Consider the following 115,343-nt stretch of genomic DNA (forward strand, 5'->3'; position numbering starts at 1 on the left):
CTTTCTGTACCATCTAAATATCGTTTCACCGCTTGGATTTTTTCTTTTGAAGAAAATTTAGCCATAAAAAATGCACCTCCAATTGTTAGACTGTGTCTAACAATTGGGGTGCACTTCAGTGCTGAGATGCACTTTGAACGGCTTTTTTTATGAGAATTGTTTAAGTGCTCTTTCGGCTAGTAAAGCAAAGTATTCTGCACTTATAGGCAGTGCCTCTTCATTAATTGTAAAAGCAGGATGATGCCATTCATGTGTACCGCTCGTTCCCATAAAGACGAATGAACCTGGTATTTCCTGTTGGTAAAATGAAAAATCTTCTCCAGCCATTGACGGACTAGGTGAGATGATATTAAGATTCATCTTTGTGGCAACTTGAGTAGATAAGTCTGTAAGAGCTTTATCGTTGTGAACAGCAGGAGGACCTGAAAAAAAACGGAATTCCGTTTTTACACCTAATGCATCAGATACACCTTTAATAATACGCTCCATGAGTGCTGGAATCTTTTCACGTGTTTCAGCTTGGAACGTGCGAATAGTACCTTCTAATGTAGCTTTTTCAGGAATCACGTTCCACGTATTTCCTGCATGAATATTTGTGACACTAACAACCGCATTATGAGATGAACTTATATTTCGGCTTACAATTGTTTGCAGTGCCATCACAATTTGAGAGGATGCGACAATAGGATCTACGCCAGCATCTGGTACAGCCGCGTGTGTACCAACTCCGTGAATTTCAATTTCAAATCGATCAACTCCGGCCATCAGTGGACCATCTTTAATGCCAATAGTACCTACTGGTAAATCAGGTTTATTATGCATGCCGAAAATCGCTTGCACATTACGTAAATGTCCAGCATCAATAACTTTGCAAGCGCCATTACTACTTTCTTCAGCTGGTTGGAATATGAAGCGAACCGTTCCATTTAGGGAAGATTCTCTTTCTTTTAATAAGAAAGCAGTACCTAAAATAGCAGCTGTATGAAAATCGTGTCCACAAGCATGCATTTTCCCTCGTACTTTAGATGCATAGGACAAATGTGTTTCTTCTTGAATAGGAAGAGCATCAATATCAGCACGAACTGCTACAATTGGTCCGTTTTTATTACCAGACACTTCAGCGATAATTCCTGTTTCTAAATTGGAATCAATGATAGTAATATTTTTTTCTTCTAACCAATTTTTTATTGCTTTTGTTGTTTCGAACTCTTCATATGATAGTTCTGGATACTCATGTAAATGTCGACGCATGGAAATAAGTTTTTCTTTTAGTTGATTTGAAATAGATACCATGTAGTATGCCTTCTTTCTTCAGCAAAATATTTATCATAAGTATACAACAATAAAAGAGAGGATTCTCAAATGAAAATCCTCTCTCGTTTATCCCGTATTAATGGGCAGCCCGATTGGTTCAACTAATTAAAGTTTTACTTTATGCTGCGACTTTTTTATGCGTATGATGTTTACGATAACGTCCACGCATTGCGTATGCAATTTGCGGGATTGCAATCCCAATTAATATAAGTGATACACCGAACCATTGTGAAGATAGTACAGCTTCTTTTAAAACGAATACTGACATAATTGTTGTAACTGGTAGTTCCGCTGCACCAAGAATAGTTGCTAAGCCAGAACCGATTTTTGGAATACCGATTGTAAAGGCAATAGATGGAATTACGATACTAAATGTTCCTAATCCTAAACCATATTTCCATAGACCTTGAGAAATGGCACCATTAAAAATAAATGTTGGTGGGAATACAATCATGACTAAAGTTAAAGCACCAGTCATTAAGAGAACACCGCGCGGTAATGAAGGTACTTCAACAGCAACTTTTCCGCTCACGAAAATGTATGTTGCGAATGTAACAGCAGATAATAAACCTAAAATGATCCCAGTCGTATCGAAAGCACCTACTGATTGTTCAAATAAACCACTTGATAAAAATGTCCCTACAAGTAAGAAAATAACAGAAATAACTTTTTCTCTTGAAGGTAATGTTTTTGTTGCGACTGCTTCAATGATAATTCCGACCCAAACGAATTGGAATAAAAGAATAATTGCAATAGAAGCTGGTACAGTTTTTAATGAAGCATAATAAAAAATTCCGGTAAAACTTGCAGATGTTCCTGCAACGAATAAAAGTAATGCTTGCTTTAAAGGAACGCGATGTCTAGAAAATAGAAGTGTAATAGCAAGCAAAATAATCCAACCGAACAAATATTGGCTGCCAATTACCTCTCCAAGTGAAAATCCTTCTGCATATGCAAGCTTAACAAAAATAGCTAAAATTCCATAACTACACGCTCCTAATAAAACTAAAAGAGAATAACGAAGCATGAAAAATTCCTCCCATCTATATGAAGTTGTTCCGTATCGAAAATATATAACTAGAGGGAAGTATACAAAATTAGAAATAAAGGGTCAAATGAAAGAAAAGTATGACATTTTATAGAATAATAATAAAAGTATGATATTTATGCATAATCTTGAAATTATTAATAGTAGAAGTATTATAAAATCAACTTTGTATTGTATAGAGACAGCATTTGAAAAAAATATTTTTTTAAACCAATATGTATATAGACGTACTAGTAACGTGCTAATTATTTGAGAAACTATGTTACCTTTGTTATGGTAATAACAATTAAAGGAGTTGTAAAATCCATTTGAGTTTTTCTATATAATAGAAGGAAATGAAAACGTTTTATTAGAAACTGTGAGGAAGTATGGTTTTTCTTATTACCACGTTGTAAAAGTGATTTCACGAATTGTTCATAGTATTTTTATGTGTTTTTGTTACAATATTTAGGGAGAGGAGTGGAATGATGCAAGATATTAGTATTTTTTTAGCGTTTGGCGCCGGGTTCTTATCATTTATTTCCCCATGTTGCTTACCGCTTTATCCGGCATTTTTATCGTACATAACAGGTATGTCGGTTTCTGAATTGAAAGAAGAAAATGCAATGCTTCGCAAAAGAAGTATGATACATACAGCGTTTTTCTTACTTGGATTTTCAATTATATTTATTGCAATTGGATTTGGTACAAGTTTTATTGGAGGAATCTTTACTGACTATAAAGATTTAATCAGACAGTTAGGTGGTATATTTATCATCGTGTTCGGCTTAATTATTGTCGGGGTGTTTAAGCCGAAATTTTTAATGCAAGACCGTAAATTTACATTTAAAAATCGTCCAAGTGGCTATTTTGGATCAGTACTAATTGGATTAGCTTTTGCAGCAGGGTGGACGCCATGTACCGGACCAATTCTAGTGTCCGTAATTGGATTAGCAGCAACAAATCCAGAATCAGCAATGATATACATGATTGCTTACATACTTGGATTTGCAATCCCGTTTTTCGTATTGTCATTCTTTATTACGAAAATGTCTTGGATTAAAAGAAATAGTATGGCCTTCATGAAAGTCGGAGGATATATTATGATTGTTATGGGTGTCTTCCTATACTTTAACTGGATGACGAAAATTATCGTATATTTCTCAAGTTTATTTGGTGGTTTTACTGGTTTTTAGTATTATTCTGCGAAAATGTTGGAAATACTAACGGAAAAGCATATAATGAAAGTATATTTTGCATATAGCCACAAAAAAGGATGAGAAAATATGAACATAGTTCTTTTATCAAGTATCGTTGCTGTTTGTATGGCTGTCGGTGCGATGTTTATTCGTTTAAAAGCAGCTAAGAAACCTGCAACATTGAAAAAAATTATACTTCCGCCATTTTTTATGAGTACGGGCGCATTGATGTATGTTTTTCCTGAATTTCGATTAACTCCAGCAGAAATGTTAGAAGCAATTGGTGTCGGTTTGATTTTCTCTATTTTTCTTATTAAAACATCTAAATTTGAAATTAGAGGACAAGAGATTTATTTGAAGCGTTCAAAAGCCTTTGTTTTTATATTAATTGGATTACTTGTAGTGCGGATTGTATTTAAAACATACTTAAGTCAATCTCTTGATTTAGGACAACTTAGTGGCATGTTCTTCTTACTTGCGTTTGCGATGATTGTGTCATGGAGAATTGCAATGTATCGTTCCTTTACGAAATTACAGAAGGAAATGGAAAAAGAAGATGGTTTTTATAATGAAAAAGATATGAAGCTAACTTAAAAACTGTATATGTATTAAATAAAAAAGACAGCGTCAAAGGCGCTGTCTTTTTTATCGAAAATAATATGAAGTTACTTTGCAAGTAAAGATTGATAGTTAGAATAATCAATCTTTTTTTCTTGTAGTTTTTTAATTAAAAATTTATGATCACGCTTTGGTGTGGCAATGATGTATCCTTTAATAATTAAGTCTTGTGTAATTTGAGAGGCATTTTCTTGTAATGCAAGTTCTCCAATTTTTCCAGCAATCTTTGATTTTGCAACATCGCGAAATAGTTCTGGAACAGGACTTACAAGCTCTTCTAACAATTGTTTTTGTTCGTCAGTCCATAAATGTCTCGTTTTATTTATGTAGTGTTCTTCCCAATCTAAAATGGACATGCCGTCTTCTTTCGGTAAACGTTTTAAAAATTTTCTGAACATAAAGTATCCACCGATAGACATAAGCCCTAATAAAATAACCGTCCATAATACAATGAACCAACTGAACCATCCCTCGAGCAAGCATATCCCCCCTTAATGATAGCGGTTTTCTTTTATTCATATTATATACAGTGAGATTCATAGAAAGCAAGAACGCTTGGTCATTTTGACCAAGCGTTATAGTTTAAACGAAGTATAGTTGTTCAACACATAAATTATTATTATCGTCTTCAACATACTCAATAATAAGTGTGCCAACTTTACGATCTTTATCTTCAGTTGTGAAAATAGAGTAAGAAGTAAAACGTGTTTTTGATAGGCCGCTTATATGTGTAGGTAAAGAAATGTAGTTGTTATCGCGGAAGAATTCCATCAGTTCAATATCCTCAAATTCTTTTCGGTCAACTTGTTTGTTTGTATAGCGGCGTTGAAGTTGTTTTAAAGATTCATTCCAAGAAATTGCTTTTGTGTCGTATACCATTGTTCTATCTCCTTACTGTATGTAATTATTAAGAACATACGTTCTAATCTAGTATACTCTTTTTATTAGAAAAGGGAAAGCAAAAAATAATGTAAGCTTGGATTTCCAAGCTTACATTATTGATGCGTCCGTCATAATCTCTATTTTTCATTATAAGTTAGATAAGAATAAGAAACAAGATGATATATATAATGTTGAGAGTTTTCAAGGTTCTGTATATTATAGGTGTACTAAAGTGTAAGGGAATGAGAAGCGTGGCATATGTAATTTCACTGCAAGGGCCGATGGCTAGCGGAAAAACAACATTAGCAAAAAGGTTAGAAAAGAGAGGGTTTCGAGTTATATATGAAAATCCATATCCAATTGTAGAGAAGCGAAAAAAATTGAATTTAGATATGAATTCAAAAGTAGGGTTTATTATGAATCAAAAAATGTTTATGGAAGCAAAAATTAAGGAGTTTCAAAATGTGAAAAATTCAGTCGTAATTTTTGATCGCGGACCAGAAGACATTGAGTTTTTTACACTCTTTTATCCAACGATTATAGGAGAAGAGTGGGATATAGAAACTGAATTGAAAGATGAATTATATAAATTAAGAGAATGCCGTTCGGATGCGATTTTTTACTTAGATGTTACGAAAAAGAATGTATATGCTAGAAAAAATAATGATAGAACAAGAAACAGAAGTACGTTTGAGGAGCAATTTAAATTAGTAGAAACTGAAAAAGATTGGTATAAACAATTTCCTGTAACTTATGTGGACACAAATAGATTAACAGTGAACAATTTAGAGGTATATTTTATGGACTGGCTAAAGGAGAGAGGGCTATGAAAAAAATACTTTTATTTGTATACCCAACATTTGCAGAGTTTGAAATAACAGTAGCAACGGCATTGCTGAAAAATAAATATGAAATCATCACAGCGGGCTTAACTAAAGAATTGGTTATAAGTGAAACCGGGTTGCAAGTGCAGCCGCATATAGAAGTAAGTGAAGTACGTGTAGATGAGTATGAGGGGATACTTATTCCAGGTGGAGAAGAAGTACAGTTGAAAGATGCAAAACCTCTTTTTTCAATCATTCGTCAATTTCATGAACAAGAAAAATTAGTGGCGGCAATTTGTGCTGGACCGTATGCGCTAGCAAAAGCAGGCTTATTCAAAGAAATCTCGTATACAGTGACCCTAGATTATCAAAAGCTTGATTGTTTTCCAGTAGAAAATTTTGTGTATAAAGAAGTTGTGCAACACTCAAATATCATTACAGCACAAGGGCATGCATTTGTACCATTCGGAATAGCGATTGCCTCTTATTTTGGAGTAGCAAACGAACATAATATAAATTTTTACGGTGGTAAAGGGAATGTGATGATGGAGAAGCTTTTGCCTGAGAATGTATAAAAGCTAGCTAATGCTAGCTTTTTTCTTTTTGACATCGATAAATGGCTAACGTTTTCGGATCGCGCCATATACCATTATGAAGTAACAATTCATTTTCTACTTCTTCTTTTAGTCATTCCTTCATTTCGGTGTGAAGAAGTGTGTTATCCGGTATATTTAACGACGGAAACATGCTAGAAATATAGTTTACAATCGGAGTAGCATGATGAAAAACGAGAGCATTATGAATAACTGTTTCTTCAACAGTTGGAAAAACGGATTGTAATATCTCTTTACCGTTTTCTAAACAAAATGGAGTGACTGATGATGTTGTTTTCGGCAAATCAAATGCGTCTAACATGCGGTTACACATTTCAACTATACGAGGTAGTGTAACGCTAGAATTTGTTGTAGCTAAAAGTGAGCCACCAGGACGAATTACTTTATCGAATCCTTGAATTGTTTTTTCGACATCTTTCATGTGATATAGCATATGTCTTGCGACAATCCAGTCGTAGCAATTAGCTTCAAAAGGAAGTTTTCCAGCGTCACCTAGTCTCCATTCAATTAAATTATTCGTTTTAGTGGCTTCAGAAAGCATGGCTTCTGATTGATCAAAACCGGTTAATTGACCTTTATGGCCATTCGCTTGCAAAAGGGAAAGGAATTTTCCGTTAGCGCACCCAACCTCTAATATTCTTTCTCTCCCTTGAAGTTGTAAATGTTCAATAACGATTTCATCTAAATTCACTTGTTTTTCTTCGTAATGTTTATGTGTATCGATACGTGTTTGTAAATTGTTACTAACGCTATATTGCCGTTTTACATCATTCATTTTTTCATATTCCACTTTCATACAAAATTGTTGAATCGCATGTGTTAATACATCGGTTTTCTTTAAACCTTCGTAATGGAGTGCGGATTCAAACCTTTCAAGTAATTTTTCTTCAATTCGAAAATGAATATCTTTTCGCTTTTTCATTGAAATCTCTCCCCTTTGCATCTGTTAGTGAGACTATAGCATGCCTGAAAAATTTGTGTAAATCATTTGTGTACACAAATGGAGGAGATGAAAAAATTGTTTGAATGTGAGTTTAAACTATTGACGATTTAACCGTTTTCATATATTCTTAAATTAAGAAATATTCAAATAATTAAAAGAAATGAGAGAGTCACATGCTTCTTCAAGGAACACATCGAATTGGTCGTATGGCCATGCTGTTGGCACTTGCGGATGAGAATGAAAGCCCTGTATTATCCATTCCGAAAGGTTGGAAATATTGTACGGGGAAAGTGGGTTCGATGAATTCGCAAAAGGTTGTCGCAGCAATGGAAACAGCGGCTAAAAGCAACCAAGTTATTGAAACAGACGTTTACAGAGAAACACATGCACTTTATCATGCAATTATGGAAGCTTTGTACGGAGTGACGAGAGGTCAAATTCAGTTAGCAGACGTTCTTCGTACAGTAGGACTTCGTTTTGCGATTGTGCGCGGTACACCATATGACAGAAAAAAAGAAGGCGAATGGGTTGCTGTTGCATTATATGGAACGATTGGTGCACCTGTAAAAGGATCTGAGCATGAGGCGATTGGTTTAGGAATTAATCACATATGATTTGCCCATAGTCTATTAGTTAGAAGGGGGCCTTACTTTTTTAGGACAGAAGTCTGTCTTAAAAAAGATAAGGTCCCCTTTTGCCTTTTTAAGGAGGAAAAATGATGATTACGTTAACAGGACATACATTGACAGTTGAAGAAATGAAGAGGTTATTACTGGAAGGAGAAGGTGTAACAGCTTGTCCAAATAGTATGCAAAAGGTGGCGGAGTGCCGCGAAGTAGTTGAGAAAATTGTAGAGGACGGAAAAGTCGTTTACGGTATTACAACTGGATTTGGAAAGTTTAGTGATGTGCTTATTCAAAAAGATGATGTAAAGGCACTTCAACATAATTTAATTCAGTCACATGCATGTGGGATAGGTGATCCGTTCCCGGAAGAAGTATCACGCGGTATGTTAATTTTACGAGCGAACACGATGCTTAAAGGGGTATCTGGCGTTAGACCGCTCGTTGTAAATATGCTTCTTGAGTTTGTAAATCGTAAAATTCATCCAGTCGTTCCGCAACAAGGTTCACTTGGTGCAAGTGGAGATTTAGCACCTTTATCTCATCTTGCGCTCGTATTATTAGGCGAAGGTGAAGTGTTCTATAAAGGGAAACGCGTTCATGCAATGGTTGCTCTTACAGAAGAAGGGCTTGAGCCGATTGAACTTGAAGCGAAAGAAGGTCTTGCGTTAATTAATGGTACGCAGGCGATGACAGCACAAGGAGTTCTTTCTTATATAGAAGCAGAAGCAACGGCGTATCAAGCTGAACTAATTGCTTCGATGACAATTGAAGGGTTACAAGGCATTATTGATGCATTTGATGAAAATGTTCATAAAGCACGCGGTTATAAAGAGCAAGTGGAAGTAGCAAGCAGAATTCGTGACATTCTTCATGACAGTAAATTAACAACAAAACAAGGAGAACTACGTGTACAGGATGCATATTCACTTCGCTGTATCCCGCAAGTACACGGTGCTTCTTGGCAAGTTTTAAATTATGTGAAAGAAAAATTAGAAATTGAAATGAATGCCGCAACAGATAATCCGCTTATCTTTGATGGTGGGGAAAAAGTAATTTCGGGCGGGAATTTCCACGGTCAACCGATTGCGTTTGCGATGGACTTCTTAAAAGTAGGAATGGCAGAACTTGCAAATATTTCAGAGCGCCGTATTGAACGTTTAGTGAATCCGCAATTAAATGATTTACCACCATTTTTAAGTCCAGAACCAGGACTTCAGTCTGGTGCGATGATTATGCAATATGCTGCAGCATCACTAGTTTCTGAAAATAAAACGTTAGCACATCCGGCGAGTGTTGATTCAATCCCGTCATCAGCTAACCAAGAAGATCACGTAAGTATGGGAACAATCGCTTCACGCCATGCACATCAAATTATTCAAAACGTAAGACGTGTTCTTTCAATTGAAATGATTTGTGCGATGCAAGCTGCAGAATATCGCGGTATTGAAAACATGAGTACAGTGACGAAGAGCTTCTACCATCAAGGTCGTCAGCAAGTACCTTCTATTACAAATGACCGCATATTCTCAACGGATATTGAAAATATTGCGTATTGGTTAAAAACGAATTATTCGATCAAAGAAAGATTAGATGTAAACGCAGCACTATAAAATGAGAAAAAGGAGAGATTGAAATGGAAAAAGTACAACAAACAATTCGCGCGCCAAGAGGTACTGAGTTACAAACGAAAGGGTGGGTTCAAGAAGCTGCACTTCGTATGTTAATGAACAATTTAGATCCGGAAGTTGCTGAAAAACCAGAAGAATTGGTTGTATATGGCGGAATTGGCCGTGCAGCCCGTAACTGGGAAAGCTATCAGGCGATTGTAGATTCATTAAAAACGTTAGAAAGCGATGAAACGTTACTTGTTCAATCAGGAAAACCAGTTGCAATCTTTAAATCACATGAAGATGCACCGCGCGTTCTGTTAGCGAACTCAAACTTAGTACCAAAATGGGCAAACTGGGATCACTTCCGTGAACTAGAGAAAAAAGGTCTTATGATGTACGGACAAATGACAGCAGGTAGCTGGATTTATATTGGAACACAAGGTATTTTACAAGGAACATATGAAACATTTGGAGAAGCGGCACGTCAACATTTCGATGGTTCATTAAAAGGCACACTAACACTTACTGCTGGTTTAGGTGGTATGGGTGGTGCACAACCTCTTGCTGTAACGATGAATGGCGGTGTTGTTATCGCTATTGATGTTGATAAGCGCAGCATCGATCGCCGTATTGAAAAGAGATACTGTGATATGTATACAGAATCGTTAGAAGAAGCATTAACGGTTGCGAACGAGTATAAAGAGAAGAAAGAACCAATTTCAATTGGATTATTAGGCAATGCGGCAGAAATTTTACCAGAGCTAGTGAAGCGTAATATTACGCCAGATTTAGTTACGGATCAAACATCTGCACATGATCCATTAAACGGTTATATTCCAGTAGGTTACACATTAGAAGAAGCAGCGAAACTTCGTGAAGAAGATCCAGAGCGCTATGTACAATTATCAAAAGAGAGCATGACAAAACATGTGGAAGCAATGCTTGCTATGCAAGCAAAAGGTGCAATTACATTTGATTACGGAAATAACATTCGCCAAGTTGCTTTTGATGAAGGGTTGAAAAATGCATTCGATTTCCCAGGATTCGTTCCAGCATTTATCCGTCCATTATTCTGCGAAGGAAAAGGACCATTCCGCTGGGTAGCACTTTCTGGTGATCCAGAAGATATTTATAAAACAGACGAAGTAATTTTACGTGAGTTCGCTGATAATGAACATTTATGTAACTGGATTCGTATGGCACGTCAACAAGTTGAATTCCAAGGTCTTCCGTCACGTATTTGTTGGCTTGGTTACGGTGAGCGCGCGAAATTTGGTCGTATCATTAATGAAATGGTGGCAAATGGCGAATTATCAGCACCGATCGTTATCGGCCGTGACCATTTAGATTGCGGATCGGTAGCATCTCCAAACCGTGAAACAGAAGCGATGAAAGACGGTAGTGATGCAGTAGCTGACTGGCCAATTTTAAATGCATTAATTAACAGTGTAAACGGTGCAAGTTGGGTATCTGTTCACCACGGTGGCGGCGTTGGTATGGGATATTCACTTCACGCTGGAATGGTTATCGTTGCAGATGGAACAGAAGCAGCAGCAAAACGTATTGAGCGCGTATTAACTTCTGACCCTGGTATGGGTGTTGTTCGTCACGTGGATGCAGGATATGACTTGGCAGTGGAAACTGCGAAAGAAAAAGGCGTTAACATTCCAATGATGAAATAAGGAGGAGAAAACATGCTGGACACTTTACTAATAAATATCGGTCAATTACTAACAATGGATCAAGAAGATGGCTTGTTAAGACGGGAAGCGATGAACACGCTTCCTGTTATCGAAAACGGTGCGGTTGGAATTGAAAATGGTGTAATCACTTTCGTTGGAACAGTGGAAGAAGCGAAAGGACTTCAGGCGAAAGAAGTTATTGATTGCGGTGGGAAAATGGTTTCTCCTGGTCTTGTTGATCCGCATACTCATCTTGTATTTGGTGGATCTCGTGAAAATGAAATCGCACTAAAATTACAAGGAGTTCCGTACTTAGAAATTTTAGAAAAAGGGGGCGGTATTCTTTCAACTGTAAATGCAACGAAACAGGCGTCGAAAGAAGAACTTGTTCAAAAAGCGAAATTCCATTTAGACCGTATGCTATCTTTCGGAGTTACAACTGTAGAAGCGAAGAGTGGTTACGGATTAGATGATGAGACGGAATGGAAACAATTAGAGGCAACAGCACAATTACAAAAAGAGCATCCGATCGATTTAGTTTCAACATTTTTAGGTGCTCATGCAGTTCCGAAAGAGTATAAAGGTAGATCGAAAGAATTTTTACAATGGATGTTAGACCTACTACCAGAAATGAAAGAGAAGCAATTAGCGGAGTTTGTTGATATTTTCTGTGAAACAGGTGTGTTCTCTGTAGAAGAATCAAAAGAATTTTTATTAAAAGCGAAAGAGCTTGGCTTTGACGTGAAAATTCATGCAGATGAAATCGACCCTCTTGGTGGTGCGGAAGCAGCGGCAGAAATCGGTGCAGCATCAGCGGACCATTTAGTTGGAGCTTCTGATAAAGGAATTGAAATGCTTGCAAACTCGAATACAGTAGCAACATTATTACCAGGAACAACTTTCTATTTAAATAAAGAAAGCTTTGCTCGTGGTCGTAAAATGATTGATGAAGGTGTTGCAGTTGCGTTAGCTACAGACTTTAACCCAGGTAGCTGTCCAACTGAAAATATTCAGCTTATTATGAGCATTGCGATGCTAAAACTGAAAATGACACCAGAAGAAGTTTGGAATGCCGTAACGGTTAACTCATCATATGCCATTAACCGTGGTGATGTAGCTGGAAAAATTAGAGTTGGTCGTAAGGCAGATTTAGTTTTATGGGATGCTTACAATTATGCTTACGTACCGTATCATTACGGCGTAAGTCATGTGAATACAGTATGGAAGAATGGTAATATTGCATATACAAGAGGTGAACAATCGTGGAGCACGGCCACTATTTAAAGAAAAATGCAAAGTTTATTGATCGTGAAGTGACAAAATGGAGTGAGATGATTAAAGATTGGGAGGAAGGCGTAGAAATATTCGGTGCTGCCTTAATTGGAGCACCCCTTTCTAAACCATCTATTAGTCATTCAGGAGCAAGTTTTGCTCCAAAGACAATTCGTGCGATGTTAGATGCATATAGCACATATGCAATTACAGAAGAACACGATATGAAAGAAAGTGTCTTATATGATTGCGGCGATATTACGATGCATGTGACGGATATAAAAGAAAGTCATAAACGAATTGCAAAAACAGTTGGTCATGTAACGAAAGTAAATCCGAACATGATACCAATCGTTCTTGGCGGTGACCACTCGATTAGTTTTCCGAGTATAACAGGTTTTGCAAACAGTAAAGGAAAGGTCGGAATTATTCAATTTGATGCTCATCATGATTTACGTAATTTAGATGATGGAGGCCCGTCAAATGGTACACCATTCCGTAGTTTACTAGAAAATGATGTCATTACAGGGAAACAACTTGTTCAAATTGGAATTCGTAATTTTTCTAATGCACGTGCGTACCATGAATATTCAATAGAACATGGCGTGACAGTGTATACAATGAAAGATGTACGAGAGCGAGAAATAAAAGATATTATCACGGAAAGTATTGAAGTATTAAGAAATCAAGGTGTGACTTCTATTTATATTTCTCTTGATATGGATGTGCTAGACCAAGCGTTTGCACCAGGTTGTCCAGCAATTGGGCCTGGTGGAATGGATAGTACGACTTTACTAGATGCGATTGAATTCCTTGGTAAAGAACCGCTCGTTCAAGGGATGGATATAGTAGAGATTGATCCAACTCTTGATTTTAGGGATATGACGAGTAGAGTAGCAGCGCAAGTGATTATGAGTTTTCTTTTAGCGAGGGAAACGGTTAGTAAGCAGGTTAGTATATAGACGGAAAAGTAGATCTTTATTTATGTCTTATCAAAAACACATCACTACTTAAATGTAGTGATGTGTTTTTGTGTTAAAAGAGAATGAATGTGTGTGGAACTGTTAATGGAATTGCGGTTTTTATAGTGTATTGTGTAAATTTAATTTCTTGCTTCTGAAGTGTTGACGTGTAAAATAATTTTGTGATAAAATAAAAATTTTGCTAAAAAACTAAAATTGTGTTAACCTTGAGAAGGTTACCATATATGGAGGTGGATTATTTGTTTCAAATTGGCGATAACATTGTTTATCCAATGCAGGGAGCAGGTATAATTAAAGCCATAGAAGAGAAGGAAATCTCAGGAGAAAAACAACAGTATTATGTTATAAAAATGTCGGCTAGTAATATGGAACTAATGATTCCAGCAGGGAAAATATTGAATTCGAATATACGACCAGTTACGGATATAACCGCATTAGCACACATAATGGATATTTTTCAACATGGGGAATCAGATAGATTACTTACGTGGAAACAAAGGTATAAATTGAACACTGATAAAATAAAGACGGGTAAAATGCAAGAAGGTGCTGAAGTTGTGCGTGATTTAATGCGTATACAGAAAGAAAAAGCACTTAATGCAAGCGAAAAGAAGATGTTAGATAACGCATATGAATTTTTGATTAGTGAACTGGGATTAATTGAAGGTATCACAGAAAATCAGATAAAAAGCTTTTGTTAAGGTTCATTACAAATAATGTATTATATCCCAAAAAAGATCTTGAATTTTTTGGGAACATAATTATAGAAAATTTATCATTTCAAAGACATTCAACTCTTTCAAACCACTTTTAGAGCATTACCTCTATTGTTATTACTACAATCAAATCCATTTTTATTTTTTAATTTCATTTATGAATGTTCGAAGTTTAATTGAATACTTCGATAAAATAGTTACTTGATTTTTGCAATCCTGATTCACACTGGCACGGACGAGGAGCCGTAAGGATGAAAGAGAGGTAGGGCTTTCATTGTTTTAGGTATATAAGTTATTATTTTTAGAAGAATACTGAACCATTTTCACTTCTATTGATAAGGTGTTTTTTATTAAAGAGATAAACGAATTGACAGCCATATATGGTTAACAAAAAAGGTTTCCTCCTAAGGAAACCTTTTTAATATTATTTATAGCATTTTATTTTTGGGATATTCGAATTTTTTATTGTAAAGTCGTAAAAATTGACGTTACTATCTAAAAGTAAGTATGATGCGATTATAGTAAGATTTTTTAGGGGGAAGAAAAATGACAAGTTCAAGTAATAAAGCAGCGAGTATTTATGAAGGAACAAATGTAAATGCTGGGGGATTTTTTGAAAACGTTGAAGAAACAAAGTTGTTTGATCCAATTCAAGTTGGAGCTTGGTCTCTTCGTAATCGTATAGCGATGGCACCGATGACAAGATGCTTTGCAGATAATGAGACTGGAGTAGTTGGTGCTGATGTAGTGGAGTACTACAGAAAACGTGCTGCGGATGGAATTGGACTAATTATTACAGAAGGAATTGTCATTAGTCAGAGAGCAAAAGGAAACCCAGGAGTGCCAGGTATTTATACACAAGAACAAATCGATTCTTGGAAACCTGTTACAGAGGCGGTACATAAAGAAGGCGGGACGATTATTGCTCAAATATGGCATGTTGGGCGTATGAGTCATCATGAAATAATTGGTGGTCAAATGCCACAAGCACCGTCGGCTATCGCTGCAGAGGGAAATGTTCCACGTTTTCGTAAACCATTTGATACGCCAGAAGCAATGACGTTAGAAGAAATACAAGAAGTGATCGGTCAATACGCACAAGCTGGGAAAAATGCGATCGAAGCTGGATTTGATGGAGTAGAAATTCACGGTGCACACGGATATTTAATCGATCAATTTACGTATGAGTTTGCGAATAAGCGAACAGATAAATATGGCGGTAATTTAAAACAAAGGTTAACGTTTATGAAAGAAGTAACGGCGGCTGTAATAGAAGCTGTTGGAGCTAATAAAACACTTCTTCGCTTCTCTGCTTTCAAAGGTGATAATCCTACTTATATGTGGGAAAACCCTGAGTTTGCAATTGAAACGTTCATAAATATATTTAAAGAGGTAGGGTTAACGATGATCCATCCTTCAACGATGAATTATACGCAAGAGATTGCTGACGGAAAGAATTTTCATCAACTAGTAAGAAAATATTGGGATGGTACGATTGTTGGGGTTGGTAATTTGAATCCGAAAGAGGCCGAAGAAGCGTTGGAAGAAGGAACGATTGATGTAGCGGCATTCGGAAGACCGTTAATTGCTAATCCAGACTTTGTTCATCGAATTAAACACGCTGAAAGTTTAGTTGAATATGACGCGAAAGAGCATCTTGCTACGTTAGTATGAATAAAGATAAAAGGAGAGCACATCGAGTGTTCTCCTTTTATTATGGAATTTCATAGGGGGAAGCGGGATGAGTGAAACGCTACTCGTTATTATTAGTATATTACTATTTTTAATGTTGCTTTTAATCGTCTTTTTTATCATTACATTTTTTATAAAAAAACGAACATATCATTCTATTTTAAAATTACATCCGTACTTAGGAAGAATGCGCTACTTACTGGAAAAGATAGGGCCTGAATTTCGACAATATTGGTTTGATCATGATACGGATGGAAAGCCTTTCTCACGTTATGATTTTCAAAGTGTTATGTTTTTAGCGAAATATCGCTCTGAAATACTTGGTTTTGGATCAAAACGAGATTTTGAAGCTTCTGGCTATTATATTGCTAATACATTATTTCCGATATTAACTGAGGAATTAAGTGTGAATCTCACGCAAGAGCGGGAAGGTAAAAAGTACGTGATTCATAAAGAAGGGTTATTTTCAAGAAGAGAAAAATTGACAGCGGATACAACGAATCTTTGGCTGTATGAAGAAGATGATGCAATTATAGTTGGTGAGAACCGTAAATATCCGTGGAAGCTACATGGCATGTTTGGTGCATCTGCAACTTCTTACGGTGCGATTGGAGAAAATTATATTTTAGCGAGTGGTTTTGGAGCGAAAATGGCAGGCGGATCGTGGATTAATACGGGTGAAGGCGGCGTTATTCCAGAACATTTACATACAGGAGCAAATATCGTTGCACAAATTGGTCCAGGGTTATTTGGATATCGTGATGAGGACGGTAATTTTTCAATGGAAAAATTCATGGAGAAAGCGAAAGAAAGTAATATTAGAGCATTCGAATTGAAATTTGGGCAAGGTGCTAAAATACGTGGTGGTCATTTAGAGGGGCAAAAAGTAAATGAGAAAATTGCTTTTGTTCGCAACGTCCGAAAGGGAGAGACGATTAATTCACCGAATAGATTTTCATTTTTAAAGAATGCAGCGGATACACTTTGTTTTATTCAACAGTTGCAAGAAAGCGGCGGTAAACCAGTTGGAATGAAAATTGTAATTGGTCAGCAGAAGCCTTTGGAAGATTTAATAAAAACAATGAAAGAACTAAACATTTACCCAGATTTTATTACAATAGACGGTTCAGAAGGTGGGTCAGGGGCAACGTATAAATCGATGGCAGATTGTATGGGACTGCCGCTTATCCCAGCATTACTTACATTTATCGATACAGCAAATCATTATGGTGTCCGTAACAAGTTTAAAGTATTTGCATCGGGTAAATTAATAACACCAGATAAAGTAGCGATTGTTTTAGCGATTGGAGCGGATGCTGTAAGTTCAGCCCGCGGATTTATGATGGCAAGCGGCTGTATTATGGCCCTTCAATGTAATTCTGGCCAATGTCCATCTGGTGTAGCCACGACGAATCCACATTATCAAAAAGCATTAGATCCGTATGAGAAGAAGTGGCGAGTCATGAATTATATTATTAGTATGAGATATAGTTTATTTTCATTAGCGGCAGCGGCGGGAGTGAAGAGCCCGCGCTATTTAACTAGAGAGCATATTGTGTTTAAAGACGAGGTGGGGAGAGTAATTCCTCTTTCGGAGTTGTTTCCTATAGTAAATCAAACCTAAAAGTATATTTGATATGTAAGATTTTTTAGAGGAATACTCATATTTTGGGGAAAATTAGGAGTATAATAGGGAAGTGTTTTTTAAAATGACTATTTTTAGGGAGAGATTCACTTGCAGCAAGGTTCTTACAGTATTACAATTTTTTTACTCGTCATAGGGCTCGTTATATTTAGACGCATGCGGTCTATGAATCGACCAATTAATAATAAAGGAAGACGACTACTATTGCCATTATTTTTCTTATTACCAGGTTTTTCTTTATATGCAGCACCGATACAACTTGCTGATTGGAAAATTGGTATAGCTGCTGGGATCGGATTGTTATTGTCAATTCCACTTATTATTTTAAGTGGGTATGAAGTCAGAGAAGATGGTCAAATTTATGCAAAAAAAGTATCGCTTTTATTGCGACATTTTTAGTTATCGTTCTTTTACGTGCTTATTTTAGAAGACATTTACAAGGGTTAGATCCAAAGTCAATCGGTATTCTTTTCTACACTCTTGCGGTTTGTTATATAGTACCTTGGCGTATTGGATGCTATATGAAATTTCGTAAAGTATATGTAGAGAAAGAGAAAATTGAGACGTCAATAAGCTAAAAGTCATACATTTGTGTGGCTTTTTCTTTTAAAATTTATCGGGTAAACAGATGAAAATAAGGTGTGAAAAAACACTGTTTAATTTTCTGAATATTTTTACTTTAACTTCTTGAAAAATCATTGTAATCCACTGGGATAAAGGCGTTTATAAAGGTTTTCACATGTAATGAAAAGTGCTCGTTCACTTGAAAGAACAAAAAATGTTTGTTAAGGTAGGGAACCATAAGCGAAAACAAGAAAATAGAAAAAGTCATTTTTCGAAATTTTGAATGGCTTATGGACTAAGGGAGAGATTTGGTGAAGATTGAAATTATGGTTTCGCTTGCTATTTATATGGCAGGTATGTTGTATATCGGATATTGGTCTTATAAGAAGACATCCAATTTATCAGATTATATGTTAGGCGGAAGGGGACTCGGTCCAGCAGTTACAGCTTTATCAGCTGGTGCTTCTGACATGAGTGGTTGGATGCTAATGGGATTACCTGGTGCGATGTATGCAACAGGATTATCAAGTGTATGGATTGCGATAGGTTTATTAATAGGTGCTTATGCAAACTATTTAATCATTGCCCCGCGTTTACGAACGTATACAGAAGTGGCAAATGATTCAATTACGATTCCAGACTTTTTAGAAAATCGGTTTAAAGATCGTACGAAAATACTTCGTTTTGTCTCCGCTATCGTCATTTTAGTATTTTTCACATTTTATGCGTCGGCTGGTTTAGTTTCAGGTGGACGTTTGTTTGAAAATTCTTTTAACCTTGATTATAAAATTGGTTTATTTGTAACAGTGGGTGTCGTTGTTGCGTATACACTATTTGGTGGTTTTCTAGCTGTAAGTTGGACGGACTTTGTGCAAGGTTGTATTATGTTTATTGCACTTGTACTAGTGCCAATTGTTGCTTTTACGGATGTCGGTGGTGTAACAAAAACATTCAATACGATTAAGCAAGTTGATGCATCACATTTAGATATGTTTAAAGGGACTACAATGCTTGGTATTATTTCATTTTTAGCATGGGGTCTTGGGTATTTTGGTCAACCACATATTATTGTCCGCTTTATGGCAATTACCTCTATTAAAGATTTAAAAACTTCTCGTAGAATTGGTATCGGTTGGATGACGATTTCAATTATAGGTGCAATGCTTACTGGTCTAATTGGTATCGCTTATTATGCTAAAAATAATGCGACATTACAAGACCCAGAAATGGTCTTTGTAACATTCTCAAATATTTTATTCCATCCGTACATTACAGGATTTTTATTATCAGCTATTTTGGCTTCGATTATGAGTAGTATTTCCTCACAATTACTTGTTATTTCAAGTGCCGTAACGGAAGATTTCTATAAAACATTTTTCCGTCGTAATGCAAGTGATAAAGAACTTGTATTTATCGGTAGGCTGTCAGTATTAGTTGTAGCGATGATTGCAGTTGTTTTAGCGTATCATCCGAGTGATACAATTTTAACGCTTGTTGGATATGCTTGGGCAGGATTTGGATCAGCATTTGGACCAGCAATTTTATTAAGTTTATATTGGAAGAGAACGAACAAATGGGGCGTTCTTGCTGGGATGATTGTCGGGGCATTAGTTGTTATTACTTGGGTACAAATTCCAAGTTTAAAAGCGACTATGTATGAAATGGTACCTGGATTCTTCTGTAGCTTATTAGCTGTTATTATTGTAAGTTTATTAACGAAAGAACCAGTTAAAGCGATACATCGTGAATTTAATGAGATGGAAGCAGTATTGGAAGAAGAAAAGAAATGATTTGCAAAAAGAGTAAACGGTGAATAGCGTTTACTCTTTTTACATGTAAAATGAAAGTAAGGACTTATTGACAATAAAAAATAAGTAACTTATAATAAATCTTGAGTTCGAGATAATAAATGTTCATAATGAAAATTTATTATGGTTATAAATCGAACAAATATTTTTTGTGAATTATCTTGAATTCGAGATAATTCAATAGGTTAGACACCGATACGTAATCTTGTAATTAATATCTCGAATTCGAGATAAAATTATAATGACAGATTTTACTTTGTAGCATGGACAAAATGAATAATGAATTTAAATGTAAAAGAATTTTTATAATGAAATAAAAAAGGGGTGGAAGAAATGGAAAAGAAAACAATGGGAATCCATCATATTACAGCGATTGTAGGGCATCCACAAGAAAATGTAGACTTTTATGCTGGTGTATTGGGGTTACGTTTAGTGAAACAAACAGTGAATTTTGATGATCCAGGTACGTACCATCTTTATTTTGGAAATGAAGGAGGAAAGCCTGGAACAATTATTACGTTTTTCCCATGGACAGGTGCTCGTCAAGGTATTATTGGAGATGGTCAAGTAGGAATTACGTCTTACGTTGTACCAAAAGGTGCAATGGAGTTTTGGGAAAATAGATTAGAAAAATTCGATGTTTCGTATACAAAAATGAATCGTTTTGGAGAGCGGTATTTAGAATTCGATGATCCGCATGGTTTGCATATAGAATTAGTTGAAAGAGAAGAAGGCGAATTAAATAATTGGAGTTTTGGAGAAGTTACACCAGAAGTAGCAATTAAAGGGTTTGGAGGTGCTGTTCTTTTATCTACACAGCCTCAAAAAACAGCTGAATTATTAGAACATATTATGGGTCTTGAGAAAATTGGAGAAGAGGGTGAATTTGTTCGATTCCGTTCTTCTGCTGACATTGGAAATATTATTGATTTGAAATTATCAACAATCGGTCGTGGCCAAATGGGCGTTGGCACAGTTCATCATATTGCCTGGAGAGCGAGTGACGATGCTGATCAGCTAGACTGGAAAGAGCATGTGTCGCGTTTTGGATATCACGTAACTCCTGTACAAGATCGAAATTATTTTAACGCGATTTATTTTAGAGAACATGGTGAAATCTTATTTGAAATTGCAACAGATCCTCCTGGTTTCGCTCATGATGAATCGTTAGAGACGATGGGTGAGGAATTAAAGTTACCGGAACAATATGAACAACATAGAAAACAGATTGAACAAACGCTTTTACCATTTGAAGTGAGAAATTTAGATTAAAGTGATTGAAGGGGGAAAAGGATTATGATGAAACATGTTTTTCAAAAAGGAAAAGATACGTCAAAACCAGTGTTGTTATTACTTCATGGCACAGGTGGTAATGAATTAGATTTACTACCACTTGCAGAAATAGTTGATCCGGAAGCGTCGGTATTAAGCGTTAGGGGAAATGTGTTAGAGAATGGGATGCCGCGTTTCTTCCGCCGATTAGCAGAAGGCATTTTTGATGAAGAGGATTTAATTTTCCGTACGAAGGAATTAAATGAATTTTTAGATGAAGCGGCTAAAGAATATAAATTCGATAGAAATAACATTGTAGCTATCGGTTATTCGAATGGGGCAAATATCGCAGCAAGCTTATTATTCCATTACGAAAATGCATTGAAAGGTGCTGTGCTTCATCACCCAATGGTACCAAGAAGAGGAATGCAATTAGCAAATTTAGCAGGGAAATCTGTATTTATTGCTGCTGGGACAAATGACCCAATTTGCTCATCAGCAGAGTCAGAGGAATTGAAGGTACTATTAGAAAATGCAAACGCGAATGTAACAATACATTGGGAAAATCGAGGGCATCAATTAACGATGGGTGAAGTAGAAAAAGCAAAAGAGTGGTATGACAAAGCATTTTAAAAAAGAAGCATCTGCTAATGATTAGCAGATGCTTCTTTTTTATTTAAGACTGGATTGCAAGATGAGATGAAGAAAGTGGTAGCTTAATATCAACAATTGTACCTTTATTTAATTCGCTTGAAATGTGTAATTTACCATGATGTTCTTCAATTATTTTGTAACACATCATTAATCCTAGTCCTGTGCCTTTTTCTTTTAAACTATAAAAAGGTTCGCCTAGACGGGAGATACGATCTTCTGGAATGCCACAACCTTCATCGATAATTCGTATTAAGATGAAATTATCCTCTAATGGTTTTGTTTGGATGAAAATATTTCCGCCATTGGGCATCGCTTCTATCGCATTTTTTAATATGTTTATAAAAACTTGTTTTAATTGGTTACCGTCACATTGAATATCATATACGTAATCAAAATGATCCATGATGATATGAACGCTATGCATAATTGCAGTCGGTAAAATAAATGTAACTACCTCTTCAATTAAAGTTTGTATGTTACAAGTTTGGATAGATAATACTTGTGGCTTAGACATCGCCATAAATTGACTCGTGATGGATTCCATTTGTGAAATCTCACTTAACATAACATCGATATACCATTTTTGCTCCTCATTTATTTCAGGGAGGAGCAACGTTAGAAAACCTTTTAGAGAAGTGAGTGGATTTCGAATTTCATGGGCAATTCCAGCTGTCAGTTGTCCGACTACTGCGAGCTTCTCAGATTTTCGTAATAACTTTTCAGTTTCTTTTAGCTCAGTAACATCTCTCCCCATCACGATAAGACCTTTGCGAGAACCGTCAGGATGATAAAGCGGGACTTTTGATATACTTAAGATTAGATCGAAATCATCTCTATGTATAATAAATTCCTCGCCATGAAGAATTTGTCTTTGTTGCCATGCTAGTTCATCAATTTCTTCACAATGTAAAAAAGCTTCTCGGTATGCTTCATTATATTGAATGAGTTCGCTATCTTTTTTCCCATGGTAAGGTACATGATGGAAATTGAAGCAAGAAAGTGCGTAGTCATTTGCCTCAAGCCAGCGCCCTTCATGATCTTTAAATATAACAAAGGCAGGCATGGAGTTTACTAATGTACGTAATCTCTTCTCACTTTCTTTTAGCATATTCTCAATTCTTTCTGATTTTTCAAGCGGCTTCATAATAGCATATACGCCAGTAAGACGATTTTGAACAAAAATAGGAACTAGTTTTGTCACAACATCTAATAAGAATCCATTTTTATGATAAATAGATAAGATATACTCTTGTTGATTATCCGCTTCAGTATTCTTTATATTTTGTAATACTTGCTCAGAAATATGGGCTTCTAAAATAGAGGTAATATTTTTCTGTTCTAATTCTAAAGAAGTGTAACCTAATATTCTTTCGGCAGAAGGATTTATATGTAGAATAACTCCTTCTAAATTTAATGAAATAATACTATCAGGATTGTGTTCGAACAGAGATGCGTACATTTCTGTTAATGAACGATCTTGTATATGGTTTCGCAAACGTCTAGAAATGTTCGGATGACGTTTTTTTTGAGTTGGTGAATATTTTTTACGACTCATAATAGTTCCTCCGTACAAATAGCATCTAAAAAGATTTGTCTATTCATAACTATAATATAGATGTAATGTGTATTTCTATAAAAAATGGAAGTTATAGAATAAATTTTGTTTTTTTTATTTTTTGTAAGGTGAATGCAGGGTGGTAATAAGGGGAGCTTATATTGTTTTATAAACCTTTTGTAAGTTACAGACGGCTGTTTTCCATATAACATTAGGGTAGAGGAGGGGAGAGGAAATGAAAAATTATATTCAAGGGATTAATCACGTGCAAGTAGCTGCACCTGTAGGGTGTGAAGAAGAGGCGCGTGATTTTTATGGGAATATGATTGGTATGGAAGAAATTCCAAAGCCAGAAGAGTTGAAAAAACGAGGCGGATGTTGGTTTAAATGCGGAAATCAAGAAATTCATATTGGTGTCGAGCGGAACTTTACACCAGCTAAAAAGGCTCATCCAGCTTTTTATGTGAATGAAATTAATGAATTTAAGCAAACACTTATAGAGCAAGGTGTTAAAGTGATTGATGATTATGCACGGCCAGATGTAATTCGATTTTACGTGTCAGATCCATTTGGAAACCGAATTGAATTTATGCAAAATAAAGACTAGGTGGATTCCCACCTAGTCTTTAACTTCTTCTGAAAAGTCCTAACACTTCTACAGTTTCTGTAATATTAACGAATGCATTCGGGTCGATTTCAGAAATTGTTAGTTTCATACTTGCTAATTCTTCACGAGAAACGACGGTCATAAGTACACGCTTTTTCTCGCTTGAATAAGCACCTTCGCCATCAAGTAACGTTATTCCACGTACAACAGTTGAAAGAAGTTGTTTTTTCATTTTTTCTGCTTCATTTGTTACAATCATAAGTGTAACTTTACGATGTTTTGTATGAACAGCATCAATTACTTTACCGGTTACATAAATTGAAAGTAAGCTTGTAAGTGCAACATCCCAGGTGAAGAAGAATCCTGCGATTATTACAACGACTGCATTTAAAATAATAAGGAATCCGCCAAGTTTAATGTCTCGCTTGCGGGATAAAAGCATACCGATAATATCAAATCCACCAGTGGATCCATTACAGTTAAAAACAAGACCAATACCAGCTCCGGCGATGACACCTCCGAAGATAGAAGATAACAATGGATCTGTTGCTACGACTTTTACTGGAACGTAGTATAATGCAACAGATAATACAACTACAGAGACAACTGTGTTAAAAATTACTTTTTTTCCAAGACCTATGTACCCTAAAATAAGGATAGGTAAGTTTAATACAAAGTTAATAATGCCTGTGTTTACAGGGGTTACAATCCCTAAAATAATAGCAATTCCGCCAATTCCACTACTTAAAATTTTGTGGGGGATAAGGAAAAGATTAAAGGCAACCGCAATAATAATAGAACCGATAATAACACCAAGGAATCTGACCATTTCTTTCCCGTCCTTCACTGAAAAATTCATATTATTTCAAGATTATATATGATATTGAAAGTTTTGGGTAAAAACAGTTTATTTCGGTAAATTAGATTAATCAAAAGAATTTGAGTATTTTATTATTTGAAAGGGGATACAGTTGTGAAGATAAAAACATATCAACAGAAAAGCCCGTTGAAGCAAGAATGTGAGGATTCTTATTTTTGTAATAAAGAAAAAAAGATTTATGGTGTATGTGACGGTGCAACACCACTTGTCCCGTTTCGTGATGAAAAGGGACATAATGGAGCATACATCGCTTCGCATTTATTTGCAAGTTATTTTACTGCATTACGAGAGAATCATAGTTTACAATTTGCAGTTGCCAAAGCAAATGAAGCATTGCAAAGCAAAATGTTAGAATATGAAGTAGACATGGGAAAAAAAGAGCATTTGTGGTGCACATGTATCGCGGCAGTTCAAATAGTTGGTGAGAAAATTGAATATGCGCAGCTTGGGGACTGTATGATTGTCGCAACTTTTCAAAATGGAACGATGCAAGTATTAACGAAAGACACAGTTGAAGGAATTAGTAAACGAGCAAAAAAGAAGAGGGAAGAAGATCGTAAAAAAGGGTTATCTGTACCAGAAGAACATGTTTTTCAAGATGTGCGACAACAGTTAAAATACAATCGTTATCTTGCAAATATGCCAAATGGTTATTCAGTTGCAAATGGAATGAAAGAAGCGATACATTATTTACAACATGGTGAATTACATATAGATGAAGTGAGTGGAATTTTTATTTGTTCAGACGGGTTATTCCACCCAGATTGGTCATTAGAACAAACTGTTGCATATATAAGAAAGAATAGTATAAACGAATATGTAGCAATCATTGAAGAGCTAGAAGCGGAAAAGAGAATAAGGCCAGATGATAAAACGATTATTATGATTGATTTTTAAGAGGAGGCAGTTCAAATGGAAATTAAATGTGTCAATCTAACATTTCAAGATGAATTAGTTCCTTTAGAAAAAGTAAATCAACTGATTATTCACCATACAGCTGAAGATGGATGGGACGTGTATAAAACGCATGAATTTCATCAAAAAGTACGGGGGTGGAGCGGGATTGGTTACAATTATTTTATTGAAGAAGATGGAACTGTAGTGGAAGGACGAGGTTTACATATTGGAGCGCATGCGAAAGACCATAACCGTTATACAATTGGAATATGTATGACGGGAAATTTCGATAAATACAATCCAACTCCTGCACAAGTGAATGCATTATATTCTTTATGCAAAATGTTTATGAAGCAATTTGCTATAAAGGAAAAAAATATACTAGGTCATAGGGAGTTAGAAGGAGTTACAAAAAGCTGTCCTGGTAATCGTTTTTCTATGGTAGAGTTAAGGAAGATATTATCTTAAATATAGAGGAGTAACAACGATGATGAATATAAAAATACCAAATGATAAAAAAGAAGAGCTTGTAGCGCAAATTCAGCAATTTTTCATGGAAGAAGATCTAGATGAAATTGGACGTTTCCAAGCAGAGCGTTTAATAGAAGAAATGATTAAATTAGTTGGACCATTTGCATACAATCAAGCAATTGGAGATGCAAGAAAGCTTGTAAGTGAGAAATTAACGAATATCGAAGAAGATTTATACGTGTTAGAGAAGAATGAAGGAAAATAAAAAAAGAGCCGATGGGCTCTTTTTTATTTTTCTTTCTTATGTTCCTTATATTCATGTACTTTTTCTTTCACATTACCAACTGTATCTTTAGCAGTGCCTTTCACCTTATCCCATTTTCCTTCAGCTTGTAATTTCTTATTGTCAGTTACTTTCCCGACAACTTCTTTTACTTCACCTTTTACCTTATCAATGGCACCTTCTACTTTTTCTTTTAAACCATGATCATGTTTAGTCATACATTTCTCCTCCTTGTAGTTTGATTAGAATGCTCTTTTCATATTGCAAGTTGAATGATGTATCTAGTAATAGCGTATCAAATCTAGTTCGAATATTCAAATGATTAATAGGATAGAAAAGGAATTGTCATGAAATGTATAAAATTGTAATGAGAAGAGAAAGAGTGTTAATTATATTTCTTTTGCAGTCCATATAGATTTCGTATAAGCAATTTTCATATGGGCACGTTCCATATTATTTTGACTGCCGCTACCGAACCTTGCTTGTCCAACTATTAACTTACAATTGGCTTCAATAGCTATTTCAATTCGTTTTTGAATTAATGCGGTATGACAGCCTTTACGTTGAAATTCTGGCAAAGTAGCAGAAGAAGCTAATGAAGCAACACCGTTATTTATATAGAGAACTCCTATACTCGCAGGAGTGTTTTGAACTTCGGCTATGAAAAAATACCAGCCAGGTTTATTGTAGAGAATTTCGTTATTTTGGCGGACGCCATCTTTTGTAAAGGATGGCATATTAAATCCACGTACATAAATGTCTGCAAAAATATCAAACTCATTTTCTTTTAGTTTTCGTATTGTAATATTAGAAGGAAGAAGTGATGAACCCTCTCTCGGTATACTATACAAAGCAGTATGGAAGCTAGATTGATAAAATCCTTTTTGAGATAAGTATTGAAATAATTCAGTTGTACCTTGTGCTGGGGTAATTTCAAAACGACAAGGGATTTGTAGTGATTCATAATAAGAAATGATTGCATCAATCGCATCTGCATTTGTAATACCTTTTACCGTATTAAAAGCAGGACCAGCAATTATTTTTGATGAAAAGGCAGTGGCACTACCGAATTTTTTCATTTGCACTTGCATTGGGTTTCCGCTCATTGTTTGTAGTCTCTCTAATTTAGAAGAGAGCATATCAATTTCTGCATTTTCAATTTCTGTTGCCATATCGAGTGTCATAACAGTAGTCATAAAATTCCTCCGTTAATAAATATATTTCATAGTACATATACGATTTTTGTTTTGAGATTCCTGTTGAAATGTGAGAGAATAAGAGGTTTTTTGGAAGGGAAATGGAAGTGAACTGTCGAAGGGAGTAGAAACAGATTAAAGGTGGTGCTCTCATGAAACAAAAAGCCGTGCAGACATGCTCTAATTGTGGTTCTCAAAATATAGGAGAAGGTGAGTTTGTCGGATATGCACAAATACGGAAAAAGGAAACGATGTTCACATCTTCGCCGGTGGATGCTTATATTTGTACAGATTGTGGGAATATCCTTTTATTAAAGGTAAGGAATTATGAAAGGTTTAAACAGAAACCGTTATGATTATTGAGAAGTGGTCATATCCAACTTTGTATACGAAACGACTTATGTTAAGGAAAATGAATATGAGTGATAGTTTACATATATATGAGTATGCTACAGATAAAGAGATGACAACTTTTACTGTATGGGATGCTCATCGATCGTTATGTGACACATATAACTATATAGAAGAAATTGTGGGTCAGTACAATGGAGGGCAAGTAGCACCTCTTGGAATTGTATTAAAAGAGGAAAAAAACTTATAGGCACGTGTGGATTTATAAAATATGATTTGGTCACACATACAGCAGAAATTGCATACGCCTTATCTCGAAAATATTGGGGAAGAGGATTAGCTACGGAGGCTGTGTTAGCTTTTTTCTACTATGGTTTTCATGAATTGCATCTTAATAGCATTGAAGCGGGATGTGATTCAGAAAATGAAGCATCTGAAAAATTAATGAAACGTTTGAATATGGAGTACAAATATACAATTCAGAAGGATATGTTTATTAAAGGTAAGAATCGTGATACAAAAAGGTATTTTATATCTAGAGAAAGATATATGAATCAATGAAATATCTTACATTGAAAACTCCTTTAAATGAATTAAGGAGTTTTTTTATTTTGATAACAACAAATGGACTATTAGGAAGCGCTATTTTTATTAACGTTCTAAGTATAGAAAAAAAACGCTATATAACACAATCGCAACCGCAAGTTGACAAAGTGCAACCGCAGGAAGATAGAGATAAGGGCTATGTTTACATACAATTTAGTTAAGAAAACAAAGGGGGACACACATATGGGATTTGGTGAGAAGCTTTTTAAATTAAGAAAAGAAAAGGCGCTTTCTCAAGAAGCATTAGCTGAGAAATTAAACACAACAAGGCAAGCGGTTAGTAAATGGGAAAACGGTCAAGGTTTTCCTGAAACTGAAAAGTTAATAATGATTGGAAATGTATTTGAAGTATCACTCGATTATTTATTAAAAGAAACTGCTGAGCAAAGTAATGAAAATGTAGATGGATATTACGTAAGTCAGGAAATGGCAGAAGGGTATGTAGTGTATGGACAAAAAATTTCTAAATATATAGCGCTAGGATTTAGTTTACTCATTTTATCTACAATACCGTATTTATTATTTAAAGAAAATGCAACAATGTCGACATTCCTTGTCATTATTGTTGCTGTCCTTGGAATTGGAGCGATGATGGTACCTGTAACGATAGAAGAGAGTCGATACAATGTATTGAAAAAGGAAGAACTACTATTTGATCAAAACTTTCTAAAAGAATTGACAAAGAGATATGCGACTATTAAGAAGAGGTATGCAGCAGTGATGATCGTTGGATTTTGTTTTATAGCCGCAGGCGCAATACCGTTTTTGTTTGAGAAAAAACATATCACTTCAGGAGAATTAGTGCAGTATTACCCTTACTGTGTTGTACTTATTGCTATTGGAGTTTATCTTTTTGTTCGTGTGTTAGGAGTATTAGAGGTGTATCGAATTTTAGTAGAAAATAAAGAATATAGTAATCGTTTTATTTTTAAACTGAAAAAGAAAGTGAGAGAAAAAGTAGATAATTTTTAATAGGAGAAAAAATATTTTTATGAAAAGTTAAGATAGGGGTGTAATGATGTCAAATCTTCTAGAAATTGAAAATTTAAGCAAATCATTTGGAAACAAAGTTGTTTTAAGAGATGTTTCCTTCAATGTGCCGTCTGGATCAATTGTTGGATTCATTGGTGACAATGGAGCAGGGAAATCAACAACCTTTAAAACGGTACTAGAACTAATTTCTAAAGATAGTGGTACAGTAAAAATATTTGGTAAAGAAAATATAAATAAAGATGCCAAGCTTAAGGAAAAGATAGGAGTCGTATTTGATGCTATGAATCTACCGGCTCATCTTACAATAAAGCAACTAAACAAAGTTTTTGAAAAGATGTTTGAATCTTGGGATCAAGATAATTTTTATCGATTAGTTAATACTTTTTCTTTACCTACTAATGAGAAAGTAGGTAAATTCTCGCGTGTAATGTCAATGAAACTAACTATAGCTGTTGCGTTGTCACATAATGCAAAATTATTAATCCTAGATGAAGCGACGGGAGGTCTGGATCCTTCATCTAGGGAGGAGGTGTTAGAGGAATTAAAAAGTTTTGTAGGTAAAAGTAATGGTGGTATATTACTTTCTTCTCATATTATGAGTGATGTAGAAAAAATAGCTAGCCATCTTGTCATTATAAAAGATGGAGAAATTTTATTGAACGAAGAAAAAGATAAGGTTTTAGACAGTTACGCCATTGTAGATGTTGATGAGGAACAACTAACTTTAATTAACAAAGATATAGTTGTGGCTAGAAGGGGACATGGTTCATATTTCAATGTACTCGTATCAGATGTACATAAATTACCAAGTGGTATTGCTCATAGAACCATCTCGATAGAAGAAATGAGTATCTTATTAACAAGGAGTGAAAAATAAATGAAAGGTTTATTATTGACAAACTATTATCTAGTGTATCGAACTTTCTTTCTGTTCATGGGAATAGCGATATTAGGATCGGGATTTGTTTTTTATTTTGGTAATGCTTCAATGTACCGTTTAATTGCTACATTCACTATCTTATTTGCTGCGATTCCTGCACTTGAAGTTATTAAGTATGAGAGTAAGTCGGGTTATGAAAAATATGTACTTACTTTACCGGTTACTAGAAATAACATTGTACAAAGTCATTACTTTTTCTATTTTTTAGTTGTAATTATTGGTACTTTATTATCGTGTGGCATATTTTATGTACATAGTTTCGTTTCAGATACACCAATTGATAATGATATATTTAAGAGTGTTTCTTTAGGAACGTTCATCATTCTTAATGCTGGAGCGATAGCCTATCCACTCCTCTATGTTTTGGGAGCAGAAAAATCTGATGCTATTACAATTGGGGGCGCATGTGGGGGACTTGTTACTTATTTTGGATTACAAAGTGTAATTGGCTATCTAATAGAACAATTTCCAATATCAAATTTAAATTTATCTGTATACGTTTCAATTCTATATACAATATTTGGCGTTATCATATATATCTTTTCTTTTGTTATTTCGGTATTTATATATCGTAAGAAGGAATTTTAGTATATTTCTTCTTAGTATATTCTGAATTATTTCCAAAGAAATAATTCAGAATATACAGAAAAAAATTCGTAATCATTTGTAGATGTCTGTTATAATGAATAAAAATGAAAACGCTTTAAAGGGGGATATAACCAATATGATGATGAATGTACCGCTAACAATTAGTTCTATGATGGAAAGAGCAGAGAAACTATTTTCGAAGAAAGAAATTGTTTCACGGACACATGATACAGTTACAACGTTAACGTATAAGCAGTTAGGGGAAAGGACGAGAAGACTTTCCAGTGCGTTGAAAAAGCTTGGAATTAAAGAAGGTGAACGTGTAGGAACATTAGCGTGGAACCATCATCGACATGTGGAAGCGTATTTTGCTATTCCAGGTATTGCTTCTGTTTTGCACACAATTAATATTCGTTTATCTCCTCAACATATTTCATACATTATTCAGCACGCAGAAGACCGAGTTCTACTTATAGATGAAGATCTCGTACCACTCGTTGAAAATATTCAATCACAATTATCAACTGTACAAGCTTACATTATTATGACTGATAAAGATGAACTCCCAAATACTACGCTGGAACCTGTATATCATTATGAAAAGCTATTAGAAGAAGGCAATCCAAATTTCCAATTTGTAAAAGATATTGATGAAAATACACCTGCTGGTATGTGTTATACGTCAGCGACTACAGGAAATCCAAAAGGTGTTGTATATACGCATCGTAGTACTGTTTTGCATTGTATGGCACTCGGTTTAGCTGATACAGCTGCTTTATCGGAAAGTGATGCAGCAATGGCAATCGTCCCTATGTTTCATGTGAACGCTTGGGGACTTCCTTTCGCTGCTACTTGGTTTGGATCAAAACAAGTTCTTCCTGGACCGATGTTTACTCCGAAAATTTTATTAGAGATGATTCAATCAGAAAAAGTGACGTTAGCTGCGGGTGTGCCGACAATTTGGCTCGGCGTATTACAAGAGTTAGAAAATAATAGTTACGATTTATCTAGTATGACGAGAATACTATGCGGAGGTGCAGCGGCGCCGAAAAGTGTTATTAAAGCATTTGAACAGAAACATAATGTTCCGTTCATACATGCATATGGTATGACTGAAACGAGTCCACTCGTAACACTTGCACGTTTGAAAAGTTATGAAACGGAATTATCGTATGAAGAGCAACTAGAAATTCGCTCTAAACAAGGATATCTTGTACCTGGTGTCGAGATGAAAGTAGTCGGGACAAATGGTGAAGTGAAGTGGGATGGTACTGAGATGGGAGAATTATGTTTACGAGCACCGTGGATCGCTGAAAGCTATTATAACGATGATCGTACTGTCGAAGGGTTTCGCGATGGATGGTTATATACTGGTGATGTTGTCACAGTGGATGAGGAAGGTTGCGTGAAAATTGTTGACCGTACGAAGGATGTTATTAAAAGCGGGGGAGAATGGATTTCTTCTGTCGATCTTGAAAATGCTTTAATGGCACATGATGCTATATTTGAAGCGGCTGTCGTTGCAATTCCTCACCCTCAGTGGCAAGAGCGACCTGTTGCCTGCGTCGTTCAAAAGAAAAATAGTACAGTAACGAAAGAAGAAATATATGAGTTTTTAAAACCACAGTTTGCGAAGTGGTGGTTACCAGACGATATTGTATTTATGGAAGAAATACCGAAAACATCTGTTGGGAAGTTTTTAAAGCAGGCGCTTCGGAAAGAACTTGAGCATTTGCATAAAGAGAAATAATTGAATTTATATTTGTAAACTAATATGTTTAACTGGTTGACAAAAACTAAATAGAAAGATAATATAACTCCTGTAATATGTTATCTGAGAAACATTTTAAGTTTACAAATAGGAGAAGCAAATATGAATACAAAAAATTTAGTTTTCGTCGCTTTATTTAGTTCTATTATGGGAGTGTTAGGGTTAATACCTCCGATTGCTCTTTCTATTACACCAGTTCCGATTACATTGCAATCACTCGGTGTTATGCTTGCGGGTGGGTTGTTAGGATCACGTCTAGGTGCGTTAAGTCAGCTTATTTTCTTACTTATTGTAGGAGTTGGAGCACCATTACTTGCTGGTGGACGTGGTGGCCTTGGTGTATTTGTTGGGCCAAGTGCAGGATATTTACTTGGTTACATTATTGGAGCGTTTGTTATTGGTTATTTAATTGAGCGTTTACGTGAAGTTTCTATTATAAAAGTATTATGTATTAATATAATTGGTGGTATTTTCGTAGTTTATGTATTTGGTATTACTGTACAAGCGTTTTTAATGAATGTTTCTGTATGGGAGACAATGAAAGTGAGTGCTGTGTTTTTACCAGGGGATTGTATAAAAGCAATTATTGCGGCAGTTCTCGTAACAAAATTACATCGTTCATTGAAACATATTATTACACCCGCTTTAAAGAATGGAAAATATACAAATGCGGGATGATAAAGGGAAGAAACACGTTTATTGCGTGTTTCTTTTTATTATTTTTGTAAAGAAAGGACATCTCACATGGGGATTACAAAAGAATATAAAAAGCATGCCTCTTTACAACCAAATAAAATAGCGATAAAGGAAAATGATAGAGTTTTAACATATAAAGAGTGGTTTGAATCAGTTTGTAAAGTAGCAAGCTGGTTAAATGAAAAAAAATTGAAGAATAAAACGATAGCAATCCTATTAGAAAATCGTATAGAGTTTTTACAACTATTTTCTGGTGCCGCTATGGCCGAGTGGGTTTGTGTTCCGTTAGATATAAAGTGGAAACAAGATGAGCTCAGAGAAAGAATTGAAATTAGTAATCCGGATATGATTGTGACAGAACGATATAAGGTGAATGATCTATTGGATGAAGAAGGAAGAGTAATTGAAATTGATGAGTGGAAAAGAATGATAGAGAAATATCTTCCTACATATTCCACTGTAGAAAGTGTACAACATGCTCCTTTTTATATGGGATTTACATCAGGATCAACAGGAACAGCAAAAGCATTTTTACGTGCACAACAATCGTGGGTTCATAGTTTTGATTGTAATGTACATGACTTTTATATGAAAAGGGAGGATTCGATTTTAATAGCTGGGACGCTCGTTCATTCTCTTTTCTTATACGGGGCAATAAGTGCATTATATGTAGGACAAACGGTGTACATTATGAGAAAGTTCATTCCAAATCAAGTACTAGATCAGTTAGAAACTGAAAATATATCAGTTATGTATACAGTTCCGACAATGCTTGAATCTTTATATAAAGAAAATAGAGTAATAGAAAATAAAGTGAAAATTATTTCGTCAGGAGCGAAATGGGAAACTGAAGCGAAAGAAAAAATAAAGAATATATTTCCTTATGCGAAAAGATATGAATTTTATGGTGCATCAGAGTTAAGTTTTGTAACAGCACTAGTCGATGCAGAAAGCGAAAGAAGACCAAATTCAGTAGGAAAACCTTGTCATAATGTGCAAGTTCGAATATGTAATGAAGCAGGCGAAGAAGTACAAAAAGGTGAAATAGGAACTGTTTATGTGAAAAGTGATCAGTTTTTTATGGGATACATAATAGATGGGGTTTTAACACGGGAGTTGAATGCAGAAGGCTGGATGACAGTGCGAGATGTAGGCTATGAAGATGAAGAAGGCTTTATATATATTGTTGGTAGAGAGAAGAATATGATTTTATTTGGAGGAATCAATATTTATCCAGAAGAAATAGAAAGTGTATTACATGAACACCCAGCTGTCGATGAAATAGTTGTAATTGGTGTGAAAGATAGTTACTGGGGTGAAAAGCCCGTCGCGATCGTAAAAGGAAGTGCTACGAAACAACAATTAAAGAGTTTTTGCTTACAGAGATTATCCTCGTTTAAAATACCGAAAGAATGGCATTTTGTAGATGGAATACCTTATACAAATAGTGGGAAAATCGCTCGTATGGAAGCAAAAAGTATGATTGAAAACCGGGAGAAAATATATGAATAGAGCAGTTATTGTAGAGGCGAAAAGAACACCTATTGGTAAGAAGAATGGGATGTTAAAAGAGTATGAAGTTCAGCAATTAGCAACGCCGCTTCTTACGTTTTTAAGTAAAGGGATTGAGAGGGAAATAGATGATGTCATATTAGGTAATGTTGTTGGGCCAGGAGGGAATATTGCGAGACTATCTGCTTTAGAGGCGGGACTTGGCTATCATATTCCTGGTGTAACGATTGATCGGCAATGTGGTGCTGGTTTAGAAGCAATTCGAACTGCGTGTCATTTCATTCAAGGCAGAGCAGGTAATTGCTATATTGCAGGAGGAGTAGAGAGTACAAGTACGTCACCTTTTCAAAAAAGAGCAAGATTTTCACCTGAAACAATTGGTGATCCTGACATGGGAGTAGCGGCTGAATATGTTGCGCAGCGTTATAACATAACGAGAGAAATGCAAGACGAGTACGCTTGTCTTAGTTATAAGCGGACATTGCAAGCGTTAGAAAAAGGCTATATACATGATGAAATATTTTCTTTTAATGGATTATTAGATGAATCTATAAAGCTAGAAATGAATTATGAACGAATCATTAAAAGAACAAAGCCCGCATTTTTACAAAATGGAACAGTGACGGCAGGTAATTCATGTGGTGTAAATGATGGGGCATGTGCTGTTCTTGTAATGGAAGAGGGACAAGCCTTAAAGTTAGGTTATAAACCTGTACTTCGTTTCGTTCGTAGTGCTGTAGTTGGAGTAGATCCCAATCTTCCAGGAACTGGTCCAATATTTGCGGTGAACAAATTATTAAACGAAATGAATATGAAAGTAGAGGACATCGATTATTTTGAAATAAATGAAGCATTTGCCTCAAAAGTTGTAGCTTGTGCAAAGGAGTTACAAATTCCGTATGAAAAATTAAATGTAAATGGTGGGGCAATTGCGCTCGGTCATCCGTACGGTGCATCTGGGGCTATGCTTGTAACACGTTTATTTTATCAGGCGCAAAGAGAGCATATGAAATATGGAATTGCTACATTAGGAATTGGAGGCGGGATAGGGGTTGCGCTATTATTTGAGAAAGTAGAAGACTAGAAAGGAACTAGTTTTCTACTTTTTGAGGAACATAAACATTGCTACCAGGTTTTGCTTTTATTTCATTCCAAGCAGCAATCGCATCAGCTTTTGCTTTTCCTTTATTATTTGGATCTTCGAAAAAGTCACGAGTAAAGCGATTGTATTCAAATTGTGCACCGATAGTTGTTTTGTATGTAGGGTCTTTTTTTCGTTCGTTTTCTTCATGCCAAAAAGCTACCGCGTCTTCATATGTTTTTCCAACATTCTCTTTAAAAAATTTTTGAAGAGCTACTGTAAAGCGGAAGTTTGTTCCGATTTTTTCTTTGAAAAAAGCACGAACATCTTCGCTACAGCGGTGATTTTTAGTAATAATCGTTTGAAGAGAAAGGTCTTTATAAGAGAGGGGAGCTTTGCTCACTTTTTGCACAGAGCTGTTTTTTAAGACTTTCCCCGTAGTTAAATAATGTGAGATACGCTCGGTTATTTCGGTCTTAGAGCCACTAGCTGGCAAACCATGCTCGCGACAAAATGTTTGCAGTTCTGCTTTTAACCAATAATAGTTTTGAAAATCTTTAAGTGATATAGATTTTGTTAAAGGTGGACGCATGAATATAACAACTTCTTTCTTCCATAATTTTCATTAATTATAAAACGTATGTTCTTTTTGTGGAAGGATTAATTTGTAAATATAACAGGAGGAGGAGATTACATATGGAAAATGTAATGCAAGTTCGTATTACGGGAATTTTAATTGAAGATGAAAAAAAGTATTGCTAGTAAAGCAAAAAGTGGCTAATCGCGATTGGTCTTTACCTGGAGGAAGGGTAGAGAATGGTGAAACGTTAGAAGAAGCGATGATTCGAGAAATGAGAGAAGAAACGGGATTAGAAGTTAAAATTAAGAAGCTACTCTATGTTTGTGATAAACCAGATGCTAGTCCATCTTTGTTACATATTACGTTTCTGCTTGAAAGGATTGAAGGTGAAATTACACTACCTTCTAACGAGTTCGATCATAATCCGATTCATGATGTGCAAATGGTACCGATTAACGAATTAAGTTATTATGGTTTTTCGGAAACTTTTATCAATCTTATAAGTGGCGGTTTTGCAAATGCAGGAAGTTATCAAGGGTTAAAACGAAATATAGGCCTGTAAATATAGTTGAAGGATAGCCGTTAGCTATCCTTCATAAACATGTTTTACACTGCTGACTGTAAAGAAGAAACAAGCTGATTTAAAAACTCGTCCCCGTTCATCACCGCTTTTCCGCCGCCGCGTGCACTCTTTTTATTTCCGCCACCTTTTCCTTCAATTGCAGGAAGAGCATCTTTTAAAAGAGCATTCATATCGAGCGTTACTGTTTTTCCGCAAGCGAGAATACATTGTAGTTTGTCATCATTTTCAATAACGAAATACGTAATTGCATGCTCTTGTTGTTCTGTAATGATAGCTGATAGTTTTGCAATTTCTTGCATAGAACGATCTGTAAATGCTTTAGAAATAAGTAACCCAGCATGTATTTCTATAGACTGTTGCAGTAATTCATTTGCCTCTGCAAATAATAATTTTTCATTCATTGTTTGTATTGTTTTTTCGTTTTCCTTTTGAGCGGTAAGAAGCTGTGCTACTTTTGCTGGGATATCAGTTTCGCTACTGTTTAATTGTTTGGAAACATCTTTTATAATTTGTTGCTGTTGCCCCATTAATTTAAGTGTACGCCAACCAGCGATAAAGGTTAAGCGTATACCACCTTTATTGCGCTCCCATCCTAGTACTTGAATAGGACCAACTTCACCAGTGCGTTTCGGATGGGTTCCACCACAGCCGTTGTAGTCGTAATTTTCGATAATAACAACACGTATATTCTCTGTCATAGTCGGTTCTTTACGAAGGGGCAATGTTTTCGCTTCTTCTAAGTTCATCCACTCTATACAGATTGGGTGGTTTTCAAAAACTATATTGTTTGCAATTTGTACTGCTTTTTCAACCGTTTCTGCATGTAAATTTTCTGTTTCTAAATCAATTGTTACCGTTTCTTTACCAAGATGGAATCCAATCGTAGGTATGTTAAAATAATCCCAAAAAGCAGCAGATAAAATGTGCTGAGCCGCATGTTGTTGCATATGATCAAAACGGCGCTCCCAATTAATTTTACCTTCTACGTCTTCTGTATGTAATTGTTCTGCGATGTAGTGACAAATTTCTCCGTTTATCTCTTCTACATTGATTACATTTATATCATTTAATGTACCAGTATCATATGGTTGTCCGCCACCTGTCGGATAAAATGCTGTTTCATTCAAAACAACGTATAAGTTACCATCTTTATCATAATCTTGCTTTATAATTTTAGTAGTAAAGTCTTGCTTATAAGCGTCAGTGTAATATAATTTGTGTTCCAATTTTCTTTCTCCTCTCGCATTAACTAGTTTCATTGTAAAGCAATTGAAATTAGTTTCCTAATATTTCAGAAGAAAGAAACTATTTTTAGAATTTTCTTGCTATAATAAGGGAAAGAAAATGCGGGGGTGGAATAAATATGTTATATGAAAACGGCGTAGATAAACTGCTTAGTTTAAGCAGAAATATTTCCGAATTATATCGAGAATTAAACGAAATGACCCGGATTTTAACGGATTGTAATCGAGAAAGTGTGAAGTTTGATCGATTATATGTAAAAGAGTTACTTTGGAAGAAAGAAGATGTAATAGAGAAATATGACCAGCTACTTGTACAACTTTGTATTAACGAATGCTTTGATCTAAAAAGTGTCATTACAGGGGAATATAAGTATACATATGAAGAAGTAGAAAACATAGTTTTACAATTTAATGAAAAGTATAATGTCGTAATCTTAATTAAAGATGTGTGTAAAGAATTACAATTCACATATGGAATTGATATGGACATAACGAGAACAACTCGGGTATCAACAGCTCAAGTATAGAAAAAGGAAAAGAAAGCAGATCCTTTGCTTTCTTTTTTTGTGAAAATAGAGAGAGTAGGTTTAACGATGAAGGGGAAGTTACAGCATATTCATCCGCTTGGAATGAGTATTATTTTAGGGACATTGTTTGCTAGGTTTGCAACTTCAATGAGTATCCCTTTTTTAGCGATTTATTTAACGACTGTTAAAGGTGTATCAGCTGGAATGACTGGTGCTATTATCGGAACGAGTGCACTTGTTGGCGTTTTTGCTAGTTTTATCGGAGGGAATTTATCAGATCGATTTGGCCGGAAAACGATTATGCTCTGGTCCATGATTGTTTGGATTTTTGTGTTTATAGGTTTTTCACTTGCGGATCATGTTTTAAGTTTCTTTTTATTAAACGCTTTAAATGGATTATGTAGGTCGTTTTTTGAGCCAACATCAAGAGCATTATTATCAGATTTAACAAAGCCTGAGTATCGGTTACTCGTCTATAACTTACGATACGGTGCAATAAATGTTGGAGTTGCAATTGGACCAATTGTTGGATTACAGATTGGAAGTGCAAAATCAACAATTCCTTTTTTAGTAGCAGCTGGGGTATATATTCTATATACAGCTATATTAGCGTTCCAATTTAAGAAGTATCCAATGGAAAAAAAGAAAGTGAGGACAGAAAAACCTGTTACAATGCTAAATGCAATGCGTATATTGCGAAAAGATATAGTATTTTTAGTTGCTTTAGTCGGTATTATTTTGAGTAATTGCGGTTTTTCACATTTAACGACGACAGTATCTCAATATTTTGCAAATGCATATATATTTGAGGATGGAGTGAAGCTATTCTCATATATGCTCGCTTTAAATGCAATTGTTGTAGTGATTATCCAATACCCTGTTATTCAAATGTGCAAAAAGTATACACCGTTAACATCAATTATGGTGGGGACTTTATTTGTGAGCGGAGGATTGTTTGGCTTTGGAATAGTAGAATCTATGCTAGGTGCTGCCGTTTGTACAATTATTTTTACAATTGGAGAAGTATTAATGTTTTCAATGACGGATGTATTTATTGATGATATTGCTGTTGCGCATCTAAAAGGAACATACTTCGGTGCGATGGGCTTTTCGGGAATTGGAGCAGTAATAGGTCCGTGGTTTGGAGGAGTACTTCTCGATTACTACGGGTACCAAAATGGGTTTGCAGTATTTTCAGCACTAGCTATATTTTCAACTGTGGCATTTCCTGTGCTTTTAGTTACAAAAGGTTTATTGAAAAAAAGATATGATAGAAATTCTAATATAGAAATGCATGCGAAATAACATAAGCCCCAGTAACCAACTGGGGCTTAGTTTGTATTATATTAACTCTTAATTTGAAAAAAGAACTTTCTTTTCATGCTTATCAGCAACTTCATTTTTGGAAATATGAATGGCTAAAAATCCGTTTTCTAAGCAGGCTAGCATCTTTTTGTAAATGATAGTAGTAGGTAAAGGGATTGTTCGTTGTAAGGAAATGTTTTTATGAAGTATGCAAATAGCTAGGCCTGTCTCTAACTTTTTAATGAGTACATTTTGTTCTGAAACATTTTGTACATCTGTTTCCAAAATATATTCTTCTTCAGTTTCACAAAGGTCGATGTGAATTTGATTTGGAAAGCTAAAGTTACTATAAGAATCGGAACAAAATTGATCCATCCATTCTTCGAAACCATCAACATGAAAAAGACAATTCTTCTTTTTCTTGCCCATGTAAGACACCCTCCGTAAAATATCAATTCATATCATGTTATGCATGAATGAAACAGAGGTGAAGAATAAATGATGAAATACAAACATTTTATGTTGAATGTGCACTGTATGTGAATGTTTTTTATTACATATCATGATGTGCATGTTTTTTTTGGCGTGAATGGTTACGGTTTTTTACTTTATGAGATCCGCTTAATGGCTCAGGTTGTCCTTGTTTTTCTTTTGATTCACGGTTGTTTTTACCCATTGTATATGACACCTCCTCTTTCTTTTTAGAATGAGAGAAGTTGACGATTTTATACGAGAATGTTTTTAGAAAAAAAGGTAAAGATAAAGGGGACTAACTATTACAGAAAGGGGATTATATAATGCCATATCATAAAGATAAGCAACAAGCTTTTCAAGCGGCACAGCAAGGAGTTACACAAGCAGAAAATGCATTTAATAATATTGTGAAAAATGACCCTAACTACGGTCATGATTTAAAAGAGTTACGTCAAGAGGTTCAGGAAGCATATGAACAAATTCAAAATGCACTAGAGGTAGCTTCAGAAACACAACGTCCACAACTTGAGCAATATGAAAATAATCTCCAAAATATAATGCGAAATGTAGATCAATTAGAAAAGTAAATGAGGTTGTTGTCTATTCGACAACCTTGCTGCTTTAGTAAACGTTATGCTAAAACAGAAAATTTTTCTATTCGTTTTTTCTTTATTATGCGCAGTACATATATTTCAAGTGGAAAAAGTGGAAGCGAAAATATTGCTCAGAAAAGAGTTAGAACCAACTGGTTATGTAACATGGGAAGTACCTAATAATGAAAAAATTATTGCAATTACATTTGATGATGGGCCAGATCCAACGTATACACCACAAGTTTTAGATCTATTACGTCAATATAAAGCTGAAGCGACATTTTTTATGATTGGATTTCGAGTTCAGCGCAATCCATACTTAGTGAAGCAAGTGTTAAAAGAGGGTCATGAAATTGGAAATCATACGATGAATCATTTGTATGCGAGTAATTCATCAGATAAAAAATTAGAAAATGATATTTTAGATGGAAAGAAATTTTTTGAAAAATGGGTGAAAGAACCTTTGCTATTCCGTCCTCCTGGTGGATATATTAACGATGCTGTATTTAAAACAGCGAAAGAAGCTGGTTATCAAACTGTTCTATGGTCGTGGCATCAAGATCCACGTGATTGGGCAAATCCAGGGGTTGAATCCATTGTAAATCATGTAGTGAAAAATGCTAAAAGTGGCGATATTGTATTGTTACATGATGGAGGAAATGATCGTAGTCAAACGGTAGCAGCGCTAGCAAAAATTTTACCTGAGCTGAAAAAGCAGGGTTATCGATTTGTAACGGTTTCGGAATTACTACGTTATAAACATTAGAAAAAATCCCAAAAGGAAAATAGACCTTTTGGGATTTTTCTTTACTGGTTCTTTTTACGTTTCTTATTATTTTGTCGCTCTGCTGGAGTTAAAGGTTCGTTTGCAAATTCTTCATTGTAACCAGTTCCTTGTCCTTGTGCAGATGCAGCATTCATTCCTGAAATAGTATGATTTGCTTTTCTTTTACCCATTTTATTTCACCCCTATAACATTTTTTGTATGTTGAATGATGAGCAGTTCATAGTATGTATGAACTGTAAGTAAACCGCTGATAGAGCATTTTACTTTATGATAATAGTATTCATAAGGAGCATGAAAGCTATTCAAATTTAGAAACATAAAGAAAACTTATGATAATCTATAAGTTTCTTATTATTTACTTATTTAGAAAGTTGTAATAAGATATTATCGTAAGGTATTGAAAAGTTTGTCTACATTTTATATTCAGACAACTTAGTCACGTTTAACAGGGGGGAAACATAATGGTCAAACATAATCCATTTCAATCACGTGCAACTTTTGAAGTAGATGGAAAAACGTATCATTATTATGATTTGAAAGCGCTTGAAAATGCAGGGGTTGGCAACGTATCTCAATTACCATATTCCGTGAAAGTTTTACTTGAATCAGTACTTCGTCAAGTAGACGGACGTGTAATCACAGAAGAGCATGTTACAAATTTAGCGAAATGGGGAACGAAAGATGTTCAAGATATCGATGTTCCATTTAAACCATCTCGTGTAATTTTACAAGATTTCACTGGTGTTCCAGCTGTTGTTGATTTGGCTTCGCTTCGTAAAGCAATGGCAGACATGGGCGGAGATCCTGACAAAATTAATCCTGAAATTACTGTAGACCTTGTAATTGACCACTCTGTACAGGTTGATAGAGCGGGTACGGCAGACGCGCTTGCATTCAACATGGACTTAGAGTTTAAACGTAATGAAGAACGTTATAAATTTTTAAGCTGGGCACAAAAATCATTTGATAACTACCGTGCGGTTCCACCAGCTACAGGTATTGTACACCAAGTAAACCTTGAATATTTAGCACCAGTTGTTCATGCTGTGAAAAATGCTGAAGGTGATTTAGTTGCATATCCAGATTCGTTAGTTGGAACAGACTCACATACAACAATGATTAACGGTATCGGCGTTCTTGGATGGGGCGTTGGTGGTATTGAAGCAGAAGCAGGAATGCTTGGACAGCCTTCATACTTCCCGGTACCTGAAGTAATCGGTGTGAAATTAACTGGTACACTTCCAAGTGGTACTACAGCGACAGACGTTGCATTAAAAGTAACACAAGTATTACGTCAAAAAGGTGTAGTTGGTAAATTCGTTGAGTTCTTCGGAAATGGACTAAAGAGCATGCCTTTAGCTGACCGTGCAACAATTTCAAATATGGCACCAGAATACGGCGCAACTTGTGGATTCTTCCCAATCGATGATATTTCATTAGAATACTTACGTTTAACAGGTAGAGATGAAGAACAAATTCGCGTTGTTGAAGAATACTGTAAAGCGAACGGTTTATTCTATACAGCAGATAGTAAAGATCCAATCTATACTGATCTTGTTGAAATTGATTTAAATACAATCGAATCTAACCTTTCTGGACCGAAACGCCCACAAGATTTAATTCCACTTTCAGATATGAAAGATGCGTTCCACAAAGCTGTTGTAGCACCAGTTGGAACACAAGGACTTGGATTTAATGAGCAAGAGTTCGATAAAGAAGTGAAGGTTACATTAGAAGATAAAGAAGTAACGATGAAAACAGGTGCAATTGCAATCGCTGCAATTACAAGCTGTACAAATACATCAAACCCATACGTATTAATCGGGGCAGGTTTAGTTGCGAAGAAAGCAATTGAAAAAGGACTTAAAGTACCTGAGTATGTAAAAACATCATTAGCACCAGGATCAAAAGTTGTTACTGAATACTTAGATAAATCAGGTTTAACAACATATTTAGATCAATTAGGTTTCCAAACAGTTGGTTACGGCTGTACGACTTGTATCGGTAACTCTGGTCCATTAGCGCCAGAATTAGAAGAAGCAATCGCAGCAAACGACTTACTAGTAACATCTGTTTTATCTGGTAACCGTAACTTTGAAGGTCGTATTCATCCACTTGTAAAAGCAAACTACTTAGCATCACCACCACTAGTTGTGGCATATGCACTTGCAGGTACTGTTGATATTGACCTGAAAAATGATGAAATCGGTAAAGATGCAAATGGCAATGCTGTTTACTTCAACGATATTTGGCCATCAGCTAAAGAAATTGAAGATGTAGTTCAAAACGTTGTTACATCTGAACTGTTCAAGAAAGAATATGCACAAGTATTTAACAGCAATGAGCGCTGGAATGAAATCCAAACTTCAAACGAAGCTTTATATACTTGGGATAATGATTCAACATACATTCAAAACCCGCCATTCTTTGAAGGTTTATCTAAAGAGCCAGGTGAAGTCGAAACATTATCAGGCCTACGCGTAGTTGGTAAATTTGGTGACTCTGTAACGACAGACCACATTTCACCAGCAGGTTCAATCGGTAAGCATACACCAGCTGGACGCTACTTATTAGAAAACGGCGTACAACCAGTTGACTTTAACTCTTACGGTTCTCGTCGTGGTAACCATGAAGTTATGATGCGTGGTACATTCGCAAACATCCGTATTAAAAACCAAATCGCACCAGGAACAGAAGGCGGATATACAACATATTGGCCAACTGGTGAAGTAACATCTATCTATGATGCTGCTATGAAATATAAAGAAGATGGAACAGGTCTTCTAGTTGTTGCTGGTAAAGATTACGGTATGGGAAGTTCTCGTGACTGGGCTGCGAAAGGTACTAACTTATTAGGTATTAAAGCAGTAATCGCAGAAAGCTTCGAACGTATTCACCGCAGTAACTTAGTGTTAATGGGTGTACTACCGCTTCAATTTAAAGATGGCGAAAGTGCTGAAACGTTAGGTCTTGTTGGTAACGAGTCATTTGAAATTCAAATCGACAAAACAGTTAGACCACGCGATCTTGTAAAAGTAGTTGCAACTGATGCAGATGGCAACGAAAAACAATTTGAAGTAGTAGCTCGTTTCGATAGTGAAGTTGAAATTGACTACTACCGTCACGGTGGTATTCTGCAAATGGTTCTTCGTGAGAAAATTGAAGAATCTAAAGTATCGAACTAAATTATTGAAATGAACAATAAGGAAGCTAACAATAGTTAGCTTCCTTATTTTATGGAAAGGGATGAAACCATTTGGTTTCATCCCTTTCTTTTTACTATAAAAATGGAGGAAACGTCATGACAGAGTATAAAAGAATATTGTTGCCGTTACGACAAGAGAAAATATTAGTAATAGCAGCTGTATGTAGTGGGATAATTGCTGCCATTTTAAATTTATCACGCCCAATTTTCATGGGGTTAATTGTAGACAATCTTATTCAAAGGGAGCTAAAAGGTGCGTATTTATATATAGCCTTGTTTGCGGGTAGTCGCTTTTTAATGTGGGCGAACAATCTTTTATTTGATTATATAAGTTCAAAAGCGAGTCAACGTATATTACAAACGAAACGTATAGAATTATTACGTAACTATTTCTCATTACCGTTTGAAGAGAGTGAGAAGATTAAGCAAGGAGAGTTAGAAACTTTGGTCGTGTCTGATATTCCGAACTGGGTCAGATTATATGGCTCTATATTAATAGAATATATACACGCTATTGCCCAATTTATTGGGGCTTTCATAGCACTACAACATATAGATATACAGTTTATATTGTGGGTAACTCCGTTTTTATTTTTAAGTACAATTGTTCCAATACTGATGGGAGAAAAGGTAAGAGATATTGCAAGCGTTGCTCAAAAAAATCACTCAAGTGTTGTAGAGATGGTGTCACAGTTTGTAAAGGGGATACAAGATTTGCGGAGTTTACAAAAAGAAAAATGGGCAATTCGCTTATTTAAAAGAGTAACGGCACAATCGTATAAATCGGAAGTAAAGAAGACGATGATGCAACATTGTATTGGAGTAGTTGGAACGGTGATTGAAACAGGAGCATATATCCTTGTTCTCATTATAGGTGCACAAAAAATAATGAGGGGAGAAATAGAAGTTGGTTCACTCATTGCAGTGTTAGCGACAATTGAGATGCTCTTTTTCCCTGTCCGTTATGTGGGCGATTTATTAATAATGACACAAGTTGCAGTCGCTTCGGCAAATAGAGCTTTTTGCTTTTTAAATAAACGAGCAGCAGATAGCAATGTAGAAAGAGCGATGGGGATCAGGATAACAAATGTTTCATTTCAGGAGAATGATGGAGAGAAATGTAGAATTCATAATATCGATTTACAAATTCATCCTGGTGAACTCGTTATTATTGTGGGAGAAAGCGGTGCAGGAAAAACAACGCTTTTAAAGTTAATAACGGGCTTGTATAAACCATCTAACGGTAGCATTGCTTATTATGGTAATGAAGCTCGTATGACTACAGTGTGGCAAGAACCACGTTTTTTCCGAACGACGGTAACAGAGAATATGTATTTCGGGGAAGAGGGTTTAGAAAATCAGCTAGAAAAAAATAGTGAACTTATAAATGCAACGCCGATTATTAGAGGGTTACCTGAAGGGAGTCAAACTGTGCTACATAAAAGCGGTGAAGAGTTTTCAGGAGGCGAAAGAAAACGTCTTGCCTTATTGCGAGCGATTGTATCAAATCCAACTCTTATTATTTTAGATGAACCGACAGCTGGGTTAGATCCGGGCAATCAAGAATTGGTTTGGAATATGATTGAAGGGATAGGAAGAGATGTAACGAGAATTGTGGCAACACATGATGTAGAGAGAGCGATGATAGCAGATTGTGTTGTTGTCATGAAGAATGGGATTATTGTGGAATGTGGGAATCCTAGAGAATTATTAAATTGCAACTCATTGTACAATGAGTTGCAAACAAAAAGATAAGAGATATGTAATGCTCTTATCTTTAGTCCGCTATTTGCCGGGTAGCCCGATTGGTGAGGGCTGATTAAAGTTTCACTTTATTCGGTCTCATTAAGTTGATAAGTATAAGAATTCGGATCACTAGAATTAACTTCTTTGACGAGAGTAAGTTGATTTGTATCTGGATTATATTTAAAAATCTTAATTGTATGTTCGCTATTTAGTAATGGATTATATTCTTGAATAGCGAATGTATTTTCCGCAATTTGTGTCATATTACTGGTGGGAACATTTTCTATGGAATCATGATTTGTAGAAATTTCAACGACTTTTTCACTGTTGAAAAATAAAAGAACGATTACTAAAATAACTAAGCATATTCGTATATAGCGTAGCTCTTTTGTGATAGGGTGTTCTCCCAAAACAATCATCCTTTCTATAACTATTCTATAGTAGTAATGGTAGTCATTGTGAAAAAAGTAATAATGCCGAGGCCTGCCAAAAGGATAAATGAGATTAATGCGATATAGAGACAAATACGTCCAACTTGTTTTTTTAGGATCTTTACTAAATAGTGAGATAATCCATGTGATAATTCCGATTGGGAAAAATATAAAACTAAGAATATATAGAAGTATTTTTTCAAATAAATTCATGAGAGCTCCTTTCATTGTAAAATGTTCCGTGTATTTCTAATTATATGATTAAAAGGTAAATATTTCATATTATTTATAAAAATTCTGATTATTTAGAATGTGAATATTTTCAAGCTTGTCCGTATAAGCTAAAATAAGGTATATAGCATCTGAATGGATATATTAAAAGAAGATAAACACGTTAGGGTGATATAACATGTGGCGGAAGCTTATGATTATTGTAGTGTTACTTTGTTTAGCGGGATATGCAGCTTATGAACAGTTTGGTCATAAAGAGCAGGCGGTAAAAGTGAAGCAAGAAAAAAGTGAAGTTGCTATGAAAGAGATGATCGCAAGGAATGGTATTGAGATAGGGAAGAGTGCACCGGACTTTGAATTAACTAAGTTAGATGGGACAAATGTAAAGTTATCGGATTTAAAAGGAAAGAAAGTAATTTTAAACTTTTGGGCTACGTGGTGTGGACCATGTCAGCAAGAAATGCCGGATATGGAGGCTTTCTATAAAGAACATAAAGAAAACGTAGAAATTTTAGCGATCAATTATACGCCTTCAGAAAAAGGTGGGGGGGAAGAGAAGGTAAGCAATTTTGCTAAAGAAAAAGGAATTACTTTTCCTATTTTATTGGACAAGAACATTGATGTGACAACAGCGTATAAAGTAATTACGATTCCAACTTCGTATTTTATAGATACAAAAGGTGTCATTCAAGATAAGTTTATTGGGCCGATGACACAAAAAGAGATGGAGAAAAGAGTTGCTAAATTAAAATAATGGTGAAAAGGTAGAGATGGAGAGTTCCCATTTCTGCCTTTTCTTTTTCAAGTAGTAATCACTTCATGATATGATGTAAGAAATATAAACGTTTAGAGATAAAGGAGTGTATGGAGTGGGGAATGTATCCTTACCGTTAGATTATGTTGTAATTGATTTTGAAACAACAGGATTTAACCCTTATAATGATAAAATTATTCAAGTTGCAGCGGTGAAATATCGTAATCATGAACTGGTAGATCAATTTGTTTCATACGTGAATCCAGAGCGGCCAATTCCGGACCGAATAACGAGTTTAACAGGTATTACCAATTATCGCGTTTCAGATGCACCGACGATTGAAGAAGTGTTACCTTTATTTTTAGCATTTTTACATACAAATGTTATTGTGGCCCATAATGCTTCTTTTGATATGCGCTTTTTGAAAAGTAATGTAAATATGCTGGGGCTGCCTGAACCTAAAAATAAAGTAATTGATACTGTATTTTTAGCGAAGAAATACATGAAGCATGCGCCTAATCATAAACTTGAAACGTTAAAACGAATGCTTGGAATTCGTTTAAGCTCTCATAATGCATTTGACGATTGCATTACGTGTGCTGCTGTTTATCAAAAGTGTGCAGCTATTGAAGAAGAAAGACAGAGAAAAGTAAATAAGGTCTCACTTGATGAAATTGTAGTATACGAAGCGGTGAAAGAAATGCTTGCACGTAATAAACGTAATGTAGAATGGCTACGTTGTATGAACGTAGGAAGTTATTTAGATATAAAAGCTTTTTATCCAGTTATGAGAGTAAAGGTAAAAGGGCGAAAGAAATACGTATTAACAGATATATTAGAAGATGATGTGAAAGAAATATGTACAAGCTTAAAATGTGAACAAGCGTTAAAAAGTGAAGTTGGTAATACGAGAATTATGCTTAATAGCTTAGAGGATGTTATGAAATTAGAAAGTTATATTTTAGAGCAGTATGATTTTGTATTACAGGCGCTTCATGATTATAAAGAAAATGAAATGAATGCGGATGAAAAGTTAAAAGAGTATTTAAATATTATGGTATAAAAAACTCCGTGTGCAATATATTGTACACGGAGTTTTTTTAGGAGTACTAAAACATAAAATTTTCTTACAAATCTGATTAAAGAGTTTTTTGTTTGCTCATACTATGTAATAAGAAAGCGAAGGAGAGAGGGTGAACAACATGAGAAGAAGTCGCCGTAAATCATTTGAAGAACTTGTAAATGAAAATAAACAACAATTATTAAGCGATCGTGATGCAATTGATCGCATTGAAGAGCGCATTGAAAAACGTTATGAAATGAAACTTTTTAAGCAAGCTGAATAATTCTTAACACTAGTACGATACTAGTGTTAAGGAGGCGATAGTAATGGGTAATCCGAAAAAAAATTCAAAAGACTTTGCACCAAATCATATTGGAACACAATCGAAAAAAGCTGGTGGAAATAAAGGAAAGCAAATGCAAGATCAAACAGGTAAACAACCGATTGTTGATAACGGTTAAAGAAAAGGAGAATATTACATTCTCCTTTTTTATGTATAAATTTGAGGGAAGATAGGTAATTTAAGATGGTGTGTATATACAATATTAGGAGGGAAGTACATGCCAAATCCAGATAATCGAAGTGACAACGCTGAAAAGTTACAAGAAATGGTGCAAAATACAGTTGATAACTTTAATGAAGCAAAAGAAACAGCGGAACTTTCTAATGAAAAAGATCGTGCTGCTATTGAAGCAAAAAATCAAAGACGTTTAGAAAGTATTGACTCATTAAAAAGTGAAATCAAAGATGAATCTTAACAAAATGTACAAAAAAGGGCTGACTTTTGTCAGCCCTTTTTTGTAATCGTAAAATTTTCAACGAGTAAACGCCAATTTTGCGGGAATGGTAAACCAATTTTCCAGTAACTAATACCGCCTATACCTTGTTCTTTCATTAAATTGAATTTACTTTGAACAGACCGTGAATCTTCAAACCAAACTTCGTGTTGCACGCCGTTTTCATCAAAATAATTAAAATGAGGGGCTTGGGCTGTGAAATCATAACGAATAGGAACATTATATTTACGAGCTAGTGCAACAGCTGCGACAGAGCTAATTGCTTTTGCGGGTGGATTTCCTTGTTTAAATGGAAGCTTCCAATCAAATCCGTATAAATTTTGCCCCATCATAATTTTTTGGGGAGGCATTTGAGATTTTGCATATTGAAGTACTTCTTTTACAGGACCGATAGGAGAAATCGCCATCGGTGGCCCGCCCTGCCATCCCCAGTCGTATGTCATAATGACGACGAAATCAACAATTTGCCCTTGCGCTTTATAATCGTGAGCTTCGAAAAATTTTCCCTTTTGATTTGAACTTGTTTTCGGCACGAGAGTTGTGCTCAATGTGTACCCGCTAGGTAAGCGTGTTTTTACATTTCGTAAAAAGCGATTATACGCTTCGCGGTCTTCAGGTGCTACACTTTCGAAATCGAAATGAATGTCTCGCATGCCATATTTCTCAGCTGTTTGCAAAATGTTTGTAATAAATTTGTTTTGAATCGTTGCGTCGCGTAAAATAACCGATGTTAGATCGGCACTGAAATTACCATTTTCAATATTTGTAATAACGAGCATAGGGATTGTTTTACCTTGCGTTGCAATATTAGCGATTTTAGCTGTTTCAGTAGGTTCTTTTAATGTGCCATCTCTTTTTGCTTCAAAACTAAAATAAGCTAAATATGTTAAAAATGGATTGATGGCACGTGTAGCATTAACTAAACTCTCTTTAATCGGTATAGTGGAAGGCTGTAAATAAGCGATGGATTCTACAGCTCGTTTTGTACCTTTTGGTACGTATAATTGTTGTCCGACATGGAGAATAGATTTTAAAGATAAATTATTAACTTTAGCTAAACTAGCGAGGGGGACATTATATGTTTGAGAAATTCGATATAGGCTGTCACCAGGCTGTACATAATAATTATTTCCTTTCGTATTAACGATAAGTGCCTGACCAACAACGAGCGTTTCAGCTGGATTTAGTCCATTGTCTTTTACTATTTCGTCAGGTGTTGATCCATATTTTGATGCCAAGCTATATACGCTATCACCGCTACGAACCGTTACAATTTGAATCATATGCTGGCTCCTTTCAGTAAAAGATTCACTGTTTTTATTTTATTTTTGATGTTACTGTATTATGATTAAATGTATGCAAGGCAGCAGAAGTGAAAGAAGGCGAATATACATATGTTTGTAGCAGAACATGAAGTTGAAATCCGTTATGCGGAAACAGATCAAATGGGTGTTGTTTACCATTCAAACTACTTAGTGTGGCTTGAGTTAGGTCGCACGAAACTTATACAAGATTTAGGTTTTTCATATGTTGAAATGGAGAAAGAAGGGATTATTTCTCCTGTGTTAGATTTACAAATTTCATATCGTAAAGCGATGCGTTACGGAGAAAAAGCAATCGTAAAAACATGGGTAGATACTGTGAGCCCACTTCGCGTTGTATATGGATATGAAATATATAATGGTGATGGTGAACTGTGTATTACTGCAAGTACGACGAATATTTGTGCGAAAAAAGAAGGGTTCCGTCCTGTATCATTTAAAAAGTTATATCCTGAGTGGTATGCGAAATATGAGGAAATTAAGAAAAAATAAAAAAGCGTGGCAGAAGCCACGTTTTTTTATTTTTCATAATTAAATTGTGGGAAGTCGTCACCTTCGTTAAGTGTAACAGATAAATTATGTCCATCGAAGAACCATTCATCATCGCCTTCAATAAAGAAGTTAATGCCTTCTTCTTGAATTTGAACAGCAGGGTGTGCAGGATCATCTTTACGAATACCTAAAGAAAGTCCTTTTTGCACAGTACTGCAACCACCGTATTGTACGAAAAAGCGTAGTGTTTCATTTGATTGTAAGTTTAATTCATTTTTATACCATTGTGCTGCTTCTTTTGTTACGGAAAGATTCATGTATAGTTCCTCCAAATTATGTTGCTTTTTCTTTAGTATAAAAAATAACGCAAAAAGACGCTATTAATATGCTTCACGTTTTCTTTTTGCGTTATGTGGGTTACGATCTTATTTTTGCTTTTTTGAAAAGTTTGCTTTTGGTTCAGTTTTATTTATAATTCGTCCGATATTTGCACGGTGTTTATAAATAACCATACCTGCTAATAAACACATCGCAATAATGAAGATTTTATCCCCGCTAACAATGGATGCAATAACAGCAACAACTGCTGTTACCATAGAAGAAAGTGATACGTATCTTGTTGTAAATAAAAGGGTGAAAAATACAAAAGCCAATATTGCAAAAACAACTGGTGAATAGCATAATAGTACCCCAGCAGAAGTTGCAACTGCTTTACCACCGCGGAATTTTGCGAAGATTGGATAGACATGTCCAAGAACAGCCGCTAACCCGAACCATAGTGGGTGAATATCTAATCCGAAAATCATTGGTAGACTTGTTGCTAAAGTCCCTTTTAAAATGTCAGCAATTGTAACGGTAAAACCTGCTTTTTTCCCTAATGTGCGGAATGTGTTTGTTCCGCCTAGATTACCGCTCCCGTGCTCACGAATATCGATTCCGTAGCCAATTTTTCCAACAACTAGTGCAAATGGAATCGAGCCAAGTAAGTAGGCAACGATAAATAAAAGATATGTAGTAACCATAAGTTCAGTCTCCTTTATTCAAATGTGTTGATAAAGGGTAAAAAGAGTTTTTCCCGTATATTGTACCATACATTTGTAAAGAGCACATTTCTTTTTTGTAAATGAAAAATTCATTATTTCGTGAAAAAAATTTCACAGTAATGTTACATTTCTCACAGAAACAGTAAGACTATATGTAGTAACATTTTAATCAAAAGATAACAACATATTGGTGGAGGGTTATAAATGTTACAAAATAATACACGTGGAGAAGAAGAATTAATGAAAGTGTTCGAGACAATAGTCCACGGCAATGAACAAGATTTAATGCAAGAAAATGCAAATGTAGACGGCCGCTCTCCAATGGGCGTAATGGGAACCTTCGCATCTGAGAGTGCAAAATATTATGCTGTTGAGAATTTATTGTCAGATCAAGTGAAAAAAGCAATAAATGAAAATATATTATATCCACATGATTTAGATTTTTATGCGACAGGAACGACGACTTGTTCACAAATTCCGTTAGCACAAATGCTTGCTAACGGTTTTCATACGGGGCATGGACATATGAGACAACCGCAAGACATTAAAAGTGCATTGGCTCTTGCGTCTATTATTTTTCAAGCGAATCAAAATATGCAGCATGGTGGTCAATCGTTTGCACTCTTTGATATTGATTTAGCACCTTATGTACGAAAAACAATTGAGAGACATAAAAAACGATTACAATCATATCCGCTTACGAAAGAACAAATAGAAGAATTTGCATGGAAAGAAACGGAAAATGATACGTATCAAGCGTGTGAGGCTTTCGTTCATAATTCGAATAGTATGCATAGTAGGGGCGGAGGACAAGTCCCGTTTATTTCTATTAATTACGGAACAGATACATCAAAAGAAGGAAGAATGTTAATTAAACAACTTTTAAAAGCGACACAAGCTGGACTTGGTAAAGGAGAGACACCGATTTTTCCGATTCAAATTTTCAAGATGAAAAAAGGTGTGAATTTTGAAGAAAGTGATCCGAACTACGATTTATTTGAATTAGCATTAGAGACAACCGCAGAGCGATTATTCCCTAACTTTTCATTTTTAGATGCGCCGTTTAATGCAGTGCATTATGATGGAAGACCAGAAAGTGAAGTATGTTACATGGGATGTCGTACCCGTGTTATGTCTAATATACATGGAGAAGAAACAGCGATTGGTAGAGGGAATTTATCATTTACGTCTATTAATTTAGTGAAATTAGCGTTAATTAGTGGTTCAAAAGAAGCGTTTTTTGAAGCGCTAAACTATTATTTAGATTTAGGAATTAAGCAGCTATTAGAAAGATATGCGTATCAATGTACGAAGCGAGCAAGAGATTTTCAGTTTTTATATTCACAAGGTGTATGGCGTGGTGGAGAAACGTTGCAGCCTGAAGACTCCGTAGCCTCGATTTTAAAACAAGGGACGTTAAGTATTGGTTTTATCGGTCTTGCGGAATGTTTAGTAGCTTTAACAGGAAAGCATCATGGGGAAGATGAAGAATCATGGAAACTTGGGTATGAAATTATTTCCTTTATGAGAGATAGAATGGATAAAGCGACAGAAGAACATCAACTGAATTTCTCAGTAATTGCAACTCCAGCAGAAGGATTATCAGGGAAGTTTGTGAAAAAAGATAGAGAAGAATTTGGCGTGATTAGCGGTATAACGAACCATAATTACTATACGAATTCATTCCATATTCCAGTTTATTATAACATTCAAGCGATAAATAAAATCCGTTTAGAGGGCCCGTTCCATGCTCTCTGTAATGGAGGACACATTACTTATATTGAACTAGACGGAGCAGCAATGCATAACAAAAAGGCATTAAAACAAATTGTACAAGCTATGGTAGAACATGGCGTTGGATACGGTTCAATTAATCATCCTGTTGACCGTTGTAAGTGCTGTAGTTATCACGGGGTTATTGGGAATGAATGTCCAAGTTGCGGGAATGAAGATGAGGCTAATATAGAAAGAATTCGCCGTATAACAGGCTATCTTGTAGGAGATATGTCGAAGTGGAATAGTGCGAAACGTAGTGAAGAGATAGATCGGGTGAAACATAAATGAAAGTGATGAATATTATTCATGATAGTGTAGTAGATGGAGAAGGATTGCGGACAGTCGTGTTTTTTGCGGGCTGTCCGCATCGTTGCGTTGGTTGCCATAATCCGAAATCATGGAATATTTGCAATGGAACGGAAATGACAGTAGAAGAAATTGTGAAAGAGATTGCAAGTAATCCATTAACTGATGTAACATTTTCAGGTGGAGATCCATTTTTTCAAGCTGCTGAAGTGAAAAAGGTAGCAAAAATCGTGAAAGATTTTAAAAAAAACCTATGGATGTATACAGGTTATACGTTAGAAGAGATACAGAGTTCTCAAAATAATGATATGATAGAGTTGTTACATTATGGGGATGTTTTAGTCGATGGAAGGTTTGAAATTGAGAAAAAAGATTTAACACTTCCATTTCGCGGAAGCTCCAATCAACGTATTATTCGATTGAAAGAGTAAAAAGGCGGGATAGATGATATGAATAAAACAGTATTGCTTGTTGAAGATGAAAGAAGATTACGTGAAATTGTTAGTGATTATTTTCGTAATGAAGGCTTTGAAGTAATCGAAGCAGAAGATGGAAAAAAAGCGTTAGAGTTATTTGCAGAGCATGAAATTGATTTAATTATGTTAGATATTATGTTACCAGAAATAGATGGATGGTCTGTTTGTAGAAGAATTAGAAAAGAATCAGCAGTACCAATTATTATGTTGACAGCACGTTCGGATGAGGATGATACATTGCTAGGTTTCGAATTAGGTGCAGACGAGTATGTAACGAAACCATTTAGCCCGAAAGTATTAGTAGCTCGTGCAAAGACGTTATTGAAACGTGCGGATGGTGCGGTAGGAGTAGCGGAAGAAAATGCTATGTCTTTAGCTGGAATAGAAGTAAATCGTCTATCTAGAACTGTTTTAGTAGATGGAGAAGAAATTATATTGACACATAAAGAATTTGAACTTCTTGTGTATTTAATGGAGAACAAAGGAATCGTGTTATCACGTCAACATTTATTAGATCAGTTATGGGGATATGACTATTACGGTGATGACCGAACGGTTGATACCCATATTAAAAAACTTCGAAATAAGCTAGGAGATAAAGCGAAGCATATCGGTACTGTTATTCGAGTTGGTTATAAATTTGAAGAATAATCTAGAGCGATTTGTGTAATTTAGCCTAGGGAAATGGCGATTTTATACTCTCTTTTGAAGGTAAAATGTACAAAAAATACTTTTTTTGTCTACAATGTTAGATAAGTGTATTTTTTTAATTGGATTTCACGATGAGTTCACAAGAAGGACACAAAACGTGACTATACTGAAAATACGAATTCACCAGAGAGGGGAAATAAAACATGGGATATTACGACGGACCAAATTTAAATGAAGAGCATAGTGAAACGAGAGAAGTGAGAAAATCAGGTAGTAAAAAAGGCTATTTCTTCACAGGTTTAGTGGGAGCTGTAGTCGGAGCGGTTTCGATTAGTTTTGCAGCACCATATATGCCATGGGCTCAAAATAATGGAGCGCCAGTATCATCATTTAGTTCGGATTCAAAAGTAGAAGGTACTGTAGTTCCTGTTGTAAATAAAGCGAAAAATGAAACTGATTTACCTGGTATGATTGAAGGGGCGAAAGATGTTGTTGTAGGTGTTATTAATATGCAACAAAGTGTTGATCCATTTGCAATGCAACCGACAGGTCAAGAACAACAAGCTGGTTCAGGATCAGGTGTTATTTATAAAAAAGCAGGGAATAAAGCATATATTGTAACAAACAACCATGTAGTGGATGGAGCAAATAAACTTGCTGTGAAGCTGAGCGACGGAAAGCAAGTTGATGCGAAATTAGTTGGTAAGGACCCTTGGTTAGACTTAGCAGTTGTTGAAATTGATGGATCTAATGTAAATAAAGTTGCCACTTTAGGTGATTCAAGTAAACTTCGTGCGGGTGAAAAAGCCATTGCAATCGGTAACCCGCTAGGATTTGATGGAAGTGTAACGGAAGGTATAATCAGTAGTAAAGAACGCGAAATTCCGGTTGATATTGATGGCGATAAACGACCAGATTGGCAAGCACAAGTTATTCAAACAGATGCAGCGATTAACCCTGGTAACAGTGGTGGTGCATTATTTAACCAAAATGGTGAAATAATTGGGATTAATTCAAGTAAAATTGCACAACAAGAAGTTGAAGGAATTGGATTTGCTATTCCAATTAATATCGCAAAACCAGTTATTGAATCTCTTGAAAAAGATGGAGTAGTAAAACGTCCAGCGCTTGGAGTAGGTGTTGTTTCATTAGAAGATGTGCAAGCTTATGCAGTCAATCAATTGAAAGTACCGAAAGAAGTAACTAATGGTGTTGTATTAGGTAAAATTTACCCAATCTCACCGGCTGAAAAAGCTGGTTTAGAGCAATATGATATTGTAGTAGCATTAGATAATCAAAAAGTAGAGAATGCTCTTCAATTCCGTAAATATTTATATGAAAAGAAAAAAGTAGGCGAGAAAGTAGAAGTTACATTCTACCGTAACGGTCAAAAAATGACGAAATCGGCTACTTTAGCAGATAATTCAGCTACAAAGAATCAATAATCGAAATAAAAGAAAGTCTCTTTCATATTGAAAGAGACTTTCTTTATCGGCTATACTAAAGGAATAGGAGGGATTAATTATGACAATTGAAAACCCAACTCGTACGGAAATTGGTGAAGTGCTAAAGAAAAGCAAAACAATTGCGGTTGTTGGATTATCAGATAAGCCAGAACGTACATCGTATATGGTTTCAAAAGCAATGCAAGATGCTGGATACCGCATTATTCCAGTTAATCCAACAGTAGATGAGGTGCTTGGAGAAAAGGCAGTTTCTTCACTAAAGGATATTAAGGAACACGTTGACATAGTAAATATATTTCGTCGCTCAGAGTTTTTAATGGATGTTGCAAAAGAATTTGTAGAGATTGATGCAGATGTTTTTTGGGCACAATTAGGAGTACAAGATGAGGATACATATAAACTTTTAAAAGAAAAAGACTATACTGTAATAATGGATCGTTGTATTAAAGTAGAACATGCGATGACAAAATAGTATAGATTTAAAGGTAGAAAGATTGATTCAGCCCTCATTATAGATAAGTAGGGCCGATGAACGAGGTGTTCATCATGAGATTTTTTAAAGGCTGTTTTTGGGGATTGTTACTTGTAATCCCGTTTTGGATCTTGATCATTTGGATCATAATAAAGGTTTGGAATGTGTAATCTTGGAATACATATCCATTTCTCGTTGACAAACGATTATTTTTCTGAAATAGTAGCCTAGAGGAATCCTTGTGAGAAAACAAGGATTTTTCTATTGAAAATGGTATATAAAAGAGATAAGATAACTTGCCAAAACGATAGTCGAGGCGTTATTCTATAATAGAAACATATGTTCTGATTTTGGATTAGGAAAGGGGCAAGGAGTTTGGCGAAGCATCAGTTCCAATATAATGAAGATGCGATTCAAGTGTTAGAAGGACTTGAAGCCGTTCGAAAACGCCCGGGTATGTATATCGGGAGCACGGACAGCCGTGGATTGCATCATTTAGTATATGAAATAGTAGATAACTCCGTTGACGAAGCGTTAGCGGGATTTGGCGACGAAATTTCAGTCGTAATACATAAAGATAATAGTATTAGCGTTATAGATAAAGGGCGAGGAATGCCTACGGGAATGCATAAACTTGGGAAACCTACACCTGAAGTTATTTTAACTGTACTTCATGCCGGTGGTAAGTTTGGTCAAGGTGGTTACAAAACGAGTGGTGGTTTACATGGTGTTGGGGCATCAGTTGTAAACGCCTTGTCTGAATGGTTAGTCGTAACGATTAAGCGTGACGGAAATATTTATGAACAACGCTTTGAAAATGGTGGTATTCCTGTAACGACGCTTGAGAAAATCGGAAAGACGAAAGAATCTGGTACAACAATGCATTTCAAACCAGATACAACGATCTTCAGCACTACAAATTATAACTATGAAACATTATGTGAGAGATTACGCGAATCTGCATTCTTATTAAAAGGGATGAAAATCTCAATAAAAGATGAACGAAATGATTTAGAAGATGTCTTTCATTATGAAACAGGAATTGAAGCTTTCGTTTCCTATTTAAACGAAGAAAAAGATTCCATTCATCCAGTTGTATATTTCACTGGTGAACAAAATGGGATTGAAGCAGAACTAGCATTTCAATTTAACGATGGCTACTCAGAAAATATTCTTTCGTTTGTAAATAATGTACGTACAAAAGATGGTGGAACACATGAAGCTGGATTTAAAACAGCGATGACGCGTGTGTTTAACGAGTATGCTCGTAAAGTAGCACTATTAAAAGAAAAAGATAAAAACTTAGAAGGTACAGATATTCGTGAAGGTGTAGCGGCTATCGTTTCGGTACGTGTACCAGAAGAAGTGCTTCAGTTTGAAGGGCAAACGAAGGGGAAACTAGGTACAAGTGAAGCGCGTTCTTCAATTGATGCCATTGTATCTGAGCATTTAGCATACTTTTTAGAAGAAAACCCTGATGTAGCTACACTTCTTGTGAGAAAAGCAATTAAAGCAGCACAAGCCCGTGAAGCAGCCCGTAAAGCAAGAGAAGAAGCGCGTAGTGGTAAGAAAAAGAAAAAATCAGAAGGTACGTTAAGCGGGAAATTAACACCTGCACAATCACGTAACCCGCAAAAAAATGAACTATACCTAGTAGAGGGTGACTCTGCCGGTGGTTCTGCGAAACAAGGACGAGACAGACGTTTCCAGGCCGTATTACCGTTACGTGGTAAAGTAATTAATACAGAAAAAGCAAAGCTTGCTGATATCTTTAAAAATGAAGAGATTAATACAATCATTTATGCGATTGGCGGCGGTGTAGGAAATGAATTTGATGTTGAAGATATTAACTACGATAAAGTTGTAATTATGACCGATGCCGATACCGATGGAGCTCATATTCAAGTATTGTTATTAACGTTCTTCTACAGATATATGAAGCCACTTATCGAAGCTGGTAAAGTATTTATCGCACTTCCTCCTTTATACAAAGTAAGTAAAGGAAAAGGTAAGAGTGAGGTAATTGAATACGCTTGGTCAGATGAGGAATTAGACGGTGTAACGAAAAAAGTTGGAAAAGGCTATATGTTACAACGTTATAAAGGACTTGGTGAAATGAATGCGGATCAATTATGGGAAACAACAATGAATCCTGAAACACGTACATTAATTCGCGTAAAAATTGATGATGCAGCAAGAGCAGAGCGTCGCGTTACAACGTTAATGGGCGATAAAGTAGAACCGCGCCGTAAATGGATTGAACGTAATGTACAGTTTGGTATGCAAGAAGAAGGAAATATTTTAGAAAATGAAATGATTATGGAGACGGAGGTGGAATAACATGCAAGCAGAGAAGTTTCATGACCTCCCGCTTGAAGACGTGTTAGGTGATCGCTTTGCACGTTATAGTAAATATATTATTCAAGATCGTGCACTTCCAGATGCACGTGATGGCTTAAAGCCAGTACAAAGACGTATTTTATATTCTATGTATGTAGAAGGTAATGTACATGATAAAGCGTTTCGTAAATCAGCTAAAACAGTAGGTAATGTTATCGGTAATTATCATCCACATGGAGATTCCTCTGTATATGAAGCAATGGTACGCTTAAGCCAGACTTGGAAAGTACGTAATGTTTTAGTTGAAATGCATGGTAATAACGGTAGTGTTGATGGGGACCCAGCGGCAGCGATGCGTTATACGGAAGCTCGTTTATCACCAATTGCATCTGAATTATTACGTGATCTTGATAAAGAAACAGTTGAATTCGTGTCAAACTTTGATGATACGAGTGAAGAACCAGTTGTATTACCAGCAGCGTTCCCCAATTTATTAGTGAACGGATCTACAGGGATTTCCGCTGGTTATGCAACAGAAATTCCTCCGCATCATCTTGGAGAAGTTATTGATGCTACAATGATGCGTATTGATAAGCCAAATAGTACTGTTGATGATTTATTAACAGTTATGAAAGGACCAGATTTCCCAACAGGCGGTATTATTCAGGGGATTGATGGTATTAAAAAGGCATATGAAACAGGTAAAGGTAAAATTATTATTCGCGGAAAAGCAGAAGTTGAAACAGTGCGCGGTGGGAAACAACAAATTGTAATCACTGAAATTCCTTACGAAGTGAATAAGGCAAACCTTGTAAAGAAAATGGATGAATTACGTCTAGATAAAAAGTTAGATGGTATTGCTGAGGTGCGTGATGAGACAGATCGTACTGGTTTACGAATTGTTGTTGAATTAAAGAAAGAAGCAAACGCCGAAGGTATTTTAAATTATTTATATAAAAATACAGATTTGCAAATTCCATATAACTTTAATATGGTAGCGATCAATAATCGTCGTCCAACACTTATGACATTACCGAAAATTTTGGATGCTTATATTGGACATCAAAAAGAGGTTATTACGAGACGTTCGCAATATGAATTAAGAAAAGCAGAAAATCGTCAACATATTGTAGAAGGTTTAAAGAAAGCATTATCGATTTTAGACCAAGTAATCGAGACAATTCGAGCTTCAAAAGATAAACGTAACGCGAAAGATAATTTAAGTGCAAAATTTGGCTTTACAGAAGCACAGGCAGAAGCAATTGTTTCCTTGCAATTATATCGCTTAACGAATACAGACATTACAGCGTTACAAGAAGAAGCAGATGAGCTTAATAAGAAAATTATTGAGCTACAGGCAATTTTACAAAGTGAAAAAAGATTACTTCAAGTAATTAAAACAGATTTAAAGAGAGTTAAGAAAACATATAGTGATGATCGACGCGCGATTATTGAAGATCAAATCGAGGAAATTAAAATCGATGTAGAAGTGATGATCCCACAAGAAGATGTCATCGTTACTGTAACGAAAGAAGGATATGTGAAACGTACTGGATGGCGCTCACATAATGCCTCGAACGGCAAAGACTTCGGTATGAAAGAGGGTGACATCTTACTTGAACGATTCGATACGAATACGACAGAGACAGTCCTCTTATTTACGAATAAAGGAAACTATATATATCTGCCAGTATACGAAATGCCAGATATTCGTTGGAAAGATTTAGGTCAGCACGTTGCTAATATCGTTTCACTCGACCGGGATGAAACAATCATTTGGGCAACGGTTGTACCGAACTTTGAGGAAGAAAAACGATTTATCGTATTTGTAACACGAAATGGTATGATAAAGAAAACAGAATTAAATCAATATAAAGTTCAGCGTTATTCAAGGGCATTCGTTGCTGTAAACTTGAAAAAAGATGATGAAGTTGTCGATATATTTGCGACAGATGGAACGAGTGATATCGTTCTTGCTACACACGGTGCATATGCACTTATTTTCCATGAAGATGAAGTAAGTCCAGTCGGTGTAAGAGCTGCTGGAGTGAAAGCAATTAATTTAAAAGAAGATGACTATGTCGCTTCTGGTAAACCGTTAAATGGTGATAAAGATCAACTTATTCTCGTAACACAGCGCGGTGCTGTAAAACGTCTAAAAGCATCAGAAATTGAAAAATCAACGAGGGCGAAACGAGGTCTAGTTATTTTCAAAGAATTAAAACGTAATCCGTACCGCATTGTCGGTATTGAAATTGTTCGGAACGATGAATTAGTTTACATGAAGACAGAGAAAAACATTGTAGAAGAGATTGATCCGAAAGCGTATCGAAATAAAGACCGGTATAGTAATGGTAGCCTAGTGCTAGATGTTAATGATACTGGTGAAGTAGTAGAAACGTGGACGAAGAAAAGACCAGAATAAAGAGGGCATCTTGCTATGAATAATAGCAAGATGCTTTTTTCTAGGCAATTTATTATGTAAATAATAATAATCTTGTTATAATAACTGGATGAAATCGTTCTCATAAAGTGAAACTTTAATCAATGGGATTTTCTTTATCCACATTGATTATTAGTTGAATCAATCGGGCTTTAACGAGCAGTTGATTCCTCACCTAATTCCTTAGCTTTCGCTGAATTTTGAGTTAGGAATCTTACTGCCCGTTAGAGCGGGACAAATGGAGGGGCAACATGAAAAAAATAGGTGTAGGGATTGTAGGATTTGGTTTTTCAAGTACGACATTTCATATCCCACTATTACAAACGATAGAAGAATATGATATTCGTGCTGTATTATCCTCAAAAGAAGAGGTAGTAAAAGAAACATTACCAAACGCTAATGTTGTTAGTACAATTGATGAATTGGTGAAGCGAGCTGATGTTGACTTAGTTGTTATTACATCACCTAATACAACTCATTTTCCATATGTAAAAGAAGCAATTTTAAACGGTAAGCATGTTGTTGTAGAAAAACCATTTGTTGTTTCAATTGAAGAAGGGGAAGAGCTTATTTTATTAGCAGAGCAGCATAATGTAATGTTAAGCGTATATCATAATCGTCGTTTTGATAATGATTTCTTAACAATTAAGAAATTGTTAGGAGAAAACAGAGTAGGGAATGTATATGCATATGAATCGAATTTTGATCGTTTCCGTCCACATGTACGTGATCGATGGAGAGAAAAAAATCTACCAGGCTCCGGTATATTATATGATTTAGGATCGCATTTAATTGACCAAGCGTTATCAATATTCGGGAAACCAGATGCTATAAGTGCAGATGTAATAAAACAACGACCAGGTGCAGAGGTGGATGATTATTTCCACATAGAACTTCATTACGGAGTTAAACGTGTCATTTTACGTAGTAGTAGTTATGTGAAAAAAGCTGGACCGCATTTTATAGTGCATGGAGAGAAAGGTTCTATCGTGAAGTACGGTATGGATTCGCAGGAAGAGCAATTAAAAAATGGAATGAAGCCAGGTGATAACGGTTATGGAGTAGACGATGAAGAGAATTTTGCTACTTTAGAAACAGAAGAAAGCTTAGAGCGTATTCCAACAGAAGTCGGTTGTTATAACAATTATTATAAAGGTGTACGAGATAGTATATTAAATGGTGAGAAACTACCTGTAACAGCAAAAGAAGGTTTAGATGTTATTAAACTGATTCAATTAGCGATTGAAAGCAGTGAAAAGGGTAGAGTCATTTCTATAAAATAAAAAGACACGAAATTCGTGTCTTTTTATTTTTGTGGAACAGAAAGACCATAGAAGAACATCGTAACGATATCTTGTATATGTTTTTCGCGATCTCCTTCAAGAAGTTGTGCTCCAAATTCATCACCTAACTTTGTAAACATTTGAATGTAAAGTAACATCATTTCTTTAGTAAGGTGTGGATTAATTTCGTTTTTGCGCTGAGCTCGTTCTAATATTTCTAAATACCAGGGCAGGATTTTTTCATTTTGATAACTATAAATAAACTTACGGAGTTCTTCGTCCCTTTGCATCATTTGTAGTAACATATCAGGTTGAAATAATCCGCCAGTATTCATTTTTCTTACAATCATTTTTTGCATCATATCATGAAAAGGTAATTTTTCTTCCGCAAGCTCTTTATAATATTGAAATTCAGATATGATAAATTCTTGTATAAGCTCCCTAAATAACGCATCTTTACTTCCGAAATGATTATAAATTGTAACTTGAGAAACGTTTGCTTCTTTTGCGATATGTTCTATTTTCACTTCATTAAATCCACGTTCTGAAAATAATACGAATGCTGCTTCTTTAATGGCACGCTTTTTCTTTTCTTTTACTCTTTCAAAGCCGTTCAATGCAATCACCTCACTTAAAATATACAAGAAAAAATAATGGAAAACAATAATTTTGAAATATGGACTAATAAATATTTCAAAAAATTGTTGCGAATATGGAAGATGAGGAGTACAATAATTTTGAAATATCACATATTAAATATTTCAAAAAATGAGGTGGAATTATGATTTCAGTTCAAGATGTCACAAAACAGTTTTCGAATGGAAAAGGTTTGTTTCATATTACATTTGATGTAAAAGAGGGAGAAGTATTTGGTTATTTAGGACCGAATGGTGCCGGAAAATCAACGACGATTCGTAATTTAATGGGATTTATAAAACCGACAGCTGGTAAAGCGACAATTTTTGGATTAGATTGTTGGAATGAAGCAGCGAAAATTCAAAGGGAAGTTGGTTATCTACCGGGTGAAATTTCTTTTATTGAAGGAATGAACGGATTAGAATTTTTAAAATTAATGCAAGGAATGCGTGGATTAAAGGATACAAAAAGACGAGATGAACTGATAGAGCGTCTGCAATTTGATGTGAAAACACCGATTCGCAAAATGTCTAAAGGAATGAAGCAAAAAGTAGGGATAGTCGCTGCATTTATGCACGATCCAGAGGTGTTAATTTTAGATGAACCAACATCTGGACTTGATCCACTTATGCAGCAAGTGTTTATAGATTTAATATTAGAGGAAAAGCAAAGAGGAAAAACAATCCTAATGTCATCACATATTTTCACTGAAATTGAGAGAACTTGTGACAGAGTAGCTATTATTAAAGATGGTCGACTCGTAACGGTTGAAAATATTCACGATTTACAAAGTATGAGAAGACAGGTGATAGATGTAATAGTATCATCACAAGAAGAGATTGAGTCCCTTACAAAGTGTAATTTGCAATTTGAAGCGGTAAAAGGCAGAGAGGCATCTATCATTGTACAAGGAAATTATCAAACTGTTTTACAAACACTTTCAAACTATAATGTAACGGCACTTCAAACGAGAGCGATGGATTTAGAACATTTATTTATGCATTATTACGATAAGAAAGAAGGGATAGCGCATGAATAAGCGATTATTTTTAGCTAGTTTGAAAGAAACACAAAAAAGTATTTTGAGTTATGCGTCTGGTGCAGCTTTATATCTGTGGTTATTAATTTGGATATTCCCGTCAATGGTATCAGCGAAAGGGCTAAATGAATTAATAGCTGCCATGCCTGATAGTGTGAAAAAAATCGTTGGTATGGAAAGTCCGATTCAAAACGTAATGGATTTTTTAGCGGGCGAATACTATAGTCTATTGTTTATTATCATTTTAACAATTTTTTGCGTAACAGTTGCGACACATTTAATTGCTCGTCATGTAGATAAAGGAGCAATGGCATACTTGCTAGCAACGCCTGTATCTAGAGTACGAATCGCAATTACGCAAGCGGCTATTCTTATATTAGGACTACTGATTATTGTAGCGGTTACGTATGTAGCGGGTATAGTAGGTGCAGAATGGTTTTTAGAGGATAATAACTTAAATAAAGAATTATTTTTGAAGATAAATGTAGTCGGAGGGCTCATATTTTTAGTCGTTAGTGCCTATTCATTTTTCTTTTCTTGTATATGTAATGACGAAAGAAAAGCACTAAGTTATTCAGCGAGTTTAACTATCTTATTTTTCGTATTAGATATGGTAGGGAAGTTAAGTGATAAGTTAGAATGGATGAAAAACCTATCATTATTCACGCTGTTTCGTCCGAAAGAAATTGCTGAAGGATCATATAATATATGGCCGGTAAGTATAAGTTTAACTGCTGTAGCGCTTTGTATTTTTATCGTAGCGATTGTAGTATTTAGGAAGAGGGATTTACCGTTATAAAGTAGAAAGTCCACTGAGAAAGTGGGCTTTTTTTATTTGTAAATTTAAACTAGTATGTTCATTGCATCCTTATAAAGGATATTTATCTTTTTAATTACAAAAATATTCAAAAAAGTGAACCTTTTTCTAGGTTCATACGTCTAATACATGTAAAGTTAAATTGGAAGTGATGAAGTGAGGATGAAACAGGAGGAGCGATTGTGAAAGTAATCCCTTTATATAAAATGATTATAAAAGAAGAAACGGATGTTTCTTTAGCGAAAAAAGGTGATCATGAAGCCTTTATAGCGCTTATACATACAGAAAAAGTGAAAATGTATCGAATAGCAAAGGCGATGTTACGTGATGAGACAAATATAGAGGATGCGATACAGACAACAATTTTAAAAGCCTATGAAAATATAAAAAAATTAAAAAAAGAAGAATTTTTTCAAACTTGGTTAATTCGAATACTAATAAATGAGTGTAACAATATTATTAGAGCTTATAAAAAGGTAATTGTGACAGAAGAGAATGATTACAATATGAGTGCGTGTGATCAGTATGAAGATATAGATTTGTGTAATGCGATTCAATCGTTACATGAAGAATTAAGAGCTGTTACGGTGCTTTATTACTATGAAGACATGAATCAAGAGAGTATAGCAAAGCTGTTAGAAATACCGAAAGGAACAGTGAAATCAAGATTATCACGTGCGAGGGAACAACTACAAAAACGATTAAAGATGGAATAGGGGGTGCAAAGGATGGATAATGAAAAATTATTTGATGAGAAATTAAAAAAGAGAATAAAAGATGAAAATGTTATAGTACCTCCAGAGTTAAATGAAAAGATTAATGGCACGGTACATAATCTTAAGGTAAAAAAGAAGAGTTACAAAATTTATATGATGATAATTAGTGCAGCGGTTTGTATACTTTCAGTGGTATCTATGTCTGAGTTTTCTATACAAAGTTTTGCGCAAAACGGTGGAGTATTTGAATATGTAAAGAAAAAAGCATTTTCTGATTATGAAAATGAAGAAGAAATAAAATCGAATGTACATTATCCAGATAAAGAAAAGATTCATCAAAAGATGCTAGATTCTATTGATTATTTTAAAAATATTTCAGGACAATTTGAGGAATATTCTAGCTCATCAAGAATTGCTACAACATATAAGTATGCGATTGATACGGAGAAACAAAGAGGTATCTCTTCGAAAGAAGATAAACTAGCGAAAAAACGAACAATTATATATAACGAGGGCAAGAAAAAAGAGTTTGATGATGAGAAGTATACCTATAAAGAGACAAAATGGAACCCGAAAGAAAGAAACAATGAACTATTAAAATTAAATCCTACGGAAAGGGTAGTGAGAAAATCAGATGAGAAAAAGAGATATGATGATGAATATGTAGGGCTAGCTAAATATAGTATTCAATCAGAATTTGCAGATTTGTTAATTCGATATAAAGATTGGAATTATAAAGAAACGAAATATCTTGGATTAGATTGTTACAAAATTGAAGGAGTTATCAACATAGAGATGCCTGTTAGCACCTCTGAAGATTTAAGAGGGAAATTCGAAATGGTTGTGGAGAAAAATACAGGGATTATGTTGAAATTTCTTAGTTTTCAAGAAGGCTTGATTCAATATTCAGTTACGACTGAATGGATACAAATAGATAAGGGATTGAAAGAAAGTATGTTTCAAAAGGATAGCGCTAAATATGAAAAAATGAAAAACATATTTGATGAATAGAGACAGGAGGAGAGTAGATGGGGAATCATTCATCTTTAAGAGAAGAGAAAATTAAGCAAAAATATAAAAAGAAAACGATAATAAGTTTACTACTGGCGGTATTACTATTTGGTGGAATTGGCTATGGAGCTTATGTATATATGAAAACTTCTAGTCTCGTACAAAAATCTAATTTGAATTTAGCACGAGGTGAAAAATCCAATTTACGTGAGAAATCTGTAAAGCCAATTGCAAATCATGTTTCACTTTTAATTATGGGAATTGATGAAAATCAAGAACGACAAAAGGAATATAATGGTGCATTTCATACAGATGCATTACTGTTAGCGACTTTTAATAAAGATGATAAAACAGTGAAATTAACGAGCATACCGCGTGATACATACACATATGTTCCAGTTGAAAAGAAAAAAGATAAAATAACCCATGCATATGGAAGTGGTTTCGTTAAAAATGGTAAAGATGGAGGACCGCAAGCTTCTGTGGAAGCGGTAGAAAAATTGTTACAGGTGCCTGTTGATTATTTTGTGAAATTTAATTTTGGTTCCTTTACTAAAATTGTTGATGGGTTAGATGGTATTGAAGTGGATGTCCCAGTTGAATTTACGGAGCAAAATAGTAAAGATGAACCTGATACGATTCATTTGAAAAAAGGATTACAAAAATTAAATGGGGAAGAAGCACTCGCACTAGCAAGAACGCGTCATATTGATAGTGATGCAATGAGAGGACAGCGCCAACAACTTGTTATTGAAGCGATTTTAAGTAAATTAAAAAGTGTAGGATCGATTACGAAGCTAGAAAAAATAGTTGAGGCGGTTGATGGTGATTTTAAAACAAATTTAGTAATGGACGATATTTTATCTTTTTATAAATACGGTTTAAACGGTTCAGTTGAAAAAATACAATTAGCTGGTGATGATTTATACTTACCTAATGGCCCAAACGGGCAACGTGTATATTATTATAATCCTAATAAAAAAGATCTACAGAGTTTGAGTAATACTCTTAGAACACATCTAGGATTAAGTGAAAAGCAAATTGAGGAGAATTAAAGCAGATGTAATGTCTGCTTTTTTATTTTTGTCTAATGGTATGACATTTAGTTTTTAATGTTATATACTATTTAAGAATTAGAGTTAATAGTGTAACATAATAGTAGGGTTCAAGTTAAGTAGCAAGGGGGCTATCACATAGAATAAATGTTATTGCTTAAAATAGTTTGGGAGAAATGAAAATACAGGGGAGTAGCAAAAATGAGAATTGCAAAGAATTTAACATTCCAAGTGATTGTGGCCATTATTTGTGGTATTGCAGTAGGGGCAATTTGGCCGAGTGTTGGACAACAAATGAAGCCAATTGGTGAAACATTCATCAATATGATTAAAATGGTTATTGCACCGATTATCTTTTTAACAATTGTACTCGGTATTGCAAGTATGGGAAGTATGAAAAAGGTAGGCCGTGTTGGTGGGAAGGCACTATTATATTTTGAAATTGTTACAACAGCTGCTTTAATTATTGGTATCATCGTAGCGAATGTTGTGCGTCCCGGAGATGGATTAGATCCCTCAAAACTAAAAGGCGGAGATGTTTCACAATATGTACAAAGCGGGCAAGAAATGAAATGGATGGATTTCTTTTTACATATTGTGCCGTCTAACATGTTTGAAGCATTTGCAAAAGGTGATATTTTACAAGTGTTATTCTTCTCCATTTTATTCGGCGCAGGATTAACGATGTTAGGGAAAAATGGACAACCGGTTATTGATTTTTTTGAAAGATTATCGAAAGTATTTTTTAACATTTTATCAATTGTAATGAAATTAGCACCGGTTGGAGCATTCGGTGGGATGGCATTTACAATTGGGAAGTATGGTTTAAGCACGCTCATACCACTTGGCAAATTAATGATTTGTGTATATGCGACAATGGCATTATTTGTTTTTATTGTTTTAAATTTTATTTGTAAACTGTATAAATTTAGTTTGTGGAAATATTTAGCTCATATTAAAGAAGAATTACTTATTGTTCTCGGGACATCATCGTCAGAATCAGTACTGCCGCGAATGATGACAAAGATGGAAGACTTCGGGTGTTCGAAACCGGTAGTAGGTTTAGTCATTCCAACAGGCTATTCTTTTAACTTAGATGGAACAACAATTTATTTATCGATGGCTACTATATTTTTAGCACAAGTTTTCCACGTCGATCTTTCACTAGGTCAACAATTAACTATAATAGCTATTTTATTAGTTACATCTAAAGGAGCAGCAGCAGTAACCGGCGGGGGATTCATTGTGCTAGCATCTACTCTATCTGCAATGAATGTTATCCCATTAGAAGGTTTAGCGTTATTACTTGGTGTAGATCGTTTCATGTCAGAAGCACGTGCTATCGTTAATTTAATTGGTAACGGTATTGCAACTGTAGTTGTTGCAAAAAGTGAAAATGAATTTGATGATGAGAAGTATACGAGAGTAGTAGAGGAAATGAAACGAAAAAAAATGGCCGGGTAAAAAGTCAGCTTTGCTGACTTTTTTATTTTTGTAGAAAAGATGTTTTTAGATATATGCATTATTTATTAGCAATAATTAACAAGTATTCAAGTGGTAAATGAGATGAAAGTGATTAAAACAACGAATGTGTATGAATGCGAAATAAGGTTTGAACAACATATGGCATTTTTATGAATATTACTGTAAAAAAATAATTTTTTAAAAATTTTCAATAATAATACTTTACAAAAATTAAAAAATTAGTAGAATAAGAATTAGTAAGAATCGTCTGATAAATATATAGAGAAAAACAGAATTATCAGAAAATTCTTTAATAGCTATCGTTAAGAATTAGGGAGGGTACAAAATGAAAAAGAAACAAATGAAAAAACTAACAGCAGTTGTAGCACCGGTTTTAGCAATGAGCATGGCGTTAACAGCATGTTCTACATCAGGCGGAGATAAAAAGACAAGCACAAACTCAAGTGGAGATAGCAAGTCAGAGGGAAAATTGGCGGCAAAACAAGTGTTGAATCGAACAGTAAACCAAGAGATTCCAACGATGGATTCTTCTAAATCAACAGATACAGTATCTTCACAAATGCTAGGGAATACGATGGAAGGATTATATCGTCTTGATAAAGATAATAAGCCTATTCCAGCTGCAGCAGAATCTAGCACGAAAAGTGAAGATGGTAAAAAATATACGTTCAAACTACGTAAAGATGCAAAATGGTCAAATGGAGATCCAGTAACGGCGAAAGATTTCGTATATGCTTGGCAACGTCTATTAGATCCAAAAACAGCTGCTGAGTATGCATTTATCGCATTCCCAATTAAAAATGCAGAAGTGGTTAATAAAGGTGAAAAACCTGTAGCTGAATTAGGAGTGAAAGCGGTAGATGATCTTACGCTTGAAGTTGAATTAGAGCAAGCGGTACCGTACTTCTTAAACTTAGTAGCATTCCCATCGTACTACCCATTAAATGAAAAATTCGTAAAAGAAAAAGGGGAGAAGTTCGGTATAGAGTCTGATACAACAGTTTATAATGGACCGTTCGTTCTTAAAGATTGGAAGCATGAACAAGGATGGCAATTAAAGAAAAATGATCAATATTGGGATAAAAAGACTGTAAAACTTGAAGAAGTTAACTTCAGTGTTGTTAAAGAACCAGCAACTCTTATCAATTTATATGATAGCGGTCAAGTTGACTTTGCTTTATTAACTGGAGAGTTCGTAGATAAATACAGAAATAAGAAAGATGAATTCGGAACATATTCACAAGTGAGTACGTATTTCATTCGTATGAACCAAAAACGTGATGGACAAGATACACCATTAAAGAGTAAAAAGTTACGTGAAGCAATTGCACTATCAGTTGATAAAAAGAATTTAGCAAACGTAATTTTAAATGATGGATCAAAAGAAGCTGACTTCTTAGTACCAAAAGGTTTAGCAACTGGACCAGACGGTAAAGACTTCCAAGAAACGTTTAAGAATGGTTTAAAACCAAATGCTAAAAAAGCTGCTGCAGCTTGGGAAGAAGCGAAAAAAGAGCTAGGTAAAGACCAAGTTACAATTGAATTCTTAAACTATGATACTGGTAATGCGAAAAAAGTTGGAGAATATATTAAGGACCAAATTGAGAAGAACTTAAAAGGTGTAACAGTTAACATTAAACTTCAGCCATTTAAGCAAAAACTAAAATTAGAATCTGAGCAACAATATGATATTTCATACGGTGGTTGGAATCCAGATTATGCAGATCCAATGACGTTCTTAGATATGTTTGAGACTGGACATTCTCATAACCAAATGAGCTTCTCTGACCCTAAATATGACGGCATGGTGAAAAAAGCTGGAACGGAATTAATGAGCGATGCGAAAAAACGTTGGGAAGAGTTAGGAAAAGCTGAAAAAACATTACTTGAAGAAGATGTAGCGATTGTACCTTTATATCAACGAGGAGATTCTTATGTTTTACAACCAAATGTAAAGGGAGTAGTAAAACATAATATCAGTCCAGAATTTAGCTTTAAGTGGGCATATGTGACTGAAAAATAATAGAGTTGAAAAAGCATTTAAAAGTGGCTTAGCTACTTTTAAATGCTTTTTTTGTGAGCTTAAAATACTAATTTTTAGTGTGGTTAAATAGAGGCGAATAAGGTGTATAGTATGTACATATAGTAGATGGGGGATAAATCCTACTAAATTAAAAAATAAGAATATTTAAAATGAAACTATTTACAAGTACGAAAAAAAGAGTAGAATAACATTAGTTGTAATTTTCTGAAAAATAAATCTTTAGTAAGGGGTCTCTCAAGGATTGGTAATGTACATATAATTAGGGAGGGTATAAAAATGAAGAGAAAAAAGATGAAAAAGTTAACGGCAGTTGTAGTACCAGTTTTAGCGATGAGTGTTGCATTGACAGCATGTTCTGGGGCAGGTGGGGAAAAGAAAACGACTACTACATCAAATAGTGGGGAAGAAAAAAAATCTGATATTAAATATGCAGCGAAACAAGTATTAAATCGTACGGAAAACCAAGAAATTCCGACGATGGATACTTCTAAATCTACTGATACATTAGGTTCGCAAATTTTAGGGAACACGATGGAAGGCCTATATCGTCTTGATAAAGATAATAAGCCAATTCCTGCTGCGGCAGAGTCTAGTACGAAAAGTGAAGATGGTAAAAAGTATACGTTTAAACTGCGAAAAGATGCAAAATGGTCAAATGGTGATCCTGTAACAGCGAAAGATTTCGTTTTCGCATGGAAACGCTTACTTGATAAGAATACTGCGGCAGAATATGCATTTATTGCTTACTATATTAAAAATGCAGAAGCGATTAATAAAGGAGAAAAACCTGTAACTGAATTAGGAGCGAAGGCGGTAGATGATTACACGCTAGAAGTAGAATTAGAAAAACCGGTACCGTATTTCTTAAATTTATTAGCATTCCCATCATACTATCCATTAAATGAAAAATTCGTAAAAGAAAAAGGTGATAAGTACGGTTTAGAAGCAGATACAACTGTGTATAACGGTCCATTCGTTATGTCTTCATGGAAACATGAACAAGGTTGGCAGCTAAAGAAAAATGATAAGTACTGGGATAAAAAGACTGTGAAATTAGAAGAAATTAACTATAGTGTAGTAAAAGAGGTTGCAACGAAAGTAAACTTATATGATACAGGATCAATTGATTTTACATTACTATCAGGAGAGTTTGTAGATAAATATAAATCGAACAAAGAAGAATATGGTGAGTATGCGGAATCAAGTACATTCTTCTTACGTTTAAATCAAAAACGTAACGGACAAGATACGCCTTTAAAGAGCAAAAAACTTCGTGAAGCAATTGCATTATCAGTTGATAAAAAAGGATTGGCAAATGTAATTTTAAATAATGGATCAAAAGCAACAGATCAATTGGTTCCAAAAGGACTTGCGACAGGGCCAGATGATAAAGATTATCAAGATACATTTAAAAATGGTCTGAAATATAATCCGAAAAAAGGAGCAGCAGCATGGGAAGAAGCGAAAAAAGAACTTGGAAAAGATCAAGTTACAATTGAATTGCTAAGCTATGATGATGGAACTGCGAAAAAGATTGCTGACTATGTAAAAGATCAAATTGAGAAAAATTTAAAAGGTGTAACGATTAATACGAAAATTCAGCCGTTCAAACAAAAATTAAAATTAGAAACTGCGCAAGATTATGAAATTTCTTATGCTGGTTGGAGTCCAGACTATGCGGATCCAATGACATTTATTGATATGTTTGAATCGAAGAGCCCGTACAACCAAATGAGTTATTCAAATCCAAAATACGATGAAATGGTAGGAAAAGCAGGTAATGAATTAATGAGTGATGCGAAAAAACGCTGGGAAACGTTAGGGAAAGCTGAAAAATTATTCCTTGAAGAAGATGCAGGGTTAGTTCCTTTATATCAAACAGGAAGATCGTATGTAATGAAACCGAATGTAAAAGGAATTGTGAAACATAACATCAGTCCAGAATATAGCTTTAAGTGGGCGTATGTAACTGAGGATGGCGGAAAAAAATAAAGTGAAAGCATTTCAAAAGTGGCTGAGCTGCTTTTGAAATGCTTTTTAGTATGTATAAGGGAATAAATCTCGTTAGCCTATTGAGAATCGGGTAGGTAATTAGGAAGGTTCTATCGGAGGGATTTAGAGAGGTCAGTAAGTAGTAAGACAGATGATAGTAAGAGACCTCATGCTAATAAGAAAAATATAGAACGTAGTAATAGATTGGAATAAGGGGAAGGATGTTTACATATAGTAGACGGGGGTAATTCATATAGTAGTTAAAACAACAAGTTACTATAACAAAAAAATAAATATTTAGAAAATTTACAAAAATACTTTACAAAATCCAAAAAAACAGTAGAATATTAATTAATAAGAATTTTCTGATAACGAAAGTTAGTAGAGAATTTCTAAATGTTAATATCGTACATATAATTGGGGAGGGTACAAAAAAATGAAGAGAAAAAAGATGAAAAAATTGACAGCGGTCGTAGCACCAGTTTTAGTAATGAGTATGGCATTAACAGCTTGCTCTGGATCAGGAGATAAAGAGAAGGCAAGCACAACACCGAAAAGTGGTGAAAAAGAAGGTGGAAAGCTAGCGGCGAAGCAAGTACTTAATTTAACAGAGTCTCAAGAGATTCCATCTATGGACTCTGCTAAAGCGACAGACCAAGTATCGTTTCTAGCTTTAAACAACGTAATGGAAGGTTTATATCGACTTGATAAAGATAATAAAGCAACACCAGGGGTTGCTGAATCATATAAAAAGAGTGATGATGGTAAAAAATATACATTTACATTAAATAAAAATGCAAAATGGTCAAATGGAGAGCCTGTAACAGCGAAGGATTTCGTGTTTGCTTGGAAACGTGCGGTAGATAAAAATACAGCAGCAGAATATGCATACATTATGTTTGATTTGAAAAATGCACAAGCGATTAATGAAGGAAAAGCGGAACTAGATACGTTAGGAGTAAAAGCTGTAGATGACTATACGTTAGAAGTAGAATTAGAAAATCCAGTTCCTTACTTTGTAGAATTAACTTCATTTGGAACATTTTATCCATTAAACGAGAAATTTGTAAAAGAAAAAGGAGAAAAGTACGGTTTAGAATCAGATACGACGTTATACAACGGACCGTTTACATTAACAGACTGGAAACATGAAGAAGGATGGAAATTAAAGAAAAATGCACAATATTGGGATAATAAAACAGTTAAGTTAGATGAAATCAACTTTGACGTAGTAAAAGATAGCGGTACACGTGTTAACTTATATGAAAGTGGACAAATCGATCGTTCAGGACTTACATCTGAATTTGTTGACAAATATAAATCAAACCCTGACTTCTTTACACAAAAAACACCATCAACGTTCTTCTTACGTTTAAACCAAAAACGTGGTGGGCAAGATACAGTATTAAAGAACAAAGATTTACGTTTAGCGATTGCAAAGGCATATGATAAAAAAGGCTTAACGAACGTTATTTTAAATGACGGTTCTACACCTGCAGATTATTTAGTACCAAAAGAATTTGCTAAGAGCCCAGATGGAAAAGACTTCCGTAAAGAAAATGGAGATATTTTAAAAACAGATGTGAAAAAAGCAAAAGAGCATTGGGAAAAAGCGAAAAAAGAACTTGGAAAAGATGCAATTACAGTAGAACTATTAAACTATGATGGTGATGGTGCGAAAAAAGTAGGAGAATTCTTAAAAGGAGAACTTGAGAAAAACTTACCAGGTTTAACAGTGAATTTGAAAAACCAGCCATTTAAACAAAAGTTAAAATTAGAATCAGATCTAGATTATGATTTATCTTACGCTGGTTGGGGGCCTGACTACTTAGATCCAATGACATTCATTGATATGTTCGTTACAAATGGTCCTCATAACCAAACTGGATATTCAAATCCAAAATATGATGAAATTGTACAAAAAGGTAAAGGTGAGCTATTAACGAAAACGAAAGAGCGTTGGGATAGCTTACTAAAAGCTGAGAAAATGTTACTTGATGATGCTGTAATTGCACCATTATATCAACGTGGTGATGCTATCGTTCAAAGACAGAAAGTAAAAGGTATTGTTCACCATCCAGTTGGTGGAGACTACAGCTATAAATGGGCATATATTACAGAGGATAAGTAAGATGAGGGGCGTACAATACGCCCTTTTTTCTATGCACTTTTCTTCCGTGCTCGAATATATAAAATGAAAAAGGGAGAATCCCATGAAACGAAACACATACATCGATTTCCTAGCTTATTACGGAATAGGAAGTGCTCATCCTGGTGGCTTTACGTTAACAAAACAATTGTTAGCACAACTGCCTTTTAAATATGGAGCGAATGTCCTTGAGATAGGTTGCGGTACGGGGAAAACAGCGGCGTATATGACAAGTGAATTTGGTTATAAAGTAACAACGGTTGAAAAGAATGAAATTATGATTCAAAAGGCAAAAGATAGATGGTTGTTTGAAGGGTTAGATATACAATTAATTGAAGGAAATGTAGAGCATTTACCGTGTTTGAATAACTCATTTGAGTTCGTACTTGGAGAATCAATCATCGCTTTTACAGACAAAGAAAGGGTTATCTCGGAGTGTTATCGTGTATTACAGCAGGACGGTAAGCTTGTTGTCATTGAAATGATTATTGATAGGCACATTGATAAGGGTGAGGAAGAAAAAATCGCCCAATTATATGGCATGAAAGAACTATTAACTGAGAAGGAGTGGGTACAATTATTTCAGAAAGCAAATTTTAAAAGAATTACAATTGCTGGTGGTGGCACGATTGCAGAAACAATCTCTGGCTATGTAGAAGAGCCAGAATGGAATGTATCCTCACATATTCCGAATGAGTTATATGAGGCGTGGGTACAGCATGAAAATGTACGGCTTATGTACCAACACATTTTAGGGCATCGTATTTTTATATGTGAAAAATAAAGAAAAAGAGTTGGCTAAAGGTAGCCAACTCTTTACTATGTTAAATGAAAAATAATGCAGCTAATGTAATTCCGAAGATGAAACCAAATCCGAGTTCAACACCCCAGCCACAACCGCCGCCTCCCCAGCCGCCGCAACCACAACTACTACAACCACGACCACCACATCCGCAGCTGCTGAATCCACCACCGCATCCGAATCCACAACTATCACACCTGCTAAGGCCTCCACAAAGGTCACAACCACCGTTTGCATAAGCGTCGTAGTATCCGAATCCTGAATCAAAAGATGAGCGCTGTTGCACCGGTTCAATCCATACAGAGCTTTGTGTCACATCGATTATTTTCCCTAAATGTATACGGCCATCACGGTCTTCAATCCGAACAACTTTTCCGAAGTAACGTCGGCATGTATCATAACATTTTTGTCTATGCATGTTCTTTCCTCCTTCCGCATTACAGTAATACGATATGTAAGGGGGACAAGTGCGGCTTGTACGAATGCCCTATCTATCATAATTGTTATAGGAAAGGGGAAATATAAGAAGAGGATATATAAGGAGGAAAAGGCATGAAATCTACAGATCAGTTTCAGACATACGAAGTACCGTGGGAAGAATTTATTGAAGCGTTGCGAGAGGAAATGAAGAAGCAAGTAGGGGCAGATATTATTGATACAGTAGTTTGCAATTTAGAAGATGGTTTTGAAGTGTATACATATATGCAGGGGGATTTAGATTTTGAATATAAGGAAGCGCTTGAGAGAAAATACGGAAGTGATGCGAAGACACCTAATGTGTTAACGATAATGTTATTAGCTAGTATTTATAATACAAGTGAAGAGAATATACGCTTGCATGCGGATCATAAAGAGAATCCGATTGTTGAAGTGTATGTAAAGCAATGAAACACGCTGTGGAAGGCGTGTTTTTTATTTGTATGATAAAATGTTAGAAAATTGAGAAAGAAGGTGAAGGATTGGGAATTAAACATCTTAATTTAACAGTTACAGATGTAACAGCATCTAGAGCGTTTTTAGAGAGGTATTTTAGTTTAACTTGTAGCGGAACAAGGGGAAATGGCTTTGCAGTTATGCGTGATAATGATGGGTTTATATTAACGTTAATGAAAGGGAAAGACGTACATTATCCAAAAACATTTCATGTAGGATTTCCACAAGAAAGTGAAGAACAAGTAGATAAGATAAATCAAAGATTGAAGGAAGATGGATTTTTGGTTGAGGCTCCTAAACGTGCACATGCGTATACGTTTTATGTGGAAGCACCTGGTGGATTTACAATTGAAGTGATGTGTTAGTTAAAAATCAAACTTTTTGTTAAGTGTTTTTAAAATAAAAAGTAGGAAAAGTCTGTTTTAAGTGTGGAGCTTAAACAGGCTTTTTTACTTATATAATTGGATAGAGAATGCTAGAAGGAATATTACCAAGTGTATGGTCTGTTTACATAATAAAGTTATGGTGGGTTAGTTGTCCTAAAATACAAGTCATATATCTTGTTTCCTCTCATAAATTTAAACATAGGAATTTGTCTACAAAGGTGGCGAAGCCTCATCATGAAAATCCGAATTTGTGCCACGTTCATGTTGTTTCTATTTATATGTTTACCTTTATCAGCTTTTGCAAAAGGAGAGGAGGCAAAGGAAAGGGTCGTTTCACTTGTATATGACGATTCGGGCAGCATGAGAAATAACGATCGCTGGAAATATGCCAATTATGCTTTGCAAAGTTTAGTTGCGCTATTGGATGAAAAAGATAAATTTTCTTACGTTCCAATGAGTAAGCCGAATGATACATTAAACATTTCGTTAACGAAGGATAAAAGGCAAACAGAAATTGAGGGAATTGGAGAATGGAAAACGTATTTAAATACTCCATTTAGCGCAGTCGAAACGGCGATGCAATCTATAAAAAAGGAAGCAGATATAGATGGAAAACGTGAATTTTGGCTTATTGTATTAACTGACGGGGCATTTAATGATTTAGAGAAAGATAAGGTTGGCGGAAAAGAACAAATTTTGCGGGAATTAGCCCAGTTTAAGAAAGAAATGGATGCAAAAAAGATATCGTTACATCCAGTCTTAATTACGATGGAAGAAGATTTAGGACAACAAGAAAAAGAACAACTAAATACGTTCAAGGAAATATGGAAGAAAGAGATAAATGGTGTTACGATGCCGTCAAGCGGAGAAGATGGCATTGTAAAAAGTGTAAATCAAGTGGCAGCATTAGTTGCAAATCGTGATCCATTCTCCTCTGTTGAATCGATTGTAAAAACGAAAGTAGTTGGGAAAAGAGTAGAGATTACAACACCGTTTCCGTTAAAGCGTATGACGCTTGTACGACAATCGCCTTCTCTGCTCGATTATCAGGTCACACAAATTTCTAAACCATTACAATTACAATCTTCTTTTTCCATACATGCACCAGGAGAAGCAAAATTGTTCGGAAATATAGTTCATATAAGTACGAAAAATGAGGAAGTTATTAAACCAGGAACTTATACGATAGAAGTGGACCAGGACATTGAGAAAGAAGGACTACAAGTACTAGTTGAACCAGCGCTTAATTATACGGTTTCTACTTATGACAAAGATGATAGTAGTCAAAAAAATGTAGAGAAAATGTACGAAGGTGTTACTGCTGTTATTGAAGCAAAGCCTACGGAGTTACCAGTTCAGTCTTCTTACTTTCAGGCAGAATTAGAAATAGACGGAAAACACTACCCGATGAAGTGGGACGATAAAAAACATGTATTTTACTACGAAATGAAGATTGCTAAAGGGCTAGTGCGTGGGAAAGTTCATATGAACATAAAGGGATTTTACAGACAGACGAAAGAATTTAAAATCGAAGTAACGGAAAAACCAAAATTATCACTACAAACGATTACGAAAGATTATGAAGAAAAAGTAACAAATTTAGAGAATAGTAAACCGTTTATTATACAACCACAGTTAGATGGTAAGCCGATGACAGAAGAGGCTGTAAAGAAACTATTAAAATCTACTGGTGTCACATCTAAACAATCAATCAACTATGAAATAAAACAACATGGTAATCAAATTTATATTTATCCTCGCCCTCATTACTCCGACACATTCAATTTCACAGATACCGGCACCATAGAAGCTACCATCGTAGTGCAAGATTCAAAATTACAAGAAGTAAAGAAAAAAATATCACTTCATATTCAAAATGCTCCGTTTTATGAAAAATATGCGCTTATTTTTAAGTTTGTCATTCCTATCACTTTATTACTGCTAGTAGTAGGAATCATTGTTTTAGGATGGATTGTTCGGCCAAGATTTCACAGGAAAGCACTACTGTATTATGAATGGGATCAAGAGGTAGCGAAAGATTGGCTATATCAATCTGAACCAGAATTACTTCGAAATAAATGGTGGAACCATTATTTTGGTATCCCATTTAGAGCAGAAAGAAAAACTGTGCAATCCGTTACATTTATAGCGAAGAAAGGTTCGAAATCTGTCTTTGTAGCGAAAGAATCACAAGTAGTTGGAATGATTATTGATGGAATGTTTATAACAGAGGATGAAGTAGGAATGGAACATAAGACACTATATCCAAATGAACTTTTACTAATTGATAGAGGATATGGTAAGGAGATTTACAAGTACGAATGTGAATAGTGGGTAGGGATAAGAAGGGGATGGAGTATGGATTCTCTTCTCCTTTTTTCAAACAAGCAAGAATAGGAAGGTGGTTCACATGACATTACAAGTTCCAACAATATTAATTGGTTTAGGTGGAATCGGTAGTACTGTGACGCATCAAATATATGAAAAACTGCCTGAAGAGCGCCGAAAAAAGGTAGCAATGCACGTATTTGATACAGATGTGAATACATTAAGTAAATTTGATCATATTCGAAAGTTTAAGACACAAACAAGTTCTAGTAAAACGCCTAGGGAGTATATTGCAGGAGATCCAACGATCCCAGAGTGGTTTCCGATGGATCCGACTATACTTGATAAGCCATTAACAGAAGGAGCAGGACAGTTACGCGTTATTTCACGTTTAGCGTTACGTGCTGCGATGAAAGAAGATAAATTGACGTCTTTTTGGCAAGAAATCGAGAAAATTTTTCCGGTTACAAGTGATCAAACGGAATATGGTGTGCGTGTCATTATAGTAACATCACTAGCAGGCGGAACAGGTTCAGGGATGTTTCTGCAAATTGCTTTATATTTACGTGAAATGCTTCGGAAGAAATTGCAGCATCATAACATTTTAATACGCGGTGCGTTTTTAATGCCGGATGTTTTAGTAAAGACGAGAACAGTTAGCGCGAAAGAATTTGAAACGGTGCAAGCAAATGGCTATGCATCGTTAAAAGAATTACATGCTATTACGCTCGGGTCTACTGGAGAATTATCAAAACGCGGCGGTGTAACAATTGAATTAGAGTATCGCCCTGATCAAGTAGATGAAGACGGAAGAACGAATCATACAATTAAACAACATCATTTACCGTACAATTATTGTTTCTTATACGATTACGAAAACCTACATGGACACCATTTACACAATTTATCAGACTATATGGAACAGATGGCAAATACAATTTATTTACAGTTATTTAGCCCGATGTCCACAAGTCATTTTGCACAGGAAGACAATCAAATTCAGCAATTAGCAGAATCAAGCGGAAAAGGACGATATTGCGGGGCAGGAACGGCAAAACTCATTTATCCATATGAACATGTGTTAAAATATTGTGCTTTAAAATGGGCGGTGCAAGGTTTAGATGAATCGTGGCTTCATTTAGATCAACTGTTTCAAGAGAAGAAGCAAAGATACGATCAAGATGTAAAACGTGGGATGCAACGTGAAAAGCCGGAAAGAGGTAAAAGTTATTTAGAGGACTTGGAGCATCTTGCTACCCGTCCAGAGCAAGCTCATATTTTCTATAGACAAATGTACAATGAAACACGTGAAGGAGCAGAGGGTGGTAAGCTCGGAGTTGCGAAATCAAAACTGTTTTTAGAAGCTGTAGAAAGTTATGTACAACGAACGGTGCAAAAAGATGAGGAATTAAATCGTCTGCAACATGAGTGTAAAATTTCAGCTACGAAACTGAAAATGATGGAACAAATGAAAGGTGAAGTGGCAAGAGTGGATCATGCGGTTCGTTTATATGCGTATGCGATTCCGAGCCGTGTACATGAACATGTAACGACACTTTTATATGACATGATTGAATCAGACCGCTTTTCACCAAGTGGTTCTGAAGGGCAGTCCTATCAATTAAATACATGGTTTTTAAAGAAAACAGATCCAGTTCACCCAGTAGCAGCTCGTTTTATGTTATATGAAATTCGAAAGCAGTTAGTCGAAAAAATGAATCGACTACATGAAAATAATGAACAAAAGCGTAATTTAATTCAAAACTACGATAAGAAATTTAATGTGAGTAATATTGATGGAACGGTAACAGCTGTACGCCGAGTAGAAATTGCGCAGCAACAAGGCTGGTTTGGAAAAATGATTAATAACCAGCAGCGTTTATTTAAAAAGGAATTTGAAGATATTGTAACGCAGTACGTACACAAATTAAACGAATACCGTAAAGAAATGCTATTAGAACTCGTTTATCAATCGCTATATCAAGCAGTTAACAAAATGATTCAATATTGGGAAAGATTTTTTGATAATTTACATGAAACACGTGAAAATTTACTGTTTGAAATTCAAAAACGAAGCAAGGAATTTGAAGGGAAAACAAACCCAACGAATGTATACGTATTAGCTGAAGAGAAGTTGCAAGAAAAGATATGGCAAGATATGCAACAACATTTAAATTTAGGTGTATTACCGAAAGATATATGTGCGGAAATTTATATGAGCTTATACGGGGAATATTGCCGGGATGCGAAAACAGAAGAGATTCAATCGAAAAAGGTAGAAGACTTTTATCGTGAGCACATACTAAACTATTGTTACGATGAGTTACAAATACGCTATCGCGATAAATTAGAGCTGAACATCGTTGAAGCATTACGAAAAGAAGCGGATTATAAGAATCGTGATCGTGATGAATATGTTCGTGAAAAAATTGAAGACTTGTTCCATTTAGCAAGTCCATTCGTTCCGAAAGTTTCGCATCATAGGGAATTACAATATTGGGGTATACACCCATCTTTAAAGAAAGAATTGCAAGAGGAATTAATGCAAGAAATGTTTAAAGAAAAAGATACAGTACATGAAGCTTTTTCACCATTTGAAGTCATTTGCTATCGTGCACATTACGGTTTATCACTGCAAGACTTTCCTAAGCTTTCGTCTGGGCATATTGCAAATGGATTTATGAATGATAAAGGTGATTATTTTCAGTCTTACTATCGCCGAGTGAACAAGTTGAATAGTAAAAAATCTAGTTTAACGCCGCATTTAGATAAGTATTGGCACTTACCAGCCTTCATGCCAGACTTAAATGCAACGCAAACGAAGTTAGATTACGATAAATGTAATCGTGCTCTACTATACGCGTATATGTATCGCTGGATTAGTTTAGTTGCTGTTGATGGCCAGTTTGTGTATCAATATAATGGCGTTGGACGTAGCTTCTTAATTCAGTCGATGGGGAAAAATATTTCAAGCGAAAGTTATAAATTACACAGAGCGTTGCTTCATAACCCATTTATTTATGAAAACATCTTGTCCAGGTTTGAAGAAGAACAAGAGAAGGCGATGATACAAGGTGGACATTTATATACACATCCGTTTGTATTAGGTGCTCAAGATATTAGATGGCTTCGTAAAGAGCATGTCCATAATATTTTAGATATGATTTTAATGTATGACCGTGAAGCGAAATATGACCCAACGTTAGAAGAAACTTCTGATGAATTATTGAGGCTATTCCTTGATGAAATTGAGTTATATTTCCAAAACTATTACGGTACAGGTGCCGATATGGTTGCAAAGAAAGAGAAAGAAATGTTTATTAAACAATTGTGGGATCGTTCGTACGCGAAAGGTTATGTAGACCCAAATAGTGCACCGTATAAAAAGTGGCAAAATTTATTAAGTGTTCATGATGAGGAGGAAACATCAAAAACGAATGTTTAATGAATGAAAAGGGAATCCTTAAAAGTGGCAATACAACTTTAGAAAAGAGGGATTCCGATGCCGTTTTTAGGAAGTGTATATCAAATATTTGGATTGTATCCAGAAATTTATTATGGAATGATTTCAGCCGAACTTGCAGAACAGCAAAGGTTGGAACAAGCGGAAAACGAAGAACAAGAAACAGAAGCGTAACTGCATAGGAAGCTTCAAAATAAAAATGATAACACACTACTTGCTCTTTAAACGTATAAGAGTAAGTAGTGTGTTTTTGCTATTTAATAATCCCATTTTCTAAAATTTTAATAGTTGGTGCCACTTTCACATTAGCTTTTGAAAAGGCACTCGGCCAATCATCTTCAACTGTTTTCCATTCTTTATATTGAAATGCTCTCGCATAATCACCAAACCCGAATGGATCGAGTTGCTGTTTTTGGATTTTGTGGATTAAATCGTTTAAATCTTTGTTTAGTTGTTTTGCAATGAGAGAAGTTAATTTCTTTCTATCTTTGTCTATATCCATGTTGAATGTAAGTTCAGATACGGCAATTTTTAAATCCATTTTAACATTAAATTTGAAGTGGTTATCGCTATAGTCTGTACGGATATCACGATTCATGCTAAGAACGTTTATTGTTACGAAATCGTCACCTTCTGTATCTTTTAGATGACTATTACTTTCAACTGAATGAGACGGAATTTTCATTGTAAGTGAAACGGGTATATTAGCTTTCTTTTGCAACATAAGCAAAAGGGCACTTTCATAACGATTTAAAGACATCTTATAAATTCCGCGAGAAGTTAATAGTGCAGAGCCTGTAACGATAACATCTTTTTTTCCTTTTTTTATTTCTGAAATAGCAGGTGTTATACCTTTATTAAACGTTTGCCTATGAAATTCATGAAATGGTGTGAAAACTGTCCGATTGTATAATTTATTTGTATTAATTAAATCTGTTAAATACTCGGGAAGGGCAGGTTTATCTTTAAAGTTATTATATATAACTGAAGAAACTGGACCGTCTACTGCGACCATGCGCATGTTTCCGGTATTTTTAGGATCGCGATACCAAACATCAAGGTAAGGCATAGCCCCTTCTTGTTTTAAAAAATTTGTGCTAAATAAAATGAGCTGTAACTTTTCTGTAGATACTAAACCGCCACTTGAACTATTAAACGTTGCTTTTGCTTCTCGAGGTGTACGCACTTTTGCTTCATGTGTTTCGTACTTTTTTTCTACGTCTTCATTAAAAGTAGGGTTTACGTGGTACACAATTAATTTTCCTTTTGCTTTTGCGTCAAAACCGTAAATTAATGAAATAGATTGTTTTTCTAAGTCTAGCCGGTCTCCACAGCCTGTTAATAAGGTTATGAGAAAGCAAGGTATAGTGAAATGAATAAAGCGCCTCATTTAAATTTTGCTCCTTTTCCAATGCTGATAAAGTGTCATGTATAAGAGAAATACGACTGGGAATAGAAAAACGATAAAATAACTGGCAGTTCCCCAAAATTCTCGCAACGCACTTATTTGGTAAGAGGAAGGGATATAAAAGAATAGAACGAAAATGCACCCGAATAATAAAATCCAAACAGGTAATGGACTCCCTTTTTTGTTAAGTAATTGATTGATTCCATCTGAAGCAGTGAAAATATAAGGAATACAAGAATCGAAAATAATGAAGAGATAAAATGATAAAAAGATAATTTCAAATCGTTCCAGAAATGAAAAGTGAAATGGTGTAACAAGAGAAAGAGTCGGCCATAAAAATTTCGTTATACCATCCGGGCTAAAATAAACGAAAGAAACGAACGTAACTTGTAGGTAAACAAATAAAGTAATCATATTTGCAATAACGATTCCTTTTTTTGCAGCTGATTTGTTAGTTAGATAGGGATAAAGGACGAATGCAAACTCGAATCCGAGAAACGCAATGATAGTTGATTTCACTGTGGTTACAACTGGTATCCATCCTTCCTTTAGAAAGGGAAGAAGATATATCCAATGACCATCTTTAAGAGGAATAAATAATAGTAATGGCATCCAAAGGGTAAAAATTACAGTGAAAACGGCAAAGCGACTAATAATAAGTACACCTTTACATGCAAGCATAAGCATTGGAATAGAAAGCAAAATCATAATTAAAAACATAGGAGATCTAGGTAAAATCCAAATGTGAATAACATACAGGAGGGAAAAAACTAAGGAAACTGCTGCAAGTACAGCATATAAAATCCAAAAAATCATTCCTACTCTTCCTAACCATTTTCCAAGATAACGAGTCAGCACATGAAGTAAAGTATATCCAGGATGCTTTTCCATAATTTTTACAATACATAAACTGACTAAAGTAGTGATAGCGCATCCGATAATAATAGACATCCAGCCATCTGTATTCGCACCTTGTGCAACTTCACGCGGAAGTGTAAGGACACCGAATCCTACTTGAACACCACTAATCGTTAAAATGTATTGAAATAAAGTGATCTCCCTCTTTGTACGTTTTGTCACTTATTCTTCTCCTTTTCCTCAACATCTCTTTGCCGGTTATCTTGTTTTAATTGTAGAGATAGTGGCCGTTTCTTCATAATTTTCCATGGGAAACGTACAAGGGTATCTTTTAAATCCGAAGCATATGACGGAGAAAAAGGACTACCATATGGCACACCAAGTGATTCCATAGAAAGAATATGGATGATAATAATTGCCATTCCAACCATAATTCCAATGACGCCAAATAAAGAGGCGGCTATCATCATTGGGAATCGAAGAAGCCGAATTCCTGCTGACATTTCTAAGTTGGGAATAATGAAAGAGGCAACCGCAGTAATTGATACGACGATAACCATAACGTTACTAACAATCCCAGCTTGAACCGCAGCTTGTCCAATTACAATTCCTCCTACGACGCCGATTGTTTGTCCAACAGGTCCAGGGAGCCGAATCGCTGCTTCTCGGAGCATTTCGAGAACTAATTCCATTAATAAAGCTTCTAATATGGGGGGGAAAGGAATTTTGGCTCGAGATTCTCCAATCGTTAACAACAATTTGAGCGGAATCACTTCATAATGGAAGGAAATCATAGCAATATAAAGAGCAGGAGCAAATATTGCAATAAATAGTCCAGTGAAACGAAGGAGTCGTATAAAAGATGGAATCATAGGTCTGAAGCTGTAATCATCTATCGTCTGAAAAAAGGATGAAAAGGTCATAGGTCCTATTAATACGCCTGGTGAGCGATCTACAACAACGGCAATTCGCCCATCAAGAATATGATGTGCTGTTGTGTCAGGGCGTTCAGTTATTGATAATTGTGGAAAGAGAGTAAAGGAATTATCTTCAACAAACCCCTCTAATTCACCAGTAGTAAGAATCGCATCAACTGTTACTGACTCGATACGGGATGCCATTTCTTTTACGACATTTTCGTTCGCAACATCTGCTAGATAAAGCAAAAAAATCTTTGAAGTAGCTCGTTCACCAACAGTGAATTCCTTCACTTTCAATTCGCGATTTGGAATATATCGACGAATAAGTGCAAGGCTGTCGCTCGCTACTTCATTAAATCCTTCGTGTGAGCTTTTTATGGAGCTCTCTGTTGTAGGTTCTTCAATACTCCTTTTTGGTGCCGCTTGCGTATCAAGCTCTAAAGCGGATAGTTGCCCGTTTATAAATAAAATACTTTTGCCGTGTAAAAGAGATTGTTCAATGTCTGTCCACTGTTGAACTTTTTTTATATTTCCGATAGAAACAGAAGCTTCCCAAAAATCGTCTTCATTCCACTCTTTAAATAAGAGAGGACGAAGAATGTTTACGTTAATAACAGTTTTGTCTACAAGTCCTTCCATATATATAAGTGCAGCTTCCTGTCCGTTTTTTAATGGAAAAGTGCGTGTTATTAATTCTGGAATACCGCTAAACAGTTTGGACAAGTGCTTTAAATTAAGGGAAAGGGAAGAAGAGATAGATTTATTTAATGCGTAATCAGCTTGTTCTTGGGTAGAAAAAGATTTTTCACCACGAATCCATTTATTAAAAGACCCCATTTGTTCGCTTACTCCTTGTTATGTTTTATATGGGTTATTATGGATAGTTACAAGCTGACATATGCGTAGTTTAAATTTTATATTGTATATTTTTAACTTTAACGCTATAATTATAGTGTTAAAGATGGAATCGTGATATGACCTGTTATGAATCTATCGTTTTATTTATGAATAAATGGATTGGTATTTTAGCAAGATGTGCTAATAAACTACTCCACCATGATGATAGCGTGCCAAAAATGTGGTGCGTATATTTTCGTGGTGGAGTTTTTTTATTCTCAAAAAGGGGGAAAGACCATGAATGACAACATGGTTCATATTACAATTGACGGAAAAAAGTATACAGCGGAGCCTGGTTCGACGATATTGGGTGTTATGAATGAGAACGGGATTGAACATCCGCAAATTTGTTACGTGCCAGAAGTAGATCCTATTCAAACATGTGACACTTGTATTGTAGAAGTTGACGGAAAGTTAATGCGTTCTTGTTCGACGATAGCAACGGAAGGTATGAGCATTGAACGTGCTTCTGTTCGCGCAAAAGAAGCACAAACAGAGGCGATGGATCGGTTACTAGAAAATCATTTATTATACTGTACAGTATGTGACAACAACAATGGGAACTGTAAACTGCATAATACAGCAGAATTAATGGAAATTGAACATCAAAAATATCCGTATGAACCGAAAGTAGATGTAAGTGAGGTTGATATGACGCATCCGTTTTATCGCTATGATCCTAATCAATGTATTGCATGCGGTCAATGCGTTGAGGTGTGTCAAAACTTACAAGTAAATGAAACGTTATCGATAGACTGGGAAGCGGAACGCCCACGAGTTATTTGGGATGAAGGAGTAAATATTAATGATTCTTCATGCGTTAGCTGTGGTCAATGTGTAACGATTTGTCCTTGTAACGCTTTAATGGAGAAAACGATGCTCGGTGAAGCTGGATTTATGACGGGATTGAAACCAGATATTCTTGAACCGATGGTAGATTTAATTAAAGAAGTTGAGCCTGGATATAGCGGTATTTTTGCGGTATCAGAAGTGGAAGCGGCCATGCGTGATACTCGTACGAAGAAAACGAAAACAGTATGTACATTTTGTGGTGTAGGTTGTTCATTTGAAGTGTGGACGAAGGGGCGTAAAATCCTTAAAGTACAGCCATCTTCAGATGCACCAGTTAACGCAATTTCCACTTGTGTAAAAGGGAAATTTGGTTGGGATTTCGTAAATTCTAAAGAACGAATAACAAAACCTTTAATTCGTAAAAATGGAACGTTTGTTGAATCTACATGGGAAGAAGCACTGAATGTAGTTGCAAATAAATTAGGCGCTATTAAAGAAGAGTACGGTAAAGGTTCTATCGGATTTATTTCTTCCTCTAAAATTACAAATGAAGACAATTATGTAATTCAAAAATTAGCTCGACAAGTATTTGGAACGAATAATATTGATAACTGCTCACGTTATTGCCAATCACCAGCAACGGATGGTTTGTTCCGTACAATTGGTATGGGCGGTGATGCCGGAACGATTAAAGATATTGCGCAATCTGGTCTTGTTATTATTGTAGGATGTAATCCGACAGAAGGTCATCCTGTTCTAGCTACACGTATTAAACGTGCACATAAATTACACGGACAAAAGTTAATTGTGGCCGATCTTCGTAAAACCGAAATGGCAGAGCGATCAGATGTCTTTATTAGTCCAAAACAAGGAACAGATCAAGTTTGGTTAATGGCTGTTACGAAATATATGATTGATCAAGGTTGGCATAATCAGGAATTCATTAATGAGAATGTAAACTTCTTTGAAGATTTCAAAGAAAGCCTAGAAGAATATACACTTGAATATGCAGAAGAAGTAACAGGTATTTCAAAAGAAACACTTATTCAAATGGCTGAAATGATTCGTGATGCAGATGGTACATGTATCCTTTGGGGTATGGGGGTAACGCAAAATACAGGTGGTTCTGATACTTCCGCTGCAATTTCAAACTTACTTCTTGCAACAGGAAACTATCGTCGTCCAGGAGCAGGTGCATACCCACTTCGAGGTCACAATAACGTACAAGGTGCTTGTGATATGGGTACTTTACCAGGATGGCTTCCAGGATATCAGCACGTTACTAACGAAATGGAACGTGCGAAATTTGAAACTGCTTACGGAGTGAAAATTGACAGTGAACCAGGTCTTAATAATATTGAAATGCTTCACGCAATTGACGAAGGAAAAATGAAAGCAATGTACCTTGTCGGAGAAGATATGGCTCTTGTAGATTCTAATGCAAATCATGTACATGAAGTGTTATCGAGCCTTGATTTCTTCGTTGTGCAAGATGTTTTCCTTTCTAAAACTGCTCAATATGCAGATGTTGTATTACCAGCAGCGCCATCTCTTGAGAAAGAAGGTACTTTCACAAATACAGAGCGCCGTGTCCAAAGATTATATCAAGTTCTTCCTACGCTAGGAGATGCGAAACCAGACTGGTGGATCGTCCAGGAAGTTGCGAATAAACTAGGTGCAAACTGGAATTATAGCCACCCAAGTGAAATCTTTGCTGAGATGGCAAGTTTATCACCATTGTTCTCGCAAGCGAACTATGAAGTGCTTGAAGGGTGGAACAGTTTCCATTGGGGAAGTTTTGATGGAACGAATACACCACTTCTGTTCCAAGACGGATTTAACTTCCCAGATAAAAAAGCTCGTTTTGCGATTGCTGACTGGGTACGTCCAGCTGAATTTCCAGCTGAGTTTGACCTTCACATTAACAACGGTCGTATGCTTGAGCATTTCCATGAAGGGAATATGACAAATAAATCAACAGGTATTCAAACGAAAGTACCTGGTGTTTTCGTTGAAATCTCTCCAGACCTTGCAAAAGAACGTGGAGTGAAAACTGGTTCATTAGTCCGTCTTGTTTCTCCGTTTGGAGCGTTAAAATTACGTGCACTCGTTACAGAGCGTGTAAAAGCGAATGAGTTATATTTACCGATGAATTCTACAGATAATGAAACAGCGATTAATTTCTTAACAGGTCCTGCGGTCGATACGCGTACGAACACACCTGCTTATAAACAGACGAAAGTGCGTATGGAAGTGCTAGAAGTTGATGGCGAAAATCCGATGCCAAAAGCGAACCCGCGTAATAAAAAACGTCATCCTCAAGCTGGTATTGAGGTACATCGTAAGTGGGCACGTCCAGGGTATGTGCATTTAACGGATAAGTAGGAGGAGAAAAATATGGCTGCACCTATAAAAATGATTCAAAAACAAGAATTAACTGAGGAAGAAATAAAACAGAAAAAATTAGATGATTTAAAAGAGCTTCTAGCTAATAATGAAGACGCTCTAAATCAAATGTTTAATATAGTAGGGGAATTGAATGATATTGGCATGTTAGAAGCAGCTAATTCTATGCTAAAGGCGAAAGAACCAATCGCAAAGATTGTTCTTGGCCAAGTGACTCGTGAGCCTGTTACAAATTTAATTAATAATATGATGGGGGCTGCGGGTGCTTTAACAGAACTTGATCCGGAGCTTACGAAAAAGCTTATAGGTAGCTTATTAGTAGGGCTAGAAAAAGGTAATGAACATTTAGAGAGTAATAAAAAAGTAGGGGTATTCGATCTTATGAAAGTATTGAAAGACCCAGATATTAACCGTGCTATCGGGTTTGGGCTTCATTTCTTAAAAGGTATGGGAAAAGGATTAAAAGAAGAATAAGTTTCATGAAGTGAACCTTTTCGCCCAAATGTTTGTACGAAATAGTTTGGGCGGAAGGCTCATTTTGGTAAAATATATAATAAAGTAAAATGAGGTTTGTGGGAGGTATAATGGTATGTCAAAAAAAGTACATGAATTTAATGATATGATACGAAAACTTCGAAAGGAACTTTTCGGAAAAGGGCCAGAACGAATTCATACTGTTTTTGCAGAAAACATGGCGATTGCGACTCTTTATGGAAACTTAACACCTACTGAAAAATTCATTTCAAGTACGATGGACGGTGCGGAAATGGTTCATATGGCTAGAACGAAAATGATTCAAGAAGTATATGCTGCGAATTCCCGTGAACATTTGGAGGAACTTGTTGGAGCGAAATTAGTGAACCTATTTTCAGATATGAAAGTAGAAGAAGATATTGCAGTTTCGGTATTTGTTTTTGATAAAAATATAACGTGAGAGAAGGATACTGATCGTGAAACCGATACAGGTAGAAAGAGAAATCTTTCGTTATGAACAAGGGGCGTTTAAACATATAGAGGACAGCATTGTAACAGAGTTTCCAGTCACGATTAAAATGAACGGACAGGAGTTTGTTACAATGGTTAGTACTCCAGAATATATAGAAGATATGGTAATAGGCTTCTTAGCATCTGAAGGAATCATTCGAAAGTATGAAGATATTGATGACATATGGGTACAAGAGAAAGAAGGATTTGTACATGTCACGACGGCAAAAGTAAATCCGTATTACGAACAAATGCAAAATAAACGATATATTACGTCTTGTTGTGGTATGAGTAGGCAAGGGTTTGTTTTTGCTAATGATGCACTAAGTGCAAAAAAAATGCAGGGTGTCCATGTACAGGTTGCGGCAGAGGATTGTTTTCGGTTAATGAAAGAAATGCAGCAATCTGCGGATACGTTTCATCATACTGGCGGGGTTCATAATGCAGCTTTATGTGATGTGAATGGTATTATTTTAAGCCGAATGGATATTGGTAGGCATAATGCACTGGACAAAATTTACGGTTATTGTTTAAGAAACGATATTTCTATAAAAGATAAAATCATTGTTTTTAGTGGTCGTATTTCTTCGGAAATATTATTGAAAGTTGCAAAAATCGGTTGTGAAATTATACTATCAAAATCAGCTCCAACTGAGTTAGCTTTGCAACTAGCGGAAGATTTAGGTATTACGACAATAGGATTTATTCGGAATCAATCCTTAAATGTATATACGCATCCAGAGCGTGTTTTAAATATAAAATAAGTAAAAGCGAGGCAATAAATATGAAATCTGTCACATTAGACAAGTTACAACGTCCGTTAAAGGATTTACGTATTTCAGTTACCGATCGCTGTAATTTTCGCTGTCGATATTGTATGCCAGAAGAAATATTTGGTCCTGATTACTCGTTTTTGTCTAATGATAAAATTTTATCTTTTGATGAAATTGAAAGGATAACTCGTATTTTCGTTTCTTTAGGTGTGAGAAAATTACGAATTACAGGCGGAGAACCGTTACTTCGAAGAGGGCTTCCAAAGCTTATTGAGCGGCTTCATAAAATAGATGGTGTGGAAGATATCGGTTTAACAACCAATGGATCGTTACTTAAAAAGTTTGCTCCTGATTTATATAAGGCGGGACTATCACGTGTAACAGTTAGCTTAGATTCCTTAGAAGAAGAGCGGTTTTTCTATTTAAATGGTAATAGGAGCAAAGTACAAAGGGTTCTGGAAGGAATACAGGCTGCTGCTGAAGTTGGTATGAAAATTAAAATAAATATGGTCGTTCAAAAAGGGAAAAATGAACAAGACATTTTGCAGATGGCGCAATACTTTAAGGAAAACAGGCATATTCTTCGTTTTATTGAGTATATGGACGTTGGAAATTATAATGGTTGGGATTTAAAAGAGGTCGTCTCTAAACAAGAAATAGTAAATACAATTCACAAAGTGATGCCGTTAGAACGGATAGAAGCAAATTATTCTGGTGAAGTGGCTACTAGGTATCGTTATATAGGAAGCGATGAGGAAATAGGTATTATTTCATCGGTAACAGATTCTTTTTGCTCCTCATGTACGAGAGCTCGTATTTCTGCAGAAGGAAAATTATATACCTGCTTATTTGCTTCTAAAGGAAATGATTTAAGAGAATTGCTTCGTTCTGAACATACAGATGAGGACATTACAGATGTAGTACGCGATATATGGAATAATAGGGAAGATCGTTATTCAGATGAACGCTTAAATCATACAAATAAGAAAACAATACCTAAAATTGAAATGTCACATATCGGTGGTTAATATATAAAGCTAGCGTCATAGTGAAAAATGGAAAATTTACAAGAGTTGTGGATTTTCTATTTTATAGTAAAAGTGATGATTGATATCTCTGTAAAAGATGTGCAGAGAAATTAAGCAGCATTCAAAAACCTTTATTTTGAGGAGGTTTTTTGAAGCTGCTTTTTTATTTGGAGAAAATGGAGGAATGGGTAATGGCATTTCATAAGCCGGAACAAATTGCTGAGCTTGTCATTGAGGCCGGTGTTCAAAAAGTAAGACAGACATTGCCAGCGATGCTTATTCTCGGTTTTTTAGGAGGAGCGTTTATTGCGATAGGTTTTTTACTTAACATTCGAGTTTTAGGGAATTTACCTGAGCGCTGGGGAAGTCTAGTTAATGTTTTAGGAGGGGCAGTATTTCCTGTTGGACTCATGCTCGTAGTATTAGCAGGAGGAGAATTAATTACGGGAAATATGATGTCACTGTCTATGGCGCTTTATGCAAAGAAAATTACATTGATAAGTGTACTGAATAACTGGGTTTGGATTACTCTCATGAATTTTATTGGGGCAATTTTCGTTGCGTATTGCTTTGGACATCTTGGCGGATTAACAGAGGGAGAGTATTTAAATAAAACGGTAGCGATAGCGGAAGGGAAGTTACATGAATCATTTGGGAGAACTTTAATTTTAGCAATTGGTTGTAATTGGCTCGTTTGTCTTGCTCTTTGGCTTGCTTACGGGACGAGTGATTTTGTCGGAAAAATCATCGGAATTTGGATTCCAATTATGGCATTTGTAGTCATTGGATTTCAGCAAGTAGTAGCAAATATATTTGTCATTTCCGCTGTTATTTTTGCTGGTCATCTAACGTGGATGGATCTGGCTAAAAACTTTGTTCCTGTTTTTATCGGAAATGTAATTGGAGGAGCTGGGTTTGTTGGTTTTGCTTACTTTGCTTGTTATCAGAAACAACATTCTAATATGAAATAGAGTTCTTGAGAGGAAGGGTATGTAATGGCTGATCGGTATTCACGACAACAGTTGTTCAAACCAATTGGGAGTAAAGGACAAGAAAAAATTCGAAATAAACATGTGTTAATTGTAGGAGCAGGCGCATTAGGAAGTGCAAGTGCCGAAAGTTTCGTACGTGCAGGTGTTGGCAAGTTGACGATTATTGATCGTGACTACGTTGAATGGAGTAATTTACAAAGGCAACAATTGTACTCTGAACAAGATGCGATAGAGAAAATGCCGAAAGCAATTGCTGCAAAAAATCGGCTAGAACAAATTAATTCGGAAGTACAAATACATGCTTTCGTAATGGATGCAACTTTAGAAAATATGGAAGGTCTATTAAAAAATGTAGATGTAATCATTGATGCAACAGATAATTTTGATATTCGTTTTGTAATAAATGATTTATCACAAAAACATAATATTCCGTGGGTATATGGTTCTTGCGTTGGATCGTATGGTATGAGTTATACAATTATTCCGCAAGAGACACCGTGTTTACATTGTATGCTGAAAAATATTCCTGTTACAGGTGTGACATGTGATACCGCTGGAATTATTAGCCCGACTGTACAAATCGTCGCAGCATATCAAGTGGCGGAAGCACTCAAAATTTTAATAGAAGATTTTTCAGCAATTAGAAAAACATTTTTCATGTTTGATATATGGAATAATCAAAACCATTTTATAAAACTAGGAAAAATAAAAACAGACGCTTGTCTCTCATGCGGTTTGAATCGAACTTATCCTTATTTATCATACGAAAATCAAACGAAAGCAGCTGTTTTATGCGGAAGAAATACAGTTCAAATTAGAACAGTAGACAATAGGAAATACAATTTTGATGATATAGAAAAAGTATTAAAAAAACTGGGAAAAGTAGATCGGAATCCGTATTTACTATCTTGCCAATTCGATGATTACCGCATCGTTTTTTTTCGGGATGGTCGTGTTTTTATTCATGGTACAAATGATATTTCAAAAGCGAAACAACTATATTATCGCGTATTCGGTTAATAGAGAGGGTGTCAACAATGGAAAGAAGAGTGCCAATTACGGTTGAAGAAGCTGTTCGTAAAGTGATGGGATTTGCTCATAAAGGCTTAAAGGAGCTATTACCAATTGAATTAGCTTACGGACGTATATTAGCAGAGGATTTAGTAGCTGACCATGATGTACCGTCATTTAATCGTTCGCCGTATGACGGATTTGCTATTCGAGCAGAAGATACTAATTTAGCAAGTTATGAAACGCCAATTGTATTTGAAGTAGTGGGTGAAATTGGTGCAGGATCGCTATTCCATGAGAAAGTAGGTCCGTTTCAAGCAGTTCGAATTATGACGGGAGCACAAATTCCGACTGGGTGTGATGCGGTTGTTATGTTAGAGCTGACTCGTCAATATGAGAAGAAGGGCAACAATTATATAGAAGTGAAGCGATCATTCAAAACGGGCGACAATATTTCTGTTCAAGGTGAAGATGCTCGTAAAGGAACAGTTCTTGCAAAGAAAGGATCGTACATTAATCCAGGTATTTCAGCTCTTCTTGCTACATTCGGTTATAGTGAAGTACCAGTTGCGAGAAAGCCTGTAATTGGACTGTTAGCGACTGGGAGTGAATTACTGGATGTCAATGAGTCATTACAGCCAGGGAAAATCCGAAACAGTAATACGTATATGATATTGTCTCAAATCCGAAGAGCAGGCGGAAGAGTAAAATATTTTGGGAAGTTTAGTGATGATTTTAATACGTGTTTTACAGCTGTGAAAGAAGCGCTTGGCCAAGTAGATATGTTAATTACAACGGGCGGTGTATCAGTAGGAGATTATGATTATTTACCAGCTATTTACGAAAAGTTAGGTGCATTTGTTCTTTTTAATAAAGTTGCAATGCGACCAGGAAGTGTTACGACTGTAGCACAATTAAATGGCAAGTTATTATTTGGTTTATCAGGAAATCCATCAGCTTGTTACGTAGGGTTTGAATTATTCGCAAGACCGTGTATTCGGACGTATATGTTTAGTGAAAAAGTACATTTAAAAAGAGAAAAAGCGTTATTAGGAGAAGATTTTCTAAAACCGAATCCATTTACAAGATTTGTACGAGCAAAATTGACATATAACGAAGGTCAGTTAATCGCTTATCCATCAGGGTTTGATAAATCTAGCTCAGTTTCTTCATTGGCAGAATCAAACGCGTTTATCGTATTGCCGGGCGGGACAAGAGGATATAAAAAAGATATGTTTGTCGATGTTCTTTTATTAGAAGATAACGAAGGTAGTAAATGGCCTTGGACATTTTGTAAAGGGAGAGGTGGTTCTAATGGGACAAGCGCTATTTGAAATTGTAGATATACCGATTGTAGTTGAAGAAGTAACGAATAAGGTTGCAAGAAGAGAAGCAGGAGCAATTACAACATTTATTGGTACGGTGAGAGAATTAACAAAAGGAAAACGAACGCTACATTTAGAGTATGAAGCATATAAGCCGATGGCAGTAAAACAACTTATGAGAATTGGTGGAGAAATTAGTGGGAAATGGCCGGACGCAAAAGTAGCAATTACGCACCGTGTAGGGCGGCTAGAAATAATGGATATTGCAGTAGTCATTGCAGTTTCATCACCGCATCGTAAAGTAGCTTATGAAGCGAATGAGTACGCGATTGAACGTATAAAACGAATCGTTCCAATTTGGAAAAAAGAATTTTGGGAAGATGGAACGATGTGGGTTGGAGATCAACTTGAAAACACACCATATTCAGAAGGAAAACCAAAGAAGGAAGAATGAGAAAATGATTACAATTTTACTGTTTGCAAATTTGCGTGAGGAAGTTGGATTGGATCGATTAGTGATTTCAGAAAAGCAAGAAATGACAGTGCAGCAATTAAAAGAATGGCTCAAAGCCAGCTATTGTTTACAAACGCTGGATAAAGTGATGGTGGCTGTTAATGAAGAGTTTGTAATGAATGAAGATATGATAAAAACTGGAGATATAGTCGCATTAATCCCGCCCGTTAGCGGGGGATAATAAGTTTTTTCACCAGATGAAGCGCCAAGAAGATGTGGTATATAAATTAGAATAAGAGAAGGGATGAGTTCTATGCTTACTCAAGAACAAATAATGAATGCATTAAAACATGTAGAGGATCCAGAGTTACACAAAAGTGTTGTAGAATTAAATATGGTTAGAAATATACAAATGAACGGAACAGAGGTTAAACTTGAAGTAGTACTAACAATCCAAGGTTGTCCGTTAAAAGCAAAAATTCAACAAGATATTGAAGAATCACTTTACGCAATTGGTGTCTCTAAAGTGGAGGTAATATTTGGCTCTATGACACAAGAAGAACGTGCATCTTTAACAGAGAAGTTAAAGAAAAATACTAGAACAGAAACTGGTATGCCGAGTATGCTTCGCCCGGATTCAGGAGTACGTTTTATTACTGTAACGAGCGGAAAAGGCGGAGTTGGAAAATCAACGGTGACAATTAATCTTGCAACTGCACTAGCTCGTATGGGCAAAAAAGTGGGGATATTAGATGCAGATATATATGGTTTTAGTATTCCAGCTATGATGGAAACGAATAAGAAACCAACGATGATTGATCAAACGGCAATTCCAGTCATTAGTCACGGTGTTAAAATCATGTCGATGGGATTCTTTACAGAAGGAAATAACCCAGTGATGTGGCGCGGACCGATGCTAAATAAATGGATTCAAAATTTCCTTGCGAATACGCACTGGGGAGAATTAGATTATTTATTACTTGATTTACCACCAGGTACAGGAGATGTTGCCATTGATGTTGCGGCAATGGTTCCGCAAGCGAAAGAAATAATTGTTACAACTCCGCACAATGTAGCTTCATTCGTTGCTTCAAGAGTCGGTGTAATGGCAAAACATACGAAGCATGAGATTTTAGGTATTGTGGAAAATATGGCTTATTATGAAGAACAAGATGGATCGAAAAATTATCTCTTCGGAAAAGGCGGCGGCGAAATGCTTGCAGAACAATTGCAAACAGAAGTAATTGCCAAAATACCTTTTGCGAAACGTGAAGAAAATAATGGTTCATCTGTATATGATGAAGATTCTCTTGTTGGAGAAGTGTTTACATCGTTAGCTGAGGATATTATTTATAGAGGATAGAGGGGGAAGTTTAGTATGGCATGTAACATTGATCATTCTATTGAAGATGTGATGAATAAGCTTGAAAGTCAAAAGAATTTTTTACCTGAAGGGATTTTTAAAGAGTTAAAGAATTTTTTGCAAGGTACTCATTCACAGAAATTATTAAATGATGTTTTTCACCTCCTAAAAAAGTATGATTTAGTCAGTGAGGAAGAACGAGAGACGAGAAACGCACAATTATTATACATTTTGAATTAAGTACTCTTTGGCTTTAGAATTTTTTCAGAAGGGGTGAATGTGATGGATATGAAAAAGATGATTGAAACGATAGAAGTAACTAGAGTGACTGACGAGGAATTATCGATTTCGAATTTACATCCAAAGCTTGTGAAGTTGTATAGTCAAAAAGATAGTGCAGAGTATACGAAGCTATTAAAATATATTTTATCATTATCCGTGCAACTGAAGCTGAATCTCGTATTGAAATATTTTGGTGTACGTCCCATTGTTGCTGCAGACGAGCGTATGCAATTTCAAGAGATATTTAAATGTTTAGCTAACAAAGATGATAATGGCGAATGGTTTCTAAATTTCGTTTCTTTATACGTAGGGTTAATCGTAGTTCTTTATTTTGATGAAAAAGAGATTGAGAGAAGTTTTTTCGATGATATGGTAGTGGGTGAAGGGAATGAAATATAAGCTTCTGCTCATAACATCTTTTTGTTTAATTGCTATAACTGCGATTTTAATTGGTTATATAAATATGCAAGTAATGAATTAAACTAGTTTGATAAAAAGCGTTCTTCAGTTGTTTCCGTCGTTTTTTCGTGTTACTATTAATCGAATTTTTCATAAGGAGAGAAAGCGATGAAATGGATTTATTTTATTATTATTAATGTTATAGCTTTTAGCCTTATGGGGCTTGATAAACGAAAAGCAAAGAAGAAACAGTGGAGAACGCCAGAAAGTACGTTGTTTTTATCAGCGGCAGCTGGGGGAGCAGTTGGAGCTTGGATTGGTATGTATATGTTTCATCATAAAACTCATAAAAAGAAATTTGTTTTCGGCATACCGTTACTTGTTGCAATAACGGTATGTTTATTATTCGTTGTATGAGAAATGTCGAAAGAAATGCAGATTGATTATTGGTAAAGTGAGCATATGAGAACGTATAATGGAGAAAAAATGAGAAGAGGAGAAAAAGGAAGATGGGGAGTCAATCAGCAGAGCAAAAAAAAGGGATACTATATGCGGCTGGTGCTTATACGATGTGGGGTATTCTGCCGATTTATTGGAAATGGGTTGAAGAAGTTCCTGCAGATGAAATATTAGCACACCGCATCGTTTGGGCGTTTGTTTTTATGTTACTCGTATTAGGTGTTACGAAGAGATTTCGCCAGTTTATTGGGGAATTTGTGAATCTTTTTAAACGACCTAAATTATTAATGTCATTAACAATAGCTTCAGTCTTGATTAGCGGAAATTGGTTTGTTTACATATGGGCTGTTAATCATAATCATGTTATTGAAGCGAGTCTTGGCTATTATATTAATCCGCTTATTAGTATTTTACTTGGTACAGTCGTTTTAAAGGAAAAGTTAAACTTTTGGCAATATGTTGCAGTTGGTTTAGCTGGAGTAGGAGTTGTCATTTTAACAGTACGTTTCGGATCTATTCCGTGGGTTTCTCTTTCACTTGCCTTTTCATTTGGATTATACGGATTAACGAAAAAATTGTTAAACTATGATGCGACAATCGGGCTTACGATGGAAACGATGTTAGTGACGCCGTTTGCAATCATTTACCTTGTTATGACAGGCGCACATGGTTTCGGCTCATTTGGATCTATTTCCATGTTATCAACGTTACTTTTAATAGGAGCAGGCATTGTAACAGCATTACCACTATTTTATTTTGCGAAAGGAGCGCAACTTATTCCACTTTATATGGTCGGATTTTTACAATATATTGCGCCAACAATTAGCTTAATTTTAGGTGTATTTGTATTTGGTGAACATTTCACAGCTACACATATGATTGCATTTTTCTGTATATGGGTTGCTTTATTTGTATTCTCGGTAGCGAAGACAAAGTTCTTAGTGCAGAAACAACCGAAATTTATAAAAAATAAATCAGCAAAAGTATCATAATGCGTAGTATTTTCTACGCATTTTTCTTTATACTGATACTATATAGGATTTCCATTATAGCTAGTAGGGAGCTGAGAACGTGGAAACAATTTTACATAACGATCCGCTTATGGCTGCTGTACTTTCATGGTTTTTAGCACAATTAACGAAAGTAGTCTTTAAATTAGTCAAAACAGGTGAATTTGATTTTGCAAAGTTTTTTGCTTCAGGTGGGATGCCAAGTTCTCATGCTTCAACAGTTACAGCGCTTGCTACAGGAGTTGGAGTTGTGGAAGGTGTGGAAAGCTCGATGTTTGCGGTTGCTGGTATTTTTGCCATTATAGTTATGTATGATGCTTCAGGAGTAAGGCTTGCAGTAAGTAAACAAGCAAAAATATTGAATGAGTTTTTTCACGGTAGAGAAACAGAATATAAGAAGTTAAATGAACTTGTTGGGCATACACCGTATGAAGTAGTAGTCGGTGCTTTATTAGGGATTATTGTCGGAGTAGGATATTGTTTATGAGCAGAACATTTTATATGTTCTGCTTTTCTTTGTTTTCATACATATTCAGCTATCTTTTTGAATATCGTTATACGGATTTCGAAAGGGTGGGTGAGTAACTTGTTATTATATGAAAAAGTGCATGAAGAAATAGCGAGAAGAACAACTGCACTTCAAACAATGCAACGGCAAGATGGTACGTGGCGGTTTTGTTTTGAAGGAGCTCCACTAACAGATTGTCATATGATTTTCTTATTAAAATTATTAGGTAGAGATAAAGAGATAGAACCGTTTGTAAAAAGATTAGCATCACTCCAAACAAATGAAGGAACATGGAAATTATATGAAGATGAAGCGGGGGGGAATTTATCTGCTACAATTCAATCTTATGCTGCCTTACTTGCATCGGAAAAATATACAAAAGAAGATGCGAATATGAAGCGAGCGGAAATGTTTATAAATGAGCGCGGTGGGGTAGCGCGTGCTCATTTTATGACGAAGTTTTTATTAGCGATTCATGGAGAATATGAATATCCTTCTCTCTTTCATTTGCCAACACCAATTATGTTTCTGCAGAATGATTCCCCTCTCAGTATTTTTGAACTGAGTAGCTCAGCACGTATTCATTTAATTCCGATGATGCTTTGTTTAAATAAAAGATTTCGAGTAGGGAAAAAGTTATTGCCAAATTTAAATCACATTGCAGGCGGGGGCGGAGAATGGTTTCGGGAGGACCGGTCTCCGGTTTTTCAAACATTATTAAGTGACGTGAAGAAAATTATAACGTATCCACTTTCTTTGCATCATAAAGGATATGAGGAAGTAGAACGTTTTATGAAAGAGCGTATTGATGAAAATGGAACATTATATAGCTACGCAACTGCCTCGTTTTATATGATTTATGCTTTACTTGCATTAGGACATTCTATTCAATCACCAATTATTGAGAAGGCTATAACGGGAATCACATCTTATATATGGAAGATGGAGAGAGGGAGCCATTTGCAAAACTCTCCATCAACTATATGGGATACAGCTTTACTCAGTTATGCTTTGCAAGAAGCTCAAGTTCCGAAAGCAAGTAAAGTGATTCACAATGCATCAGCATATTTACTAAGAAAACAGCAAACGAAGAAAGTAGATTGGAGTGTACATGCACCGGATCTCTTCCCGGGGGGGTGGGGCTTTTCGGATGTGAATACGACGATTCCAGATATTGATGATACAACTGCTGCGTTAAGAGCATTGGCGCGAAGTAGAGGGAACGAAAATGTAGACAATGCTTGGAAGCGAGCTGTTAATTGGGTTAAAGGATTGCAAAATAATGATGGTGGTTGGGGGGCTTTTGAAAAAGGGGTAACGAGCCGTATATTAGCAAATTTACCAATCGAAAATGCAAGTGATATGATTACAGATCCTTCTACACCAGATATTACAGGAAGAGTGTTAGAATTTTTTGGGACGTATACGCAAAATGAATTGCCCGAGAAACAAAAACAAAGTGCGATAAATTGGTTAATGAATGTACAAGAGGAAAATGGATCGTGGTATGGGAAATGGGGAATTTGTTATATATATGGTACGTGGGCTGTTATGACAGGTTTACGGTCATTCGGAATTCCATCTAGCAATCCATCATTAAAACGAGCAGCTTTATGGCTTGAACATATACAGCATGAAGATGGTGGCTGGGGAGAATCTTGCCAAAGTAGTGTGGAAAAAAGATTTGTTACTTTGCCGTTTAGTACACCATCCCAAACAGCATGGGCGTTAGATGCCCTCATTTCTTACTATGATAAAGAAACGCCAGTTATTCGAAAAGGTATTTCATATTTGCTCTCCAACTCTTATATAAATGAAAAATATCCTACTGGAACAGGTTTACCAGGTGGGTTTTATATTCGTTATCATAGTTATGCTCATATATATCCGTTGCTTACTTTGGCTCATTATGCAAAAAAATATAAAAAATAAACCGAGAGATGTCTCTCGGTTTATTTTGTTGGGTAGTAGGTCCCTTTTGAAAAGAATAAGGTTGTGATGTACCTTATTTTTCGGTTGATTGGCGCTTTTGACGTGCATCAGCGGCATTTGCACGTGCGTTTGCTTCTAAGTCATTGTGGTCAGCGAGTTCGCGAGAGAACTCAACATCAATGCCATCAGTAGCTTTGTTTTGTTTGAAATTTTTTTTGTTCATTCGACACAATCTCCTTGCACTTTATCCCGCTTTAATGGGCAGTAAGACCTCACCTCAAAATTCAGCGAAAGTAAAGAAGTTAGGTGGGGGTCGGGCTGCCCATAAAAGTCCGATTGGTGAGGGCTAATAATCAGTGGGGGATGAAGAAAACCCCCACTGATTAAAGTTTCACTTTATGCGACGTTGCAAAGTTAGTTTGACACAAATAGACTTTTTTATACAAAGAGGAATTGGAAAGTAAAAAGCCGAAATATACAGTATAAGTAATAGAAATGGGGGATAGGGATGGAGTTTTTAAACGGGAAAACAGCTGTTGTAACAGGAGCTGCACAGGGAATTGGAAAAGAGATTGCAAGGGTTTATGCAAAACTAGGGGCGAAAGTATTAATTAGCGATGTAAATGAAGAGAATCTACAAAAAACGACACGTGAGTTATCAGATGAAGGATATGAAGTGTGCTCATATCGATGTGATGTAAGTAATCAAAATGAAGCGAAGTCGTTAATTGAATATGCGGTTCAAAAATTTGGTACATTACATATTTTGGTGAATAATGCTGGAATTACAAGAGACGCAATGTTACATAAAATGGAGAAGTCTGCTTGGGAACAAGTGTTACAAGTAAACTTAACTGGAGTTTTTTATTGTATGCAACCAGCGCTTCTTTACATGAGACAACAAGGGTATGGGCGCATTATTAATATATCTTCAATTAGTAGAGAAGGAAACATAGGGCAAGCAAATTATGCGGCTACAAAGGCAGGAGTTGTAGGTTTAACGAAAACGGCAGCGAAAGAAGTTGGAAGTTTCGGTATTACTTGTAACGCGATTTGTCCGGGGTTTATGGATACAGATATGACAAAAACGATACCAGATAAAGTGAAAGAAAAGATGGTTGGCGCTATTCCAGTTGGTAGAATTGGAACGCCAGAAGATATTGCGAACGCAGCAGCCTTTTTAGCATCAGAATACGCATCCTATATTACAGGTGAAGTATTAAATGTGAGCGGAGGACTGCAAGTTTAAAGGAATACATAATGAAAAGAACCTGACCAGGTAGGTCAGGTTCTTTCTCATTAATTTAAGTTAAGCCAAACGCTCTTCACTTCTGTATAGTTATTTAATGCGTAAGATCCCATTTCACGGCCGAGGCCAGATTGTTTAAATCCTCCAAATGGAGATGCTGCATCAAAGACGTTATAACAGTTTACCCATACTGTACCTGCACGTACTTTACTTGCAACATAGTGTGCAGTTTTAACATTTTCTGTCCACACACCAGCAGCTAAACCAAATTGCGATTTATTTGCACGTTCAATTACTTCATCAATATCGTTAAACGGTATTGCAGAAATAACTGGACCGAAAATTTCTTCTTTTGCGATCGTCATTTCATCATTTACGTCAGCGAATACTGTAGGAGAAACGAAGTAGCCTTGATCGAATGGATTACTTCCTCCGCAAAGTACTTCAGCGCCTTCTTCAATCCCTTTTTCAATGTAGCCCATTACACGTTTTTGTTGTTCTTCGGAAACGAGAGGACCAATTGTTGTTTCAGGGTTAAGACCGACACCTTGATTTAGTTTTTTAGAATAGAGGACGAGATCAGCCATGACATTATCATACATTTTCTTCGGAACAAATAAGCGTGATCCAGCAGAGCATACTTGCCCTTGGTTAAACATAACACCAGAAAGGGCACCAGGAATCGCGCGAGATAAATCAGCATCTGGCAAGATGATATTTGGTGATTTACCGCCTAACTCAAGTGTAACGCGTTTTAATGACTCAGATGCTTGTCGCATAATTTGTTTACCGACTGGAGTAGAACCAGTAAATGCAATTTTATCAACGAGTGGATGATTAACAAGTGCTTGTCCAGCTGATTCACCGAATCCAGGAACAATATTAATAACACCTTTCGGAAATCCAGCTTCTTCAATTAATTCAGCTAAGTATAGAGCTGATAGTGGAGTTTGTTCTGCAGGTTTTAAAATGATTGTACATCCTGTAGCAAGCGCTGCTCCCATTTTCCACATCGCCATAAGAAGAGGGAAGTTCCAAGGGATAATTTGACCGACGACACCAACAGCTTCATGGCGTGTATAGTTAAAGTAATTACCGGAAACAGGGATTGTTTGACCAACGATTTTCGTAGCCCAGCCAGCATAATAGCGCATATGTTCAATTGCAAGTGGTATATCTGCTGCCATTGTTTCACGGATTGGCTTTCCGTTATCTAACGTTTCGAGCTGTGCAAGCTCTTCTTTATGTTCTTCCATTAAATCAGCTAACTTGTACATGAGACGGCTTCGCTCAGCAGTGCTCATACGAGACCAAGGACCTTCGTCAAAAGCCATGCGAGCTGCGACTACAGCTTTATGAATATCTTCGCGACCAGCTTCAGAAACGACAGCAAGTGTTTCACCAGTTGCTGGGTTTGGTGTTATAAACGTTTTTCCGGAAGCGCTTTCAATGAAAGATCCATTCACATATAACTTTTTTGTACCTTGAAGAAACTTTTCTACCTTTTCATGAAGATTTACAGCTAGTTGACTCATTGTATAACCCCCTTGAAAATATAATGTAAACGCAGTACGAGACGGCGCTTATTCCGAAATCAAGGATGTGGAAACTAGATGGAAAGCCTCTAATTAAAATCATAATTAATAAATACTGAAAATTCAAATTTCATTTGTGTTACAATTGTAAAAAATATGTAATGTAACAGAATCTTCTATATGATTATAAAAAATCCTGCTTGTTTTGCTTTCTAGTAGGAAAAACTAGAAGAACAATGGTACAATAATACATCGTGAGAGGAGGGGGAAAAATGAAAGATTATCATGATGATCCACGCTTTCGAATAGCCCATAGAGAAGCGTTAATTGGTCTTGGACTTGCTATTATTAATTTTATAATATGGTACGGATTCGCTTATGGGCTTGGTAGTAAAAATCCGAGTGAATATACATATGTATTAGGTTTTCCCGCATGGTTTTTTTATAGCTGTATCGTTGGATTTATCGTTATGGTTATTTTACTTAGTTTAGTTGTTCGTTTTGTATTTCAAGATATTTCACTCGATGAGGAAGAAAAAAGTGAGGAATAATAGATGAATTGGTATGTAATCATTCCAATGATAATTTCGTTTATCGTTGTATTTTTAATTGGTGTATATGCTTCAAGACGCGTTCAAGCAACTGCTCATAATAAATTTTTACAAGAATATTTTCTTGGTGGGCGTGAGCTAGGCGGTTTATTATTAGCGATGACAATGATTGCTACGTACGGTAGTGCAAGTAGCTTTATTGGTGGTCCTGGTATTGCTTACAATATGGGGCTTGGATGGGTATTGTTATCTGCGATTCAAGTTGTAACAGGGTATATCGTTTTAACGGTTATCGGTAAAAAGTTTGCAATTATCGCTAGGAAGATGGAAGCCATTACTCTTATCGATTATTTAAAAGGGAGATACAATAATAAAGCAGTTGTTATACTTTCTGCGTTATGTATTATTATCTTTTTATTTTCAGCGACAGTAGCCCAGTGGGTCGGTGGTGGACGATTAATCGAGTCACTAACGGGTCTATCGTACACAACAGCACTATTTTTATTTACTTTTTCTGTACTTGTTTACGTATTAATTGGTGGATTTCGTGCAGTCGCTTTATCAGATACATTATTAGGAATTATTATGTTAGTTGGAACGACAATCATTTTAATTGCTACTGTCATTGCTGGTGGTGGAATTGAAAAGATTATGCAGGAACTTGTTCAAATCAATCCAAATTTAATTACACCATTCGGAGCAGATGGCAGTTTAACGAAGTCATATGTGACATCATTTTGGATTTTAATTGGAATTGGTGTTGTAGGTTTACCACAAATTAGCGTGCGTGCCATGTCTTATAAAAATTCAAAAGCTATGCACCAAGCTTTAATAATTGGAACAGTTGTCGTTGGTACAATTATGATCGGTATGCATTTAACAGGTGTATTTGCAAGAGTAGTACTTCCAGGTATAACGGTACCAGATAAAGTAATGCCGCTACTTGCGATGGAAGTGTTGCCACCTTGGTTAGCTGGAGTTTTCTTAGCTGCACCAATGGCAGCGATTATGTCTACAGTAAACTCGTTATTATTACTTGTAAGCTCGTCAATTATTAAAGATATATACGTAAATTACATAAATAAAGATGCAGCAGACAGTACGATAAAAAAAGGAAGTTTGTGGATTACTGGTATTGTAGGACTACTCGTTTATGCAGCGGCCATTAAACCACCAGATTTTTTAATATGGCTAAATTTATTTTCTTTCGGTGGATTAGAAGCAGCATTCATTTGGCCAATCGTATTAGGGTTATATTGGAGGAAAGGAAATGCAACAGGAGCGCTTGCTTCCATTTTCGTTGGAGTAGGTTCATATATGTGTATTCACCTTTTCTATCCAAATCCGTTTGGTATACATACAGTTGTCTTTCCGATTTGTTTTGCGTTTATCGCTTACATTATTGGAAGTATGAGTGCTGTAAAAAAAACTGTATAGGTTAGCTGGAGAACGTAGTCCTTATAGGACTGCGTTTTTTCGTATGAAATTGTTCTTTTTTATTCTGTATGCCGATTGTTATTCATAAATTAATAACAATTGAGGGGATGGAGTTGAGGTCGATGAAAAAAGTATTATTTTTAGGAGACCCAGGAATTGATGACTCTTTAGCAATTATGTATGGATTGTTGCATCCTGATATTGATATTGTTGGTGTGGTTACAGGATATGGAAATGTAACGCAAGAAAAGGCGACAAGTAATGCGGCATATTTATTACAGTTAGCAGGTAGGGAAGATATACCAGTTATTAATGGTGCGAAAATTCCTTTATCTGGAGATATTACAACGTATTATCCAGAAATTCATGGGGCGGAAGGTTTAGGACCAATTCGACCACCGAAAAATCTTTCTCCAAATATAAAGCCTTTTTGTGAGTTTTTTGACATTCTTGAAAAATATAAAGGAGAATTAATTATAGTTGATGCTGGGAGGTCAACGACACTTGCGACAGCATTTATTTTAGAAAAGCCAATGATGAAGTATGTGAAAGAATATTATATAATGGGCGGTGCTTTCTTAATGCCTGGCAATGTTACACCAGTCGCAGAGGCGAATTTTCATAGTGATCCGATTGCGTCGCAATTAGTTATGCAAAATGCCAAGAATGTGACACTGGTGCCGCTCAATGTTACATCTGAAGCTATTATTACGCCAGAGATGGTAAAGTATATTACGAAACATTCTAAAACAAGTTTTAATAAATTAATTGAACCGATTTTTACGTATTATTATAAAGCTTATAGAAAATTAAATCCGAAAATAAAAGGAAGTCCAGTACATGACGTCGTTACAATGATGGTTGCCGCAAATCCTTCAATATTGGATTATGTGTATCGCCGTGTAGATGTAGATACAGTGGGAATAGCAAAAGGAGAAAGTATTGCAGATTTCCGTCCTCAACCTGATGCAAAAGCCTTAAAAAACTGGGTGCGAATTGGTTGGTCATTACATTATAAAAAATTCCTTGAGGATTTTGTGAAAATCATGACGTAGACATAATAGGAGTATACAAGTTAAAATAATGGAGATGGTTATTTGAATAACCATCTCCATTATTTTGTTTTTTAAAGATAGAGAGAAGAGTTACACAATAGGAGAGGAATTTTACTTGAAAAAAACTATAGTATGCGCAGTGATTGTGGGTATTTTCGTTTTGCTAATATCGGGTAACTTTTTAGTGAAAAAAGTGTGGAGTTCAAATAATGATGATGCACAGTATATTGCATCTTTTATTGAAGAACATAAAGATGAAAAAAATAGTGCACTTCTAGTAAAGAGAAATGATAAAGTTGTTTATTCTGTAAATCCAAATGTTGTATTACCAGTTGCTAGTACGATGAAATTGATTATAGCGCTTGAATATACGAAACAAGTTACGGAAGGGAAAATTGATTCTTCTAGTTTCGTTTCCATTAATGATGTGAATCGGTATTATGTACCGAATACAGATGGTGGTGCGCAAGATAGATGGCAAAGGTACTTGGAAAAGAAAGGAAAGATAACTGAAGGAGCGGTTTCTTTAGAAGAAGTAGCAAAAGGAATGGTTAAGTTTAGTTCAAATGCAAATGCTGAGTACTTAATGGAAGTGTTAGGATTAGATAATATTAATCGGAATTTACAAAGTTTATCACTTCCTGCACATCAACCACTATTTCCAATCGTTTCATCTTTGTATATCCCGGGATATTTGCATAAAGAATTACATGTTCCAAAATATAAAATAGAGAAAAAGTTAAAAGAAATGTCTCAAGAGCAATATCGTGAATATGCGATGATTATTCATGAACGCTTAAAGAAGAAGGGACCATTATTACAGAAGGAAATTCCGCTTTATTTAGAGGAACGTTACGACAAAATTTGGTCAGATAGATTACCAGCAGCTTCTGCAAATGATTATATGGTACTACTTCAAAAGGCAAACCATAAAGGTGGCTTGACAGAAGCTGAAGAAAAAGTGTGGGCAAATATCGTTGAAACAGACATGAGTGCCAAGAAATACCGTAAAACATTTAGACATGCTGGGCAAAAAAATGGTTATACGCCATGGACAGTTACAAAAGCAGTTTATGCAATGGATAAACGCGGGAACTGTACAGAAATAGTGTTCTTAGCAAATAATTTAAATGAAGATGACAGCGCAGAAATACGGAAACATTTAGCAAACTTACATTTTCAAGTGTTGCAAAGTGATAAGTATGATGCGACTTTTATTAAATAAACTCGGTGCAGAGAGCACCGAGTTTATTTTTGTGTACAAGCACTTTTTTCCTATCTCTGGGTATGATGGGTAGTAATACTTAGGTGAAAGGGGAAAAGGTGATGAAACAAAGTAAAGAAGAGTTTATAAAGAGCGAAGGCGCTGATTTCCCTGGGAAAACATACGTGAATTGCGTATTACAACATGTATTTGAGTTTCAACGAAATTACTTATTGAAAGACATGTTTCAAGTGCATAAAGCGCATATTACAATGCTGACGGAAGAAAATTTAATGAAAAAGGAAGAAGCTAAAGTTATATTAAACGCACTAAAAAAGATAGAGGGAATTCCAAAAGATCAATTGCTCTATACAGAGCAGCATGAAGATCTCTTTTTTTTAGTGGAACATTTAATTTTTCAAGAAGCGAAATGCGATTTTGTAAGTAATATGCATATTGGTAGAAGTAGAAATGATATGGGTGTAACGATGTATCGCATGAGTTTAAGGCGATACGTACTACAATTAATGGAACATCATTTGTTATTGCAAGAAAGTATGCTGCAACTTGCCGATGATCATAAGGAAACGATTATGACAGCTTATACACATACACAACCAGCGCAGCCAACAACATTTGGTCATTATACGTTAGCGATTTATGATACGATGCAGAGAGACTTAGAAAGAATAAAACGAACGTACACACTTTTAAATCAATCGCCAATGGGAGCAGCTGCTCTTTCTACAACAAGTTTCCCAATTAAACGAGAGCGAGTTGCTGATTTACTTGGATTTACTAATGTAATTGAGAACTCATATGATGCTGTCGCTGGAGCTGATTATTTATTAGAGGTTAGCTCGTTACTTACGGTAATGATGACGAATACGAGTAGATGGATTCATGATTTCTTACTATTAGCGACGAAAGAATATGATGGTATTACTGTTGCAAGGCCATATGTACAAATTAGTAGTATTATGCCACAAAAACGAAATCCAGTTTCAATTGAACATGCCCGTGCAATTACGAGTAGTGCTTTTGGAGAAGCATTTACAGTATTTCAAATGATTCATAATACACCATTTGGTGATATTGTCGATACGGAAGATGACTTGCAGCCGTATTTATATAAAGGAATTGAAAAGGCTATTCGTGTATTTTGCATTTTGAATGCAGTCATTCGAACGATGAAAGTAGAAGAAGAAACGTTGAAAAGTCGTTCCTATAAACATGCAATTACGATAACGGATTTCGCAGATGTTTTAACAAAAAACTATGACATTCCATTTCGGCATGCTCATCATGTAGCAAGTGTTATTGCGAATATGTCATTGGAACAGAAAAAGGAGCTACATGAATTATGTTTCAAAGATGTGAATATATACTTACAAGAAAAATTTAAAATACAATTATTAGAAAAAGAGTGGGAAGAAATTATATCGCCAGAAGCATTTATTCAAAAAAGAAAGGTGTACGGTGGACCGAGTAAAAAAGAAATGGAGCGCATGATTAAAAGTCGAAAAGAGTCATTTTGGAAAGAAGAAGAGGTATTTGAAAAGGAAAAACAGAGAGTTTTACAAGTGGAAAATGATTTAAATATATTAGTTTCGAATATTATTGAATCGTAAAAGAAGGATTTAATGAATTAATCGCCAATACTTAATGAAACTATAAATAGAGAGAAGAGATTGTCGATGATTCAATTACGTGTATATGAAGAGATTGTTAATTTTAAAGAAGCGGTTACACCATTTTTAGAAAAAATGAACAGGAAAATAATCTCATATTAGGTGTATTACAAATGGTACAACAACCGATATTTATGGGGGTAGTAAAACAAGAGGAAGAAATTACAATTGTATTTCTTCAAACAGAAGAAAAGAAACAAATTATTGTTGCTACGTCTGAAATGGTGGAAGAGGCCATCGTGGAACTTGCAAAAAAATTAGCGGAAGTATATCCGAATGTTCCTGGATTAATTGGTAATAAGAAAATTGTACAGAGATTAGCGGAAGAGATTGCCGTGTTAGAAAATAAGAAAACTACTATTGCAATGGAGCAAGGTATATATGAATTAAAACAAGTGAAGAAAAAGTGGAACGGAGATGGAGTCTTTAAAGAAGTAAGTAGTGATGAGCTACCAGTAATAGAACAGTGGATATACCAATTTTGCGAAGAAGTGAATCTTCCTACTACAAAAGAAGAAGCGGAACAAACCGCACATATATTAATTACTAATCGTCGTCTATTTGGTTTAGAAATAGACGGAAAACTTGTTTCTGTAGCTGCAAAAACACGCCCAACTAAAAATAATATAACAGTTAATTTCGTGTATACGCCGAAAGAAGCAAGGGAAAAGGGATACGCATCTAATTGTGTAGCGGCACTTAGTCAACGTATGTTAGATGAAGGATACAAGACAACTACGTTATATACTGATCTAGCGAATCCGACATCGAATAAAATTTACCAAGAAATTGGTTATGAACAAATTGCGGAGTCTATGCTTATATTTTTAGAGAAGTAGAACAAAAAGGCATGCTAATTTAGCACGCCTTTTTGTTATTCATCAATTCTAATAACCTCGCCTTGAGGGAAGTCTTCAGTTTCTAGTAAGTTACGAATAGCTTTTGCTACATATTCAGGTGATAATAGTTTTCCTTCTTCTTTTAATGTGATGAAGCGGTCTAAATTTGTGAAGTCTTCTTTATTTGTTTCACGAATTTGTGCTTGCATATTTGTATCAACAACACCAGGTGCAAAAGCGACGATTTTTACTGGGTATTCTTTTTCCCCTTCTTCAGTCGCTACGCACTGTGTAAACATATTTACACCTGCTTTCGTTGTACAATAAGCGCCCCATCCGAAATAAGGATTTTTTCCTGCGCCA

Annotated in this window: 111 protein-coding genes and 6 pseudogenes (1 of these 117 running past the window's edge); 90 read left to right on the top strand and 27 right to left on the bottom strand. The window is 35.6% G+C overall.

The window, feature by feature from the left end:
• Positions 1–147 precede the first annotated feature (147 nt).
• Positions 148–1,293 (bottom strand): M20 peptidase aminoacylase family protein, encoded by a 1,146-nt coding sequence (locus CGQ22_RS13645; protein ID WP_000253681.1) that lies wholly within the window; start codon positions 1,291–1,293, stop codon positions 148–150.
• A gap of 139 nt (positions 1,294–1,432) precedes the next feature.
• Positions 1,433–2,341, bottom strand: a complete 909-nt coding sequence (locus CGQ22_RS13650; RefSeq protein ID WP_000947038.1) for an EamA family transporter — start codon at positions 2,339–2,341, stop codon at positions 1,433–1,435.
• Between the two features lie 343 nt (positions 2,342–2,684).
• Between CGQ22_RS13650 and CGQ22_RS32730 the strand changes: the two genes are divergently transcribed.
• The 3 genes from CGQ22_RS32730 (at position 2,685) to CGQ22_RS13665 (ending at position 4,134) form a co-directional block, all read left to right on the top strand.
• Complete coding sequence (locus CGQ22_RS32730) at positions 2,685–2,813, top strand: peptidase T (protein ID WP_074593505.1); 129 nt, start codon at positions 2,685–2,687, stop codon at positions 2,811–2,813.
• Positions 2,814–2,829: 16 nt separating this feature from the next.
• Positions 2,830–3,537, top strand: coding sequence for a cytochrome c-type biogenesis protein CcdA (ccdA, locus tag CGQ22_RS13660; RefSeq protein WP_001152676.1), 708 nt, complete (start codon positions 2,830–2,832; stop codon positions 3,535–3,537).
• A 90-nt stretch (positions 3,538–3,627) separates the two neighbouring features.
• Positions 3,628–4,134, top strand: coding sequence for a CcdC family protein (locus tag CGQ22_RS13665; protein WP_001028440.1), 507 nt, complete (start codon positions 3,628–3,630; stop codon positions 4,132–4,134).
• A gap of 71 nt (positions 4,135–4,205) precedes the next feature.
• On the opposite strand, the gene CGQ22_RS13670 is transcribed toward CGQ22_RS13665, so the two are convergent.
• Positions 4,206–4,637 carry a DUF2621 domain-containing protein gene (locus tag CGQ22_RS13670; RefSeq protein WP_000889393.1) on the bottom strand — a complete coding sequence of 144 codons (432 nt, stop codon included), beginning with the start codon at positions 4,635–4,637 and terminating at the stop codon, positions 4,206–4,208.
• A 103-nt stretch (positions 4,638–4,740) separates the two neighbouring features.
• Positions 4,741–5,037 carry a hypothetical protein gene (locus CGQ22_RS13675; protein WP_000262406.1) on the bottom strand — a complete coding sequence of 99 codons (297 nt, stop codon included), beginning with the start codon at positions 5,035–5,037 and terminating at the stop codon, positions 4,741–4,743.
• Between the two features lie 245 nt (positions 5,038–5,282).
• Between CGQ22_RS13675 and CGQ22_RS13685 the strand changes: the two genes are divergently transcribed.
• Both CGQ22_RS13685 and CGQ22_RS13690 read left to right on the top strand, forming a co-directional pair.
• Positions 5,283–5,870, top strand: coding sequence for an AAA family ATPase (locus CGQ22_RS13685; RefSeq protein ID WP_139032785.1), 588 nt, complete (start codon positions 5,283–5,285; stop codon positions 5,868–5,870).
• On the top strand, positions 5,867–6,439 hold the full coding sequence (locus CGQ22_RS13690; protein ID WP_000722208.1) for a DJ-1/PfpI family protein: 573 nt from the start codon (positions 5,867–5,869) through the stop codon (positions 6,437–6,439). The genes CGQ22_RS13685 and CGQ22_RS13690 overlap by 4 nt, the downstream gene beginning before the upstream one ends.
• 13 nt (positions 6,440–6,452) lie before the next feature.
• Here the strand turns inward: CGQ22_RS13690 and CGQ22_RS13695 are convergent.
• Positions 6,453–7,400 (bottom strand): annotated as a pseudogene (locus tag CGQ22_RS13695) (class I SAM-dependent methyltransferase).
• Between the two features lie 194 nt (positions 7,401–7,594).
• Between CGQ22_RS13695 and hutP the strand changes: the two are divergent.
• The 12 genes and pseudogenes from hutP (at position 7,595) to CGQ22_RS13755 (ending at position 21,924) form a co-directional block, all read left to right on the top strand.
• On the top strand, positions 7,595–8,035 hold the full coding sequence (hutP, locus tag CGQ22_RS13700; RefSeq protein ID WP_000926517.1) for a hut operon transcriptional regulator HutP: 441 nt from the start codon (positions 7,595–7,597) through the stop codon (positions 8,033–8,035).
• Between the two features lie 104 nt (positions 8,036–8,139).
• Positions 8,140–9,657: a histidine ammonia-lyase gene (gene hutH / locus CGQ22_RS13705; RefSeq protein ID WP_089148855.1), complete on the top strand. Its 1,518-nt coding sequence runs from the start codon at positions 8,140–8,142 to the stop codon at positions 9,655–9,657.
• A gap of 23 nt (positions 9,658–9,680) precedes the next feature.
• Complete coding sequence (gene hutU / locus CGQ22_RS13710) at positions 9,681–11,339, top strand: urocanate hydratase (RefSeq protein WP_000416945.1); 1,659 nt, start codon at positions 9,681–9,683, stop codon at positions 11,337–11,339.
• Between the two features lie 12 nt (positions 11,340–11,351).
• The gene (hutI, locus tag CGQ22_RS13715) at positions 11,352–12,623 is read left to right on the top strand and encodes an imidazolonepropionase (protein WP_000887544.1); all 1,272 of its coding nucleotides are present in this window, start codon (positions 11,352–11,354) and stop codon (positions 12,621–12,623) included.
• Positions 12,602–13,573, top strand: a complete 972-nt coding sequence (gene hutG, locus CGQ22_RS13720; protein ID WP_061884491.1) for a formimidoylglutamase — start codon at positions 12,602–12,604, stop codon at positions 13,571–13,573. Before hutI ends, hutG begins: the two co-directional genes overlap by 22 nt.
• A 260-nt stretch (positions 13,574–13,833) precedes the next feature.
• On the top strand, positions 13,834–14,295 hold the full coding sequence (locus CGQ22_RS13725; RefSeq protein WP_175423368.1) for a CarD family transcriptional regulator: 462 nt from the start codon (positions 13,834–13,836) through the stop codon (positions 14,293–14,295).
• A 561-nt stretch (positions 14,296–14,856) separates the two neighbouring features.
• Complete coding sequence (locus CGQ22_RS13730; protein WP_000204585.1) at positions 14,857–15,984, top strand: alkene reductase; 1,128 nt, start codon at positions 14,857–14,859, stop codon at positions 15,982–15,984.
• A gap of 67 nt (positions 15,985–16,051) precedes the next feature.
• Entirely contained in the window at positions 16,052–17,626 is a 1,575-nt protein-coding gene (locus CGQ22_RS13735) for an FMN-binding glutamate synthase family protein (protein ID WP_000005176.1), read from the top strand.
• 111 nt (positions 17,627–17,737) lie between these two features.
• Positions 17,738–18,225, top strand: a pseudogene (locus CGQ22_RS13740) (CcdC protein domain-containing protein).
• A gap of 297 nt (positions 18,226–18,522) precedes the next feature.
• Entirely contained in the window at positions 18,523–20,001 is a 1,479-nt protein-coding gene (putP, locus tag CGQ22_RS13745) for a sodium/proline symporter PutP (RefSeq protein ID WP_139032783.1), read from the top strand.
• Between the two features lie 351 nt (positions 20,002–20,352).
• Positions 20,353–21,291: a ring-cleaving dioxygenase gene (locus tag CGQ22_RS13750; RefSeq protein ID WP_000412750.1), complete on the top strand. Its 939-nt coding sequence runs from the start codon at positions 20,353–20,355 to the stop codon at positions 21,289–21,291.
• 24 nt (positions 21,292–21,315) lie between these two features.
• Positions 21,316–21,924 carry an alpha/beta hydrolase gene (locus CGQ22_RS13755; protein ID WP_000975487.1) on the top strand — a complete coding sequence of 203 codons (609 nt, stop codon included), beginning with the start codon at positions 21,316–21,318 and terminating at the stop codon, positions 21,922–21,924.
• A 43-nt stretch (positions 21,925–21,967) separates the two neighbouring features.
• Here the strand turns inward: CGQ22_RS13755 and CGQ22_RS13760 are convergent, their stop codons facing one another.
• Complete coding sequence (locus tag CGQ22_RS13760) at positions 21,968–23,500, bottom strand: BA3702 family sensor histidine kinase (protein ID WP_000087651.1); 1,533 nt, start codon at positions 23,498–23,500, stop codon at positions 21,968–21,970.
• A 235-nt stretch (positions 23,501–23,735) separates the two neighbouring features.
• Here CGQ22_RS13760 and CGQ22_RS13770 point away from each other — a divergent pair, with 235 nt between their 5' ends.
• Positions 23,736–24,107 carry a VOC family protein gene (locus CGQ22_RS13770; protein WP_000800778.1) on the top strand — a complete coding sequence of 124 codons (372 nt, stop codon included), beginning with the start codon at positions 23,736–23,738 and terminating at the stop codon, positions 24,105–24,107.
• 19 nt (positions 24,108–24,126) lie between these two features.
• Here CGQ22_RS13770 and CGQ22_RS13775 read toward each other — a convergent pair whose 3' ends face one another.
• The gene (locus CGQ22_RS13775) at positions 24,127–24,936 is read right to left on the bottom strand and encodes a YitT family protein (protein WP_000251344.1); all 810 of its coding nucleotides are present in this window, start codon (positions 24,934–24,936) and stop codon (positions 24,127–24,129) included.
• A 126-nt stretch (positions 24,937–25,062) separates the two neighbouring features.
• Between CGQ22_RS13775 and CGQ22_RS13780 the strand changes: the two genes are divergently transcribed.
• From CGQ22_RS13780 to CGQ22_RS13790, 3 genes are read left to right on the top strand one after another with little or no spacing between them, the layout of a single operon-like run.
• Positions 25,063–25,884 carry a PP2C family serine/threonine-protein phosphatase gene (locus tag CGQ22_RS13780; RefSeq protein ID WP_002164145.1) on the top strand — a complete coding sequence of 274 codons (822 nt, stop codon included), beginning with the start codon at positions 25,063–25,065 and terminating at the stop codon, positions 25,882–25,884.
• Positions 25,885–25,899: 15 nt separating this feature from the next.
• Entirely contained in the window at positions 25,900–26,352 is a 453-nt protein-coding gene (locus tag CGQ22_RS13785) for a peptidoglycan recognition protein family protein (protein WP_089148857.1), read from the top strand.
• 19 nt (positions 26,353–26,371) lie between these two features.
• The gene (locus CGQ22_RS13790) at positions 26,372–26,620 is read left to right on the top strand and encodes a DUF2164 domain-containing protein (protein ID WP_000981064.1); all 249 of its coding nucleotides are present in this window, start codon (positions 26,372–26,374) and stop codon (positions 26,618–26,620) included.
• A gap of 23 nt (positions 26,621–26,643) precedes the next feature.
• Here the strand turns inward: CGQ22_RS13790 and CGQ22_RS13795 are convergent, their stop codons facing one another.
• Positions 26,644–26,856: a CsbD family protein gene (locus CGQ22_RS13795; protein WP_000160410.1), complete on the bottom strand. Its 213-nt coding sequence runs from the start codon at positions 26,854–26,856 to the stop codon at positions 26,644–26,646.
• A gap of 171 nt (positions 26,857–27,027) precedes the next feature.
• Positions 27,028–27,834 (bottom strand): GNAT family N-acetyltransferase, encoded by an 807-nt coding sequence (locus CGQ22_RS13800; protein ID WP_000214350.1) that lies wholly within the window; start codon positions 27,832–27,834, stop codon positions 27,028–27,030.
• Between the two features lie 152 nt (positions 27,835–27,986).
• On the opposite strand from CGQ22_RS13800, the gene CGQ22_RS13805 reads away from it, so the two are divergent.
• The 9 genes and pseudogenes from CGQ22_RS13805 to CGQ22_RS13850 all read left to right on the top strand — a co-directional run bounded on the left by CGQ22_RS13805 (position 27,987) and on the right by CGQ22_RS13850 (position 36,375).
• A complete protein-coding gene (locus tag CGQ22_RS13805; protein ID WP_000810193.1) occupies positions 27,987–28,190 on the top strand; it encodes a hypothetical protein in 204 nt (67 codons plus the stop codon).
• Positions 28,187–28,746: pseudogene (locus tag CGQ22_RS13810) on the top strand (GNAT family N-acetyltransferase). The gene CGQ22_RS13805 and the pseudogene CGQ22_RS13810 overlap by 4 nt, the downstream one beginning before the upstream one ends.
• Positions 28,747–28,974: 228 nt before the next feature.
• Positions 28,975–29,763 carry a helix-turn-helix domain-containing protein gene (locus CGQ22_RS13820; protein ID WP_089148858.1) on the top strand — a complete coding sequence of 263 codons (789 nt, stop codon included), beginning with the start codon at positions 28,975–28,977 and terminating at the stop codon, positions 29,761–29,763.
• A gap of 46 nt (positions 29,764–29,809) precedes the next feature.
• Complete coding sequence (locus CGQ22_RS13825; protein ID WP_089148859.1) at positions 29,810–30,661, top strand: ABC transporter ATP-binding protein; 852 nt, start codon at positions 29,810–29,812, stop codon at positions 30,659–30,661.
• Positions 30,662–31,312: an ABC-2 transporter permease gene (locus CGQ22_RS13830; protein WP_000677364.1), complete on the top strand. Its 651-nt coding sequence runs from the start codon at positions 30,662–30,664 to the stop codon at positions 31,310–31,312.
• A gap of 136 nt (positions 31,313–31,448) precedes the next feature.
• Positions 31,449–33,062 carry a long-chain fatty acid--CoA ligase gene (locus CGQ22_RS13835; protein WP_000980210.1) on the top strand — a complete coding sequence of 538 codons (1,614 nt, stop codon included), beginning with the start codon at positions 31,449–31,451 and terminating at the stop codon, positions 33,060–33,062.
• 123 nt (positions 33,063–33,185) lie between these two features.
• A complete protein-coding gene (locus CGQ22_RS13840) occupies positions 33,186–33,761 on the top strand; it encodes a biotin transporter BioY (protein WP_001093336.1) in 576 nt (191 codons plus the stop codon).
• A 66-nt stretch (positions 33,762–33,827) separates the two neighbouring features.
• Entirely contained in the window at positions 33,828–35,291 is a 1,464-nt protein-coding gene (locus CGQ22_RS13845) for an acyl-CoA synthetase (RefSeq protein ID WP_089148860.1), read from the top strand.
• Positions 35,284–36,375 (top strand): acetyl-CoA C-acyltransferase, encoded by a 1,092-nt coding sequence (locus tag CGQ22_RS13850; protein ID WP_089148861.1) that lies wholly within the window; start codon positions 35,284–35,286, stop codon positions 36,373–36,375. The genes CGQ22_RS13845 and CGQ22_RS13850 overlap by 8 nt, the downstream gene beginning before the upstream one ends.
• Positions 36,376–36,382: 7 nt before the next feature.
• Here the strand turns inward: CGQ22_RS13850 and CGQ22_RS13855 are convergent, their stop codons facing one another.
• Positions 36,383–36,964: a DUF6434 domain-containing protein gene (locus CGQ22_RS13855; RefSeq protein WP_001247756.1), complete on the bottom strand. Its 582-nt coding sequence runs from the start codon at positions 36,962–36,964 to the stop codon at positions 36,383–36,385.
• Between the two features lie 104 nt (positions 36,965–37,068).
• Here CGQ22_RS13855 and CGQ22_RS13860 point away from each other — a divergent pair.
• Positions 37,069–37,514, top strand: a pseudogene (locus CGQ22_RS13860) (NUDIX hydrolase).
• Between the two features lie 44 nt (positions 37,515–37,558).
• On the opposite strand, the gene CGQ22_RS13865 reads toward CGQ22_RS13860, so the two are convergent.
• Positions 37,559–38,761, bottom strand: a complete 1,203-nt coding sequence (locus CGQ22_RS13865) for a serine-tRNA(Ala) deacylase AlaX (protein WP_000400366.1) — start codon at positions 38,759–38,761, stop codon at positions 37,559–37,561.
• A gap of 137 nt (positions 38,762–38,898) precedes the next feature.
• Here CGQ22_RS13865 and CGQ22_RS13870 point away from each other — a divergent pair, with 137 nt between their 5' ends.
• Positions 38,899–39,306, top strand: coding sequence for a hypothetical protein (locus CGQ22_RS13870; protein WP_000965150.1), 408 nt, complete (start codon positions 38,899–38,901; stop codon positions 39,304–39,306).
• 66 nt (positions 39,307–39,372) lie between these two features.
• Positions 39,373–40,611 carry an MDR family MFS transporter gene (locus CGQ22_RS13875; protein WP_000676809.1) on the top strand — a complete coding sequence of 413 codons (1,239 nt, stop codon included), beginning with the start codon at positions 39,373–39,375 and terminating at the stop codon, positions 40,609–40,611.
• A 48-nt stretch (positions 40,612–40,659) separates the two neighbouring features.
• Here CGQ22_RS13875 and CGQ22_RS13880 read toward each other — a convergent pair whose 3' ends face one another.
• Both CGQ22_RS13880 and CGQ22_RS13885 read right to left on the bottom strand, forming a co-directional pair.
• Positions 40,660–41,040 carry an Hsp20/alpha crystallin family protein gene (locus CGQ22_RS13880; RefSeq protein WP_000516756.1) on the bottom strand — a complete coding sequence of 127 codons (381 nt, stop codon included), beginning with the start codon at positions 41,038–41,040 and terminating at the stop codon, positions 40,660–40,662.
• 124 nt (positions 41,041–41,164) lie between these two features.
• Positions 41,165–41,287 carry a small acid-soluble spore protein P gene (locus tag CGQ22_RS13885; RefSeq protein WP_000517653.1) on the bottom strand — a complete coding sequence of 41 codons (123 nt, stop codon included), beginning with the start codon at positions 41,285–41,287 and terminating at the stop codon, positions 41,165–41,167.
• Positions 41,288–41,408: 121 nt separating this feature from the next.
• Here CGQ22_RS13885 and CGQ22_RS13890 point away from each other — a divergent pair, with 121 nt between their 5' ends.
• Positions 41,409–41,672 carry a hypothetical protein gene (locus CGQ22_RS13890; protein ID WP_001146295.1) on the top strand — a complete coding sequence of 88 codons (264 nt, stop codon included), beginning with the start codon at positions 41,409–41,411 and terminating at the stop codon, positions 41,670–41,672.
• A 46-nt stretch (positions 41,673–41,718) separates the two neighbouring features.
• Positions 41,719–42,444, top strand: a complete 726-nt coding sequence (pdaB, locus tag CGQ22_RS13895; RefSeq protein WP_002164140.1) for a polysaccharide deacetylase family sporulation protein PdaB — start codon at positions 41,719–41,721, stop codon at positions 42,442–42,444.
• A 41-nt stretch (positions 42,445–42,485) separates the two neighbouring features.
• On the opposite strand, the gene sspO is transcribed toward pdaB, so the two are convergent.
• Complete coding sequence (sspO, locus tag CGQ22_RS13900) at positions 42,486–42,635, bottom strand: acid-soluble spore protein SspO (protein WP_000518057.1); 150 nt, start codon at positions 42,633–42,635, stop codon at positions 42,486–42,488.
• A 291-nt stretch (positions 42,636–42,926) separates the two neighbouring features.
• On the opposite strand from sspO, the gene acnA reads away from it, so the two are divergent.
• Positions 42,927–45,650, top strand: a complete 2,724-nt coding sequence (acnA, locus tag CGQ22_RS13905; protein WP_000238559.1) for an aconitate hydratase AcnA — start codon at positions 42,927–42,929, stop codon at positions 45,648–45,650.
• Positions 45,651–45,766: 116 nt separating this feature from the next.
• Positions 45,767–47,425, top strand: a complete 1,659-nt coding sequence (locus CGQ22_RS13910; RefSeq protein ID WP_000141524.1) for an ABC transporter ATP-binding protein — start codon at positions 45,767–45,769, stop codon at positions 47,423–47,425.
• A 77-nt stretch (positions 47,426–47,502) separates the two neighbouring features.
• On the opposite strand, the gene CGQ22_RS13915 is transcribed toward CGQ22_RS13910, so the two are convergent.
• The gene (locus CGQ22_RS13915) at positions 47,503–47,835 is read right to left on the bottom strand and encodes a YmzC family protein (RefSeq protein ID WP_074593090.1); all 333 of its coding nucleotides are present in this window, start codon (positions 47,833–47,835) and stop codon (positions 47,503–47,505) included.
• An 11-nt stretch (positions 47,836–47,846) separates the two neighbouring features.
• Positions 47,847–48,060, bottom strand: a pseudogene (locus CGQ22_RS13920) (hypothetical protein).
• A 196-nt stretch (positions 48,061–48,256) separates the two neighbouring features.
• Between CGQ22_RS13920 and CGQ22_RS13925 the strand changes: the two are divergent.
• The 5 genes from CGQ22_RS13925 (at position 48,257) to tlp (ending at position 50,653) form a co-directional block, all read left to right on the top strand.
• Complete coding sequence (locus CGQ22_RS13925; RefSeq protein ID WP_000269041.1) at positions 48,257–48,832, top strand: TlpA family protein disulfide reductase; 576 nt, start codon at positions 48,257–48,259, stop codon at positions 48,830–48,832.
• A 115-nt stretch (positions 48,833–48,947) separates the two neighbouring features.
• Positions 48,948–49,895 carry a 3'-5' exonuclease gene (locus CGQ22_RS13930; RefSeq protein WP_089148862.1) on the top strand — a complete coding sequence of 316 codons (948 nt, stop codon included), beginning with the start codon at positions 48,948–48,950 and terminating at the stop codon, positions 49,893–49,895.
• Between the two features lie 139 nt (positions 49,896–50,034).
• Complete coding sequence (locus CGQ22_RS13935; RefSeq protein WP_001254699.1) at positions 50,035–50,178, top strand: FbpB family small basic protein; 144 nt, start codon at positions 50,035–50,037, stop codon at positions 50,176–50,178.
• A gap of 43 nt (positions 50,179–50,221) precedes the next feature.
• The gene (gene sspN, locus CGQ22_RS13940; protein WP_000527987.1) at positions 50,222–50,356 is read left to right on the top strand and encodes an acid-soluble spore protein SspN; all 135 of its coding nucleotides are present in this window, start codon (positions 50,222–50,224) and stop codon (positions 50,354–50,356) included.
• Between the two features lie 99 nt (positions 50,357–50,455).
• Positions 50,456–50,653: a small acid-soluble spore protein Tlp gene (gene tlp, locus CGQ22_RS13945; RefSeq protein ID WP_001133511.1), complete on the top strand. Its 198-nt coding sequence runs from the start codon at positions 50,456–50,458 to the stop codon at positions 50,651–50,653.
• Between the two features lie 29 nt (positions 50,654–50,682).
• Here tlp and CGQ22_RS13950 read toward each other — a convergent pair whose 3' ends face one another.
• On the bottom strand, positions 50,683–51,975 hold the full coding sequence (locus tag CGQ22_RS13950) for a glycoside hydrolase family 18 protein (RefSeq protein WP_000614855.1): 1,293 nt from the start codon (positions 51,973–51,975) through the stop codon (positions 50,683–50,685).
• Between the two features lie 111 nt (positions 51,976–52,086).
• On the opposite strand from CGQ22_RS13950, the gene CGQ22_RS13955 reads away from it, so the two are divergent.
• On the top strand, positions 52,087–52,506 hold the full coding sequence (locus tag CGQ22_RS13955; RefSeq protein ID WP_000495812.1) for an acyl-CoA thioesterase: 420 nt from the start codon (positions 52,087–52,089) through the stop codon (positions 52,504–52,506).
• Positions 52,507–52,532: 26 nt separating this feature from the next.
• Here CGQ22_RS13955 and CGQ22_RS13960 read toward each other — a convergent pair whose 3' ends face one another.
• Both CGQ22_RS13960 and plsY read right to left on the bottom strand, forming a co-directional pair.
• Entirely contained in the window at positions 52,533–52,823 is a 291-nt protein-coding gene (locus CGQ22_RS13960; protein WP_001054453.1) for a HesB/YadR/YfhF family protein, read from the bottom strand.
• A 108-nt stretch (positions 52,824–52,931) separates the two neighbouring features.
• Entirely contained in the window at positions 52,932–53,528 is a 597-nt protein-coding gene (gene plsY, locus CGQ22_RS13965; protein ID WP_089148863.1) for a glycerol-3-phosphate 1-O-acyltransferase PlsY, read from the bottom strand.
• A gap of 225 nt (positions 53,529–53,753) precedes the next feature.
• On the opposite strand from plsY, the gene CGQ22_RS13970 reads away from it, so the two are divergent.
• From CGQ22_RS13970 to CGQ22_RS14010, 8 genes are all read left to right on the top strand, one after another.
• The gene (locus tag CGQ22_RS13970) at positions 53,754–55,613 is read left to right on the top strand and encodes an anaerobic ribonucleoside triphosphate reductase (RefSeq protein WP_089148864.1); all 1,860 of its coding nucleotides are present in this window, start codon (positions 53,754–53,756) and stop codon (positions 55,611–55,613) included.
• Complete coding sequence (gene nrdG / locus CGQ22_RS13975; protein WP_000867074.1) at positions 55,610–56,062, top strand: anaerobic ribonucleoside-triphosphate reductase activating protein; 453 nt, start codon at positions 55,610–55,612, stop codon at positions 56,060–56,062. The genes CGQ22_RS13970 and nrdG overlap by 4 nt, the downstream gene beginning before the upstream one ends.
• Positions 56,063–56,080: 18 nt before the next feature.
• Complete coding sequence (locus CGQ22_RS13980; RefSeq protein ID WP_001044679.1) at positions 56,081–56,758, top strand: response regulator transcription factor; 678 nt, start codon at positions 56,081–56,083, stop codon at positions 56,756–56,758.
• A gap of 203 nt (positions 56,759–56,961) precedes the next feature.
• The gene (locus CGQ22_RS13985) at positions 56,962–58,203 is read left to right on the top strand and encodes a S1C family serine protease (RefSeq protein ID WP_000542646.1); all 1,242 of its coding nucleotides are present in this window, start codon (positions 56,962–56,964) and stop codon (positions 58,201–58,203) included.
• Between the two features lie 79 nt (positions 58,204–58,282).
• A complete protein-coding gene (locus tag CGQ22_RS13990; RefSeq protein ID WP_000151386.1) occupies positions 58,283–58,696 on the top strand; it encodes a CoA-binding protein in 414 nt (137 codons plus the stop codon).
• A 375-nt stretch (positions 58,697–59,071) separates the two neighbouring features.
• Complete coding sequence (parE, locus tag CGQ22_RS14000; RefSeq protein ID WP_001062193.1) at positions 59,072–61,036, top strand: DNA topoisomerase IV subunit B; 1,965 nt, start codon at positions 59,072–59,074, stop codon at positions 61,034–61,036.
• A gap of 1 nt (position 61,037) precedes the next feature.
• A complete protein-coding gene (gene parC / locus CGQ22_RS14005) occupies positions 61,038–63,461 on the top strand; it encodes a DNA topoisomerase IV subunit A (RefSeq protein WP_089148865.1) in 2,424 nt (807 codons plus the stop codon).
• A 269-nt stretch (positions 63,462–63,730) separates the two neighbouring features.
• Positions 63,731–64,762: an oxidoreductase gene (locus CGQ22_RS14010; RefSeq protein WP_000719766.1), complete on the top strand. Its 1,032-nt coding sequence runs from the start codon at positions 63,731–63,733 to the stop codon at positions 64,760–64,762.
• 23 nt (positions 64,763–64,785) lie between these two features.
• Here CGQ22_RS14010 and CGQ22_RS14015 read toward each other — a convergent pair whose 3' ends face one another.
• Positions 64,786–65,388: a TetR/AcrR family transcriptional regulator gene (locus tag CGQ22_RS14015; protein ID WP_116777626.1), complete on the bottom strand. Its 603-nt coding sequence runs from the start codon at positions 65,386–65,388 to the stop codon at positions 64,786–64,788.
• A 155-nt stretch (positions 65,389–65,543) separates the two neighbouring features.
• Here CGQ22_RS14015 and CGQ22_RS14020 point away from each other — a divergent pair, with 155 nt between their 5' ends.
• The 10 genes from CGQ22_RS14020 to CGQ22_RS14065 all read left to right on the top strand — a co-directional run bounded on the left by CGQ22_RS14020 (position 65,544) and on the right by CGQ22_RS14065 (position 78,490).
• The gene (locus CGQ22_RS14020; RefSeq protein ID WP_000626564.1) at positions 65,544–66,437 is read left to right on the top strand and encodes an ABC transporter ATP-binding protein; all 894 of its coding nucleotides are present in this window, start codon (positions 65,544–65,546) and stop codon (positions 66,435–66,437) included.
• Positions 66,430–67,236 (top strand): ABC transporter permease subunit, encoded by an 807-nt coding sequence (locus CGQ22_RS14025; protein WP_046945597.1) that lies wholly within the window; start codon positions 66,430–66,432, stop codon positions 67,234–67,236. Before CGQ22_RS14020 ends, CGQ22_RS14025 begins: the two co-directional genes overlap by 8 nt.
• A 200-nt stretch (positions 67,237–67,436) precedes the next feature.
• On the top strand, positions 67,437–67,970 hold the full coding sequence (locus CGQ22_RS14030; protein WP_000864721.1) for a sigma-70 family RNA polymerase sigma factor: 534 nt from the start codon (positions 67,437–67,439) through the stop codon (positions 67,968–67,970).
• 12 nt (positions 67,971–67,982) lie between these two features.
• A complete protein-coding gene (locus CGQ22_RS14035; RefSeq protein ID WP_000368249.1) occupies positions 67,983–68,981 on the top strand; it encodes a hypothetical protein in 999 nt (332 codons plus the stop codon).
• Between the two features lie 17 nt (positions 68,982–68,998).
• Entirely contained in the window at positions 68,999–70,036 is a 1,038-nt protein-coding gene (locus tag CGQ22_RS14040) for an LCP family protein (protein ID WP_000526720.1), read from the top strand.
• Positions 70,037–70,237: 201 nt separating this feature from the next.
• Positions 70,238–71,500 (top strand): dicarboxylate/amino acid:cation symporter, encoded by a 1,263-nt coding sequence (locus CGQ22_RS14045; protein WP_001216973.1) that lies wholly within the window; start codon positions 70,238–70,240, stop codon positions 71,498–71,500.
• A gap of 346 nt (positions 71,501–71,846) precedes the next feature.
• A complete protein-coding gene (locus tag CGQ22_RS14050; protein ID WP_000730150.1) occupies positions 71,847–73,544 on the top strand; it encodes a peptide ABC transporter substrate-binding protein in 1,698 nt (565 codons plus the stop codon).
• 297 nt (positions 73,545–73,841) lie between these two features.
• Positions 73,842–75,557, top strand: coding sequence for a peptide ABC transporter substrate-binding protein (locus CGQ22_RS14055; RefSeq protein WP_131250023.1), 1,716 nt, complete (start codon positions 73,842–73,844; stop codon positions 75,555–75,557).
• A 436-nt stretch (positions 75,558–75,993) separates the two neighbouring features.
• The gene (locus tag CGQ22_RS14060; protein ID WP_000823444.1) at positions 75,994–77,688 is read left to right on the top strand and encodes a peptide ABC transporter substrate-binding protein; all 1,695 of its coding nucleotides are present in this window, start codon (positions 75,994–75,996) and stop codon (positions 77,686–77,688) included.
• A gap of 82 nt (positions 77,689–77,770) precedes the next feature.
• On the top strand, positions 77,771–78,490 hold the full coding sequence (locus CGQ22_RS14065) for a class I SAM-dependent methyltransferase (protein WP_000828257.1): 720 nt from the start codon (positions 77,771–77,773) through the stop codon (positions 78,488–78,490).
• Positions 78,491–78,530: 40 nt separating this feature from the next.
• Here CGQ22_RS14065 and CGQ22_RS14070 read toward each other — a convergent pair whose 3' ends face one another.
• Complete coding sequence (locus CGQ22_RS14070) at positions 78,531–78,926, bottom strand: hypothetical protein (RefSeq protein ID WP_000555000.1); 396 nt, start codon at positions 78,924–78,926, stop codon at positions 78,531–78,533.
• Between the two features lie 134 nt (positions 78,927–79,060).
• Between CGQ22_RS14070 and CGQ22_RS14075 the strand changes: the two genes are divergently transcribed.
• The 5 genes from CGQ22_RS14075 (at position 79,061) to CGQ22_RS14095 (ending at position 85,792) form a co-directional block, all read left to right on the top strand.
• Complete coding sequence (locus CGQ22_RS14075) at positions 79,061–79,396, top strand: hypothetical protein (RefSeq protein WP_089148866.1); 336 nt, start codon at positions 79,061–79,063, stop codon at positions 79,394–79,396.
• Positions 79,397–79,467: 71 nt separating this feature from the next.
• Positions 79,468–79,806 (top strand): VOC family protein, encoded by a 339-nt coding sequence (locus CGQ22_RS14080; RefSeq protein ID WP_000511527.1) that lies wholly within the window; start codon positions 79,468–79,470, stop codon positions 79,804–79,806.
• 255 nt (positions 79,807–80,061) lie between these two features.
• The gene (locus tag CGQ22_RS14085) at positions 80,062–82,158 is read left to right on the top strand and encodes a vWA domain-containing protein (RefSeq protein ID WP_046945595.1); all 2,097 of its coding nucleotides are present in this window, start codon (positions 80,062–80,064) and stop codon (positions 82,156–82,158) included.
• A 79-nt stretch (positions 82,159–82,237) separates the two neighbouring features.
• A complete protein-coding gene (locus CGQ22_RS14090) occupies positions 82,238–85,600 on the top strand; it encodes a tubulin-like doman-containing protein (RefSeq protein WP_046945594.1) in 3,363 nt (1,120 codons plus the stop codon).
• A 57-nt stretch (positions 85,601–85,657) separates the two neighbouring features.
• Positions 85,658–85,792: a phosphonate ABC transporter permease gene (locus CGQ22_RS14095; RefSeq protein WP_001116180.1), complete on the top strand. Its 135-nt coding sequence runs from the start codon at positions 85,658–85,660 to the stop codon at positions 85,790–85,792.
• A gap of 79 nt (positions 85,793–85,871) precedes the next feature.
• On the opposite strand, the gene gerSC is transcribed toward CGQ22_RS14095, so the two are convergent.
• Genes gerSC through CGQ22_RS14110 form a run of 3 tightly spaced genes read right to left on the bottom strand, consistent with a single transcriptional unit; the run spans position 85,872 to position 89,641 of the window.
• Positions 85,872–87,008 (bottom strand): spore germination protein GerSC, encoded by a 1,137-nt coding sequence (gene gerSC, locus CGQ22_RS14100; protein WP_046945593.1) that lies wholly within the window; start codon positions 87,006–87,008, stop codon positions 85,872–85,874.
• A complete protein-coding gene (locus CGQ22_RS14105) occupies positions 87,009–88,106 on the bottom strand; it encodes an endospore germination permease (protein WP_000167005.1) in 1,098 nt (365 codons plus the stop codon).
• Complete coding sequence (locus CGQ22_RS14110) at positions 88,103–89,641, bottom strand: spore germination protein (protein WP_089148867.1); 1,539 nt, start codon at positions 89,639–89,641, stop codon at positions 88,103–88,105. Before CGQ22_RS14110 ends, CGQ22_RS14105 begins: the two co-directional genes overlap by 4 nt.
• Positions 89,642–89,938: 297 nt before the next feature.
• On the opposite strand from CGQ22_RS14110, the gene fdhF reads away from it, so the two are divergent.
• From fdhF to CGQ22_RS14205, 17 genes are all read left to right on the top strand, one after another.
• On the top strand, positions 89,939–92,878 hold the full coding sequence (gene fdhF, locus CGQ22_RS14120; protein ID WP_061884473.1) for a formate dehydrogenase subunit alpha: 2,940 nt from the start codon (positions 89,939–89,941) through the stop codon (positions 92,876–92,878).
• 12 nt (positions 92,879–92,890) lie between these two features.
• Complete coding sequence (locus CGQ22_RS14125) at positions 92,891–93,373, top strand: helical membrane plugin domain-containing protein (RefSeq protein ID WP_000729889.1); 483 nt, start codon at positions 92,891–92,893, stop codon at positions 93,371–93,373.
• Positions 93,374–93,488: 115 nt separating this feature from the next.
• Positions 93,489–93,833 carry a Na-translocating system protein MpsC family protein gene (locus CGQ22_RS14130; protein ID WP_000039582.1) on the top strand — a complete coding sequence of 115 codons (345 nt, stop codon included), beginning with the start codon at positions 93,489–93,491 and terminating at the stop codon, positions 93,831–93,833.
• Between the two features lie 16 nt (positions 93,834–93,849).
• Positions 93,850–94,647, top strand: coding sequence for a formate dehydrogenase accessory sulfurtransferase FdhD (gene fdhD / locus CGQ22_RS14135; protein ID WP_000802676.1), 798 nt, complete (start codon positions 93,850–93,852; stop codon positions 94,645–94,647).
• A 20-nt stretch (positions 94,648–94,667) separates the two neighbouring features.
• On the top strand, positions 94,668–95,684 hold the full coding sequence (gene moaA, locus CGQ22_RS14140) for a GTP 3',8-cyclase MoaA (RefSeq protein ID WP_000844116.1): 1,017 nt from the start codon (positions 94,668–94,670) through the stop codon (positions 95,682–95,684).
• A 191-nt stretch (positions 95,685–95,875) separates the two neighbouring features.
• Positions 95,876–96,655, top strand: coding sequence for a formate channel (locus CGQ22_RS14150; protein WP_002164134.1), 780 nt, complete (start codon positions 95,876–95,878; stop codon positions 96,653–96,655).
• Positions 96,656–96,679: 24 nt separating this feature from the next.
• A complete protein-coding gene (locus CGQ22_RS14155; RefSeq protein ID WP_000785256.1) occupies positions 96,680–97,696 on the top strand; it encodes a molybdopterin-synthase adenylyltransferase MoeB in 1,017 nt (338 codons plus the stop codon).
• 17 nt (positions 97,697–97,713) lie between these two features.
• A complete protein-coding gene (locus CGQ22_RS14160) occupies positions 97,714–99,021 on the top strand; it encodes a molybdopterin molybdotransferase MoeA (protein WP_000442203.1) in 1,308 nt (435 codons plus the stop codon).
• Positions 99,002–99,466 (top strand): molybdopterin synthase catalytic subunit MoaE, encoded by a 465-nt coding sequence (gene moaE, locus CGQ22_RS14165; protein WP_000529378.1) that lies wholly within the window; start codon positions 99,002–99,004, stop codon positions 99,464–99,466. Before CGQ22_RS14160 ends, moaE begins: the two co-directional genes overlap by 20 nt.
• A gap of 4 nt (positions 99,467–99,470) precedes the next feature.
• Positions 99,471–99,707, top strand: a complete 237-nt coding sequence (moaD, locus tag CGQ22_RS14170; RefSeq protein ID WP_000628483.1) for a molybdopterin converting factor subunit 1 — start codon at positions 99,471–99,473, stop codon at positions 99,705–99,707.
• 72 nt (positions 99,708–99,779) lie between these two features.
• A complete protein-coding gene (locus CGQ22_RS14175; RefSeq protein ID WP_000957516.1) occupies positions 99,780–100,829 on the top strand; it encodes a P-loop NTPase in 1,050 nt (349 codons plus the stop codon).
• Positions 100,830–100,844: 15 nt separating this feature from the next.
• Positions 100,845–101,069: a hypothetical protein gene (locus CGQ22_RS14180; RefSeq protein ID WP_000752373.1), complete on the top strand. Its 225-nt coding sequence runs from the start codon at positions 100,845–100,847 to the stop codon at positions 101,067–101,069.
• Positions 101,070–101,111: 42 nt separating this feature from the next.
• Complete coding sequence (locus CGQ22_RS14185; RefSeq protein ID WP_000367298.1) at positions 101,112–101,510, top strand: nucleoside triphosphate pyrophosphohydrolase family protein; 399 nt, start codon at positions 101,112–101,114, stop codon at positions 101,508–101,510.
• 168 nt (positions 101,511–101,678) lie between these two features.
• Positions 101,679–101,927 carry a DUF1294 domain-containing protein gene (locus tag CGQ22_RS14190; RefSeq protein ID WP_000871325.1) on the top strand — a complete coding sequence of 83 codons (249 nt, stop codon included), beginning with the start codon at positions 101,679–101,681 and terminating at the stop codon, positions 101,925–101,927.
• A gap of 92 nt (positions 101,928–102,019) precedes the next feature.
• Positions 102,020–102,961: an EamA family transporter RarD gene (gene rarD, locus CGQ22_RS14195; RefSeq protein ID WP_000535540.1), complete on the top strand. Its 942-nt coding sequence runs from the start codon at positions 102,020–102,022 to the stop codon at positions 102,959–102,961.
• Positions 102,962–103,040: 79 nt separating this feature from the next.
• On the top strand, positions 103,041–103,466 hold the full coding sequence (locus CGQ22_RS14200; RefSeq protein WP_089148868.1) for a divergent PAP2 family protein: 426 nt from the start codon (positions 103,041–103,043) through the stop codon (positions 103,464–103,466).
• A gap of 99 nt (positions 103,467–103,565) precedes the next feature.
• Entirely contained in the window at positions 103,566–105,419 is a 1,854-nt protein-coding gene (locus tag CGQ22_RS14205) for a terpene cyclase/mutase family protein (RefSeq protein ID WP_000928148.1), read from the top strand.
• A gap of 73 nt (positions 105,420–105,492) precedes the next feature.
• Here the strand turns inward: CGQ22_RS14205 and CGQ22_RS14210 are convergent, their stop codons facing one another.
• Complete coding sequence (locus CGQ22_RS14210) at positions 105,493–105,642, bottom strand: YfhD family protein (RefSeq protein ID WP_001035808.1); 150 nt, start codon at positions 105,640–105,642, stop codon at positions 105,493–105,495.
• A 285-nt stretch (positions 105,643–105,927) separates the two neighbouring features.
• On the opposite strand from CGQ22_RS14210, the gene fabG reads away from it, so the two are divergent.
• Positions 105,928–106,668: a 3-oxoacyl-ACP reductase FabG gene (fabG, locus tag CGQ22_RS14215; RefSeq protein ID WP_000395038.1), complete on the top strand. Its 741-nt coding sequence runs from the start codon at positions 105,928–105,930 to the stop codon at positions 106,666–106,668.
• 50 nt (positions 106,669–106,718) lie between these two features.
• Here the strand turns inward: fabG and dhaS are convergent, their stop codons facing one another.
• Complete coding sequence (gene dhaS / locus CGQ22_RS14220; protein WP_000080269.1) at positions 106,719–108,203, bottom strand: aldehyde dehydrogenase DhaS; 1,485 nt, start codon at positions 108,201–108,203, stop codon at positions 106,719–106,721.
• Between the two features lie 272 nt (positions 108,204–108,475).
• Here dhaS and CGQ22_RS14225 point away from each other — a divergent pair, with 272 nt between their 5' ends.
• The 6 genes and pseudogenes from CGQ22_RS14225 to CGQ22_RS14250 all read left to right on the top strand — a co-directional run bounded on the left by CGQ22_RS14225 (position 108,476) and on the right by CGQ22_RS14250 (position 114,980).
• Positions 108,476–108,754, top strand: a complete 279-nt coding sequence (locus CGQ22_RS14225) for a YhdT family protein (protein ID WP_000656244.1) — start codon at positions 108,476–108,478, stop codon at positions 108,752–108,754.
• A gap of 3 nt (positions 108,755–108,757) precedes the next feature.
• The gene (gene panF / locus CGQ22_RS14230; protein WP_001104823.1) at positions 108,758–110,191 is read left to right on the top strand and encodes a sodium/pantothenate symporter; all 1,434 of its coding nucleotides are present in this window, start codon (positions 108,758–108,760) and stop codon (positions 110,189–110,191) included.
• A 68-nt stretch (positions 110,192–110,259) separates the two neighbouring features.
• A complete protein-coding gene (locus CGQ22_RS14235; protein WP_003302260.1) occupies positions 110,260–111,246 on the top strand; it encodes a nucleoside hydrolase in 987 nt (328 codons plus the stop codon).
• A 115-nt stretch (positions 111,247–111,361) separates the two neighbouring features.
• Positions 111,362–112,471: a serine hydrolase gene (locus CGQ22_RS14240; protein ID WP_000751356.1), complete on the top strand. Its 1,110-nt coding sequence runs from the start codon at positions 111,362–111,364 to the stop codon at positions 112,469–112,471.
• Positions 112,472–112,554: 83 nt separating this feature from the next.
• Positions 112,555–114,081 (top strand): argininosuccinate lyase, encoded by a 1,527-nt coding sequence (argH, locus tag CGQ22_RS14245; protein ID WP_003302262.1) that lies wholly within the window; start codon positions 112,555–112,557, stop codon positions 114,079–114,081.
• Between the two features lie 66 nt (positions 114,082–114,147).
• Positions 114,148–114,980: pseudogene (locus CGQ22_RS14250) on the top strand (GNAT family N-acetyltransferase).
• Between the two features lie 35 nt (positions 114,981–115,015).
• Here CGQ22_RS14250 and CGQ22_RS14255 read toward each other — a convergent pair.
• Positions 115,016–115,343: the end of a (S)-benzoin forming benzil reductase gene (locus tag CGQ22_RS14255; protein ID WP_001271038.1), read on the bottom strand. The gene runs 422 nt beyond the window's last position; 328 of the gene's 750 nt are visible here — the last part of the coding sequence; the start codon falls outside the window, past its right edge; the stop codon is at positions 115,016–115,018.

The sequence above is a fragment of the Bacillus sp. M13(2017) genome (genome assembly GCF_002218325.1).
Lineage (GTDB): Bacteria > Bacillota > Bacilli > Bacillales > Bacillaceae_G > Bacillus_A > Bacillus_A thuringiensis_K.

Bases quoted from the DNA above. Each gene is read 5' to 3' on its own strand.
- CGQ22_RS13645 (WP_000253681.1), bottom strand. From the start codon at position 1,293: ATGGTATCTATTTCAAATCAACTAAAAGAAAAACTTATTTCCATGCGT.
- CGQ22_RS13650 (WP_000947038.1), bottom strand. From the start codon at position 2,341: ATGCTTCGTTATTCTCTTTTAGTTTTATTAGGAGCGTGTAGTTATGGA.
- ccdA (WP_001152676.1), top strand. From the start codon at position 2,830: ATGCAAGATATTAGTATTTTTTTAGCGTTTGGCGCCGGGTTCTTATCA.
- CGQ22_RS13665 (WP_001028440.1), top strand. From the start codon at position 3,628: ATGAACATAGTTCTTTTATCAAGTATCGTTGCTGTTTGTATGGCTGTC.
- CGQ22_RS13675 (WP_000262406.1), bottom strand. From the start codon at position 5,037: ATGGTATACGACACAAAAGCAATTTCTTGGAATGAATCTTTAAAACAA.
- CGQ22_RS13685 (WP_139032785.1), top strand. From the start codon at position 5,283: ATGAGAAGCGTGGCATATGTAATTTCACTGCAAGGGCCGATGGCTAGC.
- CGQ22_RS13690 (WP_000722208.1), top strand. From the start codon at position 5,867: ATGAAAAAAATACTTTTATTTGTATACCCAACATTTGCAGAGTTTGAA.
- hutP (WP_000926517.1), top strand. From the start codon at position 7,595: ATGCTTCTTCAAGGAACACATCGAATTGGTCGTATGGCCATGCTGTTG.
- hutH (WP_089148855.1), top strand. From the start codon at position 8,140: ATGATTACGTTAACAGGACATACATTGACAGTTGAAGAAATGAAGAGG.
- hutU (WP_000416945.1), top strand. From the start codon at position 9,681: ATGGAAAAAGTACAACAAACAATTCGCGCGCCAAGAGGTACTGAGTTA.
- hutI (WP_000887544.1), top strand. From the start codon at position 11,352: ATGCTGGACACTTTACTAATAAATATCGGTCAATTACTAACAATGGAT.
- CGQ22_RS13730 (WP_000204585.1), top strand. From the start codon at position 14,857: ATGACAAGTTCAAGTAATAAAGCAGCGAGTATTTATGAAGGAACAAAT.
- CGQ22_RS13735 (WP_000005176.1), top strand. From the start codon at position 16,052: ATGAGTGAAACGCTACTCGTTATTATTAGTATATTACTATTTTTAATG.
- CGQ22_RS13750 (WP_000412750.1), top strand. From the start codon at position 20,353: ATGGAAAAGAAAACAATGGGAATCCATCATATTACAGCGATTGTAGGG.
- CGQ22_RS13755 (WP_000975487.1), top strand. From the start codon at position 21,316: ATGATGAAACATGTTTTTCAAAAAGGAAAAGATACGTCAAAACCAGTG.
- CGQ22_RS13760 (WP_000087651.1), bottom strand. From the start codon at position 23,500: ATGAGTCGTAAAAAATATTCACCAACTCAAAAAAAACGTCATCCGAAC.
- CGQ22_RS13770 (WP_000800778.1), top strand. From the start codon at position 23,736: ATGAAAAATTATATTCAAGGGATTAATCACGTGCAAGTAGCTGCACCT.
- CGQ22_RS13775 (WP_000251344.1), bottom strand. From the start codon at position 24,936: ATGGTCAGATTCCTTGGTGTTATTATCGGTTCTATTATTATTGCGGTT.
- CGQ22_RS13785 (WP_089148857.1), top strand. From the start codon at position 25,900: ATGGAAATTAAATGTGTCAATCTAACATTTCAAGATGAATTAGTTCCT.
- CGQ22_RS13790 (WP_000981064.1), top strand. From the start codon at position 26,372: ATGATGAATATAAAAATACCAAATGATAAAAAAGAAGAGCTTGTAGCG.
- CGQ22_RS13795 (WP_000160410.1), bottom strand. From the start codon at position 26,856: ATGACTAAACATGATCATGGTTTAAAAGAAAAAGTAGAAGGTGCCATT.
- CGQ22_RS13800 (WP_000214350.1), bottom strand. From the start codon at position 27,834: ATGACTACTGTTATGACACTCGATATGGCAACAGAAATTGAAAATGCA.
- CGQ22_RS13805 (WP_000810193.1), top strand. From the start codon at position 27,987: ATGAAACAAAAAGCCGTGCAGACATGCTCTAATTGTGGTTCTCAAAAT.
- CGQ22_RS13820 (WP_089148858.1), top strand. From the start codon at position 28,975: ATGGGATTTGGTGAGAAGCTTTTTAAATTAAGAAAAGAAAAGGCGCTT.
- CGQ22_RS13825 (WP_089148859.1), top strand. From the start codon at position 29,810: ATGTCAAATCTTCTAGAAATTGAAAATTTAAGCAAATCATTTGGAAAC.
- CGQ22_RS13830 (WP_000677364.1), top strand. From the start codon at position 30,662: ATGAAAGGTTTATTATTGACAAACTATTATCTAGTGTATCGAACTTTC.
- CGQ22_RS13835 (WP_000980210.1), top strand. From the start codon at position 31,449: ATGATGATGAATGTACCGCTAACAATTAGTTCTATGATGGAAAGAGCA.
- CGQ22_RS13840 (WP_001093336.1), top strand. From the start codon at position 33,186: ATGAATACAAAAAATTTAGTTTTCGTCGCTTTATTTAGTTCTATTATG.
- CGQ22_RS13845 (WP_089148860.1), top strand. From the start codon at position 33,828: ATGGGGATTACAAAAGAATATAAAAAGCATGCCTCTTTACAACCAAAT.
- CGQ22_RS13850 (WP_089148861.1), top strand. From the start codon at position 35,284: ATGAATAGAGCAGTTATTGTAGAGGCGAAAAGAACACCTATTGGTAAG.
- CGQ22_RS13855 (WP_001247756.1), bottom strand. From the start codon at position 36,964: ATGCGTCCACCTTTAACAAAATCTATATCACTTAAAGATTTTCAAAAC.
- CGQ22_RS13870 (WP_000965150.1), top strand. From the start codon at position 38,899: ATGTTATATGAAAACGGCGTAGATAAACTGCTTAGTTTAAGCAGAAAT.
- CGQ22_RS13875 (WP_000676809.1), top strand. From the start codon at position 39,373: ATGAAGGGGAAGTTACAGCATATTCATCCGCTTGGAATGAGTATTATT.
- CGQ22_RS13880 (WP_000516756.1), bottom strand. From the start codon at position 41,040: ATGGGCAAGAAAAAGAAGAATTGTCTTTTTCATGTTGATGGTTTCGAA.
- CGQ22_RS13885 (WP_000517653.1), bottom strand. From the start codon at position 41,287: ATGGGTAAAAACAACCGTGAATCAAAAGAAAAACAAGGACAACCTGAG.
- CGQ22_RS13890 (WP_001146295.1), top strand. From the start codon at position 41,409: ATGCCATATCATAAAGATAAGCAACAAGCTTTTCAAGCGGCACAGCAA.
- pdaB (WP_002164140.1), top strand. From the start codon at position 41,719: ATGCTAAAACAGAAAATTTTTCTATTCGTTTTTTCTTTATTATGCGCA.
- sspO (WP_000518057.1), bottom strand. From the start codon at position 42,635: ATGGGTAAAAGAAAAGCAAATCATACTATTTCAGGAATGAATGCTGCA.
- acnA (WP_000238559.1), top strand. From the start codon at position 42,927: ATGGTCAAACATAATCCATTTCAATCACGTGCAACTTTTGAAGTAGAT.
- CGQ22_RS13910 (WP_000141524.1), top strand. From the start codon at position 45,767: ATGACAGAGTATAAAAGAATATTGTTGCCGTTACGACAAGAGAAAATA.
- CGQ22_RS13915 (WP_074593090.1), bottom strand. From the start codon at position 47,835: ATGATTGTTTTGGGAGAACACCCTATCACAAAAGAGCTACGCTATATA.
- CGQ22_RS13925 (WP_000269041.1), top strand. From the start codon at position 48,257: ATGTGGCGGAAGCTTATGATTATTGTAGTGTTACTTTGTTTAGCGGGA.
- CGQ22_RS13935 (WP_001254699.1), top strand. From the start codon at position 50,035: ATGAGAAGAAGTCGCCGTAAATCATTTGAAGAACTTGTAAATGAAAAT.
- sspN (WP_000527987.1), top strand. From the start codon at position 50,222: ATGGGTAATCCGAAAAAAAATTCAAAAGACTTTGCACCAAATCATATT.
- tlp (WP_001133511.1), top strand. From the start codon at position 50,456: ATGCCAAATCCAGATAATCGAAGTGACAACGCTGAAAAGTTACAAGAA.
- CGQ22_RS13950 (WP_000614855.1), bottom strand. From the start codon at position 51,975: ATGATTCAAATTGTAACGGTTCGTAGCGGTGATAGCGTATATAGCTTG.
- CGQ22_RS13955 (WP_000495812.1), top strand. From the start codon at position 52,087: ATGTTTGTAGCAGAACATGAAGTTGAAATCCGTTATGCGGAAACAGAT.
- CGQ22_RS13960 (WP_001054453.1), bottom strand. From the start codon at position 52,823: ATGAATCTTTCCGTAACAAAAGAAGCAGCACAATGGTATAAAAATGAA.
- plsY (WP_089148863.1), bottom strand. From the start codon at position 53,528: ATGGTTACTACATATCTTTTATTTATCGTTGCCTACTTACTTGGCTCG.
- CGQ22_RS13970 (WP_089148864.1), top strand. From the start codon at position 53,754: ATGTTACAAAATAATACACGTGGAGAAGAAGAATTAATGAAAGTGTTC.
- nrdG (WP_000867074.1), top strand. From the start codon at position 55,610: ATGAAAGTGATGAATATTATTCATGATAGTGTAGTAGATGGAGAAGGA.
- CGQ22_RS13980 (WP_001044679.1), top strand. From the start codon at position 56,081: ATGAATAAAACAGTATTGCTTGTTGAAGATGAAAGAAGATTACGTGAA.
- CGQ22_RS13985 (WP_000542646.1), top strand. From the start codon at position 56,962: ATGGGATATTACGACGGACCAAATTTAAATGAAGAGCATAGTGAAACG.
- CGQ22_RS13990 (WP_000151386.1), top strand. From the start codon at position 58,283: ATGACAATTGAAAACCCAACTCGTACGGAAATTGGTGAAGTGCTAAAG.
- parC (WP_089148865.1), top strand. From the start codon at position 61,038: ATGCAAGCAGAGAAGTTTCATGACCTCCCGCTTGAAGACGTGTTAGGT.
- CGQ22_RS14010 (WP_000719766.1), top strand. From the start codon at position 63,731: ATGAAAAAAATAGGTGTAGGGATTGTAGGATTTGGTTTTTCAAGTACG.
- CGQ22_RS14020 (WP_000626564.1), top strand. From the start codon at position 65,544: ATGATTTCAGTTCAAGATGTCACAAAACAGTTTTCGAATGGAAAAGGT.
- CGQ22_RS14025 (WP_046945597.1), top strand. From the start codon at position 66,430: ATGAATAAGCGATTATTTTTAGCTAGTTTGAAAGAAACACAAAAAAGT.
- CGQ22_RS14035 (WP_000368249.1), top strand. From the start codon at position 67,983: ATGGATAATGAAAAATTATTTGATGAGAAATTAAAAAAGAGAATAAAA.
- CGQ22_RS14040 (WP_000526720.1), top strand. From the start codon at position 68,999: ATGGGGAATCATTCATCTTTAAGAGAAGAGAAAATTAAGCAAAAATAT.
- CGQ22_RS14045 (WP_001216973.1), top strand. From the start codon at position 70,238: ATGAGAATTGCAAAGAATTTAACATTCCAAGTGATTGTGGCCATTATT.
- CGQ22_RS14050 (WP_000730150.1), top strand. From the start codon at position 71,847: ATGAAAAAGAAACAAATGAAAAAACTAACAGCAGTTGTAGCACCGGTT.
- CGQ22_RS14055 (WP_131250023.1), top strand. From the start codon at position 73,842: ATGAAGAGAAAAAAGATGAAAAAGTTAACGGCAGTTGTAGTACCAGTT.
- CGQ22_RS14060 (WP_000823444.1), top strand. From the start codon at position 75,994: ATGAAGAGAAAAAAGATGAAAAAATTGACAGCGGTCGTAGCACCAGTT.
- CGQ22_RS14065 (WP_000828257.1), top strand. From the start codon at position 77,771: ATGAAACGAAACACATACATCGATTTCCTAGCTTATTACGGAATAGGA.
- CGQ22_RS14070 (WP_000555000.1), bottom strand. From the start codon at position 78,926: ATGCATAGACAAAAATGTTATGATACATGCCGACGTTACTTCGGAAAA.
- CGQ22_RS14075 (WP_089148866.1), top strand. From the start codon at position 79,061: ATGAAATCTACAGATCAGTTTCAGACATACGAAGTACCGTGGGAAGAA.
- CGQ22_RS14085 (WP_046945595.1), top strand. From the start codon at position 80,062: ATGAAAATCCGAATTTGTGCCACGTTCATGTTGTTTCTATTTATATGT.
- CGQ22_RS14090 (WP_046945594.1), top strand. From the start codon at position 82,238: ATGACATTACAAGTTCCAACAATATTAATTGGTTTAGGTGGAATCGGT.
- CGQ22_RS14095 (WP_001116180.1), top strand. From the start codon at position 85,658: ATGCCGTTTTTAGGAAGTGTATATCAAATATTTGGATTGTATCCAGAA.
- gerSC (WP_046945593.1), bottom strand. From the start codon at position 87,008: ATGAGGCGCTTTATTCATTTCACTATACCTTGCTTTCTCATAACCTTA.
- CGQ22_RS14110 (WP_089148867.1), bottom strand. From the start codon at position 89,641: ATGGGGTCTTTTAATAAATGGATTCGTGGTGAAAAATCTTTTTCTACC.
- fdhF (WP_061884473.1), top strand. From the start codon at position 89,939: ATGAATGACAACATGGTTCATATTACAATTGACGGAAAAAAGTATACA.
- CGQ22_RS14125 (WP_000729889.1), top strand. From the start codon at position 92,891: ATGGCTGCACCTATAAAAATGATTCAAAAACAAGAATTAACTGAGGAA.
- CGQ22_RS14130 (WP_000039582.1), top strand. From the start codon at position 93,489: ATGTCAAAAAAAGTACATGAATTTAATGATATGATACGAAAACTTCGA.
- moaA (WP_000844116.1), top strand. From the start codon at position 94,668: ATGAAATCTGTCACATTAGACAAGTTACAACGTCCGTTAAAGGATTTA.
- CGQ22_RS14150 (WP_002164134.1), top strand. From the start codon at position 95,876: ATGGCATTTCATAAGCCGGAACAAATTGCTGAGCTTGTCATTGAGGCC.
- CGQ22_RS14155 (WP_000785256.1), top strand. From the start codon at position 96,680: ATGGCTGATCGGTATTCACGACAACAGTTGTTCAAACCAATTGGGAGT.
- CGQ22_RS14160 (WP_000442203.1), top strand. From the start codon at position 97,714: ATGGAAAGAAGAGTGCCAATTACGGTTGAAGAAGCTGTTCGTAAAGTG.
- moaE (WP_000529378.1), top strand. From the start codon at position 99,002: ATGGGACAAGCGCTATTTGAAATTGTAGATATACCGATTGTAGTTGAA.
- moaD (WP_000628483.1), top strand. From the start codon at position 99,471: ATGATTACAATTTTACTGTTTGCAAATTTGCGTGAGGAAGTTGGATTG.
- CGQ22_RS14175 (WP_000957516.1), top strand. From the start codon at position 99,780: ATGCTTACTCAAGAACAAATAATGAATGCATTAAAACATGTAGAGGAT.
- CGQ22_RS14180 (WP_000752373.1), top strand. From the start codon at position 100,845: ATGGCATGTAACATTGATCATTCTATTGAAGATGTGATGAATAAGCTT.
- CGQ22_RS14185 (WP_000367298.1), top strand. From the start codon at position 101,112: ATGGATATGAAAAAGATGATTGAAACGATAGAAGTAACTAGAGTGACT.
- CGQ22_RS14190 (WP_000871325.1), top strand. From the start codon at position 101,679: ATGAAATGGATTTATTTTATTATTATTAATGTTATAGCTTTTAGCCTT.
- rarD (WP_000535540.1), top strand. From the start codon at position 102,020: ATGGGGAGTCAATCAGCAGAGCAAAAAAAAGGGATACTATATGCGGCT.
- CGQ22_RS14210 (WP_001035808.1), bottom strand. From the start codon at position 105,642: ATGAACAAAAAAAATTTCAAACAAAACAAAGCTACTGATGGCATTGAT.
- fabG (WP_000395038.1), top strand. From the start codon at position 105,928: ATGGAGTTTTTAAACGGGAAAACAGCTGTTGTAACAGGAGCTGCACAG.
- dhaS (WP_000080269.1), bottom strand. From the start codon at position 108,203: ATGAGTCAACTAGCTGTAAATCTTCATGAAAAGGTAGAAAAGTTTCTT.
- CGQ22_RS14225 (WP_000656244.1), top strand. From the start codon at position 108,476: ATGAAAGATTATCATGATGATCCACGCTTTCGAATAGCCCATAGAGAA.
- panF (WP_001104823.1), top strand. From the start codon at position 108,758: ATGAATTGGTATGTAATCATTCCAATGATAATTTCGTTTATCGTTGTA.
- CGQ22_RS14235 (WP_003302260.1), top strand. From the start codon at position 110,260: ATGCCGATTGTTATTCATAAATTAATAACAATTGAGGGGATGGAGTTG.